Genomic DNA, 115,343 nt, shown 5'->3' on the forward strand with positions numbered 1-115,343 from the left:
AGTTTCCGGAACAGATCATCCAGATCGATTATCGCGTTTTTGCTATTGGATGCTTTTTGCGGAGACATATGCCAGGATCATTTATGAAGTAATACAATGGTGGTTACCAGGGAAATAGCGCTAATGATAGCCGGCAGTAACACAATCAGCCGGGAGGTAGGCCAGGTACGGCCGGGGCCCGACTTTACATACACTACATCATTATTAGCGAGGTAATAGTAGGGAGAAGAAAGTGTTTTGCTATCGTTCAGGTTGAGTGTTACATACGTCTTTTCCCCGTTTACTTCCCGGATCACCATCACATCGTTTCGCACGGCGGTGCTGGTCATATCGCCTGCCATCGCGAGGGCGTCGAGAATGGAAGCCCGCTCTGCCCCTATGCGGAATGAACCCGGGCGGGCTACATCGCCCAGTACCGACACTTTGAAATTCACCAGCCGGGTAGACACATATACGTTTTGCATCGTTTGGGAAAGTTGTTGCTTCACCTGGTCATTAATCTGTGAAGTGGTTTCATCTTTTACATATATTTTTCCGATGACCGGTAAGTTGATATGGCCGCTGCTATCTACCAGGTATCCCTGATCCATCCCATTGCCACCGGGAACAGTTGGATTGGCGGTATTCGGGTTAAAAATCAGGGAAATATCTTTGTCGAAGGTGGTAATGGTAATTTGTAACACATCGCCTGGTTGTATACGCAGTTGCCGGTATGGTTGCAGGGAATCGGTTCCGCTACGGGCGGCAATGTCATTGAAATAATTAATCTTCCTGTTAGTAGCGCATCCGGATAGCAGGACGCCTAAAATCAGGATTAAAAAACGGATGATGGAACCCATACAAAGTAATTAAAAATCTGTGCTGATATAAATAAATGGCTTACTGCCTTACGCCAGGAAGGGTACTTTATAACCTGGCGTGGCATTTTTGAAAGCAACACTTGGTGCAGCAAACGAATATGTCTATTTAACTACGGTTTTTCAGGTGACCAGTGTTTTCTTTCTTCCCACCAATGCTTGTCGCAACATCTTTTCCATAGGAAGTTCAAAATAGTAGAACGCTGCGGTACTGACGGGAATCAGGATAGCCAGGAACAGCATCAGCGCTATAGGGGAATACATCAACGTTCTGTCGAGCCCCAGGCACTTTAACACCAATACAAATACGATTTGTAAGGGAAAGTGGATAAGATAAATAGCATAGCTGCTGTTTCCTATTACTAACAACCATTTGGCCCATTGCCCTTTCACCGATTCCCATAATACAAGACAAATGATGGTACAGGGCGATACGGTTACCCTGAATATCAGGTTAATGGTAGTATGATAATTAGCATGATAATCGGCTATATTCATTTGCGGCCGGTATCTTTTCATCATCGCTTCCCAAAGGGGATACACCAGGTTAAAACGATAGGCAATAAAAACAAATGCCCATAATATGCCTGTGAGGGTAAGTATATAAGGGAGATATTTTCTTCCCTTATTTCCCCTGATTATCCAGTCATAGAGATAGTACACCAAAGCGCCCAGGAAGAAGGAAAACACGCCTTTTCCGAGGTAGGAACCATAGTGTTGTATGATGGCCCCCAATGGTATCAGCAAGATCAGCAGGCCCCGGTTAGCCTGCCACCGGCACCAGCAAATCACAAAAAACAGGAGATATAAAAACACCTCTACAGATACAGACCAGGAAGGACCATTAAAGGAAAAGCCTTTTTCAAATCCCCAGGTTTGCATAAACAAAAGGTTCAGTATAAAGTGGTAAAAATCATTATACACCAGGATGTAATAATGGCCATATACTTTCAACATCATCCATTGCAATACGGCTACAGTTATCAGGCAGGCAAAATGGAGCGGGTATAAGCGGGAAATTCTGAGTACCGCGAATCTTCCAAAGTTCATGCTATGTGTGGCAATACGTTCTGCATATAACCAGAAAAAAATAAATCCCGATAACAGAAAGAAAAGATCCACCGCTACCACGGCATATTCATATATCATCGACAGTTGCGAATACCAGGGTAACGCATACCGGTCGAAATGATTCAATACAAAAACATCGTCTTTATAGTAAAAAAACTGCCAGTGATAAATCACTACAATCATCGAAGCGATGCCCCTCACGGCATCTAAACTATAAAAATGCTGAGGAGTGGTTGAGTCTGGTGTCTTTGCCATCTATTCATCGAATAATAACAAAATTATCAACACCACGTGTATCCGATTCAGTATAAGAAAGTTAATTATAAAATGAGAGTATCGATACGTTGAAATACGAAAGAATGAAATGAATACAACAACACGGAATGAACAAAATGAATACTGGATATAGGCAGCGATAAATATAGATAGCCCCTCCCGGCATTGAACATTATATCAGCTCCTAACAAATAAGCCTATACGAAAATAGAAACGCGCCGACCCGTTACCGGCCACCCCGACCCGCTTCCTTTACTTCATCCCCAGCCCAAATCTTAAGATGCTATTAAACTATGGCCTCCCACCTCCCCGCACTTAAAAAAAAACTACCTTCGCCGCGTAACCATCATCAATTGCCTGGCATGTAAACCGTCATTTTTCGGGTATTTGCGGGCAAGACTTTAATATATACCGAGAATCATATGCGTAATGCCTTCATTAAAAAAGTCGCATTAAAAATATTAAAAATTACATCTATATCTTTAGCCGCTATTCTTGCGCTTTTGTTTTTGCTCCCCATGCTGTTTCCCACCACCGTGTCCAATAAAATAAAGACCTGGGCCAACAACAGCATTACCGGGGAACTGAACTTTTCCAAAGCCCGGCTATCCTTTTTTAATCACTTCCCGGCACTCACGCTTACCCTGTATGATTTTAGCCTCAAAGGAGGCGCGCCTTTCCAACAGGATACCCTGGTTGCGGCCAACGAAGTAGCCCTGGGCGTAAACCTGGGCAGCCTCTTTTCCAGCGCGGTCAACATCGACGAAATATACCTGACCAACGGGAAAATACATATCATGGTGGATTCCGCCGGACGCCCGAACTATAACGTATACCAGGCGGCTCCCTCCAGCAATACCAACAAATCCGACAGCAGCAGCGCCTCTATGAAAATTGAACGGATACAGATAGAACACTGCCATCTCATTTACGATGACCAGTCGCTCCCCATGTACCTGCAAGCCAAAGAAGTGAACTACATCGGTAAAGGAGACCTGAGTAAAGCGGTTTTTGACCTGTACTCTAAAATCAACATCGGCTCACTCGACTTTGCCTATGACAACACCTCCTACCTCCTGTCTAAAAAACTGAATGGAGAACTGATCACTAAAATAAACACCAACTCCCTCGATTTTATTTTCGAGAGAAATGACCTGAAAATAAATGAACTGCCAGTAAGATTGAAAGGCGCCTTCGCCTTCCTGAAAAACGGTTACAAGATGGACTTTCGCCTTAGCTCCATGGAATCCAGTCTGCATGCCATTTTCGGCGCCCTCCCACCGGAATACCTCACCTGGATGCAACATACCGATGTTCAGGGTACCGCCGACGTAAATGCCAGTCTCATTGGCGAATACATCGCAGCCACCAACACCATGCCTACCCTCACCTTTAACATGCAGGTACGCAATGGCCAGATCAGCAACCCCAAAGCGCCGGCGCCCATCAAAAACCTGTTCCTCAACTTCCAGTCGAAGCTCGCCCAGCTCAATACAGATAGTCTCTATGTAAATGTGGATTCTATCTTCTTCAACATCGACAAAGACTATTTCAGCTCCATCATCCGGGTAAAAGGACTCAAAACACCGGAAGTGCATGTAAAAATGAATACAGACCTGGACCTGGAAAAATGGAGTAAGGCCATGGGATACCCTTCCTTTGAGCTGAAAGGCCGCCTGCAGGCCCACCTGCTGGCCGATGGCCTGTATGCCACCCGCATACTGGACCGTGGCCCCAAACACCGGCCCGATACTGTAATTGCCAGCATCCCGGCCTTTAACCTGGATGCCAGCCTGCGCAACGGCTACTTTAAATTTACGTCCCTGCCGGAAGCCCTTAAAAATATCAGCTTCCAGGTGCAGGCCAACTGCCCCGACAGCAACTACGCCCATACGCACTTCAATATCGACAACATCAACGCCAACCTCCTGAGCAATTATATCAAGGGCTATTTCCGCTTCCACAACGCCGAAGCCCCGGAAGTAGATGCCCAACTGGCAGCCGTAATGAACCTGGCCGACATCCAGCAATTTTATCGTATGGACAGTCTCGATATCACCGGGGCGCTACATATAGATGTAAATACCAAAGGCAGTTATATCCCGGCAAAAAGGCGCTTTCCCGTTACTACGGCCCAGCTCACTATGAACGACGGCACCATACGGACCAAATATTACCCTACACCTATCCAGAAAATTAATATAGACGCCACCGTTACCAACACCACCGGTACCCTCCAGTCGATGAAGGTAAACCTGAAGCCAGTGGGCTTTGAATTCGAAGGACAGCCCTTTGTATTGAAAGCAGACCTTAACAACTTTGATAACCTCCGCTATAATATTACCTCCAACGGCGTGATCAACCTGGGCGCCATCTACAAAGTATTTGCCCTGCAAGGCTACGATGTGAAAGGCTTCATTGCCACCAACCTGGCACTCAGCGGTACCCAGGCCGATGCTATCGCCGGACGTTACAATAAACTCAATAACCGGGGTACGCTCACGGTAAAGGATATTGTACTCACCACTTCCCTGCTCCCCCTGCCCTGCCGCATCAGCAACGGCGTTTTCCGGTTCGACCAGGACAAAATGTGGTTCGATACCTTCGTGGCCAATTATGGTAAATCAAAGCTGACCATGAACGGCTTCTTAAGTAACGTGATTGGTTATGCCACCCAACCGAATCAAACCCTGCATGGCACGTTCGACTTTAAAAGCAATTATATACTGGTAGATGAACTGATGACCAACGCCACGGAGCCTGCCGCCGCAACGCCTAAAGCCGCGTCCTCCGGTTCCGGCGTTATCCGGCTGCCAACTAACCTGGCGCTCACCCTCAACGCCACCGCAGCGAAGATCCGCTTTAAAGGCATGGACATCGACAGCTTCCATGGCCAGGTAGTGCTGGACAGCGGCAAGGTGTTGATGAATAAAACCGGCTTTAATATTATTGGCGCTCCCGTGGAAATGGATGCTACCTACACCTGCATCCAACCCCAGCGGGCCGCATTCGACTACCATATCAGTGCAAAAGAATTCGATATCAGGCGCGCCTATAATGAAATAAAGATCTTTCACGACATGGCCAGTTCGGCAGCCAGCGCCAGCGGCATCGTAGGAATAGACTATCACCTCAATGGTAAGCTGGATGGTAACATGAATCCAATTTACCCCTCCCTGAAAGGAGGCGGCGTGCTGTCGGTGAAAAAAATAAAACTGAAAGGATTTAAACTGATGAATGCCGTGAGCCAGTCCACCGGCAAATCAGACATCAAAGATCCCGATGTATCCAAAGTCGATATTAAATCCAGCATCAGCAATAATATTATTACCATAGAGAGAACCAAACTCCGTATTGCCGGCTTCCGGCCGCGTTTTGAGGGACAGGTGAGCATGGACGGACAACTCAATCTGAAAGGACGTGTAGGACTGCCTCCATTTGGTATTATCGGTATTCCGTTTAATGTTACCGGTACGCAAAGCAATCCCAAAGTACAGCTACGGCGGGGTAGCGATAATAAACTGGAAGAAACAACGGAATCGGAAGAGGATAACTAAAGATATCCGCTGTTTTCATCTTCAGCGTTTTAAAGTAGTTACTAAAACTAGCTCTCAATCCTTTATCATGAAAGGTTTAGCGTCACATTTTAGTGCTATTTTTTGCGCCCTCTTCTGAAAGCCGCCGTAAAACTTCTAACTTGCGCTTCGTATAGTCGTTCGAGATATTTACCTATAAACTGTAATACATTTTCAAATCCCTAAATCTATCATTTTGAAAAAATTATTTTTGTTAGCCGCAGCCTGTGTTGCCGGAGTTAATTCCTATTCCCAAAGTTTTATGCATGGCGCGGGTGTGGTTGCTTTTGTACAAACATCAGCCAAGTCTGATGCTTTTGCGGTGGGCGGTCTTACTTATTCTCCCCGTTTTAACTTTATGGAGCAAGACAATATGTCTTTATCCCTGGGTATCCCCCTCAGTATAGGATTGGGTGGCAGCTACAATAGCAGCTATGGTTCCTATAGTGGAGAGAGCAATAATCTCAGTTTTATATTTAACGCTCCACTGGTATTTAATGCCAACTTCGGACGTGGGTCCAGCCGGGAAGCCGATGGCCGTTTTGGATTCTTTGTAGGCGCAGGCTACGGCTTTCACTATAGCAGCCGCAATCAGGATTATCATGACAGTGTGTTAGGCGACTATTCCGCCAGTGCCAAATCCAGTACTAATGGACCAATGGCCAATACAGGCTTTCGTATAGGCGTTGGCAAGGTACATAACATTGAGGTAAAACTGAGTTACATGAAAGGGTTGAGTGATGACAAACCTAATGTATTCAGCATCGGCTCGCTCTTTAATTTCTAATGATCCCTTTTTCTAAATTTTCATTTTAGCTTTTACTGTATGAAAAAATTGTTTGCCCTGATCCTGTTGGCAGGATCCTTCGTTGTGAGTAATAAATCGCAATCACAGGATATCGTTAAAGGTAACCTGGAGTTTCTGAAAGATGTTAAAGAAATACAGGTAGCGTACGTGTATGAAAATATAACCGTTGGTAAAGATGGTAAAGAAGCTACCTATATTAAAAGAAAAAAGGCAGAGAAAGATGCCAAAACACCTGGTTCAGGAGATGAATGGGAAAAAAGCTGGATCAACGACAGAACAGCCCATTATCAGCCTAAATTTAATGAGACTTTCACCAAATTTTCCAAAAGAACAATCAGCGAAGATACTGCGACTAAATACCTGATGGAAGTCCACACTAAATTTATTGAGGTAGGATATAACGTCGGTATAACATCTGCCAAAGCAGCTGTCAATCTCGAAATTTATATCTATGATGTTGCCAATAAATCCAAGGTGCTTTGCAAAATCATGTTAAATGATATGAGCGGCGGTAAAGGCCAGTTTGCTACCGGTCCACGTATCGGCGACGCTTACGCTAAAGCCGGTAAAGTACTTGGTAAACTGGTGGCTAAAAAAGCGAAGTAGTTGGACACTGATTTTTAATCCTTTAACGGAAGATATCCCGTAGACTATAAAAAGACGAGGCTGTATTTCAACATTGAAATACAGCCTCGTCTTTTATCCAACCTTAGCAGCGCTTCTCGTGGAGCCGCTGTATTGCGCTCAACAGCGTTTTCTTTTCCGCCGCCGACTTCGTTAGCCGTATGGCTTGCTGATAACTGGCAATAGCCTTATGTATGTCGGTAGTTGCCCATAAATAGGCCAACAGGGAATGATAATAGCTGTTGTCGTGCAGCTGCAATTTTTCTGCTTCCTTAATACCTGCTTCTGAACCATACACTTTGGCAAAAGCGAAGGTTCGGTTCAGCGCCGTCACTGGCGAATACTCCATCAGGATCAACTGGTTGTAAAGATGTAAAATATGTTCCCATTTATGCTGATCGGTAGGTGTAGTATGCCAGTAGGCGATGCCGGCTTCCAGGTGGTATTTGGATACTTCGTCGCCGGTGCAGGCATTCACCAGGTAGTAGTTGCCTTTATCAATTAGTTCCTGGCTCCAGAGGTACTTGTCTTGCTGCTCGAAAAGAATGGTATCCCCGGCCTCGTTAGCCCTGGCATCGAGGCGGGAGCTCTGGAAACACATCAGCGCCAGCAGCGCGTTGGCATGGGTAGTATTGGTAAGCGGATTTTCTGTGAGGATGAGTCCCAGTCGCAATGCTTCTGAACAGAGATCTTTCCGGATCAGCTGATCTCCGGACACAGAAAAATAGCCTTCGTTAAACAGGAGGTAAATGGTTCTTAAAACGGTATCCAGTCTTTCAGCAATAGCAGCGGGTTCCAGCTGTTTCACCTGGAAATGGTCTTTACGGAGATTGGCCCTGGCGCGCAGTAACCGCTTTTTGATCGTTTCTGTTTTGGTGAGAAAGGCGGCGGCAATTTCCGCTACGCTGAATCCGCAGAGCACCTGCAGGGCCAGGCAGATCTGTGCTGCCGGGGCGTTGCTGGGATTACAAACCGCAAAGATCATGGCCAGCTGGCTGTCGTTGATCATCTGCGGGGTAAAGTCCGGCTCCTCGAAGGTTAGTTGTTCACGGGGCTTTACCGCATCTTTTATCTGTGTTTCAAAAACCGCCTGCCGGCGGAGATAGTCTTTGGTTTTGTTCTTTGCCACCGTGTACAACCAGGCGGTAGGGTTCTCCGGAATGCCCTTTTTCCCCCATGATTCCATGGCTTTCAGGAATGTCTCACTGGCAATATCCTCGGCTGTTTCAATATGCTGCAGCCCAAAATGACGGCACAATACGGCCGTCATTTTGGTATACTCCACCCTGAACAGGTGAGGCAATAGCTCACGGGGAGAAGCTGCAGGATCAGTCATCAGCTGCTGGTTTTAATCACGTTTCATGATTTCCCGTACTTCTATGTTGCCGCCCAGCTTAAAGATGGGATTCGCTTTGGCCATTTCTACCGCCTCTTCGATGGTGTCGGTCTTTACAATAATATACCCGCTCACAAACTCCTTAATTTCTGTGTAAGGGCCGTCTGTTACTACATTATCAGGTCTTACCGTTTTGGCGCTTACAGGCGACAAAGTGTTGCCTTTGTCTACCAGTTTATTTTGTGCAGCAATGCCGGCCAGCCAGTTCATCCTTTCCTGCATTTGTTCTGCGGAGGGTTTTTCCTGGGATTGATTACTCAGCCGGAAGATCAATACAAACTCTTTCATGGTTTATCAGTTTTGTTTTCATCCAGATGACGAATGAAACTTCCCCGGGGGGACAAATAAAGTTAATTTTTTTTCGGAGATGTGTGCGCTGCTGCTTTTACCCGGTATATTCGAAATAATGAATTAAATTAATTTCCTTAATGCTTTCATTGCAGCACGCAGCCTGCTCTTAACTGTTCCTAGCGGAATCCCCAGTTTTCCTGCTAATTCTTCCTGCCTATATCCTTCAAAATAAACCAGACCCACCACTTCTTTATGCTCTTTCTTTAGCCTTGCAGTCAGTTTACGAAGCCCAAACTCCACCTGGTTGGTATCTCCCAACAGGTGTTTATGCACATCAGACAGAGGTTCATTCAACCGGCTATTGCTAAAGTGCTTACTTCGGATTATATCCAGCGAGGTATTCCAGGCAATTTTCTTGGTCCACCAGAGCAAGTTGCCTTTATCCGGGTCGTATTTATTTATATGTTGCCATATCTTCATAAAAACTTCCTGCAAAGCATCGGCCGCCAGCGCCTCATTCCGTAGTATCAGAAACGACCGATATCAGCTCCAATAAGCTATCTGCCTTCAATTCCTCACGTACATGCATAAACGCCGGATGCAGGTACGCTGACAAAAGACGAACAGCCGGAAACAGTCACCCATTTCTAATCCTCAAATAACACCATTAGTTCAGGTGTATTCTCATAAGCCTGTTACTCAATGGCAAGCCCTCAACCTTTGGGCTTTTTTCTATAAATAGTGGAATTTCATAATTTATTTTTCCACGCTTTTAGTGATCCCCCTGCTTAACTTTACTATTGTATTTCAATTAGCTGACTCTCATTTGTGGTGCAACGGCGAAGTTTAGCAGCGAAAAAATCTTCCATTCGGAAGGTTTTTAAAAAAATTTATGCCCGATAGCTGAACCCAGCCAAGGATCAACTATTGCCCGGTGTTCTCGTAACAAACAATTCATGCAGCCTACCAACCCTATGCAGGTATGTGCCATTCAAAGCCATACTAAATACACTTAAAGTCTGGAATTCGCAATTATCTCTTTCACTAGTTTCATCAAACTCTCCAGATTGGCTAAGTTTTTTTAGAATGTTTCCATCCGCCCAAATAAAATTAATTTGCCGGGTTCGGATATATTTTTCCACACCGGCCGTTTTTTCATAACTGGGATTACGCCTCAAAAAGTGAATATGCCGTTTTAAATCCTGTACCGCGTTATTCGTTTCGGGTTTAATGTAAATGTTTTTAATGCGGTAAAGTATATTTCCGTTGTTTCCGGCTTCCATTCCAATAAAATCGGTATCTCCGGAATTGTATTCCGGAGGAAGGATTGAGAACAGCCCAACACCATTCATGAGAGAATATTTAAGACATAGCAATAGACCAATAAAGTCGCAAAGCTGCTCCTTCCTGCCATTAAAGTACATATTGAGAAACTCATCAAACATCTTCCGCTGCTTTCCTGACAGGGTTCCCCTTATAACAGTTATTCCCATTTCAAGCAAATTAAATATACGCATGGCATGGGGATTATTAGCTGCAAACATTTTTATAACATCCTCAAACCGGAAATCTGCACATGGGAATTCTTTGTATGGCTTAGAATCGGCCACATGCCCCTTTAAAAAAGAAAATCTGTTCCTTTTAAGTACGCCATACAGGAATGGATATTTCCGGCTGAATTCAGCCCCTTTTTGCTCATGCAAAGGAGCGGTTAGATCAAATGAAGGCCACATAGAAGTTTGGGTTAAAAACCACCAGCTGCATTACAAAGTATTTCGTGCAGCTGGTAGCATTGAAATTTCATTTTACCTTATCTGGGACAACCATGACTATCCACGGGTGTTCCCCATGGTGTATTAGGGCAAAGGTCATAGGCATTCGGAACGCCATCACCATCGGTATCATCCGCGCTGGGATCCTGTGGCACAGGACAACCATCAGGTCCAACCTGTACACCTGCTGGTGTATTGGGGCATTTGTCATCCGAATCTGTTACACCGTCGTTATCCGAATCTTTGTCTGCACTTATGACTGAAGAAACCGTTTGATCCGGATGACCAGTGTTGCGATCGGTCTTGAAATTTGCAAAACTACTAAAGGTCAACAATGCTGCCAGGGCTACTAAAGGTAGTGCAATAGCGGTAATTTTTCTTGGGTCCATAATGAATATTTATAGGTTATACAAAACACGTAAAAAGGAATAGTATACTACAAAGAGGGTTTTCTCTCTTATGATTTTAATACCAGCAGCGCGTGTTTGCCAACGGCAGACGTACAATTAAAACATCATAGCTGCCCATTAAATTTACCCAATATAAATTAATAAAACTTATTTAAAAAATCAATAGAAAGGCAGGCCCTAAAACATTCCTACTTACAAAAGTATTTATCAAAATTATCAAGATATACAAAAAATTATTCATGCACTGTCAATTATTTATATTCGCTATGAAGTTGCCCTGCCCCTCACAAACAAATTTAATTGCAGCATAAAAGAATCATCACCACTAAATCAATGTAGCCAATTATCATTTGATAACCCATTACAATTTTTCTTATGAAAAAACACTTATTTCTTTCGCTAATTGCCGTCACACTAATTGCCATTTTCTATTTGGCATCCTGCCAAAAAGATGATAAGGTGCAATTGCAAAAACTGAACAACACAAAATCAGCCACAGGAAATTTTACTACTAAAGTTTACCCGGCGGATTATGACACAGTACACATCAGGGAGGCAGATTCTTTGTTCAATGTAGCTGTAGGTAAAGGACTTAGAACCGCGTTACAAAGCCGGTACCCGTTCATAATTCCACATTATAAATTTGCTACCCTTTATTTCCTGTATGATTACCAGGTAGCCCTTTACATACCTATTGGTTTTGATCCTTCTACAGGAAGACTCCTGATGATGATTGCAATTAAGGAACGAGGATTTAAAAGAATGACATTTGAAGAATTTGAACCCAGTACTACCTGGCGTCAAACCAATTCAAATTACAATGCGCTAACGGGCATTGTCAGATACTTCAATGCCTCCGGCACGCCGATAAGGGCATTCAATATGCAAAATGGCGGGCCAACCAGCGAGATACCAGTTGGTGGCGGAACAGGACTTGCACCCATAAAACATACCTCAACTGCCGGTGAATTGGAGAAAAACCAGGTAATTGCATTCAACGGTCCCGGAGGTCCAGAAGATGACGATGATGGAGATGGTATCATGAACAAGGACGATAAATGCCCTAATACACCCCAAAACGTATGGGTAGATCCAAAAGGCTGTACCCTTGTCATGGACATTGATGAGGTAACCATTACTTTCGATCCACCGCCATCAGGCACATTTATAGGTGGATTTGTGGGTGTTAACTCCATATATGGTGGCGATCCAAATGGCGGCGGTTCAGAAGTATCAAATTTCCCTAGCTTTACACCTGATTATGGACCTAATAGAGGCTCTTTAGGCATTTTGTGTGGCGACTACCCATCTACACCAACTGGCAATGGCAGAACCGCACAGATTCAAAATCTAGGTGCAAATTATGTTCTACTTGGATCTAATTTACCACCCATCCAGGTACGCTTTGGAATTGCCTGCATTGAGGTTGCAAACTCAAATGCAGTAAGAACCTCGCAAATATTAGTTGATGCGTTTAATTGGGCAGCCAATGAAGTGCTCATGGAACTTAATGGAGGAACCATTGCCCCAACCGCTACCGCACTAAAAATTGCATTAAAAGAGGCTTATATTGGGTATCTTAATATTTATGCTTTCGGAAGCTCCTTTTCAGAAGGACAATGTTTAGGGAACATTCCACCAACAATTGCAAAATATCATAACCAAGTCACAGGAAACTGTGAGTAACTAAATTTTATGAAAGATACTGCATTTGATCTTCTCAGTTATATTCAGAAATATTACCCAATAGGGATGCCGGAATATTATGCGCAACCAAGGATAGTTCCACTGCAAAGGGATACCATTATTGAAAGCAAACTGGGCAATACGGACACTATGGAAGCATCCAATTGGACTTCCCTTGTAAAAGAGATTTCCAAACCTGATTACGCCATACAGGATTTTTACTTTAATCAAAGCCCAAGCTACTCTTTAAACATACTGTTGGACTACCGGGACAGTCAACAAAATTTGCAGCATCAACGGAAAATAATTTTAAACATTTCCCTTCTTTGCCCATATTTTACGGTGTTTTTATTAGATACCTACAGCTTTGACCATTTAAAACCAATGAACCGGCATTTAATACCAACCTTTAGGTTGGCCCACACGGGAACAGGTGAAAACGGAGAACAAGGTTCGACCTTTATGAAGGACGTTAAAGAAGCGGTAATGAGGCATTTTAACGATTACCAATTTGTCGCCCACGATATTTTGTTAAAAAGGCAGGTGTCTGGTACTTTACAATTAGGTGGCCAACCACAACCCGGGCCATACCCAATCTACTCTTATTTGTTTGATGAATTTTTTCAATTAAAAAACCTGGCGGTACTTCCATAAACAACAACTTTAGCATTCTTATATCAAAGTGAGGCCAGGGCCAGTACCTGGCCTTTCCAGGGTACACGTTCGTTCCCGTCCTGTGGACAACTGGCAATGCCAGTTCCTCCCAAATCCTTAGTGCGTTAATGCCACCGATCTCATTTTAACAGGTAGTCAATTCATGCCTGCACAAAATTCGGGTGGTTGAGCGAAACGTGCACCAATGAGAAGTTGTTTTTTTCGTTAACACATTTCACTTATTATCAAACACCTATTCGAATTTCACTCTATAAAATCAAACACGGAGGACAAAGAATGCAGAGAATGAGTTGGAATATACCCAGCAATCATAACACATTTACCATCAATTGAATAATACATATGACCGATTTATATCCCATGAAAAAGTTGCTGAAACTGAAGGCAACTAGTATCGCGATAACATTAATAAAAAGGTACGTTGTTATTGATATATCGTTTCCTAAAAAGAGGGTGTATGGCTATTATTGTTAGTAGCATCAGCAGGCCGACACCTCTTTCTTACTCAGCTTAGGCTCCAATCCCAGGTTTTGTAACATTTGCATATCTTCCGTTACGCCAGGATTAGGCGTTACCAGCAGGGTTTGGCGCTCACCGGTAAAGATGGAGTTGGCGCCTGCCATAAAGCACCAGGCCTGTTCAGACTCCGTCATTTCGATACGACCGGCAGTGAGGCGCACCGTAGATGCCGGCATCACGATCCTGGCGGTGGCAATCATACGCACCATATCCCAGGCATCCACTTTAGGATTATCTTCCAGTGGTGTACCTTTCACCCTGGCCAGTGCATTGATGGGCACGGATTCAGGATGCTTGGGCATGGTAGCCAGCGTGAGCAGCATGGAAATGCGGTCGCGATGCGTTTCCCCCAGCCCGATAATACCACCGGAGCAAACGGTGATACCGGCTTTGCGCACGTTGTTGATGGTATTAATACGGTTGTCAAATTTCCGGGTAGAAATAATTTCTTTATAGTATGTTTCGGAGGTATCGAGATTGTGGTTATAAGCATGCAGCCCGGCTTCCTGCAGGCGTACCGCCTGTTCTTCCGTGAGCATACCCAGCGTGCAACATACTTCCAGTCCCAGGTCATTCACTCCTTTTACCATGTCGATTACGCGATCAAAGTCTTTGTTGTCGCGCACTTCGCGCCAGGCGGCGGCCATGCAAAAACGGGTAGACCCGGTATCTTTGGCTTTCTGCGCATGTGCAATTACAGTTTCTGTGGGCAGCAGCGCCTGTACTTTAATATCGGTATGATACCTGGCTGCCTGTCCGCAGTAGGAGCAGTCTTCCGGGCATCCGCCGGTTTTAATAGATAAAAGCGTGCATACCTGGATTTCCTTTGCAGAATGGTATTGCCGGTGTATGGTAGCTGCCTGGAAAACCAGTTCCAGCAAAGGCTGGTCGTAGATGGCCTGAATTTCTTCCAGGGTCCAGTCGTTTCTGATAGCGGATGTCATCTTATGAGTGGATTATAAGTAGTGTATGAATGTGGTTAGGCGTATTGGTACAGCTCCTGGCCTACGGCGGCTATCCAGGCATCGAATAGTTGTTGTTCAAGCAACTGTACCTGCTGTGCATGTACTTCCCAGTCGGCCGCAAACTCATTGAGCTGGTTGATCATTTCTTCCAGGTGTCCTTCTTCTTCCAGGATGATAGACCGCACCATTACTTTGCTCTGAGCTTTGTCCAGCGCGGCCTGGTATACCGGGTACAACAAGTCCGCCCTCACTTCTATGGCGTAGGTGACAAAGAGATAGGCAGCATACTTCAGCGCCTGCCCTTCCAGGCCAAACGCTTTTTTCAGGTAGCGGCAGGTCTGCATGTCCAGCTGATGGAGATAATGCCGGGTTTGGTGCGGCGCCATCAGTTCGTGCAACTGGTAAGTTTTACAATGATCCGGATCTACTTTGGCAATCTGTTTTTTCAGGTAATATGCGTGGCGATGCTCTTCTGCAGCGTGTTTCAGCTGGATAAAATTTACCAGCACCGGATGCTCGCAGGCGGATATTTTCCTGGCACCGGCATTTTCCATAAAAGACAAGGTATTCAGCCACCGGGCATGCAGGGTATCGCGACCAACAATCTGTTGCAGTAGTTCTTCCATAGTCAACTTGTTTCCGCCCAAAAGTAGGCGCTTACCGGATGACTCCACTAGGCCAGTTTTCACATTTTTGCTAGTCCGGCTAAATATCCTTTCTCCGGAAATTTGATCCACCGGGATTTCCGGGCATTATTTTCTCTCTATAAAAAAGATTAAAAACATACTATACATTATATATAATTTATCTATAGTTAAAATCGGTGCAAATGAAATATCTTGCCGGACTATCAGACTATATTAAAAACAACAACATGAGTAGTCCGACACAGGTACCTTATAAAAGTTTTGTGCAGATAGACCGGCAGTCGGGCACGCCCGTTTATTTACAGATAGCCCATCAGCTGATCAACGCCATCCAGCGTGGCTTCCTGGTCACCGGCACCCGGCTTCCGGGTACCCGGGAGTTTTGCGAACTATTGGGCGTTAACCGGAATACCATCGTGGCGGTATATGAAGAGCTGGACGCCCAGGGCTGGGTGGAAACACGCCCGAATAAAGGCACTTTCATCATCGGGAAAACAACCACACGGCCACAGAAAATACGCAGCGCCCACGAAAATCAGCTGGCGCACTATCCCCTGGTGACAGGCTTCTCTTTCAAAAAGAGCAACCTGTTAGACAATCCCTTTGAACACTCTTCCTGCGAATATGTGTTCAACGACGGCACACCGGATATACGGCTTACCCAGATCAATCACCTGTCCAGCTTATACAGCGCTAACCTGAAAAGGAAAAGCAACCATAAAAAACTGGGCTACTATAACCACGATGGCAGCGAGTTTTTTAAACAGCACCTGTCCAATTACCTGAACCAGTCGCGCGGACTACACATTTCAAAAGACAACATCCTTATTACCCGCAGCACGGAAATGAGCGTATTCATCACTTCGGAAATATTACTCTCGCCCGGTGATATTGTGCTGGTGGGCGCGCTCAGCTACTTTTCGGTGAACATGATCTTCCAGAAATCAGGCGCCCGGATCATGCCGGTGCCCATCGACGACGAAGGCATTGATGTAGATGCTGTGAGAACCATTTGTCAGCATCATAAAATCAGGATGCTCTATATCACGCCACATCACCACTACCCTACCACCGTTACGCTCAGCGCTGCCCGCCGCATTGCCCTGCTGCACCTGGCCAGCGAATTCGGGTTTATCATACTGGAAGATGACTACGATTACGATTTCCATTACGACAATAGTCCCGTGCTCCCCCTCGCCAGCGCCGACAGCCATGGCATGGTGGTATATACCGGCGCCTTCGGAAAATCGCTGGCCCCGGGATTCAGAACGGGATTTATTGTAGCACCCGAAAACCTGATGGTCGAAATGCGGAAACACCTGGGCATTATCGACCGCCAGGGCGATGTACTGATGGAACAGGTATTGGGAGAGATGATTGAAGCAGGAGATATACACCGCTATCTAAAAAAATCACTGAAAGTGTACCAGGAGCGGCGGGATCATATTGTAGACATCTTACAGGAACAACTACACGAATTCATCGACTTTAAAAAACCAGCCGGTGGGCTGGCGGTATGGACAAAGTGGAAACAACCGATTAACTTATTGCAATTGAGTAAAGCCTGTGCCAGGAATAACCTGTTTATACCTAAAACATTATTATACCAGCATAAAGACCTTACTGCTATGCGGCTGGGATTTGGCCATTTCACGCTACCAGAGGCAGAAAACAGCGTGCGGATATTGCGTCAGGGGGTATTGGAGCAATGGCGTCATCATGAATGACCAATGGCTTTCCAACGCCGGCCCGAAGGCCAGCGTTGGTGTATACCTGCTGCTTATGAGAAATACTTAAAGCCATTGTATATGGTTGGTAGGACAAATCAGTTAGATAATACTTTCTGCAACATTTCTTCCAATGCCGCGCCCCGCAGGTATTTGCCAATGATCTTACCATTGGGGTCTATAAGAAAATTCATAGGGATGGCATTCACCTCGTACAGTTTTGCCGCTTCATTTTCCCAGGCTTTCAGGTCTGTTACCTGGGTCCAGGTTAAACCATCTTTTTCGATGGCCGCCAGCCATTTATCCCGGTCGCCGCTTTTATCGAGCGATACGCCCAATACCGTGAAGCCTTTGTCTTTATAGGCATTGTAAGCCTTTACGACATTCGGGTTTTCTCTCCTGCAAGGGCCGCACCACGATGCCCAAAAATCGAGCAGTACATATTTGCCTCTGAAATCAGACAGCTTCACCGGCTTACCATTTACATCGAGCTGGGTAAAATCCGGGGCGATGGCGCCTTCCTGGGTTTTCTTCACTTTGGCAATCCGCTCCTGTAATTCCATTCCCAGGTCGGATTTCCGGATAGCCGGGTCCAGTTCATTGAAGTTCTTTTCTGCTGCTATCGCATCAAATTCAGGAGGCAGCGTAGAGTTAAAAGCCATCAACGCCATATACTTACCCGGGTTGGCTTTCACATACTTCATTTTCACCGCAATGATTTCCGATTGTATATCGTTGGCCCTTCGATCCAGGCTGGATATGTAAGCGGTATCCTTTTGCTTTTCCAATGTTTGCGCCTTAAACTCATCGTTCAGCAAACCGTACTTATCATAGTAAGGCTTCAGCAAAGCGTTGATCTTTGTATTATCGTCGTTCACCGGGCTGCCGGTGATCACGGCATTCCTGATCGAATCTCTTGCGGCAATGGTGATCGTTCTGTCTTCAATGAGGAAGGGCAGGATATCGTCCTGGTGACGGGTAGTAGGATCTTGCGGCAGGTTGTTGTGGTTCACTATAATATGTGCTTCCTTTGGCGCTCCCACGGTACCGTGGAATACGAACTTTCCACCTTTCATGATGGTAGAATCGATCTTCCGTTCTCCATTTACCTTGTAAGTCAGGAAGGCCTTTACAGGCTCCTTGATATTACTTACACTTCCCTTAATGGTATAGGCTTGCTGGGCACAGGTAACGATGGGTACACTCAGTGCGGCCAGTATCATGATTTTATTGTAACGCATGGTTTGTCTTTTTTCCTGGTCAATATTATTTCTTTCCTTTTTTTGCCGGCGCCGCCTTCAGTTGCTGCGCATAGCGTTCCGGCTGCTGCAGCAATTGCAGGGCTTCCTGGAAGCTGGCATTGTCGGTATTCAATACCTGCAGGTAATAATCATTTCCTGCAAAGAGCTGACTCGCCAGCTGGCCTTTCAATTCGAGCGACAATAAGCTGATGATCCGGTTCTTTGTTCCGGGTTGCAGTGTCAGTCCCGCTTTTTCAGCCGCGCCTACTACCTGTTGTACCAGGTAATCCGGTACAGTATACTGCCGGTTGAATGCTTTAAAATCATGGTAGCTGGACAACAACGCCGCACGGTTGCTATCGAGGTAATCGAACGTAATTTTACCGGTAAGGTTATGATCTGATATATCCTGCAGCCAGCCGTTGTATTCCACGGTATCTATAGGAATAAATTTATCCGGCATAATACCTCCACCACCGAATACGGTACGTTTATTCGTCAGCGTGGTATATTTCAGGGAGTCCGGGAAATGAACGATGTTATCATGCGTTAACTCTCCGCTGGCCAACCGCGTTTGTACGTTATCGTTATAACTGTTACCATGGTAAGGCTTTTGAATAGACCTGCCAGAAGGCGTATAATACCGGGCGCCGGTGAGTTCCAGCACGGAGCCGTCAAACACGGGTACGGGGCGTTGCATCAGGCCTTTACCAAAGCTTCTTCTTCCCACTATTACGGCGCGGTCCCAATCCTGTAAAGCGCCGGTGAGAATTTCGCTGGCGGACGCGGTATATTGGTCGATCAATACGACCAGGTTGCCTTCCATGAAACTGCCGAAGCCACCGGTATAGTAATAGTCCTTTCCTTTATCTTTTCCTACACTGTAAAACACCAGTTTATCTTTCGGCAAAAACTCATCGGCCACGCCTATAGCCGATTGTACCAGGCCTCCCCCATTTCCCTGCAAATCCAGGATCAGGCTTTTCATGCCCTGCGATTTCAGCTGCATAAGCGCTTTATCCATTTCATCCCGGGTAGTTTCACTGAAGATGCGTAACGAAATATACCCTACCTGGTCATTGACCATATAGGCCGATCTTACTGACCTGTCGGCTACAATACCCCTGACGATTTCCGCGGAAAACTTCTCCCCATTGGATTTGCGCAATACTTCCAGGGCTACCGGCGTTCCTTTTTCGCCACGAATCTTTTTCATAATGGCGAAGTTGGTAGCGCCGGTAACGGTGGCTTTATCGATGGCTATGATCCGGTCGCCCGCCTGCAAGCCGGCTTTCTCTGCCGGACCGCCGCTCACCACCTGGGTTACATACAGGCTATCGTGCTGCATCATAAACTGGATGCCTATGCCGGCAAAATTACCTTTCATAGCTTCCTGCATCTGCGTCGCTTCCTCACTGGAGAAATAGCGGGAATGCGGGTCCAGTTCGCGCATCATACCTGCAATGGCGGCATTAACCAGCGTTTCATCGGTCAGCGAATCCACATAGTTTCCCTGGATCGCTTTCAACGTTTGCCAGAGCTTCTCCTTCGGATTTACCTGTGCCTGAAGGGAACAGGAAAGCCCTGCCAGGCCAAGTGTTATAAACACATATTTTTTCAGCAACATTATTTTTCTGCTTTTAAAAGTTCAATGGCATAGCTCAGTTCATCTACCAGTTTGCTGGGGCTGCCGGAATATCCTTCCGCGGTATAGCGCATCACGCCATCTTTGAGGATCACTTTCCGGGGAATGGCAGAGGACTGGAAGAAGGGCACAAATGTTCTGAATACCTGGTCCTGCTCCCCTGTTTTTTTATTCACCGCATCGTGCAGCAGATGAAAGCGGAAGCCTTCCTGTTTTACATAGCCTACCGATTTCTCTTTATAGTTGCCGGTTTGCATGGTACCTACCATGTACACGGCTACCTGCGGATCGTTGGCATACTTATCTACCAGCATCTGCATACCGGGAAATGCCGCGATACAAGGCTTACACCAGGTAGCCCAGAAGTCGAGCACCACAATTTTATCGTTCCAGTCGCTGGACCGTACCATATTGCCTTCCGCATCTTCCAATGCAAAAGGGATATACTCCTGGTTTGTCAGGTTTGCTTTCACCGCCGCTTTCAGCTCATCCTGCTCTGTCACCGATTTCAGCGAAGCCAGGTATTTATCGTAGGCGCCCGGCGTTTTATCTTTTGCGGTGTATAAACTTTTCAGGGTTTCAAACATATGGGCTGTCATGGCATTGGCTTTCACGCAATTTTCCAGGAATGGCTGTATGGCTTGCTGGTCGCCTGTTTTCTGCAGGATATCCAGGTGTTTGTTATTCAGGTCTGCTGTTCCATAGGTGCCTTTAGGAGACCGGTACCTGAAATATTCCTTTGCCGCAGCATACTGTTTCTCATCGTATAATAACGAGATATGCGTTTCCAGTTCGTTATCCAGTTGCTCGCTGGCATTGGCGGCCGCTTTCTCTACATTGAATACGCCGGCTTCTTCGTAGGAGCGGTCGTTTACTTTTTTTATCAACTCATTGATCAGTGCTGTCGACATCCTGGTGAGGGTATCACGGCCTACCGTTTTGAAGACATAGGCCCGCATGATATTCCAGCGGTATATTTCATTTTCTGTTTTAAAATTAAGCGGCGAGCAAAAGGCGATCAGCTTATCAAACTGCCGCGTGTCCATATAGGCTGCCCCTAATTGGCGGTGAATGCTGTAGTAAATAAATTCCTGGTCGGTAGGATGCGCCTTCCAATCAGCGTAAGGAAATGTTTCCAAGAATTTTTCGGAGGTCGTTGTCATTTCCTCCAGGGTTTTGGTGGCCAACACTTTATGGAAAGTAGTCAACCGCGCCAAAGCACCCTTGGGATACTTGTTGATCACCAGCCCGAGCAATTCGGCGCCACGGATAGTATCCTTTAGTTGAAACTGGTAATACCGCTGGATATCTCCCAGCTGTTGTTCTGTCAGGTCTTTCCGCTTCACCAGTTCTTTTGGGTCGGCGTTCCGGTAGGGCTCATACTTCTGGGCAACCACTGTAGTAATTCCCAATAGCAGGCAGCCTGCGAATAAACTTATTTTTCTTCTCATAATTTTTATCGTTGGTTCTGGATAATCTCTGGGTTCAATTCAATATTCTTAGGCGGAATAGGATATACATAGCGGTCGCCCGGCACCAGCGTATAGGTAACGCCTTTGAATACACGGGTGACGGTTTCCGCCAGTGCTGGCTCTACGCTTAGTCTGCGCTGATCGAACCAGCGCAGCCCAGTGCCAAACAATTCCCGGCGTCTTTCGTCGATGACTATACGAAGTGCGGCATCGCTGGTAGCAGCAGTGAGGGCGGTATATTGCGCCGGGCGGAAACGTTTCTGCCGCAGTTTATTCACCAATGCCAGGGCTTCATCTGTTTTACCAGCCCGTGCCAGGCCCTCTGCCTGTGTAAGCATCATTTCTGGTACCGATACGCCTACAGTGACATTATCGCCCATGAAAAGGCGGTCGCGGTACGAGCCCCTTCCTGTAAACGATGGCTGGAAAGTGTTGCCCCCACGGGTAAACAGCTGGTAGCGCAGGTCTTCCGGCGCAAACTTATTCACCAGCACGGTGCTCAGCGGCAAATCGATATAACCCGGTTTAGACGCTGTTTTAGACATCAGCACTTCGGGGTTGTCGAGGCGGCGGGGATAGGTTTTGGTCCCATCGGCATAATCGTTCAGGTCTAAGAGCGTATTGTATGCAGCCAGTGATTTGGCGGCATAATCGGCTGCCTCGCTGTATCGTTGCATATACAGGTAGGTTCTTGCCAGCAGCGCATAAGCGGCTGCTTTGCCCGGATGCAGCCTGTTGGATGGGTTGTCGGGTAACAGTGGTAATGCCTGGTTTAAATCGAGGATGATCTGGTCGTACACCTGTTTCACGGAAACCCTGTTGAGCGCTACCAGCAAGTCGGGCTTCAGCAATAAAGGCAGTCCCGGATCGGTAGTGGCATTGGCCGTATTGTACACCCGTGCGTACAGGTTTACCAGCGTGAGATAGGCGGAGGCGCGCTGGGTTTGCGCCTCTGCGTATATGCGTTGCTTTTGATCCGCGGTGCCTTCTGTGCTTTCCATCACGTTGGCGGTGATCTGGTTACACACGTAAACCTGGTTATACAGCTGGTCCCATCCGGCATCACTCTGATCGGAGGTATAGTAGTCAGCTGCCCAGGTATAAATATTATCGGCTCCCCTGTTGAGCAGGGATTCCAGGTTGGTATTGGTTCCCAGGTTGATGTCATCGCTGGACAACATAGGCAGGCTGGCGGAAATTTCGAACAGGCTTACGTTGTTGAGCAGGCGTTGATAATCGGCAGTATATTTAAACTGGCGTTGGTTGGGCTGGTCCACTTCCACAAACTTACGGCAGGAGGTAGTTCCCATGGCCAATACCAGCAGCGCGATACAAATACGTTTCATTGTCATGTTAATCATTTTTCCGGTGTTAGAAAGAAGCGTTCAGGCTCATGAAATAGCTGGGAGCAGGCGGCAGGTTGGTATAGTTGGTACTCATGGCGTACTGCGGATCTATGCCTGCTTTATTCTGCTTCCAGATGAGTCCCAGGTTCCTCACGGCGAAGCTCATGCCCACTGATTTTATCATCATATGCGACAAGGCTTTAGCCGGCACCTGGTATCCCAGGGAAATTTGTTGCAGCCGGATATTGCTGGCGCTTTCCACCAGGAGATCCGACATCTTGTACCGGTTGCTGCTGTTGAAATTTACATTGGCCAGGCCTGGCACATTGGTAAACTGCTCATCGCCGGGTTTGCGCCAGCGGAGCGCCAGGTCGCGCTGGGTACCAATCAGTCCATAGTAATTGTTAGTGGCGTAGTCTGGATAGTTTTCTATCGACAGGCGACGGAATACATGTCCCATTTCATAGGTGATGCGTACCCCCAGCGTAAATGACTTGTAGTTAAATTCGTTGAAGAAGCCGCCGAAAAAAGGTGGAGTGGTACGTCCCATATACACGAGATCATCGGCGGTGATTTGGTTATTACCCATATCGGCATTGATAATCTTCCCATCTTTGGTATATACCTGTGAACGGCCTTTATTATCCAGTCCTGCCCAGCGATAAGCATACATATAATCCTTGGGCATTCCTTCAATGGGCGTGCTGCTGGCTACGGCTATGCTACTGGTAGGGTGGGTAAAGCGGGCATCTGTTACTTCGTTGGTATTATAGGCAAAATTGAAAGTGGAACTCCATCCAAATTGATGGCCACGGATAATATCTCCCCGGATCCCCAGGTCATATCCATGCCCGTTCATGCTGGCGGCGTTATAGTACAGGTTCGTCCAGCCGTAAGTACTGTTCACGGGGAAGTTCCATAAGATATCTGTGGTTCTTTTCCGGTAGGCGTCGGCACTGATATGCAGGCGGTTGTTGAAAACATCCATGTCTACGCCCAGGTTCCAGGTCCTGGTGAGCTCCCAGCTGATCTGGTTGTTGGCAGGCGACAATACATTACCATAGGGTTCACGGGTAACGGGGTCCAATCCTCTCAGATCCAGCAAAGCGGCATTGCTGGCGCTCATAGGTACGGAGCCGCCGGTTCCGTACGTGAGGCGCAGGTTTAATTTGTTAAGCCAGTTAACCGGCTTCATAAAGTCTTCCGACGTAACATCCCACTTCACACCGGCGCTCCACAAGGGTTTGGCGCGTTGGCTGCGGGAAGCGCCTGCCAGGGTAAAATCGTCAAAACGGACACTTCCTGATACAATGTACCGGTTGCCCATCATAGACAAGGCGCCGTTACCATAGTAAGAAAGGAAGCGGTTGATAGACCGTCTGATTGCTCCATCTGAAAAGCCCAGCTGTGTAGTCCATCCCATCACCGTTTTATAGTATGCATTCGGATCCCAGGAGGAGGAGGAGTAGGTATCGTTATCAAATCCATACCGGGTTTGCTGGTAGCCGGTACCTTGGTCTTCCCGGATTTCCGTTCCTGCCAGCGCGTTGAGCGCAAATTTATCACCCCATGATTTATTCACATTTACCTGTCCGCGTAAGCCATAGTTAAAGGTATTTTGGGTAGTATTCAACATTTTACCACCGAAGGGCACACCATATACCAGGCGGCCATTTGCGCCCATAGTCGTTCCTGTATTTACCAACACCCTGGTATCATAACTATTCAGTTCATCGAGCATCGTATTTTCCGCCAGGTTGCGTTGCAGGGTACCTGCTACGCTTACATTCACCCAATCGGTAATTTTTGTATTGATGTCTGTTGTGAAACGATAACGATTTTCTTTATAGGCATAGTTGCTGTAGTTCAGCTCCTGTAGCGGGCTATAAGTCCAGGGAAGGTAGCCTTTGCTGAGGAAGTCGGCCGCCACTTCATCGCGGTAATCGATAGAGCGGGCAATAGGGTGACCGGAGGCATCCTGCAATAATTCATAGGGACGCAAGCCCAATCGTCCGTTACCAATGGCATTCAGTGCGGCGGTATTGGAGATGCTGTTAGTATAGTTATAATTGAGGCCAGTGTTGATCGTTACCCGGTTGTTGAACAATTCGTTGGTCAGGTTGGCGTTGATAAAATACCCTTCACTTTTATTATTTCTGAATACCGGTACATCTTTAGTATAGTTGGTAGATACATAGTAAGTGCTATGCTGACCACCACCGGAAAATGAGAGATTGTATTGCTGGGAAACGGCGCGTTGCAGCAGCAGGTCGCGGATTTGCCCACGGTTATCTATTTTGCTGAGGGCCGACAGGGCGGAGTCGCGCTGGTTAGCAGTAGCGGTACCACGGTCTGCTTTAAACATCCATTCGAGTGCTTCACTTACTGGCTTATTCTGGTTGAAAGTCATCCAGCTATTGTCCCATACTGCGGGGTCGGAGAAAAATCCCAGTCCTTTCATTTCCTTTTCCAGGTCAATGTATTCCGCCGTGTTCATGCGATTGAGGTTCTTCATGTTGGCGGGGTTGGAGATACTCAGGTTGGTGCCGAAGTTTACCTGGGAGGAGTTCTTTCTTCCTTTTTTGGTGGTGATCACAATCACGCCATTAGCTGCCTTGGCGCCCCAGATGGAGGTGGCGGCGGCATCTTTCAGGATGGAAATGGATTCAATGTCTTCGGGGTTATAGCGACTTAAAACAGATCCTCCGCTGGCAAGTCCGTTGCCTACCCTTGTCAGGTCCTGGTCTACTGCGGGAAATCCGTCTATTACAATCAATGGTGTGGATCCGTCGCCGGCGCCCAGGGTATTGGAACCCCGTATGCTGATCTTATTATTTCTAACGTCGAAACGTACGCCTGGCGCTACGCCTTCCAGTCGCTCCATTAAGTTCACAGCCGGCACTGTTTTGATCTGCTGGCTGGTAATTTGTTCGAAAGCGCCGGTGGCTCTTTCTTTGGGCAAAGTTTGATAACCGTTGGATACAACGTTTACTTCCTGGAGTTGATGAATATCTTCCTCCATTTGTGCGTTTATCACCACTTTATCCCCCACTTCTATTTTCAGGGGTACCATGCCTACGAATGTGAAAACGATGGCATTGGCCTTTTCTTTCAGGCGTAGTGTATACCTGCCATCGCTGCTGGTGAGGGAGCCAAACCGGATGGCGTACCCTTCCGGGATAACGGTAACGCCTACCAGCGGATGGCCTTTCTTATCTGTTACCACACCGGTGATGGTTTGTATATAATCCGGTTCAGGGGCATCGGCCGATGATTCCGCGGGGATTACATCCGGGCTTTTTGCCGGCCGGTTATCTTTAATGATGGTATAGTAGTTTTCCTGTACATAGAGGAAAATAAATCCTTTGCTGTACAGTAGCTCCTTCAGCAGGGCTTCTACCGGCTCTTTCTTAGTGAGCGGGCGTTTCAGGCTCACGTAAATATTATCCAGCAGGTGCTCTTCGTAGGAGAAGCGGGTGCCGTATACGGCTTTTACTTCTTCCAGTGCCGCTTTTAATTTTACGGGCTGTTGTGCAAATAGCCTCCCTGGCAGTGCTGCCAGGAGGCAACACATGACAAATAACATTCGTTTATACATGCAACTAATTTTGGCTGATAGTTAAATGATTTGCTTGTTGACTGATTTTAAGATTAAATACCTTCCTGATAACAAAAAGGATGTCGTTGGCATTGGCGGCAGGCACTGTTCCGGTAAGCCGTTTCTGTGCGAGTGCCGGTGTTGCTAAAGTGATCTGATACCCATAATTATCTTCCAGTACGTCGAGTATTTCCTGGAGGGTATAGCCGTCCAGGTCTAGTTCGTTGGCGGTCCACGCTTTATTAGCGGGCGCCTTTCTTTCCATGGCTGTCAGCATTTGTTTGCTGCTGTCGTACATAAATGCGTCTCCGGGCCTGAGTATTTTGACAAATGCGCCGGCGCCTTTCTTTTCAATCCGGAGGCTACCTTCCAGCAGGGATATTTCGGTGATGCCGCGGCGGTTCCTTACATTGAACTTAGTGCCTAGTACCGTGAGGGAAAGATCGCTCACATGTACCTGGAATGAATCGGATTGTTGCAGCCTGTTTTTAATGGCTACATGTTTTACTTCAAAGTAAGCTTCTCCATTCAGCCATATCTCCCTTGGTTTATCTGTTTTCCAGGAGCGAGCGTAGTGAATAGCAGAGTTTCCGTTTAACGTTACCATCGATTCATCCGGCAATATCACCTGTTCATGTTTTCCAAAGGCGGTGCTGAAGGACTTTTCCCCGTGAGTGGCCATTTCCCGGATGGCTACCATGAACAACAACACGGCTGCAGCAGCGGCTGTCCATTTGGCTACCAGTTTCAATGGCCTGTAATAATGTTGCTGCCGGTGCTCATCAACAGCGATGTCGTCGGCAATTTTTTTCCATAGCCGGGATTTGTCTGTACCAGGATGATAGGCCGGTTGCCTGTTGAGGAGCAATATCCAGGTGCGGGCTTCTTCCATGGCGACCCGCTTATCCGGATATTGCCCGGATAATTGCTCCCAATAAGCGATCGCGACATCGTCCCACTTCAGTATATGATGAATAAACTGTTCATCATTAAAGAAGGTAGTCGTTGTATACTGCGTATAATCCTGGTGCTGATGTTCCATAGCCGATTATATATACACTGCACTTCGAAATTTTATCCCTTCGCCGGGTTAAAAAATCAATAAATTTATTTTTGCGATCAGAAAATGAATATTTTCTAACAATCACGTCAATAAATAGTGCTGTCTTAGATTTTTTTCAATGAGATGACAGCTGATAAAATAAGGAGATCAGTTTTGGACAGGTATTGCCGGAGGGTATCGATGGCTTTATACACCAGCTTATAAGTACTGGATACAGATAGTTGCATGAGTGCCGCTATTTCTTCATATTCCATTTCTTCATAGTAGCGCAGGTGTATGATTTCCCTTTGTCGCGGCGTCATTTTTTCCAGTGCGGCCAACAGGTTGCCGCGTATGCTTTCCAGTCGCTCCCGGCTGATGATGGTTTGGTCATAACCAAGTTCCTGGCCAGGTCCCGGCCATTCGTCCAACACGGTAAAACTATATTTACGTTGCTGCACTTCCAGCATACGCAGTAGCACCCGGCGAAACGATTTATATAAATAATTCCTGACAGATTCCGTATCCTTAATCGTGTTCCGGTTCTTCCAGAGCTTTACGAACAGGTTTTGCAAGGCATCTTCTATCAGGTGATCATCAGCAGAAAACTTATGGCCGTAATTAAATAGTGGTGTATAGTACCTATCAAAGATCATTTGCAGGGAGGATTCATCTCCGGATCGAAAAGCATCCCATATATCTTTGTCATCCTGCATGTGGCCTGGTTGATACTGTTGGTTCAGGTGCGAAATTGCTGAAAATGTTTTACATTTCAAACTCAACGGGCATATATAAGATAGTTTGCCGTCTTCCCCGCAAACGTAGATGGCATGGGCCATTGGGGCTCACTACAGTCAATTGGTTTACCGCTATTTATAAGTGTCTCATACACACTATATATATTCCGGCAGGAAGACAATATAGTTAATTTTATTTTCCGGCACTTTTCACCCCCGGGGGGATGGCAGGTAATAAGGGTTTTAATGAGTATTTTATATATATTCGTTCCCATCAGCAGACAAACTACCATATGAAGAGATACACTTTAATCATTGCTTTACTTATTTCCTGTACGGCGTATGCCCAGAACACAATTAATAATTACAAATATGTGTTGGTACCTGAGAAATTCGGTTTCACCCGGGAAGACAACCAATATGGGTTAAACACCCTGGCTAAATCGCTCCTGGAAGAAAAGGGATTTACCGTTTATTTCGATAATGCCGAAGTGCCCAAGGAACTGGCCGGCAACCGCTGTAATGCGCTGAATGCAGATGTAGCGCAGAAAAAAGGGTTGTTCGTGACTAACCTCACACTCATCCTGAAAGACTGCCAGGGTAATATCATTTTTAAAAGTAAAGAAGGAAAAAGCCGGGAGAAGGAATTTGCTACTGCCTATAACCTCGCCCTGCAAGACGCTTTCACTTCCCTGAAAGATGTACCTTATGCTTATAATGGTACCGTTACCGCAGCTCCGCAGGCTACCACACCGGTAGCAGTAGCTCCGGCTCCGGCAGCTACTACCCAGGCATCAACACCCGCTCCTGCTCCTGCGGCAGTAGCCGAAGTAAAGGAAGCTGCCGGCACCTTATATGCACAGGCAACTCCCAATGGCTTCCAGCTGATAGACCTCACTCCGAAGAAAGTGTTAACCTTGCTTAAAACATCGGTGCAGGACTACTTTATCGCTGACAACGATACCACACACGGCATTGTGCTGAAAAAGAGCGGCGACTGGTATTTCGAATATTATAAAGAGAATAAGCTGGTTTCCGAGAAACTGCTGATTAAGTTCTAAACACCGTACCAGGCCCGGTTACACGGCTATCATCCACGCGTTACTTCCGAAGGCGTAAAGTGGCGGTGTATATCGGGCCGGTATATTTCCATCAGCGACAATGGCCTGCTGATATCATTAAACCCGTACTGCCGGTACAATTCATGTGCATCCAGTGTGCTGAGCATGATCCGCCTCAATCCCTTTATCCACGGTTGCTCCTGTAAAAAAGCCATCATCTGCTTAGAGATCCCCTTGCCTCTATATGCCGGCAACACAAACACATCGGCCAGCCAACCGAAGGTGTTATAGTCGGTAATCAGCCTCGCAAAAGCCACCTGCTGCCCTTCCTCAAAAGCGCCCATACAAAACGAATGCGTGAGCGCCCCCTCCACCAACGCATAAGATATACCCTGCGCCCAATAAGAGTCTGTCGATAAATAATCGTGTATCATCGGGATATCCATGTTGTCCTTACCCGTTCTAATGGTTACTGTTAATGTGTTCATCCTTCGTTTTTCCCACAAAAATCGGCGAAAGCGACAGATGGATACAGATACAATTTTGTATTTATCAATGGATACAGTTTATATTTGGAGATGGAAAAGGAATATTTATACCTGGAAATATCCCGGAACCTCGCCCACCTGATCCGGCAGCAGTCGCTCCAACCGGGCGACCGGCTCCCTTCTGTGAGAATGCTTTGCCGGGAACACGGTATCAGCATGAATACCGCCAAACGGGTATTCCTGGAGCTGGAAGGGCAATCGCTTATTGAATCCCGGCCCCAATCCGGCTACTTCGTCAGCCACCAGCGGCACCGGGCCTTGCCGCTACCGGAAATCAGCCGGCCGGCGCCGGCCTCCAGCGAGGAAGAACCCATACCATTGATCAACAAAGTATACAGTCATATGGGACATCCTGACCCGGACCTTACCTTGTTTTCCATTGGCGTACCCTCCGAAGCATTGTTGCCCGTAGCCCTGCTCAATAAAGAAATGATCAAAGCCACGCGATCGCTTTCCGGCAGTGGCACCGCTTATGAACCCTTGCCCGGCAACGAAAAAATGCGCAGGGCTGTAGCACGCCGCTCCTATACCTGGGGAGGCCACCTGCAACCCGATGATATCATCACCACCGCCGGCGGCATGAATGCCCTCTCCTTCTGTATGATGGCCACCACGAAACCCGGTGATACCATCGCCGTGGAAAGCCCCGTATACCACGGCATATTACAACTGGCCCGGAGCCTGGGATTGCGGGTCATGGAGTTACCTACCCATTCTCAAACAGGTGTAGATATAGCCGCATTAGAAAAAGCCATTCCTCATATACACTGCTGTTTGCTCGTGAGTAATTTCAACACGCCCCTGGGCAGCTGCATGCCAGACAGCCACAAAAAAGCAGTGGTGGAACTATTGGCCCGGCACCATATCCCGCTGATTGAAGATGATCTGTATGGCGACTTATACTTTGGCGGCAGTCGCCCTAAGTGCTGCAAGGCCTTCGACAAAACGGGCACGGTGCTTTGGTGCAGCGCTATCTCTAAAACGCTGGCTCCTGGCTATAGAGTAGGCTGGGTGGCGCCCGGCATTTACAAAGAGCAGGTGTTGAAATTAAAGTTGGTACATGCCATCTCTTCCGCTGCTATCACGCAGGAAGTGGTAGCGGGTTTCCTGGAGAGTGGGCGTTATGAAAACCATTTGCGCAAAATGCGGCAAACATTACAGGCCAATTGCCAGCATTATATGGCTGCCATTGCCGAGTACTTTCCGGCCGGCACAAAAGTATCCCGGCCACAGGGCGGATTAACGTTATGGGTGGAACTTCCGGGCATCAATACTACGGATCTTTACCACGTAGCTATCCGGCAAAAAATCAGCATTGCGCCTGGCAGGATCTTCACGTTGCAAAATCAATTTGAAAACTGTATGCGGCTTTGTATGGGGTTGCCCTGGTCGGAGGAGCTGAAGGGAAAACTGAAGCTGTTGGGAAAATTAGCAGGGATGTTACAATGATAGGCGTGCAAATAAAAAGGGGATCATTCTTTTCTATAGATGATCCCCTTTTCATATTCTCCGAGTATGACTTTGCCATAAATGATCTTCGTCCAGCCATTTTCAAAGCCATGATTGTTGGCAATCAGGTAGCCTTTGTTCTTGTCTCTCTTAATAATCTTATGGGCATCGATATACCGGCCTTTTACCTTGCAAAACACGATGTCGCCAATGGCGTAATCGGGCGAACTGGTAAAAGTCAATAGTGTGCCACTTTTGAGGATGGGCAGCATAGAAGTGCCAAAGGCCTTCATCTTTCCTGTGCCAGCCATAGCCAGCTCTTGTTTGAGTCGTTCGTACTTGTTCATATGATATGTATTTAAAAAATTAAGTGGGTAATATGGGCGTCCGGGGAGCTAAAGGGGCGGTGTATAGGGTTTCTCTGGTGTTATTATTAAAAAATATGTCTACAGTTATCAGGGTTACAGGGTTGCTATTTTTTTTGCAAATATAGTCATTTAAATAATATCGGTTGTGTTACCGCTCATCACTTGAAAAAGAAGTATCCCGGATATTTATATAAATTGGCGTCAGCCGGCGATTACAGGTGATCACCGGGCTTTTTCTAAATCAACGTGAACAATGAAGTTACTGCACGCTTTCCGAAAAGGCCGAACCAGCCTTACCCGGTTTATTCCTGTTATTTTACTGGGCGTATTATCGTCCTGCTCCAGTTCCAGGAGCACTATCAGCAACGGCTATATGTATATCCAGAAAGATGGCCGTGAAAAAAAACAATGGAAACTGGTTTGGGAAGACAACTTCGACCAGCCCCAATTGGATACCAGCAAATGGACCATGGTACCTCCCGGTGGCTCGGCATGGAACAAGCATATGAGCACAGATCCCCGCTGTTATGCCTTAAAGGATGGGAAGTTATTTCTCCGCGGCATCATCAATCCTGATACCCTGAAAGATCCAAGGCCTTTTATTACCGGCGGGATATACAGCAAGGGCAAATTCGCTTTTCAATATGGACAGGTGGAAATCCGTGCTAAACTGGAATGCGCCCGGGGCGCCTGGCCCGCCATGTGGATGCTGGCGGAAACAGATAAATATGGAAAGTATCCGCGGAACGGAGAAATCGATATCATGGAACACTTAAACTACGACAGTATTGTTTATCAGACCACTCATTCTTATTATACGCTTAATCTAAAACAGGATAAAAATCCGCCACACTATGGTACTGCGGCGATTCATCCGCTGGAGTTCAATACCTATGGCATCAAATGGTTTCCGGATAAAATCGTGTTCACCGTAAATGGAAAAGAAACCTTTACCTATCCCAGGGTGGCCGGTGTAGATCCTTCACAGTGGCCCTATGACCAACCCTTCTACCTGCTGATAGATCAGCAGCTGGGAGGCGACTGGGTAGGCAAGATCAGCCCGTCTGATTTGCCCGTACAAATGATTGTAGACTGGGTAAAAGTGTATCAGTAACCATTTATATATCGCCATTTAATGGCTTAAATAAGATCACAAAAGGGGGCGCCTGCATAAAATCAATTCCGGTATAAAATTTCATGGCTGGCATAAACCGGTGTGTCATCAGTGTAATGGTAACTAGCTGCTGTTCCCGTGCAAACTGCTCTGCATGGCTGATCAGCAGCTTTCCATATCCTCTTCCCTGCATGGAGGGTGCGATAAAAAATTCATCAATATACAATTGCCGTCCATTCCACCAGGTTTTGGTACGGGCAAACAGGGCGCCTGCAAAAACATCATTTTCGTATAGGCTAAAGCCCTTAAAATTATCTGACAACAAATACTCCATCAGGTACCTGGCCGCATCTGCAGGCTGCCATTGGTAATTCCATGGCGGCTGGTTATAGGCCTCCATAAATACATCCGTATAGGCGGAGATATCTTCCCGGGTAACCGGCTTTACTATGGTATTTGAATGATCCATCTCAGCAATTGTTTAAGGCATCCTGCAATATTTCTCCCAGTTCACGTACATGTGGCTGGTGTAACATGGTCACATGATCTCCCGGTACATCAAATGTTTTCACTCCTTTCTTTGCATATTTCTTCCAGCCAAAATACCTGGCGTCTTCAATGAAGTTAATACGACTTTTGGCTTTAAAGAGATAAATGAAATTATCAAACGGCTGGAGATGATACGCTTTCAAAGCCGCATGGTATCTTTGGTTAATGACCTTTATTTCGCCATAGACATTCTCCTCTCCGGTTGCATCCTCTTTCAATACGCCCATTTTTCGCAGTTTTTTCACCAACAGGAAATACTGGTAATGAATGGTGGTATAAGGCGCTTTTATGGCCGATTGCAGGATCCATAGAAACTTGGGAAATTGCCGCCTGATCTTTTTAGAGAGCGTTTCACGCCACGATTTATTATAAAATGCGTTTTCTGCATCCGTATCAAAGATGCCCAGCAATTTCACTTCTTTGCCCAGGGCGGTTAACTGACGTTCCATTTCCACGGCCACATATCCGCCGAAAGAATAGCCGGTGATAGCATAAGGTCCATTGGGATTATGTTTCAATATTTCCCCCACATAGTGGCGGGCAATATCTTCCATGGTAATTTCCACATCGCTGGCTTTTTGCAGGTCCCACGGCTGGAGGCCAAATACCGGTTGATCGTCATCCAGGTAACTGGCCAGCTCTTTGAAACTAAAGGTATATAAGCCTTCCCCATGCACGAGGTACAGCGGCATTTTACTTCCACCGGGTTTAATTGGCGTGAGCGATTGCCAGCTGGCGGTAGTATCCTTTCTTTCTATAGAGCCCAGCAGGGAAGCAATGGTAGGATGCTTGAATAAAATAGCTGCAGGAAGTTTGATGCCGGTGGCATGTTCAAACCGCGACATGATCTGTAGCGCCATCAGGGAATGTCCTCCCAGCTCGAAGAAGTTATCATTTACACGGATCGTTGCTGTTCCCAGCACCTGTTCCCAGATGGCAGCCATAATGGCTTCTTCTCCCGTTAATGCCGGACTGTCTTCCACTACCACCTGTCTGGGGACTACCATATCCAGCAAGGCTTTCCGGTCTACCTTACCATTAATATTGAGCGGCATACTTTCCAGCGGTACCCATTGCGTAGGTATCATATAATCGGGCAGCCTGGATTGTAAATAATGAGTGGTTTGCTCTTTGTCGAAGCCTCCTTTTGCCACTACATATCCTACGAGTTCCATTTTAGTTTTTTCTTCCCCCCTGGCCAATACAACAACACTTTCCAGTTGTCCCTGCTGGTAAAGTACGTGCTCAATTTCTCCTGGTTCTACCCGGAAGCCTCTTATTTTCACCTGGGTATCTTTCCGGCCTATAAACTCCATGTTCATATCCGGAAGCATGCGACCCAGGTCGCCGGTACGATACATCCTGCTGCCGGTGGTGGGGTGAAAAGGATCGGCCAGGAAAGCTGCTGCTGTTTTTTCCGGCTCGCCGGCATAGCCCCTGGCAACGCCTACTCCGCCGATGTACAATTCTCCCGTAATACCATTGGGCACGGGCTGCAACTGTTCATTCAGGATATAAAAAAAGTTATTGGTAATGGGCCTGCCATAGGGAATACTCTTCCAATGAGGCGGTACTTCTTCCACAACAAAATAATTGGACCATATCGTGGCTTCCGTAGCTCCTCCCAGGCTCACCACTTCTGCGGCGGGGAAAAACTGCTTTACGCGCTGCGGTAAATTGACTGGTATCCAGTCCCCGCTTAAAAACACTAACCGCAAAGTATGTTGCCGGTAGCCCGGGTTCATTACTGCCAGTTCTTTTACCACATAGTCCAGTGTGGAAGGTACCGAGTCCCAGAAAGTGATCTGGTAGCGCCAGAGCATAGCCTGCAGCTGGTTAATATCATTCACCTCTTCCTGCCCGGCAATTACTACGGTGCCGCCGGCCGCCAGCATGCCGAATATGTCATAAACAGACAAATCGAAACACATAGACGTAATAAAAAGCAGCCGGTCGGCCGGGCCTACCTGGAAGCGATGATTCACCCATAAAATAAGGTTCACTGCTGCATGGTGTTCAATCATGACGCCTTTGGGCTTGCCGGTGGAACCGGAAGTATAGATGGTATAGGCCAGTTGGCGGCTATCCACGGGGAGCCGGAGGTTAGCCGGATCGTAGCGATCCAGTTGGACAGCGCTGATATTAATACAAGGTATGGCAGGAGCTGCGGCCACTAGCGGGTATTCCTGGTCCACCAGCAACAGGCTCACCGCGGAACTGGAAAGAATATACTGCTGCCTGTCGACCGGGTAATCGGGATCGACAGGTACATAGGCGGCACCGGCCTTTAATATGGCATACATGGCGATTATCATGTTAAAGCCACGTGTGGTGATCAGCCCTACATTGTTTCCGGGCGTGATACCCTGTGCCACCAGTAGTCGCGCCAGTTGATTGGCTTGCCGGTTTAACGCCTCATAGGTGAGGGTGGTGTTGCCCATCTGAAGGGCTGTATTAGCCGGTTTTTTTGACGCTTGTTCCTCCAAAAGGGTATGCAACCCTTTATCGGTGGGATAGGGCGCTTTGGTGTGGTTAAAGAGTGCCAGTTCCTGCAACTCCTCTTCTGTGAGCATCCGTAAGGCCCCTATCTGCTGATTGGGCTGATTAAATACAGCGGTGAGCAGCTGTTTATAATGCCTTACCATGTTGGTGCCGGCTTCTTCATCGTGGTAAAACAGTTGCCCTTCCAGGACAACATCATGTGTATCGATCATCACCACCACGCGGTCTTCTGAAGCAACATCATCCATTGTTAACGCTACAGAAGAAGGATTTGAAACAAATACGCCGCTCAGCGTACCGTCTGCCGGCAGTTCCAGCGCCGGCTCGTTTGCAGCGTCGATGGCCAGCGTTGCCTGCTTTAATGCCTGCACAAAAGTCTGATCCCCTGTCAGATTATTGGTCAGCGTAATGGGCATATCATCCAGCAATGCCACCGTAAAGATATCGCGCTGGCTGCTGTAGCGGTATAAAAGGATTTGAAATACGGTCAGCAGTATATTAACGGGACTGGTACCTAACTCCTGGCTACATTGCAGCAACTGGGCTGTTAACCTGTTGTCAGCTTTAATAGGAACCGGAACGCCCTTCATGCCGTTGCTACCATTGCCGGACAATGCGTCAGCCGGTAATTTCCTAATAGGTAATGGATCGCCACGCATTCATCTAAGAATTTTAATATTAAAATAATTTCAATTATTTGTACCAATGCCTTCCGCAAGTACAGGCATGGGAAACAAAATAAGACGATCGCCAAGCAAGGTAGGTGGGCCAAATTACAATGCTTTAGCAGGTGCAATTAATTCGGATGTTTATTATCAGTGTAAAGTGTATTCCACAGATTTTGACATTATAAAATGTTTGACTGTTCAGGAAACGAAATGTTTAATGCAGCCGGCTTTTTTAAGCCCGGCAGTTAACTGCCAATGAAAGGTATTCTATAGCTATCTTATTTTCCCGGGCGCAGAAATTTCCTATTTTTGAACATCATCACCATGCTATCCAATATATGAATACGAAAATACATACCACCAACTACCAGGATACCTTTATCGAGGTAGCAACAGATACGAAAGCGGTCAATGGTACCAAGCCTCCTTCCAAAGGCGATAAAAAAAGTATTGCCAAACTGCAATACGAACTGATTGCGAAGCATCCCTATCAATACACTTCGGACGATGTGCTGTTCCAGGTATTTGCCGAGAGAAATGACCTGACTACGGCAGAATATAAGCAGGCAAGGGAACAGTTTTTCTCTAAAGGGCAAGCCTGCCTGAGAGCATCTCCCTTAACCAAAACCTACGGTTTCGGCGTTCATTGCGACAGCCACGGAAAAGTGGCCATCTATGGGGTAGAAACGCAGGCTTATGAAAAGTTTGTGGTCGACGGGCAGCTAAAGAAAGTGAAAGCCATGCGTTCAAAGCGATAAAAATCAGCTGTCGGAAGCAGGCACTTATTCCACGGCATCCACCAGCTGTTCCTTTTCCAGGAGTTGCAGTAACGCCTGTTCTGCCAGGATACCGGGACAGATCTTTGTCCACCTGCGTGCGTATAGCACCCAACTGTGTTTATTAGCTGTTCTCTAAACGACTTATAAATATTGTTGGTGCGGAAATCAACCATAGAAATATCAGTCCATATATCAGCAATTCTACCGGTAAGCATAAAGTGCGGTTGTAATCCTGCAGTGCGGTAAGACTTAATAAAAGGCATCCAAAATGTATGGCGAGATAAAGCAGGTTCACACCAAATGCTAGTTTTATCAACCGGTTGAGCTGGTACTGCGAGCTGAAAGTACGTAGCAGCAAGATGCTCGACACCATACCAGCTACCGTTACAGGAAAATCGAGATATCGATGCATCTTCAGGAACTGATAATATTCCCCGAGTATACCTTCCTGAACACCAGGTCCATTCATTTCCATCATTAGATCCGGTAATATCATCTGCATTCTGAATAACGAAATCGCCAACAAACATATCTTCACGCCGAAGAAAAAGAACATCCCCAATAGTGCTGCCACAGAAGCCGTTGGCGAGGCCGGAAAATTATGCACACATATTACTATGAATGGATACAATATTACAAATGAAGCAATCAGCATAACAGCTGACGACGCCAAATATAGCGGACAACTTCCTTTAAACAGCGCAGCACGCAGTGTAGTATCCACCGGCGGATCCACATAGAATACGTAACTTTTAAATGAAATCGCCAACATGTAGACGAGTACGATGCAGGCTCCGGTGAGATAGGCAGTACGGGATAGTGAACCAGTTCTCAAAACTTATCTTGATTTTATTTGGATTATTTCTTTTCCAACTGCTTTATCCGGTCGGCTAACTCCGATAACAATTGCTGTTGACGCGCTATCACCTGCTGTTGCTGCTCCAGTTGCTTATGTTGATCTATTAAATACAAAGTCAACTCTTCTATCTTCTTCATTTGTTTTTGCTGCATATCTCCTACATCCAGTCCATCCCTCACAATTTCTGCTTCCGCGGGGATATCGGGAAGATGTTTATTACCGGCGATATACTTTTCTACGGAAGACAGTGACGGCAGTCTATAACCTGGATCAAATACGTAATCTGACCAGCCGGTCATGGTTACTTTGACCCGTTGGGCGGTAATTGTTCCGGCTACAGCTAATAATGACTGCGGGTTGCGTGTACCGATACCCACATTGCCGTTATCCATGAGTGTAAAGCGGGAGGCACATAACCCTGAAGGGCATCCAAGGCTGTCATATGCCCAAAATTGAAGACTGTTACCATAACTCCCACTCATGTTCATTATTTTCCAACTGCTGGCAGTGCCCGGCGTTTTCTTTGCCGGGTTATCCAGCACAATCATCCCACCGATGCCAGGGTCGCTAATAATACTGGCAATCGGTCCATTTATCTTTGCATTTCCTCCTACCTCCAACCTGGCAGTAGGAGCTGCCACACCTATACCAACAAAACCTGCAGCGTTGATGCGCATCCGTTCCAGGGCGGAAGTTCCGAAAACAATGTTTTGCTGCATGTCAGGTACGTTAGAATATCCGCTTAAGTCTATATACGACTTCGTACTCGCATTGGTCCCTCCTCCCGCAGTTAACCTTAAAAAGCCGTCATCAAGATAATAAGAAGTACTCCTTCCCCTGATTTCAAAGGAAGTACCATTAGTAACAGGAGGACGATTAGAGGTATTACTTAGTCCCCAACTAAGGGCTATACCTCCATTTACCTGAAGTTTACTGAAACCATCATCTGTAGAACCCAATACAACACGGTTGGTGGTTGTATTTCCATTGGTGGTTACAGTTTGTAGATCCTGGGCCGTAGCGCATACAGTAAGAAGCCCCAGGGTGGCGGTAAACAAACATTTCTTCATAGATATAATAAAATTTACAGGTACTAATATAGCCTATTCTTTTATTTTTTCATGATTCAATACCAGCCAATTGTGATAGTTGAAGACGGCAGGCAACGGTAGCACATGAGATCCATCAAGCCTTAAGGCTTGATGGATCTCATGTTATTCATTATCCTCTTTGGAATGCTGCAGTTATTCTAGTCCTATTTGATTACGCCGGATTCACATAAGCAGTTGTCACCCTCACTATGGTATTATCCTGGAAAACAACATTGCTCCTGTTACCCGCTGTAGCGAAAGTAACCCCTATTGTGGAAGCGTTACTTTCCCCATCAATGGTATTGTTAGAAATGATGCTATTAGTTAGCTGCGCGGATGAGGAATTATTGACAGATATCCCTTTGTAGCTGGCCGGAATAATAATACTGTTCCTAAATATCCGGAGTTTATTTGTAGCAATATTCTTTCCAAGTGGATTAATATTAATACCGTTGGTATTCTCAGGGGTAATTTCATTGCCGCTAATCGTCAAATCATCTGCGGCATGAATAGAGATGCCCTTGAGTTTATTTCGCAGAATGAACCCGGACATGCTGGGAATGCTAACGGCAAATTGGTTGTGCATCTGGATATAGTCAATTTCGTTATCCAGTACTTTAACGAACAGCTTATCAGTTGTATCGAGTAGAGACCGTAAAAACCTCACCCCAATATTTCCTTTTATATAGTAGGTGCCCAACCTGGCATAGCTGAGGGAAATTGATGCATTGTTGAAGTTATTGTCTTCAATATAGTTGATTGGATAGGTAGCTTCTACTCCAAATAAATAGGGATCCCTGGTATCGGAAAGGTTTCCCTGTTTGAGAAAGTTTCCCTTCAATGTAAATTCCTCAATGGTTCCTGACGCGTTTGGTAAATACTCTTTATTAATACAGGAGCTATTGGCTGCGGTAGACGTATTATCGAAGTGGTTATTGGTAACACTCACCCGGTTGAAGCTTGCCCCGGTAATCTGGAAGGAGAAATTCAGACAAAAGATGAATGGACCATAAACATTATTGTTGTTGATAAACACCTGGCGATTGGGGCTGTTTGCGACAATGATAGCAGACATTGACGTTTTATTAGCCAAAGTGGTATCTATTAAGTTACCATCTACCACAAACCTTCCTTCTGTGGCATCACTGGATTGTGCAATGGAAATGACAACACCAGGCAAATCATCCACAGCCCTGTTAATATACTTAATGCTATTATTGCTAACCATTCCACTGTAACCTTGTTCCAACCATATTGATCCTTGCGGGTTCGCACATCTCAACCGAAGATGATCGTGTAAAATAGAATTATTGCTGCAAATGGTGTCCATCTTTGTTCCGGACGCGATATCACTAACAACAGCGATGCGGTTGATATTAATAAAGGTGCAGTCTGATACTTTCGTGTAGGCATTTCGTGAAACAACTCCATCTCCAAAAGTATGATACCATTTTTTTCCGCCAATGGTCCCGTCAAATGAGTATGCCACGCCGTCAACAAAAAAATTATCAGGTAAAATACCTACATTTTCAAAATGGCAATTATTGACTGCTATAGTTCCCGCAGATTCACTTGCACAAGCATCCTGAGCTATATTTATAAAATAGGAGTTTGAAACAGTTACAAATTTGCTGGAATAATAATCATAAATGGCTCTGCCGTGTATATTAAGAAAGTAACATCTATCAATATTAATAGCATTGATGTTGATAGACGCAATTCCAATGGTTCTTTTGGTAACTACACATGGGGAAACACCAAATTGCACCGGGGTACTGGCCCAATAGCTATTTATCTGGTCTCTCCGGCCATCAAAGGTGATACCGGTCACTTTCGCCCGGGTATTGGCGCCTTCAAAGCGGAACATATTGAAATAGGTGTTCTCATCTCCTTTCTTAATTAAAACCGCATTCTCTCCGGAAATAGAGCAGGAATAGTCCGTTTTGGTTGTCAATCCATTGAAGGTAATATCAGCACCAATCAGGTAACTCGCAGGCGGGAAAAAGAGATGCATATTGTATTCCGATACATATTTGGCTGCGTTCTGCAGGGATACAGTATCATCTGTTACCCCATCTCCCTTTGCGCCAAACTCTTTAACGCTTACTGTACCATTTAATAATTTTACCCAAAAACCTGTCCCATTTGCGGAGAATACTGTTCCGCCATTCGGAGCAACGGGACTTGTAGCTGACCAATAGAAAGATCCGCCACCACCATCTCCCTTAGTATAGTAGCCTAATACTTCTGCTACATCGTTTACTGTTCCCGGGGTTGTAGACAAAGATGAAATACTCTGAATAATCATAGATTGAAATTTTAGAAGTACAAAAATTGAATGTGCTTCTAAAATAACTCAGGGCTCCGCATTGTATGTACGCATCAAATTTCCATTTTACCCTGCTCCCAACTTTTAAATGGTATCTCCTACGCGCCAAAATACCCGCGCAACAGGAAATAACCGCCTCCAATCAGCAAAAGATCCACTCCCACTGCCAGCAGGCTCAGTGACCAGCCAAAAATTTCCCAGTAGCGGAGAAACCTTAATGTATCCGGCTTTCCAGGCTCGAATATAAATGCAGCTTTCTCACCTATCTGCCATTCGGTAGATGAAGATCCGGCATCATGTCTGTACGCAATTGCCTCATAGTGGCGGCTACAAATGTCGAAAACAGGAATATACCAGGTACCTTCATCATCCTTCTTTTCAACAAGCTGCGTAACGGTACCCAAAACCCGTTCGCCATTTTTCACAAAGGCCAGCCGGCTTTTCAGGCTCACTAATGCACCAGCTAACAGTACCGTCCCAACGACTATAAAAACGAGATATATGATCATCTGTTTAACTTTAAATAATTCACTTTTTAGCAATGACTGTCCCCTCCGGCAACTTTATCAACGGACGAAGCAAATAGTAACCGGCGCCAACAATAATCAACGGAATAGCAACGGCCAGAAAAAGTATCGCCCAATTAAAAAGCCAGAAATAACTCATCATCGTAGCGGAATGTGGACTTCCCGGGTCGTACAAAAAGGTAGCTTCTTCCCCGATATCCCAGGCTGGCGGGTGGCTTGCAGCTGCATGATGGTAAATAATCTGGCCATTCTCTTTTGTCTTTACTGCAAAAACCGGCGAGTAAGCGCCATCGATATCTTCCATCGAGATAACAGTACCAACGGTCCGCTCACTTCTGCGGATGAAATCAATAGACTGTTTAAATTTGTATAATGAAACGGCAAGTAAAACGACACCGGTTAACAAATATAGTTTGTACCACATAGGATGATTTGAATTGTAACATAAAAGGTTATATCGACTCCATTTCATTTAGTTTTTCCAATGCTCTTGCCTCGTGCGCCCACAATGGAAAAAGCTGCTCCTCCGGCAAAGAAGACGAAGCCGGGATAAAAACAACCCGGGGGTAATTGATAATCCTATAGAACAGCGTCCTGGCTCTTGAAAGATGAAAGTCGGACGTTATAATTGTCAGTATATCAGGCTGCTCCTCAAGCACCAAATCTTTCGTCATTTGAAAGTCTTCGATGGTATTGGAAGAAGAGGGACAGTTGAGAAATGCATCCGCAGGGATACCTCTGTTTATAAGATATTCTTTAGCATAATAATAATGCGGCTTATCAGTTATATTAAAATGTTGACCAAAGCCCCCTGTGCAAACAAGTTTAAAGTCATTGTTTGCCTTATAAAAATTATACGCACATGCTAACCTGTCTTCAGCTATTTGTGATAAGTTTCCCAAATGATCATTGGGAGCGCCAAGTACAATCAGTAGTTTATTCATAAAATTCGTTGCTGTTATGCTACCTGCAATCGTATATCCTTATAATGATAATTAAGTAAAAGGTACTTAATTTATCAAATAAACAGGCATGAAATTGTATAGCCGTTGCTGTTATTATCTTTACCATGGCCAAGGTGATTTTAAATCGATCTACATATGACGAATACTTCGTAAATTAGAAATAGTATATGTGTGAAACTTGCAAAACCCTGCTGCCCAATATTGACGTCAACACCCACAAAACGTATTTAAATGCAAAAACGTATTGCTTCCCTGGACGTATTGCGAGGTATGATAATGGTGGTCATGGCGCTTGACCATGTAAGAGATTTTATGACCAACGTCCGGTTCAGTCCCACTGACCTGTCCCAAACCACCCCCGCCCTATTTTTTACGCGGTGGATCACACATTTCTGTGCGCCCGTTTTTATTTTTCTCGCCGGCACCGGCGCTTTTTTTTACGGCGTAAAGAAGAACAATCCTGCCCAGCTCTCCCGTTTTCTATGGACGCGGGGCTTGATGCTGATTATTTTTGAAATCACCATTATGAATTTTGGAAATACTTTCAATTTCCATAACACCCTTATTATACTGCTGGTGCTCTGGGTCATTGGCGTGTGCATGATCATCATGGCTGCATTGATACATCTCCCGGCTAAATGGATAGCTGCCATAGGCCTTTTGCTCATAGTTGGGCACAATGCACTGGACGGCATTAAGGCAACTGATTTCGGCTCCTTACGTGCTGTATGGATGATCCTCCATGAGCCGGGGGTATTGACCATCTTTGGAAAAACAAATGTGGTGTTTGCTTATTCCGTCATACCCTGGATAGGCGTAATGGCCCTCGGTTATACCTTCGGGCCAATTTTCCAGATGGAAGCAGCCCGGAGACAGCGGATATTATGGTTGATGGGTATTGCCACCACACTGGCGTTTTTACTGATCAGGGGTATAAACATTTACGGAGATCCCGCGCCATGGTCTTCTCAAAAAAATGCGTTGTTTACTATTCTCTCCTTTCTCAATACCAACAAATATCCACCTTCCCTCTGCTTCCTTCTAATGACATTGGGACCATCCTTTATATTACTGGCTATTTTAGAAAGAGGAATTGGCCGGATCAGCGATTTTTTCATCACATATGGAAGAGTGCCACTTTTTTATTATATCCTGCATTTTTACCTGATCCACCTCCTTTCACTCATCGTGGGCACATTGCAAGGTTTTAAAGCGAGTGCCTTCCTGCAATTCGTCGATGCCTTTCCCCCTTCTTACGGACTTAATTTGTGGGGTGTATATACCATGTGGGTTTTAACAGTGTTAATCATGTATCCCTTATGCAAATGGTACGGCAACTTAAAAAGCAGGAGTAACAATATATTGTTGACTTATATTTAGGAGCAAGCAATTCTTTCCCTTATATTTATTTCCTCAACGATATCATTTATGAACAAAAGCCGGCTGGAAGCCTTTAGCGACGGCGTAATTGCCATTATCATCACCATTATGGTCCTGGAAATAAAAACGCCGCACAGCGCCGAGTGGAAGGACCTGCTGCCGTTATACCCGGTAGCACTGAGTTACATCCTGAGTTTTATTTATGTAGCCATCTATTGGGGCAATCATCATCATCTGCTGCATACTGTAAAAAAGGTGACGCCCTCCATTATCTGGGCCAATGCCCATTTACTATTCTGGCTATCCTTGATTCCTTTTGCCACCGCCTGGATGGGAGAAAACCATTTTGCGGCGCACACGGTTATTGTTTATGCCATATTCCTGATGCTGGTGGGTGGTGCTTTCGCCATTCTTCAGTTCACCATTGTCAAATCCAATCCATATTCAGCGGAGATGCAGGTGGCCTTAAAGCGGCAACAACGCAAAGCCTTGTTATCTGTTACTATTTACCTGGTAGCCATCGGCACAACCTTTGTAAATACCGCTATTTCCGGCGTACTGATTTTCCTGGTGGCAGTACTCTGGTTTATCCCGGATAAAAATATTGCAAAGGCACTGGAAGCATAATATAGCCCCCATGGCGATCGTTAAGCGCCCTCATCATCATAACAATACTGCGGATAAATTGCAGTAAGCCTTTCTACTTTTGACATTACACCCTCAATCGTGCTGCCAATAACAGCCACCTCTCAAAATAACCCAATTTCCCTCATTTTAAACCAAACACCATATGAACAAGGAATTTAAAGTGCCCAAGCCAGTATATCCCTGGCCAACCCTTCAAAGCCCTTTCGCCGGAACCTTGTATGAAGAAGAAAATAATTGGTATGACCAGGACTATCAATTCTTATCAAAAGAGGCGATGGCAAGGTATAAAAAGATGCGATTAGTGGATGTAGGCCCCTTTATGGTGCCAGCTGCTACCAAAAAGGATAACGTCCTCCATGCAACACGTTTTGCAATTTATATGACCGTAACTGACGATTATGTGGAACTTTTACCCATAAAGGAGATAGCCGCATTCAGAGACCGGATTTTTGAAGTTATGATGGGGGATGATCCCCGGCCGGAGGAAAAAGGAATATTACGGCAAATGCAAACAAACAGGAAGGAGTGGATGGCGCTTGGAATGCCGGACTTCTGGCTGGAGCGGATAGCTACTAATTATAAGTATCGCTTTGTTACAGACGGAATTATGGAAGAATCGCCCTATAAGATCAGCAAGGGCATTCCTCCTATTCCTCTCTTTCATTTAATCCGCGCCAATTCTATAGGCATGATTCCATTTGTTGATTTAATTTGTCCCTCAACTGGTTTTGCGCTACCCAATCATATTTATAAACATACCGTTATCCAGCGCATTATTATGCTGCAGGCAATCATTGTTGCGCTTCAGAACGATTTTGCCACTATCGGGAAAGAGCTCGCCATAGAATCAGAGATTTTCAATATCATCACACTATTACAGCATCACCATAAAATATCTTTTGATGAAGCCTGCACGGAAGGCATGCGAATTCATGATGAGTTTGTAGACGAATTTGTAACATTGTCAAATCATCTGCCGGATTTCAGTCCATACCAAAAAGAAACAGCCGAGTTTATTTACTACATAAAACAAATGATCAGTGGTTTAAATGATTTTTATTATAAAAGCGGAACAAAACGGTATGAACCTGGTGGATTTGCGGTACCTCCCAATGGAAAAGGCGAGACGATAGACAGGATAGAAATTAAACATTTCTAGCCCTGGTGGCCGCTACCAGCGCAGCACCCTTCTTTCGCGGAGCTTCGAAAGCCTATGACGTAAACCTTGGCGGTCGTCTTTAGAGGTCGCAAAATGCGACCTCTAATCGTCAAGCGTCTCTCTGGGTCATTTCAAACATAAAATCTTCCGGGAAAATAAATTTTACCAGGGGATTTCCCCTGTTCCAGGATTAGTTTCTTCACTAAAGAATTTACCGGTAGGCCCGTCCTGGCCAATCAATGCATACTTTACAATTCGCCTTGCTGCAGTATCCACCGAGCCCCCATTATTAAAGGTGAAATCAGTACTGGTATATCCCGGGCAAACGGCATTTACTTTGAAGGGTGTATTACGCAGTTCGTAAGCCAAATGAACGGTATACATATTCAGCGCCGCTTTTGAGGCTCCATAAACTGCATATTTTGCATAATCGTACGCCGGCCAACCCGGATCACTTTGCAGGGCAAGAGAGCCTACACTGGTACTTACATTGACAATCCTCGGTTCATAGGATTTGTGCAATAAATCAATAAATGCTTTCGTCACGCTTGCAACGCCGAATACATTGGTGTTGAAAGCGGCGATGAACTGCTCTAAAGTTGCTTCCAGCGCGTTGTAAGGCGGTTGACCTCCGTTAACGCCCGCATTATTAATGAGCACATCTAATACATTCGTTTCCTTTCCGATTTCCTCGCGGGCCATCATTACAGATGTTTCGTCTGTCACATCCAGTTGTACAGCTGCTGTATGAGGTAGTCCTTCGGATTTTAACTTTTCAACTGCATGAATTCCTTTTTGTAAATCACGGCTTCCGATATAGACATAAAACCCTTTTTGTAATAGCTGCCTGGCAGTTTCAAAACCTATTCCTTTGTTTGCTCCGGTAATTAATGCTTTCTTCATGTTTGTTCTTTTAATTGACGAAGCAAAATTGCATCATATAAAAAGAACACCATTTACCATTTGGTAAAAAGCAGTTTTAACGAATGCCTCTCCTTATTCTGCTCAATGATTGCTGGGTAACGCCCAGGTAAGAAGCGATGTACGCCAGCGGGATACGATTAATAAGCGACGGGTAGTTTTCCATAAACTCCATATAACGCGTAGTGGCATTTTGTGAAATGACCGGACCTTTTCTTGACTTTTGATACATACATATTTGTACCATCTTGTTTTTGATATTATCCCAGCCGACAACAGTTTGAGAAAGCTCCTCCCAATTCTGCCTTGAAAATGCGATAAGTTTACAATCTGTACATGCCTGCAAATATTCTGAAGAGGAAGTATTGGCTTCGAAATTGACGTAATCAACCACCAGACTGTTTTCACTAATAAAACAACGTGTAATTTCTTCGCCCTTATTATCGTAATAATAACCCCGAATAACACCTTCGACGATAAAACCGACCTGCCTGGGAACTCGCCCTGCTGCTGAAAAATACTCGTCCTTGTGAAGGCTCACTTCATTTGCGCTACTGATAACGAGCTCGAGTGACGGTTTGTCGAGATTCCCAAACTGCAAGACATAATCGATCCATGCTTTCATGGCGGCAAGTTAGTAAAACTAAACGTATGAAATTTTCCCGGGCTAACAATATTTTATAATATGTAAACTTTCAATACGCACGCTATTTGTGTCACAGCTAAAAAAAGTGATTATGAAATATAAAAAAAGAGTGCGAATTTTGTGATAACCCAATCATAGTTAGCGGTCATTGTATAGTGACACCCTAAAGCAAATAATATGCAAGAACCAAAAGAGAAACATGAGGGCTTACAGCATGATGAGCTGGGAATAAAGATTCGCTCAAACGACAATCCTTATCTTTCAGCTGATGTTCAACAAAAAATCCTGCAACCTCGCAGGTTATCTTCTTATTTTATCGTATTAATTGAAAGCGGTTCCATTACCTACCATTTAGACGCACAAGATTTTACGCTTACTGACGGGCACCTGCTTTTTGCAATGCCCAATCAAATTTTTACGCCACCCGCGAAAACAGGCGATCTTAAATATTTCAAGCTGCTGTTTGATGAAAGTACATTGGCATTGTTGCCACAACAATTCCCCTTTTTAGTCGACCCTTCAAACGCACAAACGATCGTTCTTGACATTGTTGCTAAAGAAAGAGTAATAAAAGTTTTCGAAATTTTAAATCAGATACTTCTCTCAGATAAACAGGAGACCGACACGGAAATAATATTAGCTTATCTGAACTCACTGCTATCAGAATTTAACAGTGCCTATTTCAAAAACAAAGGACCCGTCAATATCTTAAACACTAACCTTTCAAAGTTTGCCGAGTTCAAATTAGTCGTGGAAACGTCCCTTACAGAGCAGCCTTCTATCAACGCCATTGCAGAAAAGTTAGCCTTATCTACAAACAGCTTATACCGGATTGTAAAAGAATACGCAGGAACATCGCCCAAAGACTATTTTATTAACCGTTTGATGGCGGAAGCCCAGCGAAGATTACGTTATTCCAATACCTCCGTCAAAGAACTGGCCTACGAATTGGGCTTTAATGACCCCGATTATTTTTCAAGGCTCTTCAAGAAGAGTACGGGAAAAAGTGCAAGTGAATTTTTGCCCAGGCAAGATTTGTCGGGGAAATAAGTTGAATTGTCCATTTCCGCTACTTTTTGGCCCGCTACTTTTGCCTTATAAAATTCACAGAAATGAAATTTGCATTAGTAACAGGAGCCAACAAAAGCATTGGCTTTGAAGTTGTGCAACAACTTGCTCAAAAAGGAATTTATGTTTATCTCGGTAGTCGTAATCCGCAAAACGGCGCTGAAGCCATTGCTACATTAAAAGCGAAGGGATTAAACAATGTAGAAGTCATTCAGCTTGACATTACAGATGACGAATCGGTCATTAATGCCCGTAAAGAAATAGGTAAAAAAACAAAAGTGTTAGACATACTTATTAATAATGCGGGTATTTATGGTGGTTACCCACAAACAGCACTTGACTCAACTATTGACCAGTTCAAAGCAACTTTTGATGCAAATGTTTACGGCGTAGTGCGGGTTACACAGGCATTTATTGATTTATTGAAAGAGTCGTCGGCACCCCGTATCGTAAATGTAAGTTCAAGTCAAGGCTCAATCACCCTGCACAGCGACCCAACCTATAAATATTACGACTACAAAGGCGTGGTATATCTTTCGTCAAAATCAGCCTTGAATATGTACACGGTTGTTTTGGCATACGAATTAAAAGATACCAACTTCAAAATAAATGCCGTTTGCCCGGGATATACAAAAACAGATTTCAATGGACATCGTGGGCCTGGATCTGTTCAAGATGCCGGAAAACGGATAATAAAATATGCACTGATTGACAATGAAGGCCCTACCGGAAAATTTTTCAGTGAAGAAAATAATCCTGAAACAGGAGAAATACCCTGGTAACGAAGAATCGTTCAACCTCCCGGGCCGGATGATGAAACCAGACGGTTTATGGTTAAATTCTATAACTTTATAGTGGTTGCCATCCAAATATTGTATAACACTATCTAAGCAGATTAGCCATGGGATATACTGTAATAAAACCAGCGCCTGCATTAAACGGCCTGATAAGCCATTTTTCGACGGGTACCTGGAATGAAAATGGACGACAGGACGCCATTTATCATGCTGTGGCCGGTACGAACATGGAACTAACCTTTACATTCCGGCGTGAGGGGACATCTTCCGTTCATTTGGTTTCTTCTTCAATCCAGGGAGTAAGAACGACTTATGGGTATTTTCCTGCCGGCCACTTCAATGAATTTTTTGGTATTTCGTTACTGCCAGGCGCTATTGCTCCTTTTTTAAAACTCTCTCCCGGAGACCTGAACAACAGATTCTTAGAGCTGCCTGTTACTGCTGGCAAAAGAAGCGAACTATTGATTAACGAAATGGACGCAACCTCTGGTTTAGATGAACGTATAGATTTAGTAACACAGTTTTTTACTTCTCTCTCAAAAATTAATGTACAGCAGGACGAATTAATGATAAAGGCTGTTACTTATATCAAAGCATGCGAAGGAAACGTAACGGTTGTTGATCTGGCAAAAACATTTTTTCTTTCACCCAAGCAGTTCACACGGCGTTTTAAAGCGCTTACCGGATTAAACCCGAAACTGTATGCGAGAATTGTACGTTTTGAATCCGGAATATCACGCCATAATAGAATACATTCACTTACTGACGTTGCGTACAAGAGCGGCTATTTTGATCAATCACATTTTATCAATGATTTCAAAACTTTCTCCGGGATAAATCCCCATATGTACTTTAAAAAGAAACTTTCTTAAAGAGAATGTCTGTTTTTTCCAATTTTCGGGTTTTACCTGGATGTAAATTTGAAAAAAATAAGGCATGATATCATTGTTTTCGAGCTACAAGACAGCTCATTTAATGCTTAGAAACCGCGTGGTGATGGCCCCTATGACAAGGGCCAGGGCAGGTAATAAAGGGGTACCATCAGATTTGACAGTTGAATACTACAGACAACGTGCTTCTGCCGGTTTAATCATTTCGGAAGGAATAGCAGTAAGTCCAAACGCGATAGGCGGCTTAAATATTCCCGGTATTTTTCATACTGATCAAATAGAAGGATGGAAAAAAGTAACTGCTGCCGTACATGAACGCAGCGCTATGATGTTTGCCCAGCTTTGGCATGTAGGCAGAATGTCGCACCCAGATCTGCTGGGGAATGAACTACCATTAGCGCCTTCGGCCATCAACCCGGATGAGCATGTGTATACTGCAAGTGGATATACGCAAACAGTTACTCCCAGGGAAATGTCCATTGAAGATATTGAGCAAACCATTCAGGAATTCTGTATCGCTGCCCAAAATGCTTCCCATGCCGGATTTGATGGCATCGAACTACATGCTGCCAATGGCTATCTTTTCCACCAGTTTTTTGCAAAATGTGCCAATCGGCGAACAGACAAATATGGAGGTTCCATTGAAAACAGGTCCCGGTTTTTATTTGATATACTTGATCGCATCAAAAAAATTGCCCCCTCAATAAAAATCGCCGTTCGTTTATCTCCCGACTGGAACAATCTTTTTGGTATTACTACAGATGATGAAACACAGGAGCTATTTAAGTATTTGTGCACGCGATTAAATGATTACGATTTAGCTTACCTGCACATTGCCGGCTTTCCCTTAAATAGTACAGATGACCCGATGAAACAGATGTTAGCCTCTGCTACCTATTACCGAAAATTTTACAGCGGTACTTATATGATTAACCGGGATTTTGACCGGGAAACCGCTAACCGGGCTATAGACGAGGGTATCGCGGACCTGGTATCCTTTGGAAAGCTATACATCGCTAACCCCGACCTGGTCGAGCGATTTAAAGCCAATGCGCCGCTTAATCATGTTAATCAAAATAGTTACTATACAGGAGCAGCTGGATACACCGATTATCCAACCCTGGAGTCTTTTTAGCATCAAAATTAATAATATAAAAATGGAGCAACGTCCCACGGTCTTCCAACCTTATAATTTGCGGCGCATAGACGATTTTATAAACGAATTACAGGAGGCCATTGATACAGGTGATGCAGATCTGTTCAATAAACGATTTGCAAAAGATGTGCTTTGGGGTAGCCCTTTTGCGGCCATTGTTTCCGGCTACGACCAGATTCATGCGATTCATGAAAGAATGTTCTCGGCAGTAAAAGCAGGGCAAAACAAATCTATTTATAAGATAGATTATGCCGGATTCCTCGCAAAAAACGTTGCAGTAGCTTATGTAAGGCGAACGTCTTCACCACCTAATTACGCAAAAGATGCTGAAGGCGGCTTTGATGAACTTGCCATTTTCATTTTAGTGTATAAGAATAAAAGCTGGTGGCTGGCTGCCGCTCAGCATGTACCAGACAGAAGGAATGTTTATATATCTTAGGTTATGTTTTCAATGCAACAGTAATAGTATGAAAACACCAGGCAGGCCAGAAACAATTTGGACTTTTCAAGACAATAATTTTGGACTTTACACGAAAGCTAGCCGAAAATTTTATGCTCAACTTTGTAACATAAAATTTTCAGACAATGGAAAATAGAAAAGCATACATTAGAATGAACTATTACCAAATTTCATTAATTCTTTACAACCTTATTACAATCATGGAATAATCAAAGCGCCCTTTGCCGACGTGAAGCGAGAGGAGTTGCTTCTCATTCTTTTGCAAAAACAACCTGATTTAGCGGGTGTATTTTTTGATTTCGGTATACCACAGAAAATAAACATGGAGGAATTTATGAATAAAAATTTCACATTCAATGTAAGCATTGAACGTTTTGCCTTCCATACAGGACGCAGTTTATCAGCGTTTAAAAGAGATTTCAGAGCAATATTCAATGACACTCCCAACCATTGGTTAGTAAAAAAACGTTTACAGGAAGCATATTTCCTTATTGACAAGAAGAACCCAAAATCATCTGACATCTATCTGGAGTTAGGTTTTGAAACTTTATCGCATTTTTCTTATGCTTTCAAAAAAGAGTTCGGGCAGACACCAACCGAACTAGCCGATCCAAAGGCGAAGACAGCCGCTAACATTAGATAAATAGATACTCCAGTCACAAATTTAAGCCGCTGCACACCGCAGTGGCTTTTTTCTTTTCACCGGCAACCCGGTCTTGCGTTTTAATCCCCGCTGCATTTCCCTTTTGTGACCACCCACAAAGGATTCAGCAGATCCAATTTGCTATACATGAGAAAATCATATAATGATTTCCCAATACGTGAGACACTGTCTCACAAATCAACATGGAGCCATTATTTTGAAATCCTCAAATCAGATTCAGATTTAAGTACCCCAATAAAAAACAGTTAGAAAATGCGCTGAGCAAATTGCTTGATCACCGGTAACGATTAGTACAATTTGAAATTTTAGCGAGTACCTGATCTCTGCGGTTCGATAAAGTACCACTCACTTCAATCATCTCTATACCAAAATCCCCAATCCAATCATAGAGCAGATCATTAACCAGGCATCTGAGTTTTGGCAGATCTGTCTGATGGTCGGGTATCAAATCCGGTTCTTCTATGGGAACAAACACCAAAAGGTCGATTCCAGCAATTACTGTTTGAGCTGTTTCAAATAGCTTCTGAATATTCCTACCTGGGTCAACAACATGCAGATAAGCTAAGATGTCAATGACACATCTGTCAAATATCACATTGTTTTCGCTGCTGGAAACCAGTTTAGCAGCATAGTTAAACTGTTCAATAAAATCTTCCGCAGTAGGCTTTTCAGAGAATTCATGCCCCGACGCCTCCAATTGATAATATGGTTCTGTTTCAAGAGTATACCCAGGAAGATTCTCCAGAAGTTCTTCTGTCAATGTCGTCTTACCCACCTTGTGAGCACCGCATATCGCAATTCTCATTTTCAATTCGATTTGAAATAAGACAAAATAAAACAGGTTCGCAAATGCGAACCTGTCTCTCTGTGATCCCCTTGGGACTCGAACCCAAGACCCATACATTAAAAGTGTATTGCTCTACCAACTGAGCTAGGGAATCATTCACCCCGTTTATTTAACGGAGTGCAAAGATAGTAATTATTTACTCCCGGCCAAATTTATTTGAAATATTTTTATCATTTCCCCGTAAACACAAGCTTGTAGCGGATTACAGCGTCATCTTTTTCTTCTTTACTGAAGATATGCAGCAGGTAATACTTGCCCGCCACCCAATCATTTACAGCGTTATCGTAAAACGGACTACCAGGATTGCCGCTTTGCCCGCCGGGATAAATACCATATGCTTCTGTTTTATCCGACAGCTGTACCACCATTCTCCACGAGGGCCCATGGTCGTTCTTGGTAGCGTTTACGATATGCTGACCGCCGCCGGTGTTCAGGTGAAGGGCGCTGAAAGCGGGGATGCCGCGGGAAAGGTGATTGATATTGGTACCGCGGGCTTTGCCCAGCTCCAGTTTGCCAGCTTTATTCAACTCGCTTACTTCGTTTACAGTGGCTACAAAAGCACCGTGCACCAACTGCGACAAAGTTTCTTTCTGTGGCGTGTTGATGTTGTCGATAAAATGAAACGAGGTATCGCGCAACAGGATTTGCAGGGTGGTGATAGCCTGCGGATAAGCCAGTGTGGTAGTGTCTTTGGGGTGAAGTTCATCTCCCCATAGGGTATCTTCCAGGTGCGTCCAGAAGGTATTGAAGATGGTAGCGCCTTTGCTGTCGGGCGTAGCCATACAATCCCACGACGATAACAGTTGCCAGTAAGGCTGCTGTTGTGCTGTCAGGGAGCTGCTGTCGATATGTTGCCGGATCATGGGCAGCGCGGCAGCGGCAAACAGGTTTTTCTCATCATTTTGCAGCTGCATCATGTCCTGTGTGGTGATGGCGTTCATCGCGGCCAGCCGCTCGTTGATACGCACGCCGCGATACAGGTCGTAATGTCCATATAAACGATAAGGGTACGTGCTATCGGTGGCGCGCTGGTTGGCGGAGCTCACAAATCCACGTGCAGGATTTTTGATATGCGGCAGTTCTTCATGTGGAATAAATCCCTGCCAGGAGAAAGAGCTGTCGGTACCCGGCATGATCCATTTACCCTGGTCTTTCCAGCGTAATGGATATTGCCCATTATGCCAGATGGCAATGTCACCCGCTTTATCGGCAAATACAAAGTTTTGTGCGGGACAGGTATATATCGATAATGCCTGCAGGTAATCGTCGTAATTACGTGCCTTATTCAACCGGTTAAAGGTGGCCAGCTCATTGGAAGAATCCAGTGCTTTCCAACGCATGGCCAGGAAAGTTTGACGGGTAGTCTTTTCCGGGAAGGTGTTGTCGAACATTACCGGGCCAAATACCGTATAGGCCACGGTATCATGTATGGTGGCGCCACCACGCACTTTGATGTCCTCTACACGGAGTGTAGCCGGGCGATAGTTGCCGTTATACAGGTATTCCTGTTTACCGTTGCGGAATTGCATACGGTAGTAATCTTTTACATCTTCCTCTCCATTGGTAACGCCCCAGGCAATATGATCATTAAAGCCAATAATGACGCCGGGAGAACCGGGCAACGATGCGCCGTATACATTCATACCAGGCGTTTGCAGCTGTATCTCATACCACAGGGAAGGCAGGGAGAGCCCCAGATGCGGATCGCTGCACAGGATAGGCGCGCCGGAACGGGTTTTACTGCCGGCTACGGCCCAGTTATTACTGCCATTGGCCGGATCGGGCTTATCCATCTGGTATTTCATAAACGCTGCATCGGCGGCCACTATGCTATCCGGCGGCGCTACGGCCTTTGCAGACGCAGCAGCATAGGCAGTTCCTTTGGGAATGATCGGGTCGGTGGCATCGTGATAATCCGGGTACAACAGGTCAAAATCCTTCATGGAAAAGAGGCGACGGGCATTGGTAAATTCCAGGTCGTTGCAGAACCCTGCCAGGTCATGTGCCATGTATTTCAATAGCAGGGCGGATTTGATCACATCCCATTGCTCCGGTTTATAGTCGAGTATTTTATATTCTACGGGGTAGGTCGCTGGTGTAAGAGTAGCAATATAAGCGTTGATACCAGCGGCGTAGGAAGTCACGGCCGTTTTGGTGTCCGGGTCTGCCATCATTTCCTTCACTGTTTGCTCGGCGGCGTATACCATGCCGAGACGGCGCTGCCGGCGATCGTATTCAATGGTCCGGGTACCCAGTATCTCAGAGAGTCGCCCGGCGGCAGCATAGGTCTGCAATTCCATCTGCCAGAGCCGGTCGCGCGCCGTTACATAACCTTGTACATAAAAAGCGTCGGCATCGTTGTCGGCGAAAACATGGGGTACCATGCGGTCGTCGTACCATACTTCTGCTTTGCCCGATAAGCCGGGTAATACCAATTGCTCGCGGGGAAATTCACCAATTGGCTCTGCATTTTGCCAGAAACCGGTTTGCGGGCTTAACAAATTTCCGAGAGGTGGTACCTGGCCCAGTTTGTGGCTGAAAGCATAAGCAAGCGATAATGTAATTGCGGCGGTTATAACAGCTGGAATGATTCTCATAATACGGATCGGATGTAATATGTAAAATACATCAAATTTGTCTTATATCCGCTTACGCCTCCAATACTTTTATAAGCCGCTCTACTTCATCGGAAGTATTAAAACTATGCAGTACCACCCGCAGCCGCTCGGCCCCTTTGGGCACAGTAGGATGCAGTATAGGCCGCACATCCAGTCCTGCCTGCTGCAGCCGTGCCGCCACCTGCCGGGTATTTTCATTACCACGGGTAAGCACGGCCTGTATGGGCGTATGGCCAGGCAATAACTCGGTGCGTGAGATGCCCGCACGGAACTGCTCAATTAATTCCGACAGCTTTTTCCGCTCTGTCTGCATATAGGGGAAAGTGGCATATCCCGCTTCTATGGCTGCCAGGGACGCAGGAGGTAAAGCAGTAGTATAGATAAAGGACCGGGAGAAGTTAATGAGATACTCCCGCAGCAGCGTCGTTCCCAGTATCACAGCGCCGTGACAACCTACTGCCTTTCCAAAGGTATGTACCCGGGCAAAACACTGTGCTTCCAGCTGCAGTTGTTGCACCAGCCCTTCTCCTGCGTCCCCGATAATACCGGTGGCATGGGCTTCATCTACCACCAGGTGGGCCTGGTAGCGGCTGCACAGCGCGGCAATGGCCGTTAATGGCGCCAGATCCCCATCCATAGAGTACACGGATTCTATGGCCACAAAAATATGGCCGGTGGCATGTTTTAACTTTTTCTCCAGGTCGGTAATATCATTATGCTGAAAGGAAAAAGACTGAGCAGCCGACAACCGCACCCCATCACGGATAGAGGCATGTATCAGCTGGTCGTAAATGATGGTGTCGCCCTTACCACCCAGGCAGGAAAACAGCCCCAGGTTGGCGTCGTAACCGGAATTATATAGCAGTCCCGCTTCGGCACGGTGAAAAGCCGCCAGGTCTTTTTCTACCGATTCTATCCATTCATAATTACCTGCCAGTAACCTCGAGCCGGTGCTGCCATGCGCCGGATGACGCTCCTCCATCAGCGTATGAATATAAGCCCTCACCGCCGGGTGACGGGCAAGTCCCAAATAATCATTTGAACAAAAATCTACTTTGTCTCCCGGCAGCCGCAACTCCCGGAATGCTTGCCGGGCCTTGCGTTCATCGAGCAATTGGGAGAGAAATGATATATCAGCAGTATGCATAGCTCCATCTTTAGCGATGCACAATTTAAACTTTGCCTTTATCTTCGCAAAAAAGCGATCTACCAAGGACTATATTCACATGAGCAAAGTATCTATACTCGGACTGAAACTGCCTACCGACCCACGATGGGTAAACCTGGCGGCTATTTCATTGCAGGACATTCTCACCGACCACGCCTACTGTGAACAAAAGGCGGCATCTTCCGCTATTTCACTGATCCAGCGCAACCCGGAAAGAACCAGGCTGGTAGAGGAACTGGCGCCTATTGTTACGGAAGAATGGGGCCACTTCCGGCAAGTGCTGGCCGAACTGAAAAAACGTGGCCTGTCGCTCGGCAAGCAGCGTAAAGACGACTACGTAAACGCATTAATGGATAACCGTGTAAAAGGAGGCCATGCCGACGACAGCTTTCTCGATGCACTCCTGATATTTGCCCTGATTGAGGCCCGCAGCTGCGAACGGTTCCGCCTCCTCAGCGAAGGGCTCGAAGATGAATACCTGCGCGAATTCTACCGCAAGTTCATGGTGTCTGAAGCTGGCCACTACCGCCTCTTCATCGACCTCGCCAATGAATATTTCCCGGAAGAAAAAGTAAGAAACCGCTGGCAGGAATGGCTGAAAATCGAAGCTGAAATCCTCCAAAACATAGATGTTCGGGGCGACAGAATGCATTAGTTCTCTGAAGCTAAAAGCAGAAAACACAATAGCTTTGTGCTTTCTGCTTTCAGCTTCTCTAAAAATTGAATCCCATATTCACATAAAACTTAATCTGCCCCGACTGATCGGAATACATCATCGTAGCTTCTATAGGGCCCAGCCGGCTGGTGTAGGCTGCTCCCAGCCCATAACCACTCAGGTATTTATAACGGTTTCCGCCCGTTAGCTCCCCATCATAGATAGCGCCCCCCACCCGCGGAATAGCATATAAATTTCTCATAAACTCATATTGCCAGGCCACCTGTAATGCGCCTACCCGCGGCGTAATCACTTCTCCCTCATAAATTCCCACAAAAGGCACCTGGTTATGCGTGATGTTGGTCATCCCTCCCATTACAAAACCATTCACCACCGATTGGTGGTAGTTAAAAGTGAAATCCGCATTACCATCCAGCTCTACGGCCGATTTGCGCCCGGTTGGAATGTAATACTTCATATTCAGCATCGCCCGCTGGAAGTTGTTGAACCGCACGCCTAACGTTTCCAGGTCCAGCTCTTCCCCATTCTGACTCACCTTGATGCCAGGGTGCTGATTGTAAATATACCCGGCCTCAAAATCCAGCAGCAATCCTTTGGTAGGATATACTTTCTGGTTCAGCGAATTGATCCCATAAGAAACATAGGTATTGAACTGGTTGGTGCTGCCGCGTACATCCTGGAAAATGGAATACGGCGTTTTGTATTTAATATACTCCCAGCGTGTACCCGCGCCTATCGACATATTCCGGCCAATCGTATACTGCAGGTCCACATTCACATTGGCATACTTGTTACGATAAGGTTGCTGCCGGCTGAAATCATCGCCATAAAAGGTAAAGCCATTGTTTTCATAATAGGCGCTCAGGCCAAATCCGAAATTACGGCTGCGGCCCAGGTACTTAAAATATTCCGCTTCCAGGCGTGGATTTTCACTGATCACCGCCGTTACAAAAGACCGGGAGTTGGGCACAATAAAATTACGCTGGGTAAGGTTGATGATGGCATTAGCGCCGGTAAAAGTATTGTAGTTGAGCGCCACCTTTACATAGGTGAGCGGGTTTTCTTCTACCGTAATATCCATCCTGCTCCGGCCATAGCCTTCCGGCACCAGGTTGTAGGTGATCAGTTTATAGAAGCGGGTGCCAAATACATTCTGTATGGCATTCTTGATCTGCGTAGGGCTGTAACAGCCATTGGGCTTGAGGTGCAGGCGCTGCAAAAAGAATTTCTGATCAGAATGCACCAGGCCCGACACATTAATACTGCTCAATTCCACATCGGCCGCAAATGGCAACCGGTTGGCCTGGAAGGGCGCTTCCGGATATAAGGCATTGAGAGAGTCGGCCAGGTGTTTGAAAACCGGGTACAGCTCCTTTCCTTTCCGGCGGCCTACTTCTATGATGGAATCTACGCTGCCAAAGCTCGCAGCAGAATAGTTTTCCAGCTCTTTACTCATCGGTATATACACATCGCACAGCGGCCGCGCTTTCTGAAAGTCCTCCGCATCTTTATAAAACCCAAGCTGGTAAAGGATATCAATGGGCGTTACCAGTTGATCCGATTTACGCAATCCCCCGCTCACGTTGGCGCCTATCACGATATCTGCGCCCATTTCTTTGGCGGTAACCACCGGGAAATTGCGTACCACGCCACCATCCACGAGTTTACGGTCGCCAATTTTCACCGCCGTAAAAATAGAAGGAATGGCCATGCTGGCGCGTAAACTGGTTACCACCTCGCCGCTGTCCAGCGTCACAATCTGACCAGTAGCCACATCGGTGGCTACACATTTGAATGGAATATTAAAGTCTTTGAAATGCTTCACGTCTTTTACCGGCCAGCACAACTTCGCCAGTTCCAGCCACAGGGCTTCCCCGGAAATCACGCCGGAAGCCAGTTTGGGCTTTCCATATTCAAAAGGAATTTCGATGATATACCGGTTGTACTCCCGCTTTTCTTCATAGGAAATGTCGGTGAGGTCGGGTTGGTTGGCGAAAAGACTATTCCAGTGAAGTTGCCGGGCCACCGCTTCAATCTGGTTGCCGGAATAGCCCATGGCATACAAGCCTCCTACAATACTTCCCATACTGGTACCAGTAACAATGTCCACTTTCAGCCCTGCGCTATCAATAGCCTCCAGGATGCCAATATGGGCCAATCCCCGGGCGCCGCCGCCACTAAGGGTGAGTGCTACTTTAGGGCGGTTGCTCACACTTTGCTGCGCGGCCACTTCCCTGCTACCTGTAAAAATAATTAACAACAATACACTTATTCCCCTGCTGACGTGAACAATTAAACCTGGCTTCATAGTATATGATTGACCCCCTTCTTTAAAGATAAGGCTTTATAGACATTTCCTGCCGGAGTTTTTGCCGGGATATTTGGGGCAGTTCTAAATATTTATTATCTTATTCGCTTTATTCGCTGACGCGAGGAGCATGTTACCGGGGTATATGATTGAAAGCGACTTCACACAGCCGTCATCAACCGACAAAAAAGACATAGCAATTAACACTTATGAAAAACTCGCTTTCCCCGCAAAACATCTGGCAAGTTATCCTGGCCTCTTCGGCAGGTACCCTGATTGAGTGGTACGACTTCTACATCTTCGGCAGCTTGTCCGCCATCATTGCTGAGAAATTCTTTCCTCCCAGCAATCCCCAACTGGCCTATATTGCCACCCTCGCCACCTTTGCCGTGGGATTTATTGTACGCCCCTTCGGCGCTATTGTATTCGGGCGACTTGGAGATATGGTAGGCCGTAAGTACACGTTCCTGCTTACGCTGTTGATCATGGGCGGATCTACTTTCGCCATCGGGCTTATTCCCAGCTATCATACTATCGGTGTACTGGCGCCCATACTGGTATTGCTGCTTCGCCTGTTGCAGGGACTGGCACTGGGCGGCGAATATGGTGGTGCAGCAACCTATGTAGCCGAACACTCGCCCGACCACCGTCGTGGCTATTATACCAGCTTCATTCAAACCACCGCTACGCTTGGCCTCTTTGTATCCCTGGGCGTTATCCTGATTACCCGCATGGTGATGACACCAGACGATTTCAACAACTACGGCTGGCGCATCCCGTTCCTGCTGTCGGTACTGCTGGTAATCATGTCGTATTACATACGCATACGCCTGCAGGAATCGCCGCTGTTTGCACAGATGAAAAAAGAAGGTAAAACCTCCACTAACCCTATCAAAGAAAGCTTCGCCAATAAAGAAAACCTGAAACTGGTAATGATAGCGCTTTTTGGCGCCGCTATGGGACAAGGCGTGGTCTGGTATACCGGTCAATTCTATGCGCTCTCCTTTCTCCAGAAAACCATGAATATAGAATTTGTGCAATCCAATATCATCATTGCCATTGCACTGCTGCTGGGTACCCCCTTCTTTATTTATTTCGGCTCCCTGTCCGATCGCATAGGAAGAAAGAAGATTATGCTCACCGGTATGCTGCTGGCGGCCCTGGCCTATTTTCCTATCTACCGGGCAATGGATAATATTGGCAACATTTCCCTGAAAAAAGAACAAACGGAATTGTTCCGCATAGAAAGTAATACCGCTAAAAATGACGCAGGGGAAATGGTTACCAAAACTACCCGTGTGCACAGCTATACCGATGGCAGCATCCTGAAGGAAACGGATGCTAAAAAAGAGCTCACCGTCAGCCGCGTAAATATTGCCTGGCTGGTGATCCTGATATTTATACAGGTTATCTTTGTTACCATGGTATACGCGCCCATTGCGGCTTTCCTGGTAGAGCTATTCCCCACACGCATCCGGTATACGTCTATGTCGCTTCCTTACCACATCGGGAATGGGGTATTCGGTGGACTGTTGCCCACGATTTCTACCATCCTGGTAACCAATACCAACAATCACCTGGCAGGATTAATTTACCCGATAGGTATTGCGCTTATCTGCTTTGTAGTAGGGTTGATTTACCTGAAAGATAAAAGAGGTATTACCCTGTAGGTTTTTCAAAATAAATTGGGGGAGATAACGGCCAACTGGTTGGCTGTTATCTCCCCCAATTTATTTTACAGAGATACTTACTGAAAATATGCCAGCAAATCATCCAGTGGCAGCGCCGGGTGTTCGCTCATCAACTGTTTCACCCTGGCCGCATAGGTATGCAAAAACTGCTGATGCTGTGGACTTTCGGGGTTAAAAGGCCGGTGACGGGCGGCCCTGTTTAATTCGGCAATGCGGTGCAACAATTCCTGGCTGCCCTCACTGATACATCCTTTCACTACCTGCTCCCACACATACTGAATGGCCTGCTCATTCGGATGCACCATATCCTCTTTGTAAAACCGGTAATCGCGCAAATCATCGATCACCAGCTCATAGGCCGGAAAATAAAAGAGGCGGTTGAATTTATTGACCAGGTGATGCACGGCCTGCAGTAATACTGCTTTACTGAGATTGTTTTCCACCACCCCATCGCGGATATACCGCACCGGGCTAACGGTAAAGAGTATATTAATTTTCCGGTTGCGGAAAAATAACCGGTGCATCATGTTATCGAGCGCCGTTACAATTTCATCAACGGTTAATAAACGCTTGTAAAAATTGCCTCCCGGCACTTTATGACAGTTGCCTACCAGGCGGTTGTTTTCTTTCAGCACATAGGCGTGTGCACTACCAAGGGTGATAATGAGCCAGTCGGCATGGTCGATGGCGCGCACCGCGGCTGTTTGCATGCGCTGTATGTGATCCAGCGCAGCTTCCGGCGTAAGACCTGAAAAGCGGCTGTGATGGTCCCAGCTATTCCAGGAATCGTTGTGCTGGAATAAATCTTCGCGGGTGTATACCTGCCCGTCCATATAGCTGGTAAGCGCTTTGGTGATGCTGAGCGGGTTATATAAAATACCGTGGGGATTGATCAGTGTATTAAACCGGTGCTCCTGCAACTTTTCACCTATCTCTTCTGCAAAGCAGGAGCCCATCAGCAACAATTCCTGTTGATACTGGATCGTTGCCGGAAGCGGTGTTACCGGAACATTCAAATGAAACTGCATGATTGACAATTAATCTTTAAAAACGGCATCGGCCAGTAGCTGTGCCTTGCCCAGGGCCTGCATATCCAGGGATAATGATTCCCGGTGTTCCTGGCAGAAAGCGATCAGGTTTTCTGTGGCCAGGTTGCCTACCAGTTCATCTTTAGCCATGGGGCAGCCCCCTATCCCTTTAATGGAACTATCGAAACGCCGGCAGCCCCGATCATAGGCCGCCTGGAGCTTTTCTTGCCAGTTGTATGGCGCCGCATGGAAGTGCGCGCCGATCTCCACCTGCGGATAAGCCGGCACCAGGTGTTTAAACAAACCGGTGATGGTAGCCGGATCGGCCACCCCTACGGTATCTGCCAGGGAAATAATGCCGATGTCCATCTTCACCATTTCTGCTATCCATTCCAGCACTATTTCCGGGCTATAGGGATCTCCATATGGATTTCCAAATCCCATGGAAATATAGATGACCAGTTCCTTGCGGTTTTTAATGCAAAGCTCCTGCATGGAATGCACCTGCTCCAGCGATTCGGCAATAGTTTTATTGGTATTCCTCAACTGGAAAGTTTCCGATACGGAAAAGGGAAAGCCCAGGTAACTGATTTCATCGTATACTACGGCTTCTTCTGCTCCGCGCAGGTTGGCTACAATAGCCAGCAGCTTACTTTTGGTACGCGACAAATCCAGTTGCGGCAACACCTCCTTCGTATCCGCCATCTGGGGAATGGCTTTGGGAGAAACGAAACTGCCAAAATCAATCGTATCAAAGCCCACCTGCAGCAAAGCATTGAGATATTTTACCTTTTCATCAGTACTGATCATCCGGTGCCATCCTTGCATCGCGTCGCGCGGGCATTCAATTAATTTTAGCATAACAAACCTTTTGCTCCCTAAATATTGATGGTTCTTTGTTTCAGCGCTTCATACAGGATAATCCCTGCTGCTACCGATACGTTAAAAGATTCGAAGTTACCGGCCATGGGTATACGAAACAACACATCAGAAGCTTTTATCAGGGCAGGATATACCCCCTTGTCTTCCGATCCCATAATCACTGCTACCGGCTCTTTCAGGTCACAATCGTATAATTTAATTTCCGTTTCCATTTCACTGGCCAACACCTTAATGCCATTGAGGTGCAGGGTATCAATAGCTTTATTGAGGCTGTTCACGCGGCAAACGGCAATTTTCTCCAGCGCACCGGCGGAAGATTTCATCGCTTCTTCATTCAATGCGGCGATGCCCTTGTCGGGTATGATAATGGCTTGTGCGCCACAGCAAACTGCGCTGCGGGCAATAGCGCCTATATTACGTACATCTGTAATACCATCGAGAATCAGGAACAGGGGCGTTTCGCCCTTATCGGTAACATGAGAAATCACATCCTGTAAATCCAGGTAGGTAACGTTGGCGGTAATCCCGATAATTCCCTGGTGATTCGCCTGGGTAAGGCCGTTCAACTTCTCTACCGGCACATAATTTACCGGGATATTATTGGCCTGCGCCAGTTCCCGGATTTGAGGAATAATATCGCCGGTGGCCGTACGCAGCATAAAAATGCGCTCAATAGGCTTCCCGGTGCTCAGCGCCTCCATCATCGGCTGACGACCAATGATCATAGACGATTGCTTGGGCCGCTGGGTAGCATATTTCTTCGGCCCTCTTGAGCCCTCTTTTCTTTCACCTCTGAAAGCATTAAATTTCCTTTCCATTGCTGCAAAGGTAACGGGTTTATTTGTTTAATAAGCCCTCGTACATCATTAGCTTCACTTTTTGTATGGCCGCCACAGACAGCGAATCGGTGATCTCATAGCGGTCTACCATCCGGTAGGCTTCTTCAAAAGGCACCTTCTTCACCACCAGCTGCTCTGTTTCCTCCGGCTCTGCCTGCCGCTGCTCCAGTCCCCGGGCCAGGAATACCACCCCGGTTTCATCTGATACCGAATTAGATAAAGCCAGCCGGGTAATTACTTCCCAATGCTTAGCCACCAATCCCGTTTCCTCCAGTAATTCCCTTTTGGCCGCATCCAGTGCCGGCTCACCCAGTGGGCCACCTCCCTCAGGAATTTCCCAGCTATATTGTTCGAGTGGAAAACGATACTGCCCCACCAGGTAAATGTTGTTCTCCTCGTCCAGGGCTACTACCCCAATGGCCTGGTTCTTAAAGTGTACTACCCCATAAATGCCTTTCCCTCCGGTGGGGTTCAAGCCTTCATGATGCCAAACGCTGATCCAGTTGTTGTCATACCTCGTTTCCCTTGAATGAATCGTCCATGGATTCTTTGTTGTGTCCATCTCTTAAAATCGAAAAATATTGAATACTACAGGGACTTATAATAGTAGAAGGAATTAACATCTTTCTTAAACCCTTCTTTCTCATACAGTGCCTGCGCAGTGGTGTTGGCAATATAGGTTTGTAACATCAGCCAGGCAGCATTTGTTTTTTTACCGTAATTACTGGCTGCATCCAGCAACGCCTTCCCGGCCCCCTTGCCGCGATGCTCTTCCAATACATACAGATCATTCAGCAGCCACCCTCTTTTCATCCCCAACGAAGTAAAAATAGGATAGAGCTGTGTAAACCCAATGATTTCCTCTCCCAGTAATACCACAAATATAACGCTGTCTTTTTTGGCGATCCTCTCTGTGATGAAAGCCAGCGCACCGCTGAAATCCGGCGCCTGATCATAATAACCGCGGTAAGCCTCAAACAAAACCGCCACTTCGTTCGTATGTAACTCCGTTGCCTGAATAACTTCCATAGTATAAAATTTAACTGAATACTTACTCAATTTAACGCATTTCACTAATAGAAAAAAAGATGTCCTGTCCGGTAAAAACCGGGGCGAACATCTGACTAAACTTCTACCTTAAAAATATAGCTATTACTTATTTTGTTGCCGCAGCAAGTGTTTTCTTGTGTTTATTAAATGCATTATTTACCAGGAATACGCCACCTATGGTTACCAGCGAACAAATACCGGTGAGCCAGGTCAGTTGCTCGTGCAGTATCAATGCTCCCAGCAAAACAGCTACTACCGGGTTAATGTAAGCATATACTGATACCTGTGCCGGTGGAAGATTGTTTAGCGCAAACACGTAGGCGGAATAAGAGAATACCGATCCTACCAGTACCAGGTACAACAGGCTTTCCCAGAGTTCTGTGGTAAAGGCACTCGGTTCCAGGTGCTGCCCCAGGAACAACCGGGCTACCACCAACATCACTACACCACTGAATACCATCTGGAATCCTGCCCCATAAAGATAATTGACGCCCAATGCCCAGCGTGCCGTAAGCACCGATCCCAGCGCCCAGAAGATGCAGGAACAAAATGCGATCAAAATACCAAACTGGAAATCAGGGTTCATTAAATTTGACAGATAATTATAAAAGATGCCCGCCACACCGCCAAACCCCAGTATCATACCGATAATCAGCTGTAAACTAAGCCGGGTGCGCTGCACCAGGAAATAGCTGGCAATGGTGATCCAGAGTGGAATGGTAGCCGCTATAATGGCGCCCAGGCCGCTGGGTATATATTGCATAGCCCAGGTGAGCAAACCATTGCCGCCGCAAAGCATCAGGGTGCCGATCACAAATAATTTCGACAACACCATTTTTTCGGGTAGCTTATATCCACGTAACAAAAAGAATCCGGTTATCAACGCCCCTGCTACCGCCTGTCGCAATCCTGCCAGCATCACGCCGTGTATATGTCTTACACCCACCCTCGATGCCAGGTAAGTGGTGCCCCAGAAAATACTTACGATCGCCAGCGCGATATAAGCATTCGTATTCGATTTACGCATAACTGTATTTATTCACAACTTGTTCTGCTAAAATTTTCATGGTATCATATACCAGCTGCACATCTTTCCCGGTTGTTCTCCAGTTCACCAATGCCGCCCGGATGGCTTGCCGCCCCTGGTATACCGTGGCCGTCATGCAAGCTACCCCCGATCCGTTAAGCGCAGTGAGGAACTCACTCACCGCCCTGGCTTCATCTGGCGGCGCTACATTCAGGGTGAAGCAAACTACGCAAAGCCGTACAGGCGACAACAACACAAACCGGGGATCTGTTTCCAGTAAATGTCCCAGCTGACCAGCAAGGTTGATATTATTTTCCACCAGCTGCCGGTAACCATTTTTTCCGTAGGCCATCAGGGAAAACCAGGCAGGCAAAGCGCGTACGCGACGCGAGTTTTCGGGTACATAGTTGATGAAGTTAAATTGCGCGGCCGGATCACCCAGGTAGGCCGCACCGGCATTCTGGAATACGACCGACTGCAACTGCGGATGCCGGCAAAAAATCATGGCAGCATCGTAGGGAACATTCAACCATTTATGCGCATCAATAGTAATGCTGTCGGCCTGCTCCCAGCCTGCCAGCAGGTGTTTCCACTGATCGCTACAGGCGGCAAATCCGCCGAAAGCAGCATCTACATGCAACCAGAACGGGTAACGTTCCCTCAGTTTTACCAACGCCGCAATGTCATCAAAATCTACCGTGTTAACAGTGCCTGCATTGGCTACACAAATAACCGGTTCGCCGGTATGCGCAGCCAGGTATTGCTCCAACGCTGCCACATCTACCTGTTCGCGGCCCGGTACTATCGGGATGTGCACCATATTGCTCCGTCCCATGCCCAGCATCGACATGGCTTTCCCTACGCTGGAATGCGGGGTGCCGGAAATCACTTTGAGCCCCGGTAAGGCAGCTACACCATCTTTAGCCACATCCACGCCCTGCTGCAAACCGGCCCATTGCCTGCCTACAGCCAGTCCCGTGAAATTGGACATCGTAGCTCCCGTTACAAAGCAGCCCAGGAAGGACTCCGGCAATCCCAGCAACTCTTTTAATAAGGTAATGGTTTCTGTTTCTATATAAAAAGCAGCGGAGGTTTTGTCAGATGAATTCAGGTCCATGGCCGAAGTAAGCCAGTCGCCCATCAGCGAGGCGGGCGTTACGCCGCCGGTTACAAATCCCCAGTAACGCGGACCTGCGGGCGCAGTGAGACTATTACCATACTGCTGCCTGAACATTTCCAGCGCAGCGGCTCCTCCCGCCCCACTATCGGGCATGGATACACGACAATTGACCGCTATCTCCTTGTCAGCCGCCAGCTTATCTATCGCGGATAAAAATTTACTGCTGAAATCTTTGGTTAACTGTAATAACTGATCTGTATGTTTCAGGTCGTCCTGCAATTTTGTATCCATGACTAGGCAATATATAAATGAGATATATCAGTGCTGATTCAGGGTCAAAATTGAGACAAATAACTATCTTAAAACAGATGCAGTTTTTAAAATTTTGAGCATATCAGATTAAAGAAGGCCGGTAAACAAATCTGTTCTTTCATGTTCGAGCAACCAACGTTTGCGCCATAGCCCGCCGGCATATCCGGTCAGTGTACCATTGCTGCCTATCACACGATGGCAGGGCACAATAATAGCTACCCTGTTTTTTCCATTGGTAGTGCCTACCGCCCGGATGCTTTTGGGATTATGAATGCGTTTGGCGAGTGTTTGATAAGAAATGGTATGCCCAAACGGGATCTCCAGCAGCTGCTGCCACACCGATTGCTGGAAGCCGGTGCCTTCCTGGAAAATAGGCAGGTCGAATGTTTTACGCTCCCCTCCGAAATATTCATATAATTGCTGGGCACAATCCAATAGCAACGCTGGTGGCTGCGGGAAGTCCACCGCCGGTTCTTCGGTAAATGATACCGCAGTAATGAATTCCCCTGTACCACTGATGAGCAGTGGTCCTACGGGACTGTCTATACGCAGATGATGCATTCCTTCTTCCATGAAAAAATCTATTGGGGTAGTAAAGATCTCCACAAATAAAACGTGGCATATGCTGCATGTTCCTTCCAGGGTCGGGTATATTCCTGCAATGCTGGCATGGAAGGTTTGCCCTCCAAATGTAATCTATTTTTTATCGCATTTTGCAAGCCTACATCTTCCAGCAAAACAGATTGCGGGAAACGGCGGTATTTCATAAGGGCGTAGTTGGCCGACCAGTTGCCGATACCTTTCATCGCCACCAGGCTTTGCAACGCTTCTTCATAGCTCATCATATCCAGGCTGGCTTCACTCAAACGGCCACTGGCCATCTGTTTGGCGGTTTCCACCAGGTATAATGCCTTACTGCGGGAAAACTGCATGGGCGTTAACTGTTCCGGCTCCAGGGCTGCTACCACCACCGGATGCGGATACAGGTAATAGTCGGTATGATCTACCACGGCATGATAACCAAAATGCGTGATAAACCGCTGCCGCAATGTATAAGCAAATTCGAGGTTGATCTGTTGCCCGATAACGGGCCAGCTGATGGCTTCAAACAAATCGGGCATGCCAATCAGCCGTAGTCCCCGGTACTCGTCTGCGAGTCCCCTCAACAACGGATCTTTCACCGTATAGTCGTAAAACGGCTGCAGGTTGGCATCGAGGTGCCACCAATGGGTAATATATTTTATAATCGGTGCTTCAGGTACGGGTACATTCAATGGCGCCAGTACGGTTACTTCCAGGTAGCCGGCGGAGGTGCCGGGAGCTATTTCTATGACCACCGGTTCTCCGTCCGACAATAACATGCGCCGCACCTTACCCTCCACGATATAATGCAGGCATTCTTTATCTGACCTTCCCAGGAAACGCAAACATTCCTGGAAGGAAAAGTTTTGCGGATCGTTGATCGGCACTTTTATCTTTTGCAAAGCCATACACAAAAATACGTAAATGAGTATGGTTACATTTACGGATTCTTGCGATTTTTTTCACGCAGAGCTGCAAAGGAGCAAAGCAGCAAAGGAACAAAGACCGAAGCGAATTTTAAGATCACAAAGTAGGATATTGTATATTTTCCTGTCTTATGCTTTGTAAGCTTGAAATCCGCTCTAATTCTTTGCTGCTTTGCTCCTTTGCAGCTCTGCGTGAGCCCTATCCTACCGGCTGCGTCCTGGAAGTTACGGCCACACGGTTCCAGGCGTTGATCATTACAATCGCCAGGGTAATGTGTGCCACTTCTTCCGGGGAAAATACTTTCAATGCATTGTTATATACATCATCCGGTACGTGCGAAGTACTTACCAGGGTTACCGCTTCTGTGAGTGCCAGGGCAGCACGTTCTTTGTCGGTATAATAAGGCGCTTCATGCCAGGCGTTCAGTCCATAGATGCGTTGCTCCGTTTCTCCCATTTTACGGGCGTCTTTGGTATGCATATTCAAACAAAAGGCACAGCCATTGATCTGGGAAGCCCGGATCTTGATCAGTTCCGACAGGGTTTTATCCAGCCCGGTGCTGTTTACAAAATTTTGTAATCCCATCAGGGCTTGCATGGAGCCTGGTGCTAATTTATAAATGTCCATTCTTGCTTCCATCTTGATATATTTTTAAACTGTTAATAGAAAAATTGTTCACGGATAATTTTACCGTCGGCTACATGGTATACGCACAATTCGTTGCGCGTTCGGCGGCCGGCGCCTTTGATAGTGACGTCTACCAGCAGCTGGATGGCGAAGTAGTCGTCGGCTACCACTGGTTCCGAAATTTCCAGCAGGTGTCTTTCTTCGATGCTGTCGAGGAACTGGCGTTCTTTGGCCATTATGGCGGGTAACCCATCAGTAATGCGCCCGTCGGGCTCTATGTTTACTGCGGCTTCATGGAATAGCGTGGCCTGTGCTTCCGGAAATTTCCATTCCCGGCAAAGGGCCACCAGGTTATGTGCGAGTTGTTTAACCACCGTCATCATTATTGATTTACAGGTACAAAATAACGGCAATAAATATCACCAAAACAGATACAGATTTACCAATATTAAACCATAACAGTTTACCTTTGGCGAGATGAAAAAAAGCAACGGATTCATATATCTTAAACTGGCGGAAAATATCCAGCATATGATCAGCGAGGGCGTATATGCGGTGGGCGATAAGCTACCGTCGGTGCGCTCTTTACACCTGGAACATGGCGTTAGTATCAGCACGGCCTTACAGGTATATACTCACCTGGAGAAAAAGGGATGGGTAACATCCCGGGAGAAGTCGGGCTATTTTGTGCGCTATGCGCGGCAAATGAGGCCACAACTGCCTCCTGTTACCAATCCTGCTCCCAGAGCCGGCAGGGTACAGATCAATGAAAAGCTGGCGGTATTCCGGAAAACGGTGCGATCTGAGAAAGCTATCTCCCTGATCGGCGCTTCGCCCGACACGTCGCTGATGCCGGCCACCAAACTTAAGAAAGCGTTGCAGCTCGCGTCCAGGGAGCTGGATACTTCGTTTATCCCTTACGGTGATATTACCGGCTACGAACCTTTCCGGCGGCATATCGCCAGGCATTGCCTCAACTGGGGCCGGGCCTTTTCTCCCAACGAAATTATTGTTACCAATGGCGCCATAGAAGCGGCTTCCCTCTGCCTGCGGGCGGTGGCCAATGCCGGCGATACCATCGCCATTGAATCGCCCACCTTCTTTGGCTTGTTGCTGGCCATAGAAAGCCTGGGCATGAAAGCGCTGGAAATTCCTACCGACCCCGTTACCGGCGTTAGCCTGGATGTGCTGGAAGATGCTTTCAAACAGAAAAAGGTACAGGCTTGCCTGTTCGTTAGCAATTACAGCAACCCGCTGGGCAGCTGCATGCCTGATAACAGCAAGGAACAACTGGCTAAAATGCTGCAAAAGTACCAGGTGCCGCTGATTGAAGATGATGTATATGGCGACCTGCACTTTGCCCCCGAGCGCCCCCGCACCATCAAATCGTACGATGAAGAAGGACTTGTGCTCTATTGCTCCTCCTTCTCCAAATCTATTGCCGCCGGACTGCGCATCGGTTGGGTGATTGGCGGTCGCTATCATGAAAAAATAGCACAGCTCAAATTCATGAGTTCAGCCGCCACCGGCATACTCCCACAGCTGGTACTCACCAAATTCCTGGATCAGCAACGGCTGGACCTGCACCTGAAATCGCTGCGGCAGGCCCTCAGTATGCAAACCATGCAGGTTACCAAAGCCATCCAGGAGTATTTCCCGGAAGATACCCAGCTTACCCGCCCCAACGGCGGTATCAGCCTATGGGTAGTGCTGCCACCCAAAGTAGATACCTGGCAACTGCACGACGCCGCTGTAGCACAGGGCATTACTTTTACACCCGGCGCCCTGTTTTCCAGCCAACACCGCTACCAAAACTGTATCCGGCTTACCAATGCCAACCCCTGGAATGATGACCAGGACTGGGCTATCCGTACCATCGGTCAACTCAGCCAGCAACAGCTCAAGGGATAGGGAAGAAAAAATAGATTAAAACAGATGGCATTTCCGTACTTTTGACCATATCAGATAGTATTGCCATGATAAAAACTGCCGATCACCTGTATCTCCAGGTAGCTGATAACATTGAACAGCTGATAGAAAAAGAAGTGATGAAAATAGGGGAAAAACTGCCCTCTGTCCGCATGCTGAGTAAGCAACAGGGTATCAGTTTATCTACTGCCTTCCAGGCGTATTATCACCTCGAAGGAAAAGGATTGATCGAGTCCCGCCCAAAATCGGGTTATTATATCCGCTTTAATTCTAAACGCATGCCTGCACTACCGGGCACCTGCGCCCCGGTAAGAAAGGCCAGCGAAGCTACGGTAAGTGATATGGTAATGGAAGTGTTCAGCCACATGCGCAATCCGCAGATCCTGAACTTTTCAGTGGCTACTCCGCCGGCAGATTTGCTGCCAGCAGCTAAAATGGCGAAAGCAGTTACGCATGCGCTGCGCAACCTGCCCAACAATGGCATTGGGTATGAAGCATTGCAGGGTAATGCCCTCCTGCGCGGACAGATAGCCCGTACCTCCCTGGCCTGGGGCGGTGCTTTTACCGCCGATGATGTAGTCACCACCAGCGGTTGCATGGATGCCCTCACCCTATGTCTCACCGCCGTTACGCAACCCGGTGATACCATAGCCATTGAAAGCCCTGCCTATTACGGCTCTATGCAGCTGGCCGAAAGCCTGGGACTGAAAGTGCTGGAAATCCCTACGCACCCGGTATCGGGCGTAGATCTCGACTATCTCGACAAAGCCATTCCCCGCCATAAAATCCGCGCCTGCCTGTTTGTTACCAACTACAACAACCCGCTGGGCTCCTGCATGCCGGATAAGAATAAAAAGATGCTGGTAGACATGGTGGTAAAGTATGATATCGCCCTGATAGAAGATGATATTTACGGCGACTTATATTTCAGCAAACAACGCCCGGTGAACTGTAAAACGTTCGACAAACACGGGCATGTACTGCTGTGCAATTCATTTTCCAAATCGTTGGCGCCGGGCTACCGCGTAGGCTGGACCATGCCGGGGAAATATAAAGAGAAGGTATTACTGATGAAGCAAAACCACTCTATCGCCTGCGCCTCGCTGCCACAGGCTGCCGTAGGGCATTTCCTGGAAATGGGACGCTATGAATTTCACCTGCGTAATCTCCGGAAAATGTTGCATACCCAGTGCCTGCGGTATTCCCAGGCTATCAGCGAATACTTCCCGGAAAGCACCCGTATCTCCCGTCCACAGGGCGGTTGCGTATTGTGGATAGAACTGGAAGAATCGGTAAATACTTTCGAACTATTCCAGCAGGCGCTGAAACATAAGATCAGCTTCTGCCCCGGCAGAATTTTCTCCCTGCAGAATAAATACAACAACTGTATGCGGATCAGCTTCGGCAATGCCTGGAGCAAGCAGGTAGATGATGGGCTGAAAACATTGGGAAAACTGATCCGGAAGATGAGCGTGTAACAACGGTTATTCTTTCAGGCTTTGCCGGAAGTAAATAAAATGATATTCGATGGATGTACGCCAATAGGCAGTATTATGATCTCCAGGGCGACTGATAAAAGTGGTGGGAATCTTTAGGCTATCCGCTTGCTGCTTCAATTGCGCAGAAAGTGGATATAAAACATCTGCTGTACCACAGTCAAAAATAAATGGTTTCCGGAAATCCGGATGCTGACGTAAAAGCGTGGAAATGCTGTATTGGCGCCAGTCCGTGGTTTCCGGGTCACCTATAATTTTAGCCAGGTCGTCTACCATTCTATCAGATTGCCAGAATAGCTGGCTTACCCGCTGAAAATTAGGGTAATCAATTTCAAGGGCGCCACTTGCCGCTCCGGCGGTATTAAAATAATCCGGATGTAAAATAAAATACCTCAATGCGCCGTACCCGCCCATGCTCAACCCGCTGATGAAAATATTTTTCTTATCTACCTTAAATGATCGCTGAACTTTCGGCACCAATTCTTTGAAAAAAAAGTCCTCATAGCGCGCGGCTTTATCGATAGGACTGTTGATATAGTAAGACGTGAAGCCGTCTGGTACAACGATGATAAAATTATATTGATCTGCCAATTGCTGAAGATCGGCTGTCTCCGGCCATTGCCGGTAGTTTTCGCTATAACCATGCAAAAGGTACACCACCGGGTATTCCCGGGTGTGATTGTACCTGGAGGGCTTGAATAGTAAAATGGTGTCTGGCTGCCTGAGATGATCGGAAGCTATGATCCATCTTTCCTGTGCATTTGTCGTCCTATTCATCAGGCACACCAGTGCTATTACTACCAGATTTTTCATTTTCGTACTTTTGCTGCAAAGTTCAGCAGGCGGCACATCGTTTGCAATAACGAACAAATTTGTTAGTCTAAAATTTTGTGTACGATGCGAAAAGAACATTCTACCAATGCCATGAATGAGCAGTTCCTGTTCGGGGTATGCGAGCTGAATTCAGCCATATCCGTGATCAGCGGGCGTTGGAAGTCGCAAATAGTATATTCTGTTTCCCAGGGGAATAACAGGTTTCACTTATTAAAAAAGGAATTACCTAATATCTCTGAACAGGTTTTAGGCAGGCAACTTAAAGAACTGGAAACACATGCCATTCTTGTAAAAAAGGAAATTGCCGGCACCGTTCCTATCGGCATTGAATATATCCTTACCAATAAAGGGCTGGACCTGGTGCCTATCCTGGAAAGCCTGTGTAACTGGGGAAAAGCATATGAAGGAAAAGAAATATCCGCTTGTGGGAATATTTTTTCACGCAAAGGCGCAAAGCGGCAAAGAAGCGAAGATAAAAGCGAATGCTAAGCTCGCAAAGTGCGAAGAATATGTAATGTACTTAATCTTTGCTGCTTACATACTTTGCGCCTTCGCGTGTAAAAGTTGCCGCCAGATGCCTGTATAGCAAGCGGCATCCGGCGGGCAACCAATGGGATTAACATCCTAAACAACCGTTATAACTGTAAATCAACAAAGAAAATCTTTTAACGTCCTTGCTGCCGGTGCAGCATTTGCACAATGCTGCACACTGCAACGCCCAGGATCATTTATGAACCGATCAACGGGTGCACCATAAGGCCGCCGTCTACATTATATTCTGCACCAGTAATAAACGATGCTTCATCTGAAGCCAGGAAGGTAACCATGTTAGCGATATCTTCCGGCTGTCCTAATCTTCCCAGCGGTGTAATGCTGCCAATATGTGTTCTGAACACGTCGGGCATCCCTACTTTTTCCAGCAAGGGGGTGGCAATTACGCCCGGGTTCACTACGTTGACACGGATCTTACGATCGGCCAACTCCCTCGACAATGTTCTTCCCAATGAATTCAGCGCGGCCTTGCTGGCCGATACTACAGTGGCATTAGGTGTACCTGAATATGCATTGAGGGCTGACAACAGGGTAATGGAGCCACCATCGTTGATCAGTGGCAATAACCGCTGGATGGTGAAGAAGGCGCCTTTAAAATTCACATTCATCAGTTCATCGTACAACTCCGGCGTTACGTTGCCAAAGGGCGACAGTTTGGCTACTCCTGCATTGATAAACAGGCTGTCTATTTTCCCATAGCGACTTTGTACATATTCCGCCAGCTTTTTTGCATCTTCCGGCACGGCCTGGTCGGCCTTAAATCCTTCTGCAGGGTGCCCGAGTGCGTATACGGCCTGTTGTACCGCACCCGGATTACGTCCTGTTATCAATACCTTTGCTCCTTTTCTTAAAAATGTGGCTGCTGTTGTATATCCTATACCGCTGTTACCGCCCGTGATAACAACTACTTTATCTTTCAGAGATGATGACATGAAATGCTGTTTTTTTGAGATTAACCAATGAGGGGATGAACACTGAAACCGCCATCGATATTATATTCTGCGCCGGTGATGAAAGAGGCTTCATCAGAAGCGAGGAAGGATACCAGTTTGGCAATTTCTTCCGGCTGGCCTATTCTGCCGGCAGGTAATTTTTTTGCCATCTCGTCTTTATTAATCGCCTCTTCGGGGATGCCGGCCTTTTGCAGGATAGGCGTTTCCACCGGACCAGGATTGACTGTGTTGACCCTGATTTTGCGGCTGGCCAGTTCACGGGATAATGTACGTCCCAGTGAGTTGAGCCCTGCTTTGCTGGCGTTGTATATCGAGGCGCCTGGCATGCCGGCAAGGGCGTTGATAGATGATAATAAGATGATGGTACCTCCGTCTTTTATCAGCGGGAGTAAGTACTGTACCGTAAAGAAGGCGCCTTTCAGGTTAATGTCCATGAGCCGGTCGAATGATTCTTCTGTTACTTGTGAAAAAGGCCCAAAATTGGCGATACCTGCGTTTACAAACAGGATGTCAATCTTGCCATAACGGTCACGTACATACTCCGCTAATTTTTGTGTATCTGCTATCTTTCCCTGGTCTGCTATAAAACTGTCGGTGTCATTACCCAACGTATCCACTGCCTGCTGTACGGCTTCCGGGTTACGTCCTGTGATTAATACTTTTGCGCCTTTCGCCAAAAAATCTGCTGCTGTGGCATATCCTATTCCGCTGTTTCCTCCCGTAATTACGGCTGTTTTATGTTGTAACTGTTCCATTCTATTGATTTATTTAAGATTATCGATGTAATTACTTTAAAAAAAAGAGAAATTTTTTTCTCGTTAATCCATAAATTTAAAAACTTCAATGTATTTATCTATAAAAAAAGCCGGTGGTAACCTGCCCGTTGGCCCCTCAGCTTAATTGTAAAAAGAACATGGACAATTGTTTCATCATCTCTTTATTGAGTGTTAATTCCACAATTCTACCATTTTTGGAGGAATTCAGCACGCCGCTATCCACCAGGATCTTTACATGGTGCGACACCGTCGGTTGCGACAAACACGTAAACTCACATACGTCACCACAAATCAGCTTGCCCTTCTTAACAACCTCCATGATTATAGATAACCGGTGCTTGTCTGCGATGGCATTTGCTGCTTTTTCTATAACTGCTAAATCCATAGAACAAAAGTAATACTATTTTCCAAATATCGAAATATTTCAATGAATATTTTTTTCCAGCATATTTTTCCGGTCCTGTATTCTCTCCCTCCGGTATGCCGCCGGTGTAAGCCCATGGTACTTCTTGAATAAACGGCTCATATGACTTTCATCCGTAAACCCCAGCTCGTCCGCTATCTCCCCGATAGTTAAATCGCTATGGGTAACCCTCAGCTGTACCAGGTTCAACTTATAATTCACGATATATTGCTGCAGGCTCTCCCCCGTTTGCTTCTTGAAAAACTCCCCTATATAATTAGACGACAGATGGAATACTGACGCCAGGTACTCCAGCTTCAGCAACTCCGGCTGGTAAATATGCTGCCGGATATACGCTACCAGGCGGCTAATCAGCGACGACTCCGCCGTGTTTTCTCCGACGTTCACATCTTCTGTTACATTTCTCGCCACAATGTTGAGCAACAAGGTTACATAGTGCTGCAGGTTATCCTGGTAATAAGGTGGCTTTTGATCATACTCTTCCACCATATTGTCAATCAGCGACGCAATCATCTTACAATCGTTCGTATGCCGGATTTGCAACTGTCCCTGCCGGTTATGCGCAAAAAACAGGTATTCCAGTTGCCGTAACCATTCCTCCAGCCGGGCCTTCTGCTGCGGCACCTGGCTCAGCCCCATAAACAGCTCGGAAAAGCGGATAGAGACAAACTCCGTGGCTGCTGCTACTTCAAAGCCCCGGCAATCCTGCGGCGTAAACAGGAATATACTCCCTTTATCATAAGGCAGCCTGTTCTGGTTAATAATGCGGAAGCCGCTTCCCTCGCGGATCTGCATGATCTCGAAGAAATAATACACCTTCGGTGCTACATCCCACGCCGACATATCAGCCTGGGTTAACTCAAATGGTGTATGTAGATTACGTGCGCCCATAACCTGCTAAATTACAATAATCACCCCGGATATCAACATGATAACAATTATGAGCCGAACGAGTGCCAGGGAAGCATTCCGGAGAGCGCGCAGATTATCCTTTTATGATGAAATCTTATTTATTGCCAGCCGTATATTTTTATACTATCTTTAGGCACCTGCGGCTGTTGATCTACTCAACAGCCGTATTATTAAATATGCCAAACTATCACTATGAAAACCATCAAGAAGCATCTCATCCTGCCAGTAGTAGCACTTGCCGCGTTTACTGCCTGTCACGACACCAAAGCGCCGGAAGAAAAAATCCATACGGAATCTGCACCACCACAACAGGCCGTTGTAGAAAATGAAACTACCATCACACGCCCTTGCGCCGTGTTATATTCACCTGATAGCATTAAACTGGAAAAATTAAAAAAAGATAACGGGGAAGAAGCTTTTTACACGATTGCCGACGATAACCAGAACTATATGGCTGATGCGCGTAACTTCCTGGAAGGCAAAGGCATCAACATACTGGAGCCTGCCGGCGGAAAGATGACCTTTCGTTCACCAAATCATCCTGCAGAACTGGATCTGAATGATAAAAAATATAACTGGGAAATATGGTTGTACGATGGTAACAAACTACACAAAGTAGATGTTACCGATATTGAAAATGAGTACGCCAAATACATGAAATAAATATCTCCGGGAGAATGATCCTTTCGGGTCGTTCTCCTGCTATTTCCAACTATCCCACACCGCTTTCGCAATCTTTGCAATCGTAGCATCCCGCTCCTCATCGTTCGCCTTTGAATCTGAAACAAATACAGCAATTGCCATATGGGTGCCGTTAGGCAAAGTAATAATGCCTACGTCATTGTTGGCTGCCGTGATGCCATCTACCGTCCATGAAGTGCCTGTTTTGTGCGCGACGGCTGTTCCTTCCGGCAGCAATCCCTTCAGCCGTTTTGCCCCGGGACCGGAGGTGGTCATCAAGTATAACAAATGCTCTTTACTGGAATCTGATAATACCGGATCCTGGAAAAATTTCTTTAGCAGCTGTACCATGGCAGCGGGTGTAGACCAGTTCCGGTACTGTACCTGCAAATTATCTTTATGCACCTGCGCTTCTTCCAGGGTAGCAATGCTGATAGACCGGATGCCTAGTCCATGTACATAAGCATTCACTTTTTCTGGTCCACCCAGCAACTTAAACAATATATCACAGGCGCTGCCATCGCTTTTACGCACGTTGTAGTCCAACAGTTCGCGCACCGTGAGGCTCACATTGCCGTCGGGGTATTTGTCGCGGAGCGGGCTCACGCCCGCTGTGGTGAGATCTGCCTTGTTGATCTGCACCGGTTGATCCATGCCTACTTTCCCGGCGTCGACCTGTTGCAATACCGCCATAGATACCGGGAACTTGTACACGCTCTGCATGGGGAAATGCTGGTCGCGGTTAAACGATACCGTGTCGTTCGTTTCCAGTAATTGTGCATATACGCCTACTTTTCCAGATATATTTCCGGCAATACCGGCAATCTGCTGGCGGAGCGTGGAATGACGGTTACCGCCTTGTGCAAAAACGTTCAAACAAGCTATGGTGGCTACTACAGAAAATATATAATGTTTCTTCATATCGATGATAATGAAAATATAAACGCTAATATAACTGATAATTCCGCCGGCCCGCCAAATTTTACATTTAGAATTTCGCCGCGTTAATATTATTTTAGGCGCCAAATCGAGGACAAATTGAGCAAACCGATACTTGTTATAAAATTTGGGACGGCTTCTATCACCCATCAAAATGGGGACCTGGACGAAACCGTTATTGCCGGCATTGCGCGGCAGGTGGCCGAATTACACCAGGATTACCACATCGTGCTGGTATCATCGGGGGCAGTAGCCGCCGGAAAGCAGTTTTTACGCCAGTACAACGGCACTATCAGCGAGCGCAAAGCCGCTGCCGCCATCGGGAACCCGTTGCTGCTGAACAAATACAGCCGCTACTTTGCGCCGTATAATATCGCCGTAGCCCAGAGTCTCTGTGAAAGAACGCATTTCTCCGACCGTAACCAGTTCCTGCAACTGAAGCGCACTTACGAGGAACTGTGGGCCAGCAACATTATTCCCATTGCCAACGAAAATGATGTGGTGAGCAGCCTGGAGTTAAAATTCTCCGACAACGACGAGCTGGCCACCTTGATAGCTGTGGGTTTTGGCGCTTCGCTCCTGCTCTTCAGCACTTCTGTAGCCGGTGTGCTGGACCGGGAAGGGAAAGTAGTACCGCAGATCGATGTTATTGACAAAGCCGCGCTGGGACTAGCCGACAAGGAAAAATCGGCCCTGGGACTGGGAGGTATGGTGTCTAAGCTCACCTTTGCCCGTTTAGCTACCCGGATGGGTATCCGGGTGGTCATCTTTGGTATTCGTACGGAAGATGGGATACTCAATGCCATAGCAGGTAAAACAGGTACCTTGTGCCTGCCTCAGCCCTGCAGCATGCCTGCCCGTAAGAAGTGGCTGGCCAGCGGCAGCCTGGTTACCGGTCGTATACAAATAGATGCGGGCGCGCAAAAAGCGTTGGAAAAACGCCACAGCCTCCTGGCAGTAGGCGTAAAAGCCGTTCTCGAAAAATTTGAATGCGGGGAAGTGATCGAAATTGTGAATGAAGACCAGGTAGCCATCGCCGTAGGCAGGGCTAAAATCGCTTCCGACGTGTTGGATACTCATCATAAAGCACAGAATACAGAGGTAGCACATGCCGATGATATTGTGTTGTTATAACCGGAAATAAATCATGCAAACGATACTACCATTACTGGAAAAGGCACAGCAGGCAGGCGTATCCATACGCACCTTACCTGATGCACAAAAGCAGTTGCTCCTGCAGCGACTGGCAGTCGTGATCCTGATTCAGTCGGACGCCATTACCGTCGAAAATAAAAAAGACCTGGACCGCATGCCGGATGAAGATCCTAAAAAGGACCGGCTCCTGCTTACCGAAGCCCGTATCCGCGACCTGGCCACCAGCCTGGAAGCGATTGCCGGCTTGCCCGATCCCGCCAATGTGCTCCTGCTGGAACGCACGCTGGACAATGGTTTGCTGGTACAGAAAAAAACCGTGCCCCTGGGCGTGGTAGGCGTTATTTATGAATCACGCCCCAATGTAACCGTCGACGTAGCGGCGCTCTGTATCCGTTCCGGCAACATATGCGTATTACGCGGCGGTACCGATGCCTTTCATACCAACGTCATCCTCGTACAGCTGATACAGGCGGTATTAAAGGAGTTTGGGGTAGATGAAAACGCCGTGCAGCTGCTGCCTACAGACCGTAACCTGGTAACAGAAATGCTGACCGCAGTAAAATATATCGATATCATCATCCCCCGTGGTTCTGAGCAGCTGATCGAATTTGTAAGGGCCAATTCCAAGGTACCGGTCATTGAAACCGGTGCAGGTGTTTGCCATACCTATGTGGAAAAAACAGCCGACTTACAACAGGCAGCCGCCATCGTTACCAATGCTAAAGTGTCCCGGCCTTCGGTATGCAATTCCCTGGACACCGTACTGGTAGACGAAGCCGTAGCGGCAGACTTCCTGGCCCTGCTGGCGCCGCAGTTGCAATCCTATGGCGTAGACATCTATGCAGATCCCACCTCATTTGACATCCTGCAGCAACAACAATATCCGCGGTTATTTGCTGCCGCGCCGGAAGATTTTGGAAGGGAGTTTTTATCGCTGAAATGTTCCGTGAAAGTAGTGCCTGACACTACCGCTGCACTATCGCATATACAACATTTTTCTTCCCGCCATTCTGAGGCGATTATCTCCAGGGATGCTGCCGTGAGTGAGCGTTTCCTCAATGAGGTAGATGCCGCGGCGGTTTATGTTAATGCGTCAACCCGGTTTACCGACGGAGGTGTATTTGGCCTGGGTGCCGAAATAGGTATATCCACGCAGAAACTCCATGCCCGCGGGCCTTTTGCGTTGGAAAAGCTGGTAACAGAGAAGTGGTTTGTATATGGCAATGGCCAGGTGAGATAAGATAAGAATAGCCCCGCATGGTGCGGGGCTATGTATCACTATGCAATAGTAATTTGTTCGTTCAGGTATACATCCTGGATGGCATTCAGCAGAGCGGCTCCTTCCGCCATAGGACGTTGAAATGCTTTGCGTCCGGAGATCAGCCCCATTCCACCGGCTCTTTTATTGATGACCGCCGTGCGTACGGCTTCTGCCAGGTCGGCCGCCCCTTCCGACGCACCGCCGGAGTTAATTAATCCCATACGTCCCATATAGCAGTTAGCTACCTGGTAGCGGCACAGGTCAATCGGGTTATCTGAAGTTAACGACGTATAAATACGCTCATCCAGTTTACCGTAAGAAGAGCTGCCGGTGTTAAGCGCCTTGTACCCGCCATTTACCGTAGGCAATTTCTGTTTGATAATATCCGCCTGGATGGTAACGCCGAGATGATTGGCTTGCCCGGTAAGATCGGCCGACAGGTGATAATCCACGTCTTTTTTGAAAGCATCGTTGCGCAGGTAGCACCAGAGAATGGTAGCCATGCCCAGTTCATGCGCCCTTTCGAAAGCCTGCGATACTTCCACCAGCTGCCGGTCTGATTGTTCGGAGCCAAAATAGATGGTGGCGCCTACTGCTACGGCTCCTAAATTCCAGGCTTCTTCCACGGTGCCATACATCACCTGGTCGGCCCGGTTGGGATACGTGAGCAGTTCATTGTGATTGATTTTTACAATGAATGGAATCCGGTGTGCATAGTGTCGCGATACCGCCGATAACACGCCAAAGGTGGAAGCCACCGCATTGCAGCCGCCTTCTATGGCCAGCTTCACAATATTTTCAGGATCAAAATAAGCGGGATATTTCGCGAAAGAAGCGCCGGCACTATGTTCAACGCCCTGGTCAACCGGGAGTATCGACATATAGCCGGTGCCGGAGAGTCGCCCGTGATTAAACAGTTGTCCCAGGCTGCGCAGCACCTGTGGATTCCGGCTGGAAGGCAAATAAATCTTATTCACCGTATCAGGGCCGGGCAGGTGCAACAAATCTTTGCTGATGGTTTTGCTTTGATGTTGCAGGAGGGTATCGCTTTCTTTTCCTAATAATTCGCTGATTTTTTCCAAGGATAACATAAGCTTTACTTTTTTGGTACAACTAATTTAAACATTTAATGGGATCCGCTTAGTACGGAGTAGGACTCTTGGGTGTAGGTTTATCATCCCGTTCTTCCGTTACCAGTTCTGTGCCTTCAAAGGCGCCGCCAGAGCCGTCGTGAATAACAGGTTCTTCTTTAACCGGTGCTGGTTCCGTTGTTGTTGTGTCTTTGTTAGGAGTGATATTCATAGCCATAATGACAAATGTAAGGATTACCGGGAAAATGCAGGTCCGGGGGAGGTTTTGAAAAAAATAATGATAATTTGATGTTAGGAGGAAATACTATAACTTTGGAAGGTAAGTATCCAACCCCGTAAAAAGGATACCGGGAAGAACTAGCACTGGAAATCAACCCTCAGAAGATCATTAACGCGCTATGAACTAAGACATTTACCTACAACACCTGACCTTTTTCAGTGAAACTATCCTTGGTTAATTATTATTGTTAAAATCCTACGACTACTAAAACATGAGATTGAAATTTTTAGGAAGCCTGAAAAATACCATTACCAAAATCATCAAATTGGGAACTCGAGGAGTTATCAATGAGGAATTGGTAACAAGAATTACTTTAGTTAATTCTCTCAGTCTGGCAATAGTGATCCTGATTATTTCTGTTGGCTGTGTCTATTACATGCTTACGAAGAAATTGACCATACTCTTACCCGCATCGATGGAAGCAATGCTAGCCGTATCTCCAATCTTTCTCAATCACTATAAAAAATATGACCTGGCTGCCTTGATTACTTTCTTCACGCAATGTGTTGCCTCCATATATTTTGGATTGTTGCTGGGAAATGTATTGGAATTACAAGCAATGGTAATTTTCTTATTCCTGATCACTTTTCTAATCTTTAAAGATAAGGTGACAAGACGTGTTTGTATCGCTGCATCTGTTGTGATATTACTGATCCTGGAAATTAACTATTACGATAGTTTTGTTGAGATCATGCCACTTAACCATAACACCACTGTCATTTTCAAAGCACTTTCAGTAATAGGAGTAATGGTCTTGATCATTGTTGTGGGTAGTCCATATGTTACAAGCAATGATCAGCTCCACAAGGCTAATTACTTCAAGAAAATGTTTGTATATCAGGTCACCCACGAAATGCGAACCCCTCTCAATGCAATATATAGCGTAGCTCAGCTCTTAAAAAGAGAAGTGAAACTGGATGATAATCTGAAGAAAATAACCCCGTTGATAGACCATTTGATGACTGCCAGTGACAATGCCCGCCGGCTGATCAACAATGTATTGGACATGGCACAAATTGAGTCTGGTAAAATGGAAACTAATTCCAACGAGGTAATTGAGCTTTCTCCCTTCATATCTAAGATTACCGATGTTAATAAAATTATTGCCAAATCCAGGCAAATCAATGTCCGGTTGTCAATAAAGGAAATGCCGCCAGTTATCCTTTGCGACACGCTCAAGTTAAACCAGATCTTCACTAATTTGTTGGCAAATGCCATAAAATATGCAGACAAGAAAACCAATATTGATATAATAGTTACTGGCAATACAGACAACAATACCTGGCAGATGCAGTTCATTAATCAGGGAAGCCCTATCCCAAAAGAAAAACTGGATAGTATCTTTGAGCCATTTGTTACCAATAAAGATAAACATGTAGAAGGAACAGGGCTTGGACTGTATATTGTTCAAAACAAGGTAAAATCAATGGATGGAGAAATTATGGTATCGAGTTCCGCAACGGGCAAAACGTCCTTTATGGTGACGCTACCACTTACTACTGCCAGTTCCGCTGACATTACACCAGAATCATCTGGATCTATCGAAGAAAAAGATCTCGGCAATATTCATGTTATGGTTGCTGAAGACGATGAATTAAATGCAAAGCTGCTTCAAATGCTGCTTAACAAAATTGGTTGCGAAGTAACGCTCACCTCCAATGGAATAGAATTATTACAGCAAATAGAAAAGAAAGTCCCTGATATGATTATCATGGATTATCATATGCAAGGACTTAATGGTATTGAAGCTTTACAGCAAATAAGAACCACGCCGTTATATGCACATATTCCGGTAATAGTCGCCACCGGTGATGTATACGCCGAATCACAGAAGAGCCTTTTGAACGCCGGAGCAAATGCAGTGATCGAAAAACCGGTAAGACACTCCGATTTACTAGCTATCATGAACAAACACATACGCCATTTCGATGAAGAGTTACAGGAAAGTGCATAAGCTAAACTGCTTTTCTCATCTCTGTGGTCATTTGGGTTTCCTGCCAGATTGAATTGAGGCGTTTATAACGCGGCGTATGGACTTGCCAAATCCAACTGGCCTGAACGCAACGCTCCAAACCATCTAAGTGCTTACGTAGTTGCTGAGCTACAGGAATATTCTCTTTCAGTACGTCCATACAAACTGCATTGACTTCAGCGAGCAACGACATAAACTCTCTCAGCAATGCCTGTACTACGTTTCCTGCCTCTTTTAAAATCTCGCTCAGAGAACAACCGGGATTATTCATTGCCAATACTGCTATCAAATTTGAGTCAGCGCCATTGTCAATGATTTCTTTTTCAAAAGAGAACAAATCATTCATCAAACCACCAATAGCAGCAGTCACATACTGTAGTCGTTCCAATCTGGAGGCAATTCCAATGTGGTTCAACCATTCTTTGTCCAGAAATTCCCCTATGCTATAATCGATCAAACTAATAACGTGGTGCATTCCGGCCATGTGACAACGCAAATCAGTATATCCGGTTACAGTCAATACCCTTCCTAGCTCCACAGCGTTACAATTTCTATGCGTCACTTTTATATGATGATTATATAATGTCAGGAACTGATCAAACCATTCACGCGGTGAATCAATCATCATCTGGCGAAGTATGTCCCGATTCGCTATTTCTATAGACGCAAGTTCATCGTCATCCCCTTCAAGTACTTTTTCACTCGCCATCCGATTGACAATCGCTGCTGCACTTACCTGTTGTTCCAGGGATAATTTATCAAAAACCTCTCTCCCCATTGTATCGTTCAAATAGTAGTCGATCGAAAGATTTTTAACAATTGGTAACATTCTATCAAGACTAGCATCCGGAAATAAAAATATTGCGCAGGTGATGTAATGCTCTGCGCTTGGCAGCCATATGTCATACATTTCACCAAACGACCGCGCAGCCTTCGCCAACGATGAGGCAAAAGGGTGCTTTTTAAATGAGCTACAATACTCTTCCAGTCGGAAGCCATCATAATTAAACATCTCTAATAAAGAAAAGCTAGGATTTCCATTCGCCATCATTGCAACATATTCCTTTTGCATTTTTTGCATTCTGGCATGCGCCAGCATCTGAACATTGTGTTTCATAATTGTTTGTTTTGAGTAAAAAAGAAAAGATGAAAAACCAATTTCTAAATAAGGTCCTGATTTAAGAGAGAGCTGTGTCTTGCAGGTTCAGCTAAGGGATGAAAGGTATATACCGGGAAATAGTTCGAACAAATATATTATACTTTTAATATACAAAAATTCACTGAATTATAAATTACTACCGTAATTTTACTATTAACCCCGCCACGATTTACCTATATTTGTCCCCCGGAATTCAAAACAGCCCATATGACCCAAATTGCGATCATTCGCCATGGAACTACTTCCTGGAACAAAGCCGGTAGATTACAAGGACATTCAGATATCCCCCTGGATGAAGAAGGTATTATGCAGGCGCTCAAACTTGGGCAGTGGCTCACCCGTGAATCATGGGATCTGGTGTATTCGAGTCATTTGATCAGGGCCAGGCAAACCGCTGCGATCATAGCACAGGAACTACAAATTAGCGCTGTTATTGAAGACAGCAGAATCGGGGAAGCCGGGGGAGGCCTCATCGAAGGCACCACCGAAGCCGAACGACTCGCCAAATGGGGCGACAACTGGAAACAAATGGACCTCGGCATGGAAACCAATGCCTCCGTACTCCAACGGGGCAATGCTTTTATCCAGGACCTGCTCGCCGAAAATCCGGGCAAAAGAATACTGCTCATCACCCACGGCAGCTTTATCCGCCAGATGCTGGATGCCCTCCTGCCGGAAATGCATCCTACGCCTCCTATGAAAAATACTTCCCTCACCAAGCTGCAGTTTACCGATCCTAACTGGCGCTGCGACCTCTTTAATTGCGTGCGCCATCTCGAATAGCCTTATCTTTACCCGTCATGAAGCTATTACTGATAGAAGATGAACCTGCTGTAGTATCCGTTATTACCCGCGGCCTTGCCGAAGCCGGCTACGAAGTCAGCGTAGCTCCCGACGGCAACAGCGGCCTCCAAATGGCGCTCAATAACCCATCCTTCCGGCTCATTATACTCGATGTAATGCTGCCCGGCATCAATGGCATCGAAGTATGCCGCTCCCTGCGAAAAGCGCAGCTGGAAGTACCCATACTCATGCTCACCGCCCTCGGCACCACCGAAAATATTGTGATGGGACTCGATAGCGGCGCCGATGACTACCTCGTAAAACCATTCAAATTACAGGAACTCGAAGCCCGCATCCGCAGCCTGCTCAGAAGGAAAACCAATAATACCGATATTCCCGTCGTACCAACGTCGCCGGCTATACTTAGTTTGGCCGACCTGGAACTGGATACAGATACCAAAACCGCCAACCGGCAAGGGAAAACCATCGCCCTCACCGCTACAGAATACCGGCTGCTGGAATACCTGCTGAAAAATCCGCGGAAAGTGCTCTCCCGCCTGGAAATACTGGAACAGGTATGGGGCATCGAATTTAATATGAATACCAAAGTGGTAGACGTATATATTAACTATCTCCGGAAAAAAATTAATAAACATAACCCGGCAGAACTCATTCATACCGTAGTGGGACTCGGATACATGATCAGGGAAAATAAGGCCGATGAAAATACGTACTAAGATACTACTGCTGTTTGCCGGTTTAACCGTTTCCACCATCCTCATGATGAGTATACTGGTGTATTATTTCGCCAACCAGCACTCTTTCGAGGACTTCTACAAACGACTGGAAATACGCGCCTATCTCAGTGCCAAAGCCACCCTTCCCTATTACGAATCCGATTCAGCCATCTATAACGAAATCAGGGAAGAGCACCTGGAAAAATTGCCTTCCGAAAAGGAATACTTCCTCCCCGTAGCCGCCGACGGCTCCATTCATAACAATGAACAGCTGGCGCTCCCCGCCGACTTCTACTCCCGGGTAATCCGGGAAAAGAAAGCCACCTACCGCGAGGGCGACCGCTTCTATGAAGGCGTGCTCTACAAAAGTAAACAGGGCCTTTATATCGTGATTGTTTCCGCTATCAACAAATACAACGCAGAATACCTGGGCTGGCTTCGCAGGATCTTAATCATCAGCTCCGTGGCATCGAGCCTGATACTGGTAGGCGCCGGCATTTTCTTCTCCCGCTATATACTCCAACCCATCCGGCATATAATGGGACAAGTGAAAAGTATCAGCTCCCGCAATCTCCACCTGCGGCTCAACGTAGACAATAGCGGCGATGAAATCAACGACCTGGCCAATACCTTCAACAATATGCTCGACCGCCTGGAAACAGCCTTCGAAACCCAGAATAACTTTGTGAGCAATGCCTCCCATGAGCTGAGCACCCCGCTTACCGCCATCATCGGGGAAGCGGAACTGGCCCTCAATAAAGAACGTACCCCCGAAAAATATATCTATTCCCTCCAAAACATCCTGAGCGAAGCAGGGCGACTGGAACATATTACCAAAAGTCTACTCCACCTGGCCCAGACCGGCTTCGATGGCAAAAAGCAGGAATGGAGCCAACTCCGCAGCGATGAATTACTATTTACCGTAAAACATACCATCGATAAACTCCATCCCGGCAATAAGGTGGAGATCGACTACAGCCTCTTCCCGGAAGAAGAAGATAAGCTGCTGATCCCCGGCAATGAACAACTACTGGAACTGGCCCTCAGCAATATTGTAATGAATGCCGTGAAATATTCCAACAATCAACCGGTATCCATCGCACTGGCAGCCACTGAAAAGAAAAATATCATCATCGTAAAAGACCTGGGCATTGGCATTCCCGCGGAAGACCTCCCTTACATCTTCTCCCCCTTCTTCCGGGCCTCCAACACCTCCCATTTTAAAGGGTATGGTATAGGCCTGCCACTGGCCATGAATATCATTCGTATGCATAAGGGCGATATCATCGTGAACAGCCAGGTAAACCACGGAACCGAGATCAGGGTGGAGCTACCACTGTAGACCCCGCTTTCTTACCGAATTCTTACCACATTCTTACCACCTTTTAACCCCGCTCTTACTGGTTCCTTATATGCGCCCAATAATTTTGTGATCATAAAAGCTACCAGATATGAAAAATATTCTAATTCCAACAGACTTCTCCATACGATCTCTCAGTTATGTGCACAGCATCGTGGCACAACACCCTTACGAACCCGTAAATATCATATTGATGCATGCGCTACAGATGCCCGACTCGCTGTTCGACCTGGTTACCTACACCCGCAACAGCAGGCACCTGGAACTGATTTCGGCCGACTTCCAGGATGGTTGTGAAATCATCCGTAATAAATATTCTTCCGCTATTCACCAGTTGAAAATTGAATTCTTTCACGGCAGCACCCGCGCAGCATTGCGCAACTTCCTGCTGGCACAGAACATCGACCTGATCATACAACCCGCAGATCATGAATATACGCCGCCTTCCAAAAGAAGCTATGATCCGGAGAAACTGATCAGCAAATGCAACTACCCGAAAATGAAGATTCAATTGCAAAAACAACGGTTTGTGGCCAACAGATCCACCATATCAGCACTTTTGCTGGCAACAGAATAAAAGCAAGGTTATGCTACTCAAGAAAAATATCCCCCTTAAATATGTATTCGGTAAAATCAGGTTCGAAATCATGCTGGTAGCGGTTTACTCGCTCACCATCAACATCCTTTATTACCAGTATGATGTCACCAACCTGGTGATCCCTATTGCAGTGCCCATGGTATTGGGTACGGTGCTTTCCCTCCTGCTGGCCTTCCGGTCTAACCAGGCCTACGACCGCTGGTGGGAAGCCAGAAGCATATGGGGCGCCATTGTAAATGATTCGCGCTCACTCACAAGGCAGGTACTCAGTTTGATGGATGCAACGTATCAGTCGGAAGACCTGACCCTGTTCCAGGAGCGCTTTGTAAAGCGACAGGCAGCATGGTGCTATAGCCTCGGACAATCGTTACGTAAGACAGATCCGCTCAAAGGTGTAGACAGACTATTAACAAGAAGGGAACTTAACTACCTGATGAAATATGATAATGTGCCCGCTGCCTTGTTGCTCTTACATGGAAAGGACCTCAAATATGCCCTGGAACAAGGCTGGATTAACCAGTATCAGCAAATAGCGCTGGATGAAACCTTGTCGCGGCTCTGCGATGCCATGGGAAAATGTGAACGTATTAAAAACACGGTGTTCCCGGCTACCTACAGCCTATACACCCACTTTACGCTCATCTTCTTCATACTGCTATTGCCCTTTGCATTGATAGATGTGCTGGGATTTATGGAGATACCACTGGTAGTGGCCATTGCCTCTTCTTTCCTGCTGATAGAAAAGATGGCGATCAACCTGCAGGATCCGTTTGAGAGCAAACCTACCGATACGCCGGTGACCACCATTTCCCGGAATATCGAAAAAGACCTCCGGCAAATGCTGCATGAACAATACCATGCGCCGGAAGAAGCAGAAGAAAAGCCAGCCTACTACGTGCTGTAAAAATACTTTGTGTTTAAGGTGTTCTTCCCAAAGAACCGTAATTTATAGCGTAGCGATCAAGCCCCCACTTCAGCGGGGGCTTTTTTATACTCACTCCCGAAAGGGAACATCGCTAAGGCTGTAACCAGGGTTAATAAAACTGATTTATCTCCAAAATAAATAAAATGGCTAATTTGTCGGTTTCATAAAACTGTTGCCTTGAAGAAAGTACTGAAGTACATCGCCTACACGCTGTTAACCTTTTTTAGCCTGATTGGTATATACCTGCTGTCGGCGTATATCCTTTCCCGTATGAGCACCGCCAAAGAGCTGGTGAGCGATGCAGATATTCCTATTTACATCCTTACCAATGGTGTACATACCGACCTGGTAGTGCCCGTTCGTACCGCGCAAATCGACTGGAGCACCCGTATTCCATACCATAACACCATTGCCAACGATAGCAGCGCCCAGCTCCTGGCCTTCGGCTGGGGCGATAAAGGATTTTACCTGGAAACACCCACCTGGGCCGATCTAAAGGCCGGTACCGCCTTCAAAGCCGCCTTTAATTTAAGTACCGCCGCTATCCATGCCACCTACTATCATCAACTCAGGGAAAATGAAAGCTGTCGCCGTATTATGATCAGCGCATCCCAATACACCCGGTTAATACAATATATCAACAACAGCTTTAAAACCGGCGCCGATGGCCTGCCGGTGAAGATAAACACCCACGCCAATTATGACAACAACGATGCCTTTTATGAAGCCAAAGGCAGCTATAACCTGTTTTATACCTGTAATACCTGGGCTAACAGCGGCCTGAAAAGCTGCGGACAAAAAGCCTGCCGCTGGACGATTTTTGATACGGGGATATTTTATCAATACAGGTAATAAGCAAATAAAAAAGCCTCCCGGCATTATACCAGGAGGCTAAAATATTCACGGATAAAGGGGAAACAATTACATGGCAGGAGCACCTGAACCATCCACAGTGACAGCTTCCGCTACTCCATTGTTTATCGTACGCACGCAATAACGATCTACTCCATTGACAGTCTGCAGTGGTGTAATATCGTACAATGCAGATCCATACTTAGTTTCGAAGGTGTTTACTATATTCTTCGGAACGTATGCTTCCGTTACAGGTAATGCAGCCTGTGGCATCATATTCTGGGATTGTGCCGGCGCAACAATTACAATATGTTTCTTTTCTTCCTTACGCATTCTTCTCTCTTCCCTTCTTTCTTCTTTCTTCATATGGTGACGATGGCCCAACGTGTTCGCACTGGCAGTTGCCGGTATTATACCAACGGCAATCAACCCCATACCTGCTATCAATACATAATTCATCATCTTTTTCATAGTCCATGGTTTTAGATGAAAGAATCTATTTCCAATACAAAGTTCCGTTATTAGGTATTATGTTGCGCACTTCTAGCAGGGTGATGAGTAGATGCCGGTTGCAGCTCAGCAGCTGCGACCGGCTCCTGTTAGTCACTACAACTAATAGCAGATAGAGCAGCTATGGGCAATTTTAACAATCCATAAATATAGGATAAGAATTATGTGTGAGGCTTTTCTTTCTAAATTATTTTATTTTATCAGGATGAGATGAACTTACAACGAAACCTTGTTTATATAATATCATTAAAATAAGTCCGGTAATCCTGCCGACGCTAAACGGCCCATTTTTTCTACCTTAGCCGGGAAAAGTCCGGTATCCTTTGCATTTTCTAAAAGGATATCTATCAATGGGCCGCATTACCCTTAACTTCCAACAATGAACAAGCCATATATCATCTGCCACATGGTGGCATCTATCAACGGAAAAATACTCACCGAAAATTGGGAACATCCTCAAAAAGTAAAACAATATTCTGCACTCTATAATAAAATTCACGAAGACTATCACACACAAGGGTGGATACTTGGCCGGGTATCGTTGGAAAAAGATTTTTATGAAGGCGCCAAAGCAGAACTTATCCAACCCACCAATACCATGAGCCGCGCCCCTTTCATAGGCGACAAAACCGCCAAAAGCTTTGCCGTGACCGTCGACACCAAAGGGAAACTAGCCTGGGATACCAATGAAATCGGTGGCGATCATATTATTGCCGTTCTTACCGAAGATGTTAGCGATGATTACCTCTACTACCTGCAGCGTAAAAAAATATCCTACGTCTTTGCGGGAAAAAAAGAAGTAGACATCAAAAAAGCACTGCATCACCTAATCACCCTGTTCCCCATCAAACAACTCATGCTGGAAGGCGGCAGCATTCTCAATGGCACCTTTCTCAATGAAGGTCTTATTGATGAATTTAGCGTATTGATTGTACCCATTGCCGATGGCACCCCCAATACCCCCACGGTATTCGAAATTACCAAGCAGGCGGGCAAAGGGAAAGCAGCCTTACTGAAACTGGCGGGTGTGGAGAAGTTAGCAGGCGATGTGGTCTGGCTGAGGTATGTGTTGAAATAGAAAATGTTTGCCTGATGACGGAAACCGCGTTCTTCCAAACCGTATATCATCATCATAACTTATTTTCTAACAAGTAAAATCTTAACCATGACAATCGAACAAATCGCCACCCGTTTGGCAGAACATTGCCGCAATGAAAAATTTACCCAGGCACAAACCGAGCTGTATGCGGATGATGCGGTGAGTATAGAACCATACGCCACCCCTGATTTTGAGAAAGAAACCAAAGGGCTCCCGGCCTTAAAGGAAAAAGACCGAAAGTTTAACGCAATGGTGGAAGCAAGATATGGTTCTACCGTGTCTGCTCCCTTAATAGCCGGAAATTCATTTTGCTTTACCCTCACGATGGACGTCAAAATGAAAGGTAAGGACCGCCAAAAGTTTTCGGAACTTTGTGTGTATACCGTGAAGGACGGTAAAATTATTGCCGAGCAATTTTTTATGTAAAAGAAAGTATAGGCCGGTTTTATGGAAAAAACCGGCCTTTTAGCCTTGACGAAATGTATACACGCCTCATCAATTATCGCTCAAATCCGGATTTTGAGTGATGTAAGATGCCCGTCAGCAGCGGCAATAACCCACTTGACCGTACATTCACCGGCAAAATTATTTACATGATAAAATCCTTCTTTTTGCTGGCGGTTTCCTTTTTATGCCTGAATGTTACCTGCAGTTTTGCACAATCAGAGCAGGCTGAAAAACCGGAAAACAGGATCGACAAATTTGTGGACAAGCACCTTTTCACCATTGCACCCGGAGCAGTGGTATTGGTTGCCAAAGGTGAAAACATCACCTATTATAAAGCCTTCGGTAAAGACAATGTGGCTAAGAACACGAAAATGAACAAAGAGACCGTATTCCGGATAGGGTCGCTCACCAAGCCATTTACAGCTATCGCCATCCTGATGCTGATGCAAGAACATAAAATTAACCTGAGTGATACCATACAGCAATATATACCCGATTTTCCGTTGAAAGCCTACCCGGTAACGATAGAACATCTGTTGACCCATACTTCCGGCATAAAAAACTATTTTGAAATAAAAAATCAGGCAAAAGAAAAACAACAATATACCCCACGGGAAGCCATTGCCTATTTTGAAGAGGAACCACTGGAGTTTGAACCGGGAACACAATACCGGTACAGCAACTCTAATTACTACCTCTTAGGTTATATCATTGAAAAAGCGAGTGGACTAAGCTATCCGGATTTCATCCAAAAACGCATTTTTGATGTTGTAGGAATGCTACACTCCTACTACGGACAGGTGTCTGGCCGGCGATCCCGGTTGGCTGCCGGCTATTCCAGGTTCAATGGCAAAATGGAAGATGCAGCACTACAGGAAATCACTTCCATTTATGCTGCCGGAGGATTACTATCCAATGCAATGGACTTATTACATTGGCACCAGGCTTTATTCAACGGGAAATTAATCAGCAACACAATGCTGACAAAGGCCATCAGCCCTTTTAGATTAAAAAATGGCCAGCTATCGGAATATGGCTATGGATGGTTCCTATCCGGCATAGATAGCATGAAAACCATTGAGCATAGCGGATCAACGGATGGATACCAATCAGACCTCGTTTATATACCGGAGAAGGATACACGCATTATTACCCTGTTCAACTGTTATGAAGCTGACCGGGAGTGGATAATAGCCACCAATGATATAGCCAGGCTGGCCACCGGTCAGCCTTTGAAGGAGGATCTTCATTTATCGAAATCATCGCTTCAGCAATATACAGGGACCTATAAACACAACGAGGATTGGCAGATGATATTTACCATGAAAGGAGATGATTTATATGTACGCTGTCCTAAAGCGGGGCTTCCTGATATAAAACTATACGCCCTGAAAGAGAATTATTTTTATACAAAGGAAACCCCTATAAAATTTGAATTACTGAAGCAGCCTGACGGCAGCATGTTACTCGTTACCTATAACGATTCCGGCAAAGATGCAGAATGGAAGCGCGTTGATAAAACGAACGGCGAATAACCCGGACTTATCCTGGCTAGTGCGGTAACAACCATTGCCAGATGGCAGGATTGGCGTAATTCCGGAAATACGGTATCCGGTGAAAGGTAATAAAATTGGCATTATGCTGACTGTTCGCGCCACCTTCTCCGTCGTCAAATGCGGTGCGGGATACGAAAATAATATCCGGCCCCTCAAATTTGAAATCAACATATTGAAAGCCGTGTGTGAGCACATCATGATGCGTGAGTACAATCCCTTGTATGTTCCAGTGGAGCAGGTCGGGAGAAGAAAGGAGCGCCAGCGTATTTCTGGTACGTTCTGCATTCCCGTTCTTGTATACATCGGGAACATAGTTACTGATGGACCAGTACAGGTTGCTCACCGGATCATGCAGGATGGCGAACTTCTTACAACCTCCGGGAAAAGGCACAAAGCCGGTTTGCGGATCAAACGAAGCGGTGGCTCCGTCGCTGCTGATCTTAATGATAGAAGCCAGTTCATCACCATTCACCTGGTAATTGGTCCTTAAAACATCCACCATATCTCCGGAGGGTGTGACCACCGCATTTCCCTCCAGCCATCCTCCGAAATCTCCACCTAGGTAGGTGCTATTGTAACCCATCCGGTTACTTTGCAGCCAGCTGGAAGCTTTTAGCAGGTCGCTGTTTTCCGGTGCGGAGATCATAAAAGCACGGAATGCTTGTCCCCATACGGTACCACCGCCCATCAGGTCCTCCATGGCACGCCATATCCGGCCATTGTGACTGATTACGGGAGTGGGCGCACAATGATACTTGCCGTTCTGACGAATCCTGCCCGTTTCCCCGTCAACCGGGTTTGTCCAGGTATGTCCTCCGTCGCCGGATTTCCGGATCAGGATGTCTCCGCCGGATTTTGAGGTTCCCATGATGTATAAGGCATCGTGATGATAAAACAACTGTGACCAAAATTGTCCCTGTAAAGTGGCTATTTTATTCCATGTCTTCCCTTTGTTTTCCGATAAAAACACCCATGTCACCGGGGAATCAACATAAGGAGCAAGCGTACTATTGAGGTCGCACGACACCACGTAATTGCTGTCGGGCAGCACGCAGATAGATGGTGAACCAAGATAGATCTGGGAGGATTGAGGAGAATGGGCTACCACAGTGCCAGGAACTGCCTGCATCTTACAGGTACTGTCGTTTTCCACCATCATCCCGTCATGGTCCTTTGTGCAGGCAGCCAGTACGACTATTGCAAATATGAATGCAAGCCTGGTTATTGGTTTTATAATATGATACATTGACTAGTATTTTATGATGAAAGATCAGTAGTCGAACACACCCAGCTCAGCGAAGGTCATTGTAATGTTTGCAGTAGTATTCCATTGATCAATGGAGCTGAACTTTATGTACCGCGCGGTCATCCGGCCTGTAGGCACCAGGTGATACTGTACATCGTAATATTTTTCTTTCTCGAGAAACGTACCTGCTTTTGTCCAGATGCTGTTATCATCACTGGTATACATCTCGAAATTTTTGCAGCCCGCACCATTCCAGCTGGCAGGCGATTCCTGCATCACAAACCCGGAAAATAAGGTTTGTTTACCCATATCAATCACAATCACATGAGGATTGGCAGGCCTTGGAACGATGGTCCAGCTACTGTTCCACCAGGTATTACTTTTATTGTCGATCAGGTTTGAAGCGGGATAATTTGCCTGGAAACTGGAGGCATAGATAACCGACCAACCGGTTTTGGGATTGATGACGGGGACAGTATTTACAGATAAGGTCCATTGGTTGGTTTGTCCCGCTACAATGTCTCCTTCCATCGCCTGATCGGCAAACCCCGCGCTGACTTTATATCTCCCGGGAGCCAGGTTATAATACTTAACAATTCCCTGGTAGTCTGACTTACTGATGGCCACCTGGGTGGACGTCCCTCCATTCAGTAAATACAAGGTCAGGTTTAATCCTGGAATGGACTTCCCGTCTTTATCTGTCACCGTAAGCACTACATTTCCATTTTCAGGTGATAACGGCTGCAGCAGCAACTGCAACGTCCATTGATACCTTTTGCCTGCCTCTACGGTCTTAAACAGTGTATCGGGGCGAATCCCCAGGGTCTGGGAAACATGATGAAAGGCATAATCTGCCGCACCCAGATTCGAAAAACAAACCTTGCCCTTTTCATCGGCGATCATTTCCTTATAAGGGAAACTGGTATCATTCACCAGTGCAGTTGCTCCGATAGCAGCTCCCGGAATGGGATAGCCTTTGTAATCGACCACCTGGAGCACCACAGACGATTTAGTCGGATCGGCCATTTCTAAATTCTCCTGTTTGCAACCGACTACCTGGAAAAAGATGACCAGGGCCAGGCAATACAATACATATTTCATAAAATTTCTTTTTATGTTGTTCAACAGATTTGATCCATTAAAAACCAACCGGGGGAAGATTAGCCCCAATAGGCCATCCCGGGTTCTGATAGATGGGAGATGCAGAAACATCTCCTCCGGCAGCCGTGATCAGGAAATGCTGGTAGGCGATTGGCTCCAGGTAATGCGCCATCGTCCAGCCATAGCCGTTGTACACAAACTCTTTCCCGGTTTTCTGATACGGCCGCAGATATTTGCTGATGTTGGGCCCCGATACCGTAGCATTGGGAGTACCATAGGTAATAGTGAGCTTTCCGCTAGCGTCTTTGTACCACTCCTGCATCGGCCCCCAAAGCTTAAATCCTTCTACCTGGTATTTCGATGTGATCAACTGATCCATTGCTCTCCAGCGTTTCAGATCCATAGGACGAAAGCCTTCCCCGATAAATTCACAACGACGCTCACGCCTGATGTTATATAACGTAGGGCTGATGAGCTGTCCGCCGGAATAAGCGGCCCAATCATTTTTTGCCTCCTCTGTCATTTTAGTAGCAGCGATCGTGCGGTTATAGTCCGTGTTCACCTTCGCCCTTGCCCGGATGGCTTTCCAGTACAGGTCTGCTTTTCCATCGATCGTGTTTGTTTTTTCATAACACGCTTCCATATAATTCAGGTAGGCTTCTGTAGCCCTGAAAACAACGCTGCCTACATCGAAGGCATGCAGGGCATCGTTATTCAAGCCCTTTCGAATAGTATAGCCGGTAAAGTAAGCAAGGGCCTCGGAGGAGCTGGTCAGTATAGGATAGGTTTCCGTAATACCTAATTGTACCAGGTTGGATTCTTTCAGTACATTGACCTGCCCAGGCTCCTTCAGGAACAACCAAAGCCTGTTGTCCCGCTGCTTGCGGACATCGGCAATATAGTCGTCACCTTTATACCGGGAGTCGTTGTCATATATGGGAAGCCCATTCTCCATCAAAAAATTATCAACATATCCCCTCGTAAGCCCGATCCGGAAATTTCCCGCCGAAGCATACTGGCTCACATTATTCCGGATACTGGTACCATACGCATCGAATTGCCTCCACAGCAGTACTTCCGAAAACTTGCTCATGTCGTAGGCGCTGAACATATCATAATAATCATTGGGAGGATCCTGGAGCGATTGCTGCAATTTGCCGGTATTATTAACAAGCGGAAAATTGTCTGCTACCGTTGCAGCCGATGTCATTGCCTGGGTCAGCAACCAGTTGATCTCATCATCAATATTGCCTGCCTGGTACCGGTAATTGGCATTATAGGCCTTTTCCGCTCCCGGCCACCCGGGACCGTTAGGCACGAATGCGGTGTTCTTGAAATATTTGAGAAAGGTGGCTTCATATAACGCTACTCTCGATTTAGCCAGGTAGGCACAACTTCGGGACAGTCTGTTCTTCCTCCCATCCGGGGCGTTGTCCTGCAAAAGTTGAATCGCTTTATCCAGGTCGGCAAGGATAAACCGAACTACCTCGCTGTGAGGAGCGCGCTTACTCGCCGCGGTAAGCACCTCCATATTGTCGCTCATCACATCTGTAATGATCGGAAAATCGCCCAATGCCTGCACTTTGAGGAAGTAATCCCAGGCCCTGAAAAAATAAATTTCACCGATACAGTGATTGATAGCGGAAGTGTTGCCTTTTAATTTACCAGCTTCTAACCGGGGCAATACCGTTTTAAGGAAATAGTTGTATTTATAAATATTGGTAAAGTCCCAGCTCCCGCCTTTTTGAGGCACGCGGTATTCGCCGGGAACATATTTCATGGAATATTCCTGGGAAGCCATATTGTCCGTATGTTCATCCACTCCCATCATACCAAAACCCCTGGTTCCGGGGCCATAATGGCTGGGAAGCGTGTTGTTGTTGTACATATTGAGACTATAGGATTCCAGGTCTGCCTGCGACCATAAAAAATCCTCCGGGGTGATATTCGATAGCGGCTCCCGGTCCAGGAAATCTTTATTGCAGGCGCTGGTCAGCACACTCGTTACCAGCATAAGTAATGCGATAAATTGAATTGGCTTCATGTGAATAACATTTTAGAAAGTGACACTGCATCCTGCAGAAAGCACCCTGAATAGCGGGTATACCACAGCTCCATCCGTTTGCCCGTCGATGGTTTCCGGATCAAAAATTTTACTGAGCCGTGTACCTGTCCAGAGGTTTTCGCAAGACACATACACTCGCAGGTTGCTGATCTTCATCCTTTGTAACAGGGAGGCAGGCAACACATAACCCAGCTGTAAATTTTTCAGCCGGATGTAAGAAGCATCCTGCAGGTACTTTGTCTGAGGTAGTTGATTTTTTGCGCCGCCGCTAAAGAGCGGCCTGGGATAATAGGCATCGAGGTTCTGCCCCAGCGGATGGTTCGGATTGTCCCTGAAGTAGTCCATGTGCTCATCAAACGCAGTTGACCACCAGATACCTTTTTGACCAGCACCCCAAAAGAAGTAGCTGTCGGTATATACCTGTCTTTTCATTACTCCCTGAAAAAAGGCATCAATGGTAAATCCTTTCCAGTCGGCTCCGATATTAAAAGAGTAGTTCATCCTCGGCAGGCTATTTCCGATAATACGCATATCTCCCGGGTTAGATAAAGTACCGGCGCCGCCATCTATTTTCCCATCATTGTTAAGATCCCGGTACATAATATCGCCGGCTTCCCAACGGGAGCCCAACGCATTTTGTCCCCCTTTGGGCAGCGTGGCCAGGTGGTCATTCATTTCCTGCTGGCTCTTCGCTATGCCGATAGTTTCGTATCCCCAGATCTCTCCCAGTTGTTGCCCGGTTCTATAGGTGCCCAGCACGCCTGTTACGTTGGGATAATTGGTGATAACCGTAGTGGCGTTGGACAAAGTGAATTTCAGGTTATATCCCACCTGGTTGATCTGGTCTCTCCAGGAAGCAAAAACTTCCCATCCCCGCGTACGCAGGTCCGTATTATTGACTAACGGTACTGCTGTTCCCAGCGTCACGGGTAGTTCCGGAGCCGGACCAATCATATTGCGCGTATTGCGTATGTAGTAATCGAACGATGCCGACAGGCGGTTACGAAACAGGCTGATATCAGCGCCGGCATTCCAGCTTTCCACCTGCTCCCAGGAGAGACTGCTGCTGATCAGCGCCGGTGCGCTGCTGGTATTGGGCCGGAGACTGTTGATCAGCCAGGCGCCGCCCCCGGTAGTATAGGGCACGGTTTGATACGTAGGATAAAGACTGGTAGTATTCTGATTACCCAGTTTACCATAGGAAGCTCTTAGTTTCAATGCATCCAGGTAAGCATCGAAGCGCTGCATAAAAGATTCGGAGGCCACGTTCCATCCGGCCGAAACAGAAGGGAACCAGTTCCATCTTTTATCTCTCCTGAATCTTGAAGTACCATCATAACGCATGTTAAACTCAAAAAGATACCTGCCTTTATAGTCGTAATTGATCCTTTCAAAAACACCAGCCGTGGCCCAGTGATCATAAACGCCGTTGATCTTTGGCGTCACCGGCTTCCCATTGGCATCCACGCCGGAAGTAAGGTCCAGTACGGGAGAAGAAGGAAGAATGATGCCATTCCGAATGGCCGTCATATCCCTGCTCTTATTGAGTTCGCTCTGGTATCCCAGCATAAATTTCAGGTGATGGGCCTTATTGATAGCCGTGGAATATTCCGAATAAATATTCGTGTTAAAGAAATTGCTCCTGGCGGTGTTTTCGCTCACCAGGCTTACTGGTTGAAAGGTGTAAGGATTTCCGTCCACATCATGATTATAGGTGATCTGCTGATCCGAATGATTAAACAAAAACCGCTGCCGGTAGTTAAGTTCCGCGAAGGTCTTCCAGTTTTTCACCGGCTCCAGTACCACCTGAAGCTGGTGGTAATACCAATCTGTTTGTTTATTGATACGCCCTCCATCTCTTAAATTAAGCGCCGGAGATGGAGCGGCAAAAAGGTAGCCATTGGGATCATAAAGCGGTAATACCGGCCAGCCCTGCCTGGCAAGGTCATAAAAGAAAGTACTGGCAAGATAGTAAGGCTTGGTATTTGTTTCATGCACATATCTCAGGGAATAGTTAAGCTGCGCCCATTGCTTTAACTGGCTGTTGAGCTTTACCGTAGCAGTATAACGTTCATATCCATCCTTATTCAACTTTACCAGGCCATGCTGGTCGAGGTAGTTTCCCGAAACATAATATCGCAGCTTATCGGTTCCCCCGCTAACACTCAGGTTGTGCTCCTGGGCGAGGGTATTATTGTCGAAGAGCGCATTATACCAGTTGATGTTATCGTTTCCTTCATTATACCCCCCCGCCCATTCTTTCGGATTGGCCGCTGAAACGGGAATAGATGTCTTTAACCGGCCGGCCTGGAAATCCAGGATCCTTTGTAAACGTTCATCGGAAAATAGCGGCGTACTACCGCTGTTGTAAGCGGCATCATTAAAGTAAAGAGCAAACTTATAGGAGTCTACCATCCGCGGCATATTCACCGGTTGATTGAGCCGGAAATTGTTATTGTAAGAGATGACCGACTTGCCCGCCTTTCCCTTTTTTGTAGTAACGAGAATTACGCCGAAAGCAGCTCTCGAACCATATATAGAAGCCGTGGATGCATCCTTCAGCACAGAAATATTTTCGATATCCTGTGGATTTACAGAATTGATATCCGCCTCCATCCCATCTATCAGCACGAGCGGAGCACCAGAGGAGCCTATGCCTATGGTAGTGATACCGCGGATATTGATAGTTGGATTATTATCCAGTCCGCCGCCGGCACTCTGGGTGATATTCAGCCCTGGCACAAGCCCCTGCAACATCTGCGTGGCATTCTTCACCGGGCGCGATGATATTTCCTTCATATCTGCCGTACCTACTGCGCCGGTGAGGTTTACTTTTTTCTGTGTGGCAAATCCTACCACTACCACATCTTCGAGGTCTTTGGCATAGCGTTGCACCATGATCTCTATATCCCGTTTTCCACCGGTAGGGATGGTAGTGGGTATATACCCGATACAGGATACTTCCAGCATGCTGCCTTCCGGCATGGTCATCGAAAATTTCCCATCATCGCCGGTCACAGCGCCCCCACGAAAGGACTTCACGGATATGGAAGCGCCTTTTACCGGCTTCGCGGTTTCGTCGCGAACAATACCGCTGACCAGCACCAGGTCTGCCGGCTGGGCAGACGGCTTAGCTACCTGCAGGATAGCGAACGTATTCCCATCGCGTTTAAATGTTAAACCTGCAGATGGTAATACCTTGTTGAGAAGGGATTCAATAGAAACATTCGTGACCGACAGCGTAATGTTACGTTCGTTTGAAATTACCTGGTCGCGGTAAGTAAAACGGTAGGCCGTTTTCTTCTCAATCATTTCCAGTAATGTCTTCAAACTTTCCCCATGAACGGAAATGGTCACAGGTGTTGGCTGCTGTGCATAACAGGTGGTTGCAAGGAACAACAATAGCCCTATGCACAGGAGTGGCAGCGTTTTTTTCCAGGGAGGCGACAAATAACTTGTCTTAGCGTTTTTTTCTTTCATAACTGTGTTGGTTGCGACTAGCGATTAGCATAAAAACTGGCGGCGACGGCTGGCCAAAAGGAGGCCACGCTCCATGCCATGGCGTGGATGTATACGGCACATTGACAATCTGCATCACCGGAATTTAGTGAGGATGATGTCTCGTGGAATTTGGTTGTTATTTAAATCGGACTGTTATGACTCCATTTGATTTCGTGTAAGAAAAATTATAGTGCAGTTTTAGTGCTGACAGTATTGCGTCTATGTTTTCTTCGCCAAATGTTCCTGTAAACGTATCGTTATTATACCTGTCCCCTTCCATTTTTATAGTTACGTGGTATTGCTGTTCCAATTTTTTCATAACGTCTGGGAATTTCGCTGATTTAAATACCAGCACATCGCGTGTCCAGGCAGCTTCCTGTACGGCATCTATCCTTGAAATGGAAAGCTTTTTGCTGGTTTTGTGATATACGGCCTTTTCATTTGGTTGTAAAATAACGGTCCTGGGAGTTGCCTCATGGGTAGTGAGCCGAACAGCTCCCTCCACCAGGGAGGTGGCCACCGAATCAGCCCCGTCATAGGCATTTACATTAAAGGTTGTTCCCAGGACTTCAATAGTAAGAAGGTCTGTTACCACATAAAACGGTACTTCCTCGTTCTTTGCTACTTCAAAATAGGCCTCGCCCTTTACGCTTACGGTTCTTTTATCACTGCCAAAACTGGCGGGATAGGAAAGCGCCGTACCTGACCTCAGCGCCACCAGCGAGCCATCCGGCAGCATGATATTTGTTTTCCCACCGTTCTTTGATTCGATATTAATAGTAGATGCAGCCAGGGATGCCCATTTCCGCTCCTTTACATAATAAAAGATACTGGTCCCCAACAACAATGGCAGGAGTATGGAAGCTGCTATCCTGAGCGCCAGGCGCAAGGTCCGGGAGGAAGTCCGCGCCGGTGTTACCTGCAACCCTTTCATCAGTTCATCTATATCCATTTTCACCGGCACACTGCCTTCATATTCCATCCAGATACCAGATAATACGTCCTCCAGGACCGCATCATCGGTTTGCGCCAGCAAATCCCTCAATTCCTGGCGGCCATCTGGCGGCAAACTGCCATTAAACCCTTGTCTGATTAGCTGCTTCAGGTGGTCGTTCATTTTTCTAAAAACGATTCGTTATAGGTTAATACGAAACCAGGAATAGGATCTACTATAAAAAATCCACTTTTTTTTTATTCAAAGAAAAGCAGGAAGAGCAACAGGCCTCCCGGGCCAATCTCCTTTTTCAGGATATGTACTGCTGTAGACAGGATATTATAGGTGGTTTGTTCATTAATACCCAACTTTTGAGAGATTTCTGCCGGGGATAAGCCCTGTTCCTTGCGGAGTTCAAATATTTCCCGCTGCCGGGGTGTCAACTTGTCCTTTGCGGCCTTCAGCTGCCGGAGGAAATAATCAAAGTCAAGCCTTTGCGTCACTTCTTCCCCATTGGTATATAATTCATCGCAATGTTGGAGATAATCCTCAAATACAGGGCTTCTCCATTGTTTCCGCATGGCGTCGATCACGCCATTCCTGGCAATTTTAAAGAGAAAAGCCTTAAATGATTGGTCAGGATCCACCTTTTCCCGGTAGAGCCATACTTTTATAAAGGTTTCCTGGGTGATGTCCTTTGCCATTTCTTCAGACCGGGTAAGCCTGAGAACAAATCCATGCAGGTTGCCTGAAAACAGGTCATATAAAGCCTTAAAGTCTTTGTACGAGCCGTTGCGCAAACCTGCAATATATATACTGTGATCATCCAAAGGTAACGCTGATTTTCTGCTATACGTGGAAGGTATTTAGGAACGGTGGCTAAATTAAAAAAAAATTGCAGTAACTGGAATTTTGTTTATCAGGGGTGTGATAGGGAGAAATACGGGCAACGAACGGCGCCACGCAGTAGATAAGTATATAAATATCTCCGGGAAGCATCAGTTAATCCAGCACAAACCGGTATCCAATTCCTTTGATCGTGAGTATCTGGAGGTTTTCATCTTCCTTTAAATGTACTCGCAAGCGGGTGATATATACATCCAGGTTCCGGCTGTTGAAAAAAGAATCGTGCCCCCACAGCAGATCGAGGATACTTTTTCTACCGATGATGCCATCGCGCTTTTCGTATAGCAGTTTAAGCAGTTCGCTTTCCCGGTACGACAACTTTATTTCTTCATTACCATGGGCGAGTACCTGTTTCTTTGTATAAAAATGGAACTTACCAATCCTGATATGATCTGCTGTGGGAGTAGTACTGGCAGGTGAGTAACGTAATACATTGTCGATACGTACAATCAGTTCCTCCATACTGAACGGCTTCCGGATGTAATCGTTACCGCCTAACGTAAATCCTTTCACCAGATCAGTGGTCTGGGTTTTGGCGGTGAGAAACAATATAGGTACCTCCGGGTTGACGCTGCGTATTTCGGCTGCTACTTCAAAACCATCTTTGTTGGGCAACATCACATCCAGTATGCATACCGCGGGGTCGATAGCTTTAAAAACATCCAGCACGTTGGCACCATCGCTTTCCAGCACTACTTCGAAGCCCCGCCGTTGCAGACTTTCTTTTACAATCTTACCCAACGATAATTCATCTTCAACATATAGAATTTTAATCTTCATCTCACATTTTTTTTGACCTTATAATGCGGCCTTTATCGTAATAAATAACGGCAGCTTCTGCAAAAGGAATCTTAACAGAAAAGGTGCTGCCTTTATCTAATTCGCTCTCAACTTCTATAAAGCCCATATGACGTTGAACAATATGTGATACATAGCTTAATCCAAGTCCATACCCCTTTGTATTGTGCCGGTTGCCATTAGGTATCCGGAAAAATTTCTCGAAGATCTTGCTTTTGTATTCTTTCGCAATGCCGATACCATTGTCGGCTACACGAATTTCCAGGTATTGTTTATGATCAATAATATGAATAAGGATATTGGGCTCTTTCGAGCTATACTTCAGCGCATTGTCGAGCAAATTATACAATACGCTGGTGAGATGCAACTTGTCGGCCATCACAATAAAATTGTTACCCGTCGTTTGCAGGGTGGTAACCGCCCGTTGTTTTTCGAACTGTAGTTTCATAGAGCTCATAACGCTTCTGGCTAACTCCCTGATGTCAAACTGCTCTTTATTGAGGCCAATCTCCCTGTTTTCAAACATAGATAATTTTAACACCTTATCCACCAGTAAACTGAGTCGCTGCATTTCATGCGCGGAAATATCGAGGTATTCGTTGGTAGTTTTACGATCGTCGAGTACGTCAAAACTTCTCAGCGCTTCAATGGCTACATTTACGGTCGCGATAGGTGTTTTCAGCTCATGGGTCATATTGCTGATAAAGTCGTTTTTGAGCTGGGCCAGCTTCCGTTGTTGCTTCAGGTTGCGGTATAGCAACAGGAAGGAGAAAATGGTGATGCCGAGTAATAGTACGGATATCAGTATTGGTTGACTGATACGCCGGAGCAGGTACCAGCTGTTGTTTTCAAAATTCACCTGGTAGCTGATCGGTTTGGTAAAGCCCACGGTAACAATATTATTCTCCAGGTCGTCGGGGAAAGTGCCAAAGAAGCGGTGAGTAGTATCGATAGGTACAGTAGTAACCGTAAAGCCGGCATCTATTTTTTCCCGCTGTAATGCCTTGGCGTAACGGTCTATTACTTCGTTGATCGTAATGGAATCGCGAAGGGAGTCCACCCCGGTGAGAAAATCAAACACCCGCACAGACGGGGCGTTTTGGGCGCGGGCATACTGCACATTGTAGGTCTCCTGTATCGGTGGGTTCATCGTTTTTAGCGGCTCTGCCGACTGATCATCGGCTTTCACCGTTACGAACATACCTGGTTTTGCCCGTGCTATGGCTATCCCAGAATCCCTGAAACGTTCGTGTAATACACTGGAAATTCCCATCACCCCTTCCCTGTCTGTAATATGTATACTGAAGGTGGAGTCCAGTTTCAGCTTGGTTGCCTGCAACCGGAAGATGGTTTCCCGGAAAAGGATATTAGTACGCGAGGTAAACAGTTTTTGTTCCTCCCGGTAATTCTTGCTTAACCAGTATCCCTGGAAAGCAGTAATGAGCAGGATCGACAACGCAATCAGGAAAGCGGTAGCCGGTATGGAAAGTTTATAACGCATATGTGGTAAGTAATAACAATACTAACGCAAATCTATCAAATCCCGGGGTCCCGGCCAGAGAACATTAACCTAAATTAACATTAAGTCAAGCTACATTAACCTGTGTTGCCGCCGGAAGGGAATAGCTTTATTCTCTTAAAATATATACCAAATGAAAAAGACTATTTGTACACTTCCCGCCCTGCTGGTATTGCTTTCGGTGTATGGGCAGCAAAAACAGGGAAAGGTGGTATATGAGCGCACCACACAGATGGAAATACATATACAGGGATTGGCCGACGACATGGCGCAGTCGCTGCCACGTTCGCATAAAGACAAGCTCGAGGTGTTGTTTGCCAACGACCAATCGCTTCGCCGCACTGTGGAGGATAATACACCGGAGGAATTGGCAGAACCAGAAGGAGGTATGCAGATACACATGGTAATGGCCGGCGCAGGAGATGTAACCTACACCAACCTGGCAACAGGACAAATAGTAGAAGGAACTGAATTTGGCGCAAAAAATTATATCATTGCCGACAGCGTCCGGCATCCCAACTGGAAGCTCACCGGGGCCACCACCACCATTCTGAACTATCCCTGTCAACAGGCCGTCATGCAGCGCATTGGTAAAAGATCCAGCGCCACGATGGAAAATGGTAAGCTGGAAACAAAGGAGGTAGCAGATACGGCCAACATCGTTGTTTGGTTCACACCTTCCATCCCGGTATCGGCAGGGCCAGAGTACCAGGGGCAGCTGCCAGGGCTGATCCTGGGAATTGATATCAACAATGGCCGTACGGTGTACACCGCCACCGCATTAAGCGACCAAACAGATCTAACAGCGATCAAAGCACCTTCAAAAGGAAAGAAAGTGACCAGGGCAGAATTTGAAAAAGAACGGGATAAACTAATGGGAGGAATGCAACGCAGTCATAGCGCCAGGGCGGCAGGAACCATACGCATTGGGCAATAGCAAATAGTGCCGATGAAAAAAGCTCCCCCGCCCAGTGGCGGGGGAGCTTTTTTGTTACAGGGTTTTCATATTAAACATATGCGTTCTACCACCTGCTGAAAGCCCATTTTTGCTTAAGCTATACGTAAAGCTCAGCAGGAAAAAACGCTGAAGATTAGTAATCCGGCTATCTTCAATATAATTTTGATTAGTGCTGCGGCTGATCCCTACATTTTCATTAAAGAGATCTGATACACTCAGCTTTAACTCACCCCTGTTAAAATGAAGAAATTGTTTACTCAGCGAGGCATTGCAGAGCGGGATACTTCTGTTGTAACCATTGGCCCGTTTACTGTTGATAATATAAGTGAGACTACCGGAGAAATAAAAGTTGGCCGGTAGCTGCCAGTTAAGGCTTCCTTCATATTGCTGCGAGAAATAATCAGTGCTCAGGGCAGATTTCAGCGAGTAATCTGTTTTGTAATAATTAATGCCTGCACTGAGCGACAGGTCCAGCTTTTCGGAAGGGTTCAGATCTGCACGAACAGCGGGCCCGAAGGTAAATGTGCGGATAGTATTGGCGGTGGTATTTATAAACTGTTGCGTTTTGCTGTAGCCCATGTTGCTGCTTATATTCAAATTGCCGGACCATACCCGCAACGGCAGGCCCCAGTTAACGCTGCCGGTCATATTATACACGCCATTGATGTTTACCGGGCGGCTATGTTTGATACCCAAACTATCTACTACATCATAGTCTACGATCTTATGCTGCGTTTCCTGCAGGTTGAAAAAAGCAAAAATATTTTTGTTCCTGAAAGGGTCTACCGAAATAAAACTCAGCTGTACCGCATGGGTGAATTCCTGCTTCAGGTAAGGGTTTCCTTCCCTGATATTGAGCGGATCGCTGATATCGGGAACCGGCTGCAGCTGCGACATGTTCGGCTGATTGGTGACCGTTGCATAGTTGATACTCAGGTTCCGGTAGCGGGTAAAATCATATTTAAACCGCATGGACGGGAGCAGGTTATAAAATGTTTTGCGGATAACCGAGTCTTTGGTACCGGCAATGATTTTTCCTTCCAGCGCCGCCTGCTGCCAATTGATACCAGCGGCGATACTAAATTTCTTTTGTTTGGTCCGTAGCCGGAACCCGGCGTTGTTATAACCATACGTATTTTCAAAATTATTGCTGAGTAAAGGATTCAGCTGGTCGAACTTACCATTTTGCCGGTTATAATCGTAGGTAACCTTATCGGCTGTATTGGTGCTGCTGCTGTTGCCCAGGCTCAATTCCAGCAGCGAGTGTTTGAGTAACGGAACAGTATATACGGCGCGGGCGTTGTAGCTCCGCAAGTTACCGGACACGGTGTTTCGTTGATGTATGGAATCATATTCCGGCTGTGAGCCGCTGTGGACATAGAAGTGATTGGCCGAAAGTAAACTGCCATTGCTTTCCGTATTATTGAAACTGGTTTGCAGCCCCAGTGAAAATGTATTACCTGGCCGCCTGAATTTTTTCCGGTATAAGATATCTGCCGCTACATTGCTGCCTTTGCCGGAAGACTGGTTATCGCTGACTCCTTCATTTGCCATTTTCTGCGTTCCCGTCAGCGTTTTATAGTTAGATGTGCTGTTGCTGGCGTTTTCCTGGTAGCCTATGGTACCGGTAATTTTCAGCGACTGCGAGGAATCCAGTTGTATGTTGGCACTTACATTTGCGCGATGGGTATTATTGATATTGTTGCTGCGGGCCTGCTGCTGATAACTGTAAGTAGAGTCAGGCAAAAAATACTGCCGCTCTAAACTACTTTCCTGGTGAGGATTATAGTGATTATAGAAATAGCTGCTGGTAAAGTCTACTTTTTTGCCGATGATATTATTATAGTTAATACCGCCGCCCCAGATATCCCTGAAGCCATTACTGTTGCCCATTCCCATGAGGGCGCCCATCGGATCATCCGAACTTATAGCAAAGCTGGCATTACCGCTTTGCCGCATACGGTTCAATTCACCAGTGAAGCTCATCATATCCATGAACGAAAAGCCCTCGGCATTGGTGTTGTTAGCCATTCCGATAACGGAAAGCTGCCGGGCGCCTTTGAAGGAGTTCAAGTTGAAACGTCCTTCGTAGCGATCGCTGGTTCCTGCGCCTGCACTGGCTTTACCAAACATGCCTTTCTTTTTATCCTGCTTCAGTTTAAGATTGATGGTCTTTTCACTGTTACCATCATCGAAGCCGGTGAGCTGTGCCGCATCGCTGAGGCGGTCGTATACCTGTACTTTATCTACCGCATCGGCGGGGAGATTTTTGGTAGCTAGCTTTGGATCGTTGCCAAAAAACTCTTTGCCGTCCACCAGCACGCGGTTCACTTTTTGCCCCTGCGCCTTTACGGTACCGTCTTTACCCACCTGTATGCCAGGCATTTTCTTAAGCAGCTGCTCCACGCTGGCATTGGGAACAGTTTTAAACGAACCGGCGTTGTATTGGATGGTATCGCCGATAAGGGTTACCGGTGGCGCTTCTCCCGCTATCACCACCTCATCGAGGGTTCTGCTCAGGTCATGCATAATAATGGCAGGAAGCTGCACATCCGGGCTCCCGGCAGGGACGGTAACAAGCCGGCGGCTATTGTGATAGCTCACATGAGTAAACAATAGCCGGTAGTCGCCCGGCGGTATTCCATTGAGCTGAAATTCTCCTTTGTTGTTAGTCATTGTAAACGTTAGGAGCGATGAATCTTTTGCCTTCAGCAGTGTTACAGTGGCAGATTCTACCGGATGATGCGCAGCGGTATCCAGCAGGGAGCCTTTAATAGAGCCATTTTTTTGTGCATAGGCGGCAAAGGACAACCAGCAGGCAATGAGCAGCAGGTAGCATTTCTTCATAGTACATTTTTATACGTACGAATGTAGTTTTGCTGCACGCCAAAGCAGGTTAACCAGGGTTGCTTTAATGTTAAGGAAGGTTAATGAATGGAGAGGAACGAAAATATCACAAACATCACTCACTTAAATGGTTGTTTAATAGCTTTTTGCTAACTTACTATAGAATTTTGCTAAAATTTTATAAGGAAATATTGACAAGTATATTTAATATTGCCATCATTACTCCCAATTGTACCAACCTATAGTGGTACCTGTCAACCAAATTTTTAATGCATTATGGCGTTAAAACGTATTGATAATGAACGTGAAATACTGGAACTCGTCGCTGGTGGTTGCCAACATGCATTTTCTGTACTTTTTCATGGTTATTTAAATCAGGCCGGTCGGGTTGTATATGCTATGATCGGGTCCCGGGAGCAAACCGAAGAGATCCTCCAGGACCTGTTTGTAAAACTATGGAAGGACAGGGAGAAGCTCCCCACTATCAAAGATTTTAATGCTTATTTTTTTATTCTTCTGCGCAATCATACGCTTAATCATCTAAAGAGCATAGTGGCCGGCAGGAAGAAACAGGCACAGTATACCCGGTTTGAGTTGATGCGGCAGGAGCAGGAAGATGAACAAGCAGACAAGCGGCTGGAAATATTCGACAAAGCTATTGAAGCACTGCCTGCGCAACAAAAAACTGTATTCCTGCTGCGATCACAGGGATACAAGAACCTTGAAATTGCTACCCGCATGAATTTATCCGCCGATTCGGTAAAAAAATATAATCAACTCGCCCTTAAATCCATTCACCGATTTATTAAAGTACGTGTAACTGTTCTCTTTACTTTGGCGACCCTCCACTTTTTAAAATAATTTTTTTTCGGCAATATCTCCTTTTTTACCTCTTTGGTTGTCTTTATATATAGAAGCACTTTTTAAGGAGTCGAAATATGCCACTGCCAAACCGGTTAGATGATTTAATAAAAAAAGCCATTAACGGCACTATCGCTGATGAAGAGCGGCAAGAGCTACTTGCGTTTTTGGTAACGCCGGAGGCGAAGTCATTATATGAAGACCTCTTTGAACAGTTAGCTGAGCAATCTGTTGAGGGCCGTGACATGTTTTCCGCGCAGGAAGCGGAAGGTTTACTCCAACAAGTCAATAAAGAAATCAGGGTGCAAAGCCCGGTTGTTAGCCCCCAAATATTTAAGCTGAAGCCGGCACTCGCTTGGGCTGCTGCCTGCCTGTTGTTATTGGTATCACTGCTTTCCTACCGCTTTTTTGTGCGTATGAAAGGGGAAGCAGCCCAGCAAAAGATAGCGAAGACAATGCCTGCCGCCCGGCCAGCGACCGACATCATGCTGACATTGGCTGACGGGCGACAGATAGCCCTTGATAGTGCCAGAAAAGGAGAAACATTTGAACAAAAAGGATCCAGTGCAGTGAACAATGAAAAAGGTACGCTCAGTTATACGACGTCTGCCGAAAATTCTACAGGAAAGGTCGAAACTGTTTTTAATACCCTTACCATACCGAGGGGAAAGCAGTATAAAATTGTATTGCCAGATGGCAGCCAGGTTTGGCTGAATGCAGCTTCCTCCCTTCACTATCCCACCCAGTTTACAGACGGAGAGCGAAAAGTGGAGCTATCGGGAGAAGCCTATTTTGACATTGCTAAAGACGACCGGAAACCTTTTAAGGTAGTAGCCGGGAAACAGACCATCACTGTATTGGGTACAGCTTTCAACGTAAAGGCATATACGGATGAGCCTTATATTAAAACTACATTGATTGAAGGCCGTATAAAACTGGAATTACCCGGTGTAAGCGGCGGCAGCATTTTGAAACCAGGAGAACAGGGCATGCTGGACGACGACCAGCTACTGGTAAAAGCCGTGGATACCCGCGAAGATGTAGCGTGGCGGTCCGATCTGTTCTATTTTTCCAATACCGATCTAAAAGAAGTAGCCTGTCAGCTGCAACGCTGGTATGATATTGAAGTAGATTTTTCGTCGCTTCCGCCAGCGAAACTATATGGGCAAATACCTCGCAGCACGCCATTGCCACAGCTTTTGAAAGTAATCGAGAAAACAACCAATATAAAACTGAAAGTAAGTAACAGCCGGCTATCTGTAGAGCAATAGCCTTCGGATTTTATCAACCAATGATCATTTCTCACTTGTAAAAATTACACTTATGAACATTCAGCGTGGCCCTCGCCTGGGCCATTGGAAGCGCTATGTCTGCTGCATAACGCTTACGATCTTCCATTATCTGGCAACGTCTGCAATTGGCTTCTCACAACAGGTAACGCTACGTGTAAACGAAGCAAGACTGGAACAGGTGCTCGAGGCCATCAGGACCCAGACGGGGTACTCCTTTATTTTTGATGCCCGTTATGCAAAAAGCGCGCTCCCGGTGACCGTAAACCTGAAAAACGAGCCGGTGGAAAGTGCCCTACCACAGGTATTCAAAGGGCAGCCGTTCACCTATGAAATTAACGACAAAATCGTAACAGTACTAGCATCAGGAAAAGCAACTGCTGTTACATTGTCCGGAAGAATTATCAGTCCGGATAATCAGCCTATTATTGGCGCTACCATCGTTGTGCAAGGATCCCGCCAGGGTGCCACGGCAGATGAAAACGGAAGGTTCACCCTTTCAGGAGTGCCTGAAGATGCCAACATTGTAATCACTTCCATCGGCTTCAACTCCCTGATGCTTCATTTAAATAATGGCGTATTAACAGTGGCTGCCAGGGAACTTAAAAACCAGCTGGTCAGAAACTCCCCGCAGAACCTGCTGATAACGCTGCAACCCTCCGCTTCCCAGCTACAGGAAGTAAATGTAACCGTGGGTTATGGTACGCAGAAAAGAAGGGAAACTACCGCGGCTATATCATCTATCAAGGCCTCACAACTGCAGAACAAGCCCAGCGCTTCTATTGAAGGCCTTCTCCAGGGCCTTGCACCAGGATTGGTAGTACAGAATAATTCCGGTATGCCGGGCGCCCGCAGTATGGTACAGATCAGGGGCCTTGCCTCGTTTTCCAACTCTGCCAACTCGAACGTGGTCAGCACTCCCCTGTTTATTATTGATGGCGTACCACTGGAACAGGATGTATTCAATCCTTCTGATCCACGCCAGGCTATTACCAGTGTACTGGCAGGGTTTAGCCCTTTCGACCTGGAATCGGTGGATGTATTAAAAGATGCCTCTGCGACTGCCATCTATGGTTCAAGAGGCGCCAACGGCGTTATCATCATTAATACCAAACGAGGTAAAATAGGAAAACCAATTGTTACTTTAAATACACAATATGGATTGAGTTATTACCCATCATTACGTAAAACACTTGGCGGTAAAGCTGAGCGTGATTTTAAAATAGATCTGTATAATCAGTACAAGTCCTCTAAAGTAGGCGGCGGTTATACAGATATGCCTATTGAACTGAGCGACAGTTTAAATAGTTTTTACAACAATTCTACCGACTGGCAAAAACTGTACTTCCGCGATGCA

At 46.3% G+C, this 115,343-nt stretch carries 105 protein-coding genes, 1 tRNA gene and 1 pseudogene (2 of these 107 cut by a window edge); 43 read left to right on the forward strand and 64 right to left on the reverse strand.

The window, feature by feature from the left end; all coding sequences use genetic code 11:
* The 3 genes from HGH91_RS20395 to HGH91_RS20405 all read right to left on the reverse strand — a co-directional run.
* Positions 1-68: the 5' portion of a GumC family protein gene (locus HGH91_RS20395; RefSeq protein WP_168740661.1), read on the reverse strand. The gene continues 2,305 nt to the left of window position 1, outside the view; the window shows 68 of its 2,373 coding nt (coding positions 1-68); the start codon lies at positions 66-68; the stop codon falls past the left edge of the window.
* Positions 69-77: 9 nt separating this feature from the next.
* A complete protein-coding gene (locus tag HGH91_RS20400) occupies positions 78-839 on the reverse strand; it encodes a polysaccharide biosynthesis/export family protein (RefSeq protein ID WP_168740662.1) in 762 nt (253 codons plus the stop codon).
* A gap of 141 nt (positions 840-980) precedes the next feature.
* Positions 981-2,183: an acyltransferase family protein gene (locus tag HGH91_RS20405; protein WP_168740663.1), complete on the reverse strand. Its 1,203-nt coding sequence runs from the start codon at positions 2,181-2,183 to the stop codon at positions 981-983.
* 443 nt (positions 2,184-2,626) lie between these two features.
* Between HGH91_RS20405 and HGH91_RS20410 the strand changes: the two genes are divergently transcribed.
* The 3 genes from HGH91_RS20410 to HGH91_RS20420 all read left to right on the forward strand — a co-directional run bounded on the left by HGH91_RS20410 (position 2,627) and on the right by HGH91_RS20420 (position 7,193).
* Positions 2,627-5,761 carry an AsmA family protein gene (locus HGH91_RS20410; RefSeq protein WP_168740664.1) on the forward strand — a complete coding sequence of 1,045 codons (3,135 nt, stop codon included), beginning with the start codon at positions 2,627-2,629 and terminating at the stop codon, positions 5,759-5,761.
* Positions 5,762-5,975: 214 nt separating this feature from the next.
* Complete coding sequence (locus tag HGH91_RS20415; protein WP_168740665.1) at positions 5,976-6,566, forward strand: hypothetical protein; 591 nt, start codon at positions 5,976-5,978, stop codon at positions 6,564-6,566.
* Between the two features lie 39 nt (positions 6,567-6,605).
* Positions 6,606-7,193 (forward strand): hypothetical protein, encoded by a 588-nt coding sequence (locus HGH91_RS20420; RefSeq protein WP_168740666.1) that lies wholly within the window; start codon positions 6,606-6,608, stop codon positions 7,191-7,193.
* A 103-nt stretch (positions 7,194-7,296) separates the two neighbouring features.
* Here HGH91_RS20420 and HGH91_RS20425 read toward each other — a convergent pair whose 3' ends face one another.
* The 5 genes from HGH91_RS20425 to HGH91_RS31670 form a co-directional block, all read right to left on the reverse strand.
* Positions 7,297-8,547: an RNA polymerase sigma factor gene (locus HGH91_RS20425; protein ID WP_211092376.1), complete on the reverse strand. Its 1,251-nt coding sequence runs from the start codon at positions 8,545-8,547 to the stop codon at positions 7,297-7,299.
* A gap of 12 nt (positions 8,548-8,559) precedes the next feature.
* Positions 8,560-8,895 carry a YciI family protein gene (locus HGH91_RS20430; protein ID WP_168740667.1) on the reverse strand — a complete coding sequence of 112 codons (336 nt, stop codon included), beginning with the start codon at positions 8,893-8,895 and terminating at the stop codon, positions 8,560-8,562.
* A gap of 123 nt (positions 8,896-9,018) precedes the next feature.
* Positions 9,019-9,429 (reverse strand): RNA polymerase sigma factor, encoded by a 411-nt coding sequence (locus HGH91_RS20435; protein WP_262888338.1) that lies wholly within the window; start codon positions 9,427-9,429, stop codon positions 9,019-9,021.
* A gap of 389 nt (positions 9,430-9,818) precedes the next feature.
* A complete protein-coding gene (locus HGH91_RS20440) occupies positions 9,819-10,631 on the reverse strand; it encodes a hypothetical protein (RefSeq protein ID WP_168740669.1) in 813 nt (270 codons plus the stop codon).
* 77 nt (positions 10,632-10,708) lie between these two features.
* Positions 10,709-11,059 carry a thrombospondin type 3 repeat-containing protein gene (locus tag HGH91_RS31670; RefSeq protein ID WP_168740670.1) on the reverse strand — a complete coding sequence of 117 codons (351 nt, stop codon included), beginning with the start codon at positions 11,057-11,059 and terminating at the stop codon, positions 10,709-10,711.
* Between the two features lie 396 nt (positions 11,060-11,455).
* Between HGH91_RS31670 and HGH91_RS20450 the strand changes: the two genes are divergently transcribed.
* Both HGH91_RS20450 and HGH91_RS20455 read left to right on the forward strand, forming a co-directional pair.
* Positions 11,456-12,766 carry a hypothetical protein gene (locus tag HGH91_RS20450; protein WP_168740671.1) on the forward strand — a complete coding sequence of 437 codons (1,311 nt, stop codon included), beginning with the start codon at positions 11,456-11,458 and terminating at the stop codon, positions 12,764-12,766.
* A 9-nt stretch (positions 12,767-12,775) separates the two neighbouring features.
* Positions 12,776-13,420 (forward strand): hypothetical protein, encoded by a 645-nt coding sequence (locus HGH91_RS20455; RefSeq protein WP_168740672.1) that lies wholly within the window; start codon positions 12,776-12,778, stop codon positions 13,418-13,420.
* A gap of 500 nt (positions 13,421-13,920) precedes the next feature.
* Here the strand turns inward: HGH91_RS20455 and bioB are convergent, their stop codons facing one another.
* Both bioB and HGH91_RS20465 read right to left on the reverse strand, forming a co-directional pair.
* Positions 13,921-14,904, reverse strand: coding sequence for a biotin synthase BioB (bioB, locus tag HGH91_RS20460; protein ID WP_168740673.1), 984 nt, complete (start codon positions 14,902-14,904; stop codon positions 13,921-13,923).
* 35 nt (positions 14,905-14,939) lie between these two features.
* Positions 14,940-15,551, reverse strand: coding sequence for a hypothetical protein (locus HGH91_RS20465; protein WP_168740674.1), 612 nt, complete (start codon positions 15,549-15,551; stop codon positions 14,940-14,942).
* Between the two features lie 203 nt (positions 15,552-15,754).
* On the opposite strand from HGH91_RS20465, the gene HGH91_RS20470 reads away from it, so the two are divergent.
* Positions 15,755-17,299, forward strand: coding sequence for a PLP-dependent aminotransferase family protein (locus tag HGH91_RS20470; protein WP_247651797.1), 1,545 nt, complete (start codon positions 15,755-15,757; stop codon positions 17,297-17,299).
* Between the two features lie 98 nt (positions 17,300-17,397).
* On the opposite strand, the gene HGH91_RS20475 is transcribed toward HGH91_RS20470, so the two are convergent.
* From HGH91_RS20475 to HGH91_RS20505, 7 genes are all read right to left on the reverse strand, one after another.
* Positions 17,398-18,540 (reverse strand): TlpA disulfide reductase family protein, encoded by a 1,143-nt coding sequence (locus tag HGH91_RS20475; protein ID WP_168740675.1) that lies wholly within the window; start codon positions 18,538-18,540, stop codon positions 17,398-17,400.
* A gap of 25 nt (positions 18,541-18,565) precedes the next feature.
* Positions 18,566-20,167: a S41 family peptidase gene (locus HGH91_RS20480; RefSeq protein WP_168740676.1), complete on the reverse strand. Its 1,602-nt coding sequence runs from the start codon at positions 20,165-20,167 to the stop codon at positions 18,566-18,568.
* A complete protein-coding gene (locus HGH91_RS20485; RefSeq protein ID WP_168740677.1) occupies positions 20,167-21,636 on the reverse strand; it encodes a TlpA disulfide reductase family protein in 1,470 nt (489 codons plus the stop codon). Before HGH91_RS20485 ends, HGH91_RS20480 begins: the two co-directional genes overlap by 1 nt.
* Positions 21,637-21,641: 5 nt before the next feature.
* Complete coding sequence (locus HGH91_RS20490) at positions 21,642-23,009, reverse strand: RagB/SusD family nutrient uptake outer membrane protein (RefSeq protein WP_168740678.1); 1,368 nt, start codon at positions 23,007-23,009, stop codon at positions 21,642-21,644.
* 19 nt (positions 23,010-23,028) lie between these two features.
* Positions 23,029-26,601 carry a SusC/RagA family TonB-linked outer membrane protein gene (locus tag HGH91_RS20495; RefSeq protein WP_168740679.1) on the reverse strand — a complete coding sequence of 1,191 codons (3,573 nt, stop codon included), beginning with the start codon at positions 26,599-26,601 and terminating at the stop codon, positions 23,029-23,031.
* Positions 26,602-26,605: 4 nt separating this feature from the next.
* Positions 26,606-27,643, reverse strand: a complete 1,038-nt coding sequence (locus tag HGH91_RS20500) for a FecR family protein (RefSeq protein ID WP_168740680.1) — start codon at positions 27,641-27,643, stop codon at positions 26,606-26,608.
* 125 nt (positions 27,644-27,768) lie between these two features.
* Positions 27,769-28,359: an RNA polymerase sigma factor gene (locus HGH91_RS20505; RefSeq protein WP_168740681.1), complete on the reverse strand. Its 591-nt coding sequence runs from the start codon at positions 28,357-28,359 to the stop codon at positions 27,769-27,771.
* Between the two features lie 314 nt (positions 28,360-28,673).
* On the opposite strand from HGH91_RS20505, the gene HGH91_RS20510 reads away from it, so the two are divergent.
* Complete coding sequence (locus HGH91_RS20510) at positions 28,674-29,441, forward strand: hypothetical protein (protein ID WP_168740682.1); 768 nt, start codon at positions 28,674-28,676, stop codon at positions 29,439-29,441.
* A gap of 29 nt (positions 29,442-29,470) precedes the next feature.
* Here HGH91_RS20510 and HGH91_RS20515 read toward each other — a convergent pair whose 3' ends face one another.
* Positions 29,471-29,929 carry a GNAT family N-acetyltransferase gene (locus tag HGH91_RS20515; RefSeq protein ID WP_168740683.1) on the reverse strand — a complete coding sequence of 153 codons (459 nt, stop codon included), beginning with the start codon at positions 29,927-29,929 and terminating at the stop codon, positions 29,471-29,473.
* Between the two features lie 90 nt (positions 29,930-30,019).
* Here HGH91_RS20515 and HGH91_RS20520 point away from each other — a divergent pair, with 90 nt between their 5' ends.
* Complete coding sequence (locus HGH91_RS20520; protein WP_168740684.1) at positions 30,020-31,438, forward strand: PLP-dependent aminotransferase family protein; 1,419 nt, start codon at positions 30,020-30,022, stop codon at positions 31,436-31,438.
* A gap of 23 nt (positions 31,439-31,461) precedes the next feature.
* On the opposite strand, the gene HGH91_RS20525 is transcribed toward HGH91_RS20520, so the two are convergent.
* Positions 31,462-31,785 carry a S24 family peptidase gene (locus tag HGH91_RS20525; RefSeq protein WP_168740685.1) on the reverse strand — a complete coding sequence of 108 codons (324 nt, stop codon included), beginning with the start codon at positions 31,783-31,785 and terminating at the stop codon, positions 31,462-31,464.
* Between the two features lie 274 nt (positions 31,786-32,059).
* Here HGH91_RS20525 and HGH91_RS20530 point away from each other — a divergent pair, with 274 nt between their 5' ends.
* Positions 32,060-32,920, forward strand: coding sequence for a glycoside hydrolase family 16 protein (locus HGH91_RS20530; protein ID WP_168740686.1), 861 nt, complete (start codon positions 32,060-32,062; stop codon positions 32,918-32,920).
* A gap of 4 nt (positions 32,921-32,924) precedes the next feature.
* Here the strand turns inward: HGH91_RS20530 and HGH91_RS20535 are convergent, their stop codons facing one another.
* Complete coding sequence (locus tag HGH91_RS20535; protein ID WP_168740687.1) at positions 32,925-33,389, reverse strand: GNAT family N-acetyltransferase; 465 nt, start codon at positions 33,387-33,389, stop codon at positions 32,925-32,927.
* Between the two features lies 1 nt (position 33,390).
* A complete protein-coding gene (locus HGH91_RS20540; RefSeq protein ID WP_168740688.1) occupies positions 33,391-36,630 on the reverse strand; it encodes a non-ribosomal peptide synthetase in 3,240 nt (1,079 codons plus the stop codon).
* Positions 36,631-36,977: 347 nt separating this feature from the next.
* Here HGH91_RS20540 and HGH91_RS20545 point away from each other — a divergent pair, with 347 nt between their 5' ends.
* A complete protein-coding gene (locus HGH91_RS20545) occupies positions 36,978-37,397 on the forward strand; it encodes a DUF6157 family protein (RefSeq protein ID WP_168740689.1) in 420 nt (139 codons plus the stop codon).
* A 142-nt stretch (positions 37,398-37,539) separates the two neighbouring features.
* Here HGH91_RS20545 and HGH91_RS20550 read toward each other — a convergent pair whose 3' ends face one another.
* The 6 genes from HGH91_RS20550 to HGH91_RS20575 all read right to left on the reverse strand — a co-directional run bounded on the left by HGH91_RS20550 (position 37,540) and on the right by HGH91_RS20575 (position 43,168).
* On the reverse strand, positions 37,540-38,253 hold the full coding sequence (locus HGH91_RS20550) for a hypothetical protein (protein WP_168740690.1): 714 nt from the start codon (positions 38,251-38,253) through the stop codon (positions 37,540-37,542).
* Between the two features lie 23 nt (positions 38,254-38,276).
* Positions 38,277-39,347 carry a hypothetical protein gene (locus tag HGH91_RS20555; RefSeq protein WP_168740691.1) on the reverse strand — a complete coding sequence of 357 codons (1,071 nt, stop codon included), beginning with the start codon at positions 39,345-39,347 and terminating at the stop codon, positions 38,277-38,279.
* A gap of 193 nt (positions 39,348-39,540) precedes the next feature.
* A complete protein-coding gene (locus HGH91_RS20560) occupies positions 39,541-41,676 on the reverse strand; it encodes a right-handed parallel beta-helix repeat-containing protein (protein WP_168740692.1) in 2,136 nt (711 codons plus the stop codon).
* A gap of 119 nt (positions 41,677-41,795) precedes the next feature.
* The gene (locus tag HGH91_RS20565; RefSeq protein WP_168740693.1) at positions 41,796-42,206 is read right to left on the reverse strand and encodes a DUF3592 domain-containing protein; all 411 of its coding nucleotides are present in this window, start codon (positions 42,204-42,206) and stop codon (positions 41,796-41,798) included.
* Positions 42,207-42,225: 19 nt separating this feature from the next.
* The gene (locus HGH91_RS20570; RefSeq protein WP_168740694.1) at positions 42,226-42,648 is read right to left on the reverse strand and encodes a DUF3592 domain-containing protein; all 423 of its coding nucleotides are present in this window, start codon (positions 42,646-42,648) and stop codon (positions 42,226-42,228) included.
* A gap of 28 nt (positions 42,649-42,676) precedes the next feature.
* Positions 42,677-43,168 (reverse strand): YdcF family protein, encoded by a 492-nt coding sequence (locus HGH91_RS20575; protein ID WP_168740695.1) that lies wholly within the window; start codon positions 43,166-43,168, stop codon positions 42,677-42,679.
* Between the two features lie 252 nt (positions 43,169-43,420).
* Here HGH91_RS20575 and HGH91_RS20580 point away from each other — a divergent pair, with 252 nt between their 5' ends.
* From HGH91_RS20580 to HGH91_RS20590, 3 genes are all read left to right on the forward strand, one after another.
* Positions 43,421-44,569: a DUF1624 domain-containing protein gene (locus tag HGH91_RS20580; protein ID WP_168740696.1), complete on the forward strand. Its 1,149-nt coding sequence runs from the start codon at positions 43,421-43,423 to the stop codon at positions 44,567-44,569.
* 48 nt (positions 44,570-44,617) lie between these two features.
* The gene (locus HGH91_RS20585; RefSeq protein ID WP_168740697.1) at positions 44,618-45,196 is read left to right on the forward strand and encodes a TMEM175 family protein; all 579 of its coding nucleotides are present in this window, start codon (positions 44,618-44,620) and stop codon (positions 45,194-45,196) included.
* Positions 45,197-45,359: 163 nt separating this feature from the next.
* Positions 45,360-46,376, forward strand: a complete 1,017-nt coding sequence (locus tag HGH91_RS20590) for a terpene synthase family protein (RefSeq protein WP_168740698.1) — start codon at positions 45,360-45,362, stop codon at positions 46,374-46,376.
* A gap of 162 nt (positions 46,377-46,538) precedes the next feature.
* Here HGH91_RS20590 and HGH91_RS20595 read toward each other — a convergent pair whose 3' ends face one another.
* Entirely contained in the window at positions 46,539-47,279 is a 741-nt protein-coding gene (locus HGH91_RS20595; RefSeq protein WP_168740699.1) for an SDR family oxidoreductase, read from the reverse strand.
* A 76-nt stretch (positions 47,280-47,355) separates the two neighbouring features.
* A complete protein-coding gene (locus HGH91_RS20600; RefSeq protein ID WP_168740700.1) occupies positions 47,356-47,922 on the reverse strand; it encodes a Crp/Fnr family transcriptional regulator in 567 nt (188 codons plus the stop codon).
* Positions 47,923-48,120: 198 nt separating this feature from the next.
* On the opposite strand from HGH91_RS20600, the gene HGH91_RS20605 reads away from it, so the two are divergent.
* The 8 genes and pseudogenes from HGH91_RS20605 (at position 48,121) to HGH91_RS31680 (ending at position 53,227) form a co-directional block, all read left to right on the forward strand.
* A complete protein-coding gene (locus tag HGH91_RS20605) occupies positions 48,121-48,993 on the forward strand; it encodes a helix-turn-helix domain-containing protein (RefSeq protein ID WP_168740701.1) in 873 nt (290 codons plus the stop codon).
* A 62-nt stretch (positions 48,994-49,055) separates the two neighbouring features.
* Positions 49,056-49,793 carry an SDR family oxidoreductase gene (locus HGH91_RS20610; RefSeq protein WP_168740702.1) on the forward strand — a complete coding sequence of 246 codons (738 nt, stop codon included), beginning with the start codon at positions 49,056-49,058 and terminating at the stop codon, positions 49,791-49,793.
* A gap of 119 nt (positions 49,794-49,912) precedes the next feature.
* Positions 49,913-50,680 (forward strand): helix-turn-helix domain-containing protein, encoded by a 768-nt coding sequence (locus HGH91_RS20615; protein ID WP_168740703.1) that lies wholly within the window; start codon positions 49,913-49,915, stop codon positions 50,678-50,680.
* Between the two features lie 64 nt (positions 50,681-50,744).
* Positions 50,745-51,833, forward strand: coding sequence for an alkene reductase (locus HGH91_RS20620; protein WP_168740704.1), 1,089 nt, complete (start codon positions 50,745-50,747; stop codon positions 51,831-51,833).
* A 22-nt stretch (positions 51,834-51,855) separates the two neighbouring features.
* Complete coding sequence (locus HGH91_RS20625; RefSeq protein ID WP_168740705.1) at positions 51,856-52,293, forward strand: hypothetical protein; 438 nt, start codon at positions 51,856-51,858, stop codon at positions 52,291-52,293.
* A 184-nt stretch (positions 52,294-52,477) separates the two neighbouring features.
* Positions 52,478-52,573: pseudogene (locus HGH91_RS31675) on the forward strand (AraC family transcriptional regulator); the annotation flags it as partial.
* The gene (locus HGH91_RS20630) at positions 52,574-52,957 is read left to right on the forward strand and encodes a helix-turn-helix domain-containing protein (protein WP_410493810.1); all 384 of its coding nucleotides are present in this window, start codon (positions 52,574-52,576) and stop codon (positions 52,955-52,957) included.
* A 105-nt stretch (positions 52,958-53,062) separates the two neighbouring features.
* The gene (locus HGH91_RS31680; protein ID WP_410493808.1) at positions 53,063-53,227 is read left to right on the forward strand and encodes a DUF1016 N-terminal domain-containing protein; all 165 of its coding nucleotides are present in this window, start codon (positions 53,063-53,065) and stop codon (positions 53,225-53,227) included.
* 25 nt (positions 53,228-53,252) lie between these two features.
* Here the strand turns inward: HGH91_RS31680 and HGH91_RS20640 are convergent, their stop codons facing one another.
* From HGH91_RS20640 to HGH91_RS20655, 4 genes are all read right to left on the reverse strand, one after another.
* Positions 53,253-53,783, reverse strand: coding sequence for an AAA family ATPase (locus tag HGH91_RS20640; protein WP_168740707.1), 531 nt, complete (start codon positions 53,781-53,783; stop codon positions 53,253-53,255).
* A 63-nt stretch (positions 53,784-53,846) separates the two neighbouring features.
* Positions 53,847-53,919: transfer RNA gene (locus HGH91_RS20645), tRNA-Lys, on the reverse strand.
* Between the two features lie 76 nt (positions 53,920-53,995).
* Complete coding sequence (locus tag HGH91_RS20650; RefSeq protein ID WP_168740708.1) at positions 53,996-56,422, reverse strand: penicillin acylase family protein; 2,427 nt, start codon at positions 56,420-56,422, stop codon at positions 53,996-53,998.
* A 52-nt stretch (positions 56,423-56,474) separates the two neighbouring features.
* On the reverse strand, positions 56,475-57,590 hold the full coding sequence (locus tag HGH91_RS20655) for an aminotransferase class I/II-fold pyridoxal phosphate-dependent enzyme (protein ID WP_168740709.1): 1,116 nt from the start codon (positions 57,588-57,590) through the stop codon (positions 56,475-56,477).
* A gap of 79 nt (positions 57,591-57,669) precedes the next feature.
* Here HGH91_RS20655 and HGH91_RS20660 point away from each other — a divergent pair, with 79 nt between their 5' ends.
* On the forward strand, positions 57,670-58,266 hold the full coding sequence (locus tag HGH91_RS20660; protein WP_168740710.1) for a tRNA-(ms[2]io[6]A)-hydroxylase: 597 nt from the start codon (positions 57,670-57,672) through the stop codon (positions 58,264-58,266).
* A 58-nt stretch (positions 58,267-58,324) separates the two neighbouring features.
* Here HGH91_RS20660 and HGH91_RS20665 read toward each other — a convergent pair whose 3' ends face one another.
* Entirely contained in the window at positions 58,325-60,595 is a 2,271-nt protein-coding gene (locus HGH91_RS20665) for a patatin-like phospholipase family protein (RefSeq protein ID WP_168740711.1), read from the reverse strand.
* A gap of 209 nt (positions 60,596-60,804) precedes the next feature.
* On the opposite strand from HGH91_RS20665, the gene HGH91_RS20670 reads away from it, so the two are divergent.
* The gene (locus HGH91_RS20670; RefSeq protein WP_168740712.1) at positions 60,805-62,265 is read left to right on the forward strand and encodes an MFS transporter; all 1,461 of its coding nucleotides are present in this window, start codon (positions 60,805-60,807) and stop codon (positions 62,263-62,265) included.
* A gap of 77 nt (positions 62,266-62,342) precedes the next feature.
* On the opposite strand, the gene HGH91_RS20675 is transcribed toward HGH91_RS20670, so the two are convergent.
* The 11 genes from HGH91_RS20675 to HGH91_RS20725 form a co-directional block, all read right to left on the reverse strand.
* Positions 62,343-63,314 (reverse strand): GSCFA domain-containing protein, encoded by a 972-nt coding sequence (locus tag HGH91_RS20675; RefSeq protein ID WP_168740713.1) that lies wholly within the window; start codon positions 63,312-63,314, stop codon positions 62,343-62,345.
* Positions 63,315-63,323: 9 nt separating this feature from the next.
* The gene (locus HGH91_RS20680; protein ID WP_168740714.1) at positions 63,324-64,175 is read right to left on the reverse strand and encodes a hydroxymethylglutaryl-CoA lyase; all 852 of its coding nucleotides are present in this window, start codon (positions 64,173-64,175) and stop codon (positions 63,324-63,326) included.
* 17 nt (positions 64,176-64,192) lie between these two features.
* Positions 64,193-65,014 (reverse strand): 23S rRNA (guanosine(2251)-2'-O)-methyltransferase RlmB, encoded by an 822-nt coding sequence (rlmB, locus tag HGH91_RS20685; RefSeq protein WP_247651798.1) that lies wholly within the window; start codon positions 65,012-65,014, stop codon positions 64,193-64,195.
* Between the two features lie 19 nt (positions 65,015-65,033).
* On the reverse strand, positions 65,034-65,597 hold the full coding sequence (locus HGH91_RS20690) for an NUDIX domain-containing protein (RefSeq protein WP_168740715.1): 564 nt from the start codon (positions 65,595-65,597) through the stop codon (positions 65,034-65,036).
* 26 nt (positions 65,598-65,623) lie between these two features.
* Entirely contained in the window at positions 65,624-66,064 is a 441-nt protein-coding gene (locus tag HGH91_RS20695) for a GNAT family N-acetyltransferase (protein ID WP_168740716.1), read from the reverse strand.
* Between the two features lie 127 nt (positions 66,065-66,191).
* On the reverse strand, positions 66,192-67,112 hold the full coding sequence (locus tag HGH91_RS20700) for an EamA family transporter (RefSeq protein WP_145673920.1): 921 nt from the start codon (positions 67,110-67,112) through the stop codon (positions 66,192-66,194).
* Entirely contained in the window at positions 67,105-68,523 is a 1,419-nt protein-coding gene (locus tag HGH91_RS20705; RefSeq protein WP_168740717.1) for a pyridoxal phosphate-dependent decarboxylase family protein, read from the reverse strand. The genes HGH91_RS20700 and HGH91_RS20705 overlap by 8 nt, the downstream gene beginning before the upstream one ends.
* Before the next feature lie 108 nt (positions 68,524-68,631).
* On the reverse strand, positions 68,632-69,117 hold the full coding sequence (locus HGH91_RS20710) for a methylated-DNA--[protein]-cysteine S-methyltransferase (protein WP_211092377.1): 486 nt from the start codon (positions 69,115-69,117) through the stop codon (positions 68,632-68,634).
* Between the two features lie 8 nt (positions 69,118-69,125).
* Positions 69,126-70,034 (reverse strand): DNA-3-methyladenine glycosylase family protein, encoded by a 909-nt coding sequence (locus tag HGH91_RS20715; RefSeq protein ID WP_168740718.1) that lies wholly within the window; start codon positions 70,032-70,034, stop codon positions 69,126-69,128.
* A 217-nt stretch (positions 70,035-70,251) separates the two neighbouring features.
* The gene (locus HGH91_RS20720) at positions 70,252-70,692 is read right to left on the reverse strand and encodes a carboxymuconolactone decarboxylase family protein (protein WP_168740719.1); all 441 of its coding nucleotides are present in this window, start codon (positions 70,690-70,692) and stop codon (positions 70,252-70,254) included.
* A 20-nt stretch (positions 70,693-70,712) separates the two neighbouring features.
* Positions 70,713-71,060 carry a nuclear transport factor 2 family protein gene (locus HGH91_RS20725; protein ID WP_168740720.1) on the reverse strand — a complete coding sequence of 116 codons (348 nt, stop codon included), beginning with the start codon at positions 71,058-71,060 and terminating at the stop codon, positions 70,713-70,715.
* A gap of 97 nt (positions 71,061-71,157) precedes the next feature.
* Here HGH91_RS20725 and HGH91_RS20730 point away from each other — a divergent pair, with 97 nt between their 5' ends.
* The gene (locus HGH91_RS20730; RefSeq protein ID WP_168740721.1) at positions 71,158-72,591 is read left to right on the forward strand and encodes a PLP-dependent aminotransferase family protein; all 1,434 of its coding nucleotides are present in this window, start codon (positions 71,158-71,160) and stop codon (positions 72,589-72,591) included.
* A 65-nt stretch (positions 72,592-72,656) separates the two neighbouring features.
* Positions 72,657-74,087, forward strand: a complete 1,431-nt coding sequence (locus tag HGH91_RS20735) for a PLP-dependent aminotransferase family protein (protein WP_168740722.1) — start codon at positions 72,657-72,659, stop codon at positions 74,085-74,087.
* A gap of 6 nt (positions 74,088-74,093) precedes the next feature.
* Here HGH91_RS20735 and HGH91_RS20740 read toward each other — a convergent pair whose 3' ends face one another.
* Positions 74,094-74,918, reverse strand: a complete 825-nt coding sequence (locus HGH91_RS20740) for an alpha/beta hydrolase (protein ID WP_168740723.1) — start codon at positions 74,916-74,918, stop codon at positions 74,094-74,096.
* Positions 74,919-75,002: 84 nt separating this feature from the next.
* Between HGH91_RS20740 and HGH91_RS20745 the strand changes: the two genes are divergently transcribed.
* Positions 75,003-75,428 (forward strand): winged helix-turn-helix transcriptional regulator, encoded by a 426-nt coding sequence (locus HGH91_RS20745; protein ID WP_168740724.1) that lies wholly within the window; start codon positions 75,003-75,005, stop codon positions 75,426-75,428.
* Positions 75,429-75,667: 239 nt separating this feature from the next.
* Here HGH91_RS20745 and HGH91_RS20750 read toward each other — a convergent pair whose 3' ends face one another.
* From HGH91_RS20750 to HGH91_RS20765, 4 genes are all read right to left on the reverse strand, one after another.
* Positions 75,668-76,423: an SDR family oxidoreductase gene (locus HGH91_RS20750; RefSeq protein WP_168740725.1), complete on the reverse strand. Its 756-nt coding sequence runs from the start codon at positions 76,421-76,423 to the stop codon at positions 75,668-75,670.
* A gap of 20 nt (positions 76,424-76,443) precedes the next feature.
* Positions 76,444-77,199 carry a glucose 1-dehydrogenase gene (locus HGH91_RS20755; protein WP_168740726.1) on the reverse strand — a complete coding sequence of 252 codons (756 nt, stop codon included), beginning with the start codon at positions 77,197-77,199 and terminating at the stop codon, positions 76,444-76,446.
* Positions 77,200-77,335: 136 nt separating this feature from the next.
* Complete coding sequence (locus tag HGH91_RS20760) at positions 77,336-77,605, reverse strand: ArsR/SmtB family transcription factor (RefSeq protein ID WP_145673940.1); 270 nt, start codon at positions 77,603-77,605, stop codon at positions 77,336-77,338.
* Between the two features lie 39 nt (positions 77,606-77,644).
* Positions 77,645-78,535, reverse strand: coding sequence for an AraC family transcriptional regulator (locus tag HGH91_RS20765; RefSeq protein WP_168740727.1), 891 nt, complete (start codon positions 78,533-78,535; stop codon positions 77,645-77,647).
* A 213-nt stretch (positions 78,536-78,748) separates the two neighbouring features.
* On the opposite strand from HGH91_RS20765, the gene HGH91_RS20770 reads away from it, so the two are divergent.
* On the forward strand, positions 78,749-79,219 hold the full coding sequence (locus tag HGH91_RS20770) for a hypothetical protein (protein WP_168740728.1): 471 nt from the start codon (positions 78,749-78,751) through the stop codon (positions 79,217-79,219).
* A gap of 39 nt (positions 79,220-79,258) precedes the next feature.
* Here HGH91_RS20770 and bla read toward each other — a convergent pair whose 3' ends face one another.
* A complete protein-coding gene (gene bla, locus HGH91_RS20775) occupies positions 79,259-80,158 on the reverse strand; it encodes a class A beta-lactamase, subclass A2 (RefSeq protein ID WP_168740729.1) in 900 nt (299 codons plus the stop codon).
* A 117-nt stretch (positions 80,159-80,275) separates the two neighbouring features.
* Here bla and proB point away from each other — a divergent pair, with 117 nt between their 5' ends.
* Both proB and HGH91_RS20785 read left to right on the forward strand, forming a co-directional pair.
* Entirely contained in the window at positions 80,276-81,310 is a 1,035-nt protein-coding gene (proB, locus tag HGH91_RS20780) for a glutamate 5-kinase (protein WP_145673948.1), read from the forward strand.
* 13 nt (positions 81,311-81,323) lie between these two features.
* Positions 81,324-82,571 carry a glutamate-5-semialdehyde dehydrogenase gene (locus HGH91_RS20785; RefSeq protein ID WP_168740730.1) on the forward strand — a complete coding sequence of 416 codons (1,248 nt, stop codon included), beginning with the start codon at positions 81,324-81,326 and terminating at the stop codon, positions 82,569-82,571.
* 38 nt (positions 82,572-82,609) lie between these two features.
* Here HGH91_RS20785 and HGH91_RS20790 read toward each other — a convergent pair whose 3' ends face one another.
* Complete coding sequence (locus tag HGH91_RS20790; RefSeq protein WP_168740731.1) at positions 82,610-83,683, reverse strand: class I fructose-bisphosphate aldolase; 1,074 nt, start codon at positions 83,681-83,683, stop codon at positions 82,610-82,612.
* Between the two features lie 49 nt (positions 83,684-83,732).
* Positions 83,733-83,900, reverse strand: coding sequence for a hypothetical protein (locus tag HGH91_RS20795; protein WP_168740732.1), 168 nt, complete (start codon positions 83,898-83,900; stop codon positions 83,733-83,735).
* A 274-nt stretch (positions 83,901-84,174) separates the two neighbouring features.
* On the opposite strand from HGH91_RS20795, the gene HGH91_RS20800 reads away from it, so the two are divergent.
* The gene (locus HGH91_RS20800; protein WP_168740733.1) at positions 84,175-85,917 is read left to right on the forward strand and encodes a hybrid sensor histidine kinase/response regulator; all 1,743 of its coding nucleotides are present in this window, start codon (positions 84,175-84,177) and stop codon (positions 85,915-85,917) included.
* Position 85,918: 1 nt separating this feature from the next.
* On the opposite strand, the gene HGH91_RS20805 is transcribed toward HGH91_RS20800, so the two are convergent.
* On the reverse strand, positions 85,919-87,052 hold the full coding sequence (locus HGH91_RS20805) for a terpene synthase family protein (protein ID WP_168740734.1): 1,134 nt from the start codon (positions 87,050-87,052) through the stop codon (positions 85,919-85,921).
* Between the two features lie 249 nt (positions 87,053-87,301).
* Here HGH91_RS20805 and HGH91_RS20810 point away from each other — a divergent pair, with 249 nt between their 5' ends.
* The 6 genes from HGH91_RS20810 to HGH91_RS20835 all read left to right on the forward strand — a co-directional run bounded on the left by HGH91_RS20810 (position 87,302) and on the right by HGH91_RS20835 (position 92,349).
* Complete coding sequence (locus HGH91_RS20810) at positions 87,302-87,877, forward strand: histidine phosphatase family protein (protein WP_168740735.1); 576 nt, start codon at positions 87,302-87,304, stop codon at positions 87,875-87,877.
* A gap of 17 nt (positions 87,878-87,894) precedes the next feature.
* Positions 87,895-88,614: a response regulator transcription factor gene (locus tag HGH91_RS20815; RefSeq protein WP_168740736.1), complete on the forward strand. Its 720-nt coding sequence runs from the start codon at positions 87,895-87,897 to the stop codon at positions 88,612-88,614.
* A complete protein-coding gene (locus HGH91_RS20820; RefSeq protein WP_168740737.1) occupies positions 88,598-89,956 on the forward strand; it encodes a sensor histidine kinase in 1,359 nt (452 codons plus the stop codon). Before HGH91_RS20815 ends, HGH91_RS20820 begins: the two co-directional genes overlap by 17 nt.
* A 109-nt stretch (positions 89,957-90,065) precedes the next feature.
* Entirely contained in the window at positions 90,066-90,551 is a 486-nt protein-coding gene (locus HGH91_RS20825; RefSeq protein ID WP_168740738.1) for a hypothetical protein, read from the forward strand.
* Positions 90,552-90,561: 10 nt separating this feature from the next.
* A complete protein-coding gene (locus tag HGH91_RS20830) occupies positions 90,562-91,476 on the forward strand; it encodes a bestrophin family protein (RefSeq protein ID WP_168740739.1) in 915 nt (304 codons plus the stop codon).
* A 198-nt stretch (positions 91,477-91,674) separates the two neighbouring features.
* Positions 91,675-92,349 (forward strand): TIGR02117 family protein, encoded by a 675-nt coding sequence (locus HGH91_RS20835; protein ID WP_168740740.1) that lies wholly within the window; start codon positions 91,675-91,677, stop codon positions 92,347-92,349.
* A gap of 69 nt (positions 92,350-92,418) precedes the next feature.
* Here HGH91_RS20835 and HGH91_RS20840 read toward each other — a convergent pair whose 3' ends face one another.
* Complete coding sequence (locus tag HGH91_RS20840; protein ID WP_168740741.1) at positions 92,419-92,820, reverse strand: hypothetical protein; 402 nt, start codon at positions 92,818-92,820, stop codon at positions 92,419-92,421.
* A gap of 418 nt (positions 92,821-93,238) precedes the next feature.
* On the opposite strand from HGH91_RS20840, the gene HGH91_RS20845 reads away from it, so the two are divergent.
* The 3 genes from HGH91_RS20845 to HGH91_RS20855 all read left to right on the forward strand — a co-directional run bounded on the left by HGH91_RS20845 (position 93,239) and on the right by HGH91_RS20855 (position 95,940).
* Positions 93,239-93,937 (forward strand): dihydrofolate reductase family protein, encoded by a 699-nt coding sequence (locus HGH91_RS20845; RefSeq protein WP_168740742.1) that lies wholly within the window; start codon positions 93,239-93,241, stop codon positions 93,935-93,937.
* 87 nt (positions 93,938-94,024) lie between these two features.
* Complete coding sequence (locus tag HGH91_RS20850; protein ID WP_168740743.1) at positions 94,025-94,384, forward strand: SnoaL-like domain-containing protein; 360 nt, start codon at positions 94,025-94,027, stop codon at positions 94,382-94,384.
* 167 nt (positions 94,385-94,551) lie between these two features.
* Positions 94,552-95,940: a serine hydrolase domain-containing protein gene (locus tag HGH91_RS20855; RefSeq protein WP_168740744.1), complete on the forward strand. Its 1,389-nt coding sequence runs from the start codon at positions 94,552-94,554 to the stop codon at positions 95,938-95,940.
* Between the two features lie 16 nt (positions 95,941-95,956).
* On the opposite strand, the gene HGH91_RS20860 is transcribed toward HGH91_RS20855, so the two are convergent.
* From HGH91_RS20860 to HGH91_RS20895, 8 genes are all read right to left on the reverse strand, one after another.
* The gene (locus tag HGH91_RS20860; protein ID WP_168740745.1) at positions 95,957-97,207 is read right to left on the reverse strand and encodes a sialidase family protein; all 1,251 of its coding nucleotides are present in this window, start codon (positions 97,205-97,207) and stop codon (positions 95,957-95,959) included.
* 24 nt (positions 97,208-97,231) lie between these two features.
* Positions 97,232-98,308, reverse strand: a complete 1,077-nt coding sequence (locus HGH91_RS20865) for a discoidin domain-containing protein (protein WP_168740746.1) — start codon at positions 98,306-98,308, stop codon at positions 97,232-97,234.
* Between the two features lie 37 nt (positions 98,309-98,345).
* Positions 98,346-100,352, reverse strand: a complete 2,007-nt coding sequence (locus HGH91_RS20870) for a RagB/SusD family nutrient uptake outer membrane protein (protein ID WP_168740747.1) — start codon at positions 100,350-100,352, stop codon at positions 98,346-98,348.
* A gap of 12 nt (positions 100,353-100,364) precedes the next feature.
* The gene (locus HGH91_RS20875) at positions 100,365-103,853 is read right to left on the reverse strand and encodes a TonB-dependent receptor (RefSeq protein ID WP_211092378.1); all 3,489 of its coding nucleotides are present in this window, start codon (positions 103,851-103,853) and stop codon (positions 100,365-100,367) included.
* 157 nt (positions 103,854-104,010) lie between these two features.
* Entirely contained in the window at positions 104,011-104,991 is a 981-nt protein-coding gene (locus HGH91_RS20880; RefSeq protein ID WP_168740748.1) for a FecR family protein, read from the reverse strand.
* A gap of 74 nt (positions 104,992-105,065) precedes the next feature.
* Positions 105,066-105,638, reverse strand: coding sequence for an RNA polymerase sigma factor (locus HGH91_RS20885; protein ID WP_168740749.1), 573 nt, complete (start codon positions 105,636-105,638; stop codon positions 105,066-105,068).
* A gap of 172 nt (positions 105,639-105,810) precedes the next feature.
* Entirely contained in the window at positions 105,811-106,494 is a 684-nt protein-coding gene (locus HGH91_RS20890; protein WP_168740750.1) for a response regulator transcription factor, read from the reverse strand.
* 1 nt (position 106,495) lies between these two features.
* Positions 106,496-108,013: a sensor histidine kinase gene (locus tag HGH91_RS20895; RefSeq protein WP_168740751.1), complete on the reverse strand. Its 1,518-nt coding sequence runs from the start codon at positions 108,011-108,013 to the stop codon at positions 106,496-106,498.
* Between the two features lie 151 nt (positions 108,014-108,164).
* Here HGH91_RS20895 and HGH91_RS20900 point away from each other — a divergent pair, with 151 nt between their 5' ends.
* Positions 108,165-108,968: a GLPGLI family protein gene (locus tag HGH91_RS20900; RefSeq protein ID WP_168740752.1), complete on the forward strand. Its 804-nt coding sequence runs from the start codon at positions 108,165-108,167 to the stop codon at positions 108,966-108,968.
* A 54-nt stretch (positions 108,969-109,022) separates the two neighbouring features.
* On the opposite strand, the gene HGH91_RS20905 is transcribed toward HGH91_RS20900, so the two are convergent.
* Positions 109,023-111,836 carry an outer membrane beta-barrel family protein gene (locus HGH91_RS20905; RefSeq protein WP_168740753.1) on the reverse strand — a complete coding sequence of 938 codons (2,814 nt, stop codon included), beginning with the start codon at positions 111,834-111,836 and terminating at the stop codon, positions 109,023-109,025.
* A 276-nt stretch (positions 111,837-112,112) separates the two neighbouring features.
* On the opposite strand from HGH91_RS20905, the gene HGH91_RS20910 reads away from it, so the two are divergent.
* From HGH91_RS20910 to HGH91_RS20920, 3 genes are all read left to right on the forward strand, one after another.
* Positions 112,113-112,697 carry a sigma-70 family RNA polymerase sigma factor gene (locus tag HGH91_RS20910; protein WP_168740754.1) on the forward strand — a complete coding sequence of 195 codons (585 nt, stop codon included), beginning with the start codon at positions 112,113-112,115 and terminating at the stop codon, positions 112,695-112,697.
* A gap of 77 nt (positions 112,698-112,774) precedes the next feature.
* A complete protein-coding gene (locus HGH91_RS20915; protein WP_168740755.1) occupies positions 112,775-113,968 on the forward strand; it encodes a FecR family protein in 1,194 nt (397 codons plus the stop codon).
* Between the two features lie 52 nt (positions 113,969-114,020).
* Positions 114,021-115,343 carry the start of a SusC/RagA family TonB-linked outer membrane protein gene (locus tag HGH91_RS20920; protein ID WP_168740756.1) on the forward strand. It continues 2,211 nt past the right edge of the window, so 1,323 of the gene's 3,534 nt are visible here — the first part of the coding sequence; the start codon lies at positions 114,021-114,023; its stop codon lies off the right edge, out of view.

It is taken from the genome of Chitinophaga eiseniae, from assembly GCF_012641265.1.
Taxonomy (GTDB): Bacteria; Bacteroidota; Bacteroidia; order Chitinophagales; family Chitinophagaceae; genus Chitinophaga; species Chitinophaga eiseniae_A.

Excerpts from the sequence above, each read along its gene's own strand:
- HGH91_RS20400 (WP_168740662.1), bottom strand. The coding sequence starts at position 839 with ATGGGTTCCATCATCCGTTTTTTAATCCTGATTTTAGGCGTCCTGCTA.
- HGH91_RS20405 (WP_168740663.1), bottom strand. The coding sequence starts at position 2,183 with ATGGCAAAGACACCAGACTCAACCACTCCTCAGCATTTTTATAGTTTA.
- HGH91_RS20410 (WP_168740664.1), top strand. The coding sequence starts at position 2,627 with ATGCGTAATGCCTTCATTAAAAAAGTCGCATTAAAAATATTAAAAATT.
- HGH91_RS20420 (WP_168740666.1), top strand. The coding sequence starts at position 6,606 with ATGAAAAAATTGTTTGCCCTGATCCTGTTGGCAGGATCCTTCGTTGTG.
- HGH91_RS20425 (WP_211092376.1), bottom strand. The coding sequence starts at position 8,547 with ATGACTGATCCTGCAGCTTCTCCCCGTGAGCTATTGCCTCACCTGTTC.
- HGH91_RS20430 (WP_168740667.1), bottom strand. The coding sequence starts at position 8,895 with ATGAAAGAGTTTGTATTGATCTTCCGGCTGAGTAATCAATCCCAGGAA.
- HGH91_RS20440 (WP_168740669.1), bottom strand. The coding sequence starts at position 10,631 with ATGTGGCCTTCATTTGATCTAACCGCTCCTTTGCATGAGCAAAAAGGG.
- HGH91_RS31670 (WP_168740670.1), bottom strand. The coding sequence starts at position 11,059 with ATGGACCCAAGAAAAATTACCGCTATTGCACTACCTTTAGTAGCCCTG.
- HGH91_RS20450 (WP_168740671.1), top strand. The coding sequence starts at position 11,456 with ATGAAAAAACACTTATTTCTTTCGCTAATTGCCGTCACACTAATTGCC.
- HGH91_RS20455 (WP_168740672.1), top strand. The coding sequence starts at position 12,776 with ATGAAAGATACTGCATTTGATCTTCTCAGTTATATTCAGAAATATTAC.
- bioB (WP_168740673.1), bottom strand. The coding sequence starts at position 14,904 with ATGACATCCGCTATCAGAAACGACTGGACCCTGGAAGAAATTCAGGCC.
- HGH91_RS20465 (WP_168740674.1), bottom strand. The coding sequence starts at position 15,551 with ATGGAAGAACTACTGCAACAGATTGTTGGTCGCGATACCCTGCATGCC.
- HGH91_RS20470 (WP_247651797.1), top strand. The coding sequence starts at position 15,755 with ATGAAATATCTTGCCGGACTATCAGACTATATTAAAAACAACAACATG.
- HGH91_RS20475 (WP_168740675.1), bottom strand. The coding sequence starts at position 18,540 with ATGCGTTACAATAAAATCATGATACTGGCCGCACTGAGTGTACCCATC.
- HGH91_RS20480 (WP_168740676.1), bottom strand. The coding sequence starts at position 20,167 with ATGTTGCTGAAAAAATATGTGTTTATAACACTTGGCCTGGCAGGGCTT.
- HGH91_RS20485 (WP_168740677.1), bottom strand. The coding sequence starts at position 21,636 with ATGAGAAGAAAAATAAGTTTATTCGCAGGCTGCCTGCTATTGGGAATT.
- HGH91_RS20490 (WP_168740678.1), bottom strand. The coding sequence starts at position 23,009 with ATGACAATGAAACGTATTTGTATCGCGCTGCTGGTATTGGCCATGGGA.
- HGH91_RS20495 (WP_168740679.1), bottom strand. The coding sequence starts at position 26,601 with ATGTATAAACGAATGTTATTTGTCATGTGTTGCCTCCTGGCAGCACTG.
- HGH91_RS20500 (WP_168740680.1), bottom strand. The coding sequence starts at position 27,643 with ATGGAACATCAGCACCAGGATTATACGCAGTATACAACGACTACCTTC.
- HGH91_RS20505 (WP_168740681.1), bottom strand. The coding sequence starts at position 28,359 with ATGCAGGATGACAAAGATATATGGGATGCTTTTCGATCCGGAGATGAA.
- HGH91_RS20510 (WP_168740682.1), top strand. The coding sequence starts at position 28,674 with ATGAAGAGATACACTTTAATCATTGCTTTACTTATTTCCTGTACGGCG.
- HGH91_RS20515 (WP_168740683.1), bottom strand. The coding sequence starts at position 29,929 with ATGAACACATTAACAGTAACCATTAGAACGGGTAAGGACAACATGGAT.
- HGH91_RS20520 (WP_168740684.1), top strand. The coding sequence starts at position 30,020 with ATGGAAAAGGAATATTTATACCTGGAAATATCCCGGAACCTCGCCCAC.
- HGH91_RS20525 (WP_168740685.1), bottom strand. The coding sequence starts at position 31,785 with ATGAACAAGTACGAACGACTCAAACAAGAGCTGGCTATGGCTGGCACA.
- HGH91_RS20530 (WP_168740686.1), top strand. The coding sequence starts at position 32,060 with ATGAAGTTACTGCACGCTTTCCGAAAAGGCCGAACCAGCCTTACCCGG.
- HGH91_RS20535 (WP_168740687.1), bottom strand. The coding sequence starts at position 33,389 with ATGGATCATTCAAATACCATAGTAAAGCCGGTTACCCGGGAAGATATC.
- HGH91_RS20540 (WP_168740688.1), bottom strand. The coding sequence starts at position 36,630 with ATGCGTGGCGATCCATTACCTATTAGGAAATTACCGGCTGACGCATTG.
- HGH91_RS20545 (WP_168740689.1), top strand. The coding sequence starts at position 36,978 with ATGAATACGAAAATACATACCACCAACTACCAGGATACCTTTATCGAG.
- HGH91_RS20555 (WP_168740691.1), bottom strand. The coding sequence starts at position 39,347 with ATGAAGAAATGTTTGTTTACCGCCACCCTGGGGCTTCTTACTGTATGC.
- HGH91_RS20560 (WP_168740692.1), bottom strand. The coding sequence starts at position 41,676 with ATGATTATTCAGAGTATTTCATCTTTGTCTACAACCCCGGGAACAGTA.
- HGH91_RS20565 (WP_168740693.1), bottom strand. The coding sequence starts at position 42,206 with ATGATCATATATCTCGTTTTTATAGTCGTTGGGACGGTACTGTTAGCT.
- HGH91_RS20570 (WP_168740694.1), bottom strand. The coding sequence starts at position 42,648 with ATGTGGTACAAACTATATTTGTTAACCGGTGTCGTTTTACTTGCCGTT.
- HGH91_RS20575 (WP_168740695.1), bottom strand. The coding sequence starts at position 43,168 with ATGAATAAACTACTGATTGTACTTGGCGCTCCCAATGATCATTTGGGA.
- HGH91_RS20580 (WP_168740696.1), top strand. The coding sequence starts at position 43,421 with ATGCAAAAACGTATTGCTTCCCTGGACGTATTGCGAGGTATGATAATG.
- HGH91_RS20585 (WP_168740697.1), top strand. The coding sequence starts at position 44,618 with ATGAACAAAAGCCGGCTGGAAGCCTTTAGCGACGGCGTAATTGCCATT.
- HGH91_RS20590 (WP_168740698.1), top strand. The coding sequence starts at position 45,360 with ATGAACAAGGAATTTAAAGTGCCCAAGCCAGTATATCCCTGGCCAACC.
- HGH91_RS20595 (WP_168740699.1), bottom strand. The coding sequence starts at position 47,279 with ATGAAGAAAGCATTAATTACCGGAGCAAACAAAGGAATAGGTTTTGAA.
- HGH91_RS20600 (WP_168740700.1), bottom strand. The coding sequence starts at position 47,922 with ATGAAAGCATGGATCGATTATGTCTTGCAGTTTGGGAATCTCGACAAA.
- HGH91_RS20605 (WP_168740701.1), top strand. The coding sequence starts at position 48,121 with ATGCAAGAACCAAAAGAGAAACATGAGGGCTTACAGCATGATGAGCTG.
- HGH91_RS20610 (WP_168740702.1), top strand. The coding sequence starts at position 49,056 with ATGAAATTTGCATTAGTAACAGGAGCCAACAAAAGCATTGGCTTTGAA.
- HGH91_RS20615 (WP_168740703.1), top strand. The coding sequence starts at position 49,913 with ATGGGATATACTGTAATAAAACCAGCGCCTGCATTAAACGGCCTGATA.
- HGH91_RS20620 (WP_168740704.1), top strand. The coding sequence starts at position 50,745 with ATGATATCATTGTTTTCGAGCTACAAGACAGCTCATTTAATGCTTAGA.
- HGH91_RS20625 (WP_168740705.1), top strand. The coding sequence starts at position 51,856 with ATGGAGCAACGTCCCACGGTCTTCCAACCTTATAATTTGCGGCGCATA.
- HGH91_RS20640 (WP_168740707.1), bottom strand. The coding sequence starts at position 53,783 with ATGAGAATTGCGATATGCGGTGCTCACAAGGTGGGTAAGACGACATTG.
- HGH91_RS20650 (WP_168740708.1), bottom strand. The coding sequence starts at position 56,422 with ATGAGAATCATTCCAGCTGTTATAACCGCCGCAATTACATTATCGCTT.
- HGH91_RS20655 (WP_168740709.1), bottom strand. The coding sequence starts at position 57,590 with ATGCATACTGCTGATATATCATTTCTCTCCCAATTGCTCGATGAACGC.
- HGH91_RS20660 (WP_168740710.1), top strand. The coding sequence starts at position 57,670 with ATGAGCAAAGTATCTATACTCGGACTGAAACTGCCTACCGACCCACGA.
- HGH91_RS20665 (WP_168740711.1), bottom strand. The coding sequence starts at position 60,595 with ATGAAGCCAGGTTTAATTGTTCACGTCAGCAGGGGAATAAGTGTATTG.
- HGH91_RS20670 (WP_168740712.1), top strand. The coding sequence starts at position 60,805 with ATGAAAAACTCGCTTTCCCCGCAAAACATCTGGCAAGTTATCCTGGCC.
- HGH91_RS20675 (WP_168740713.1), bottom strand. The coding sequence starts at position 63,314 with ATGCAGTTTCATTTGAATGTTCCGGTAACACCGCTTCCGGCAACGATC.
- HGH91_RS20680 (WP_168740714.1), bottom strand. The coding sequence starts at position 64,175 with ATGCTAAAATTAATTGAATGCCCGCGCGACGCGATGCAAGGATGGCAC.
- rlmB (WP_247651798.1), bottom strand. The coding sequence starts at position 65,014 with ATGGAAAGGAAATTTAATGCTTTCAGAGGTGAAAGAAAAGAGGGCTCA.
- HGH91_RS20690 (WP_168740715.1), bottom strand. The coding sequence starts at position 65,597 with ATGGACACAACAAAGAATCCATGGACGATTCATTCAAGGGAAACGAGG.
- HGH91_RS20695 (WP_168740716.1), bottom strand. The coding sequence starts at position 66,064 with ATGGAAGTTATTCAGGCAACGGAGTTACATACGAACGAAGTGGCGGTT.
- HGH91_RS20700 (WP_145673920.1), bottom strand. The coding sequence starts at position 67,112 with ATGCGTAAATCGAATACGAATGCTTATATCGCGCTGGCGATCGTAAGT.
- HGH91_RS20705 (WP_168740717.1), bottom strand. The coding sequence starts at position 68,523 with ATGGATACAAAATTGCAGGACGACCTGAAACATACAGATCAGTTATTA.
- HGH91_RS20710 (WP_211092377.1), bottom strand. The coding sequence starts at position 69,117 with ATGGAAGAAGGAATGCATCATCTGCGTATAGACAGTCCCGTAGGACCA.
- HGH91_RS20715 (WP_168740718.1), bottom strand. The coding sequence starts at position 70,034 with ATGGCTTTGCAAAAGATAAAAGTGCCGATCAACGATCCGCAAAACTTT.
- HGH91_RS20720 (WP_168740719.1), bottom strand. The coding sequence starts at position 70,692 with ATGGAAGCAAGAATGGACATTTATAAATTAGCACCAGGCTCCATGCAA.
- HGH91_RS20725 (WP_168740720.1), bottom strand. The coding sequence starts at position 71,060 with ATGACGGTGGTTAAACAACTCGCACATAACCTGGTGGCCCTTTGCCGG.
- HGH91_RS20730 (WP_168740721.1), top strand. The coding sequence starts at position 71,158 with ATGAAAAAAAGCAACGGATTCATATATCTTAAACTGGCGGAAAATATC.
- HGH91_RS20735 (WP_168740722.1), top strand. The coding sequence starts at position 72,657 with ATGATAAAAACTGCCGATCACCTGTATCTCCAGGTAGCTGATAACATT.
- HGH91_RS20740 (WP_168740723.1), bottom strand. The coding sequence starts at position 74,918 with ATGAAAAATCTGGTAGTAATAGCACTGGTGTGCCTGATGAATAGGACG.
- HGH91_RS20745 (WP_168740724.1), top strand. The coding sequence starts at position 75,003 with ATGCGAAAAGAACATTCTACCAATGCCATGAATGAGCAGTTCCTGTTC.
- HGH91_RS20750 (WP_168740725.1), bottom strand. The coding sequence starts at position 76,423 with ATGTCATCATCTCTGAAAGATAAAGTAGTTGTTATCACGGGCGGTAAC.
- HGH91_RS20755 (WP_168740726.1), bottom strand. The coding sequence starts at position 77,199 with ATGGAACAGTTACAACATAAAACAGCCGTAATTACGGGAGGAAACAGC.
- HGH91_RS20760 (WP_145673940.1), bottom strand. The coding sequence starts at position 77,605 with ATGGATTTAGCAGTTATAGAAAAAGCAGCAAATGCCATCGCAGACAAG.
- HGH91_RS20765 (WP_168740727.1), bottom strand. The coding sequence starts at position 78,535 with ATGGGCGCACGTAATCTACATACACCATTTGAGTTAACCCAGGCTGAT.
- HGH91_RS20770 (WP_168740728.1), top strand. The coding sequence starts at position 78,749 with ATGAAAACCATCAAGAAGCATCTCATCCTGCCAGTAGTAGCACTTGCC.
- bla (WP_168740729.1), bottom strand. The coding sequence starts at position 80,158 with ATGAAGAAACATTATATATTTTCTGTAGTAGCCACCATAGCTTGTTTG.
- HGH91_RS20785 (WP_168740730.1), top strand. The coding sequence starts at position 81,324 with ATGCAAACGATACTACCATTACTGGAAAAGGCACAGCAGGCAGGCGTA.
- HGH91_RS20790 (WP_168740731.1), bottom strand. The coding sequence starts at position 83,683 with ATGTTATCCTTGGAAAAAATCAGCGAATTATTAGGAAAAGAAAGCGAT.
- HGH91_RS20795 (WP_168740732.1), bottom strand. The coding sequence starts at position 83,900 with ATGGCTATGAATATCACTCCTAACAAAGACACAACAACAACGGAACCA.
- HGH91_RS20800 (WP_168740733.1), top strand. The coding sequence starts at position 84,175 with ATGAGATTGAAATTTTTAGGAAGCCTGAAAAATACCATTACCAAAATC.
- HGH91_RS20805 (WP_168740734.1), bottom strand. The coding sequence starts at position 87,052 with ATGAAACACAATGTTCAGATGCTGGCGCATGCCAGAATGCAAAAAATG.
- HGH91_RS20810 (WP_168740735.1), top strand. The coding sequence starts at position 87,302 with ATGACCCAAATTGCGATCATTCGCCATGGAACTACTTCCTGGAACAAA.
- HGH91_RS20815 (WP_168740736.1), top strand. The coding sequence starts at position 87,895 with ATGAAGCTATTACTGATAGAAGATGAACCTGCTGTAGTATCCGTTATT.
- HGH91_RS20820 (WP_168740737.1), top strand. The coding sequence starts at position 88,598 with ATGAAAATACGTACTAAGATACTACTGCTGTTTGCCGGTTTAACCGTT.
- HGH91_RS20825 (WP_168740738.1), top strand. The coding sequence starts at position 90,066 with ATGAAAAATATTCTAATTCCAACAGACTTCTCCATACGATCTCTCAGT.
- HGH91_RS20830 (WP_168740739.1), top strand. The coding sequence starts at position 90,562 with ATGCTACTCAAGAAAAATATCCCCCTTAAATATGTATTCGGTAAAATC.
- HGH91_RS20840 (WP_168740741.1), bottom strand. The coding sequence starts at position 92,820 with ATGAAAAAGATGATGAATTATGTATTGATAGCAGGTATGGGGTTGATT.
- HGH91_RS20845 (WP_168740742.1), top strand. The coding sequence starts at position 93,239 with ATGAACAAGCCATATATCATCTGCCACATGGTGGCATCTATCAACGGA.
- HGH91_RS20850 (WP_168740743.1), top strand. The coding sequence starts at position 94,025 with ATGACAATCGAACAAATCGCCACCCGTTTGGCAGAACATTGCCGCAAT.
- HGH91_RS20855 (WP_168740744.1), top strand. The coding sequence starts at position 94,552 with ATGATAAAATCCTTCTTTTTGCTGGCGGTTTCCTTTTTATGCCTGAAT.
- HGH91_RS20860 (WP_168740745.1), bottom strand. The coding sequence starts at position 97,207 with ATGTATCATATTATAAAACCAATAACCAGGCTTGCATTCATATTTGCA.
- HGH91_RS20865 (WP_168740746.1), bottom strand. The coding sequence starts at position 98,308 with ATGAAATATGTATTGTATTGCCTGGCCCTGGTCATCTTTTTCCAGGTA.
- HGH91_RS20870 (WP_168740747.1), bottom strand. The coding sequence starts at position 100,352 with ATGAAGCCAATTCAATTTATCGCATTACTTATGCTGGTAACGAGTGTG.
- HGH91_RS20875 (WP_211092378.1), bottom strand. The coding sequence starts at position 103,853 with ATGAAAGAAAAAAACGCTAAGACAAGTTATTTGTCGCCTCCCTGGAAA.
- HGH91_RS20880 (WP_168740748.1), bottom strand. The coding sequence starts at position 104,991 with ATGAACGACCACCTGAAGCAGCTAATCAGACAAGGGTTTAATGGCAGT.
- HGH91_RS20890 (WP_168740750.1), bottom strand. The coding sequence starts at position 106,494 with ATGAAGATTAAAATTCTATATGTTGAAGATGAATTATCGTTGGGTAAG.
- HGH91_RS20895 (WP_168740751.1), bottom strand. The coding sequence starts at position 108,013 with ATGCGTTATAAACTTTCCATACCGGCTACCGCTTTCCTGATTGCGTTG.
- HGH91_RS20900 (WP_168740752.1), top strand. The coding sequence starts at position 108,165 with ATGAAAAAGACTATTTGTACACTTCCCGCCCTGCTGGTATTGCTTTCG.
- HGH91_RS20905 (WP_168740753.1), bottom strand. The coding sequence starts at position 111,836 with ATGAAGAAATGCTACCTGCTGCTCATTGCCTGCTGGTTGTCCTTTGCC.
- HGH91_RS20910 (WP_168740754.1), top strand. The coding sequence starts at position 112,113 with ATGGCGTTAAAACGTATTGATAATGAACGTGAAATACTGGAACTCGTC.
- HGH91_RS20915 (WP_168740755.1), top strand. The coding sequence starts at position 112,775 with ATGCCACTGCCAAACCGGTTAGATGATTTAATAAAAAAAGCCATTAAC.